Genomic DNA, 115,343 nt, shown 5'->3' with positions numbered 1-115,343 from the left:
GTCGCCAAGGCCGTGCAGGTGGTCTACCAGAAGGCGGTCGACGCGGTTGGTGTGGTGGTGCAGGCCGTCTCCACCGCCGCCTCGGCGGTTTCCGAGTTCGTCGCGACGCACGCGGCGACCATCGCCGGGATCGCCGCCGGCGCGGTGGTCGGGATCGGCTGCGGGGTGGCCATCGGCTGGACCGGGGTGGGCGCCGTCGCCTGCGGCGCGCTGGCCGGCGCGGTCAGCTCGGTCACCCAGGACCTGGTCGAGGGCGGGCACAGCTGGCAGGAGATGGCCGGGAACGCGCTCTTCGGCGGGGTGGTCGGCGGCCTGACCGGCGGGCTCGGCTCGGTCGCCGGCGCGGCGCTCGGCTCCGGGGTCCGGGCGCTCTCCGGCGGCGTCCGATCGGCGGCCCAGTCCGCCAGCTCGGCGGCCCGCAGCGAGGTCGCCAACATCGCCAGCGGTCGGGTCGGCGGGCTGGCCAGCCGGGTCGGTTGCGGCAACAGCTTCGCGCCGGGCACCGCCGTGCTGATGGCGGACGGCTCCGCCCGGCCGATCGAGCAGGTCCGGATCGGCGACGCGGTGCTCGCCGCCGACCCGACCACCGGACGTACCGAGCCGCGCCGGGTCACCGACCGGATCTCCGGCGAGGGCGAGAAGCGGATGGTCGAGGTGACCGTCGACGTCGACGGTGCGCTCGGCGAGCGTACCGGCACGCTGGTGGCGACCGACGGGCACCCGTTCTGGGTCGCGGACCTCGACCGCTGGGTCACCGCGGCCGAGTTGACCGCAGGCGCGCTGCTGCGTACCGCGGCCGGCACGTCCGTCCAGATCACCGCGATCACCAAACGGACCGCGCCGGACCAGCGCGCCTACAACCTGACCGTCGACGGCCTGCACACGTACCACGTGGTGACCGCCGGCACCTCGGTTCTGGTGCACAACTGCAAGCCGCTGGTGATCGGGGAGAACATGGATCGGGTCAGGGCGTACGCGCAGGCGAACGGCGCCCGCCCGTACCGGCCCTGGAATCTCGACCTCAGCCGGCAGAAGCCGCTCGGCCTGGCGCGTAACGAACGGATGATCCGGGACACCATGCGGGCCGGGCGTGAGATCATCGACATCGGCCCGGACTTCGCGGCGCGTGCGGGGGGAAAGGCTCCGAGCGACTTCTACGGGATGGAACGGCGCGTCACCCAGGGCTACACGAACTACCGCCGGGTCTTCGAACGGACCGGCAGGAACTCTGGTGGGGTGCCCGGCCTTGACTTCTGACCGCCAGCCCACGCGTGGCGACGTCATCGCCCACGCGCGAGCGGAATTCGGTTTCGTCGAACGGGCGGCGGGGCGTGCGCCCGACGTCCAGGACCTCTCGACCGACACCATCGTCGCCTACGTCGTCGGCCCGCTCACGTACGAGATCCAGCTGGACTGGCGGGAGAGTTATGTGGCACTGCTGGTGTGCCGCACCGTCGACGGACGCCGGCCCCCCGGCTACTACGTGCACGAGGGGCGGCGGGTGCGGATGCACCTGGTCGAGGCGCTCCGGGCCGGCGACGAGATGGACCGGCGTGCCGGGGCGCGGCTGCGGGCCGAGCGTCCCGCTCCGGGTACGGCGGAGATGATCAAACGCTTGTCGAGCTTCGCCGCCGCACTTCGCGAGTCCTTCGGGAAGCTGCCGTCCTATTCGGAGCGGCTGTTTCCCTGAACCATGAATACGGCTCATCCACGGGGAGGAAACGATGAGAAGAATCCGACCGCCGCAGCCCGGCGGACCGGACCGGCGACGCCGCAAACTGCCGATCCTCGGTGTCGTCGCCGCACTGGTCGTCGGCGCCGTCGGGCCGGCGTTCGTCGGGGCGACACCCGGGTCCGCGGACGCGGCCGGCCGGGGCGGTGACTACGTCGCGCTGGCCGCGCCGACCACCCTGCTCGACACCCGCAGCGGCATCGGCGCCACGGCCGGGGTACGCGGCGCCGGCAGCACCACCACGGTCGACGTGCTCGGCCGGGCGGGGGTGCCGGCGACCGGGGTGAGCGCGGTGCTGGTCGACGTCGCGGCGGTCGTCCCGACGACGCCGACCTATCTCACCCTCTGGCCCGACCTGACCAGCCGCCCCATCAGTTCGATGCTGAACGTCAAGGCCGGGGTGGTGCAGTCCAACACCGCGGTCGTGCCGGTCGGCAGCAACGGCAAGATCAACTTCTACAACCACAGCGGCAGCACCCACATCGTCTCGGACGTGCACGGCTACTTCCTCGCCAACCCGACCACGGCGACCGGGCGCGGCGGCTTCGTCCCGGTCACCCAGACCCGGCTGGTGGACACCCGCAACGGCACCGGCGCGCCCCAGGCCACCATTCCGGCCGGCGGCACCCTCACCGTGACCGTCGGCAACGGAGCCCCGATCCCGGCCAACGCCGGGGCGGCGCTCGTCAACCTCACGGTCGTCGCCGCCACCCGGGAGAGCTTCCTGGCCGCCTATCCGCCCGGCGGGTCGGCCACGGCCAGCATCTTCGACTACCCCGTCGGCACCACCGCCCAGACCGGGGCGGTCCGGATCGGGCCGGACGGCAGGACCGTCATCCGCAACAGCGGCGGCGCCGCCATCCACCTGGTCGTCGACGCGCACGGCTACTTCTCCGCCCAGCCGACCCAGGGCGCCGGATACCGCCCCGCGCTGGCCCGGCTGCTCGACACCGGCAGCACGCTGGTACCGGCCAACGGCACCGTCGACGTGGCCGTCGGAGGCACCAACGGACTGCCCACCCGGGGCATCGCCGGCGCCGTACTCAACCTGACCGTGACGGGCGCCACCACCGGCGGTTACCTCACCGCCTGGCCCACCGGGCCGGCCCCGCCCACGACCAGCCTGAACAACTTCAACGCCGGTGAGGACAGGGCCAGCGCCGTGATCGTCCGCCCCGGGCTGGAGGGCAAGATCACCATCCGGAACTCCTCGCCCGGCACCCTGCGGCTGATCGTGGACCTCCAGGGCTGGTTCGCCGACCCGCTGCCGGGTGTGCCGGTGACGCCGTACTCGCGTACCGCCGCGATGCAGGCCGCGCCGGCGAATGGTGCCCTGCTCGGGCCGTTGGAGTTCGGCTACGTGGACAACATTGGGCGGCTGTTGCACGGCCGGGTGCCCGACCCGGACAGCATCGGCCTCGTGCAGTGGACCGCGATCTCCGACGGCGAGGCGTTCAGCGGCCCGCCGAACCTGGTCCAGCAGCCCGACGGCCGGGTCCAGCTCGCCGCCCAGCACGTCGACAGCAACGTCTGGGCCCGTACCCAGGCCACCGCCGGCACCCCCGGCTGGGCCGGCTGGACCCGGCTCGGCGGGTCGATGGCGGCGCCGCCGGCGGCGCACCGGATGCCGGACGGCACGCTGGTCCAGTTCACCGTCGACGCCGACGGTCGGCTCTGGCACCTGCCGCAGGCGGCCGCGAACGGGGCGTACACCTTCTGGCGCAGCCTCGGCGCGACGGGCCTGACCGGTACGCCTTCGGTGGCGGCCGTGGACGGCGCGCTCCAGCTCTTCGGTCTGAGCGGTGCCGGGGCGGTGCGGACCGCGACGTACTACCCGGGGGGCGCCCTGTCCGCCTGGACCGACCTGGGCGGTGCCGGCCTCACCGGCAGCCCCGCCGTCGTGGTCTACCCCGGCTACCGGCTGCGGGTGTTGGTCCGCTCCGCCGAGGGCACCATCGTCACCAAGGCGCAGGACGGCAGCGGCACCTTCGCGGCGGCCTGGACCCCGGTCGGCGACCTGGTCGCGGCCGGTTCCCCGGCGGCGTTGCTGCACCCCAACAACGGTCGGACCGAGGTGATCGCCCGCCGCGCGGACGGCACGATGCACGCCGTCCGGGAGACCGCGCAGGGCTCCGGACAGTGGGGCGCCTGGGTGCAGGCCCCGGGGGAGGGTGGCTTCACCGCCGCGACCGATCCGACCGTTCTGGCCTACACCAATTCCGGTGGGCCGAGCTACATCTTCGTGGCCCGTGACACCGACAACATCCACCATGTCTGGTACCCGCCGAGCGGGCCGGTACTGGCTCGTGCCGCCGACCGGCCGCAGTACACCGGCCGTACGCTGCCCGGACCGCCGGCCTGAGGTTCGCGGGCGCACGTCGGCGATGAGCGGTTCGACGTGGACCGGGACGTGGGCGGCGGTACGCATCCCCGCTGTCCGCTCCCGGTCCACCCAGGCGCGTGCCGAGTACAGCTTCGAGGTTGCCGCCCAGCGGTAGCGCGGGGTCGAAGGTCCACGTCGTCAGCGAAGCCCGCGTTGACCGACGAGCTTCGGCCGGTCGACGCGACACGCCTCCGCTGCCCGCCAACCCGGCCGCAGCACTAAGAGCGCCGTCAAGAACATCCTGTCCACCCCCCGCTACACGGGCCGGCAGGTGTGGAACAACAACGCAAGGACGAAGTACTCCTTGACGTCAATGGCGTCGCCCTCGGCCACGAAACCGGATGCGCTGGAACGACAAGGACTCCTGGGTGTGGTCCGACACGATCGCTCATCCACCGCTCGTCACCGTCAACGACTTCGAGCTGACAAAAACGATCATGGCGGCCAGCGGCCGAGGCCGCACCGGCACCCGACCACGGAAGGCGCGTCGCCACTACGTGCTTCGCGGACTCATGCTCTGTGGGCTGTGCGGACGCAAAATGCAAAGCCACCAGGCACACGAGTCCGCCTACCTACCGGTGCCGCTACCCCAACGAGTACGCACTCGCTAACCAGGTCCAGTACCGCGCCATCGCAGACGCCGGAGGCGACCCCGCCACCGTCGCCGCCTGGATGGCCAAGGTCAACGCCCAACGCGCCGCCGCCATCGCTCAACGTGACAAAGCAGCACAAGAACCCGCTCCGCGTCACCTCACCGAGGACGGCATCCGACGCCTCGTCGGCAGCTTCGATGACATCCGCGACACCCTGCGCGACGCCCACAGCGAGGACAAGAGCAACGTCTATCGCGAGCTACGGATCGCTCTCACCTACGACCCCGGTCAAAACAAAATCAGCGTCGAGGATAAGCCTGACGCTGATTACTGTGGGGTAACTGTACGTGTCCGAGGGGGACGCGAACACCTTTCTGTGGTGAGCACACCACGTGGGTGTACTCATGGCCGAAAAGACCAGCGATCGTCGAATGTCGCTGTCAGGATTCCGCCGGTCCACACCTCGCGCCGTCCGGCACGAACGTACCGCCCCGGCCCCACCGGGACCCTCTCGCAGTCACCCGAACTAACCAAGATTGCCGGAACACCGTCGGCGAGATAGACCCGGACTTGACTCCCCCTCCGAGTGGGATGCCGAATGCCTCGCATCACTCGGAGGCCCTCATGGTTAGCCGATTGGAGGGTGGCGTTGCGGTCGTTGTAGGCGCGATCAAGGCACACTCGACCAGTGAAGCTAACCGACCTTCGTCCTCCTCGCCCGACCCAGGGACCGGCGCAGCGCGACGCCGAGCAGAACCAGATGTATGCGTGGCGCAAGTTGCGATCCTCGCCCGGTCCGTCGATCGGGCGCAGCTCGGGGCGCTGAGCTGGGCCATTCACACCAACGTCACGCCGTTTCGATCCTCGCCCGGTCCGAGGACCGGGCGCAGCGCTTCAGCCTTGCTGACGTCAAGGGCGTGCAGGGGATACCTCCACGACGGCGAGCCCGTACGCCAGTTCAGCTAACGCGGCTGCGGCTGCGGCGCGTTCGCCGACGCAGCGGCGTCACCGGAGATGGATGCGGCGTTTCGGATCATGGTTTCCAGGCGGCGTTTCGCGGACGTCAGTCGCTCGAGGTTCTGCTGGATCGCTGCGGTCTGGTAGGCGGTCTCGACCGTGAACCAGACCCCGATGAGATTGGTCTCGGACTTGCATTTCACGTCCGTCACCGCGGTCTTTCGCTCGATCTCGGTCGGCGTCGGTCCACCAAAACTGTCGACCGCCTCCAGCGGCCCTGGGTAGTCGTAGCCTGCGCGCTTCATGCATTCCGACCATTTGCCGATCGCATCACGGGTCCTCTTGTCGGAGTCCGACTCGGTGCTCTGGTTGATGGCCTGTACGAGTGCGTCATCGCCGTAGTTGGTGTCGTCGTCCCCAGTGATCTGGCGAATCGCCTCGCCCTGGCAGCCACCGACCGGGATCTGTTCACCCGCCACTTGGCCAGCCGGCGGCGGGGTTCGACCCGGTAGGATCTTCCCGCCCGGCCAACCGGTGAGCACTGTCAGTTCCGCGGGTGTTCGAGAATTGGCGGTGACCGGCCTCTGGCGCATGTGCCTCTGCGCGGAGTCGGGGCTGTGATAGCCCCATTCGGCGGCCACTGTGAAATCGGCGATCCCGTACCGTCGCTCGACGAGAGCTGAGTCACGGGGTGGTGGCACGACCGGGATGGAGTACGCGAAGCCGAAGCGTTGCATGCAACGTTGGATCAGCGTCTGCCGCGCGCGGTCGAGCAGAGCGCTCTGCTTGTCGGACAGCATGTACGCCTCGATCGGCAGAGTGAGGTCGCTGGTGGAATTGATGTCGGGAACAGCGCCCACGGGCGCGGGAGTGACCGCCACGACACCCCGTCCTACTTCGGTCGCCTCCTCTCCCGAGGAACAGCCGAACGAAAGCAGCAGCGATGCCATGCCGGTGGAGGCGAAGAGGCGGACGCACCATCGACTCATGTAATACTCCCCGAGGCCGGTATGGACGCGCCGTGGCTGATGGTGCTGCGCCATCAGCCACGAGCGCGGTGATACCTGGAGCGGCAGGTCCTGATCAGGGACAGAAGACGTGACTGCGGTTGTTGTTCCGTGTCACGAACTGGTTGTTGCCACTGCCGCTCAGCTGACCCCAGGTGTTGTAACGACCCGCATAGTTCCTGTGTTCGTAGACGCGCAGTGCGCAAGCGTCGTTGCTGTTGTAGTACGAGCCCGTCTGATTTCCGACGACCGCACCCTTGCCGTCGCCCGTGGTGCGAAACAGCACCGCCGGAGAAGCCAGGTAATCCGGCACCAGTTGGTCGGGGATGCCGACCATCGATCCGCCGTAGTTGATTCGGTAGTACAGGCATGCGTCGCCGCTGCCGCAGTAGGCGTGTTGGGTCACTGCCTGGGCGGGGCCGGCAGTGACAACCAAGCCCGCTCCCGCAGCAACGACAGCCATTGCTCCGGCCAGCAGAGACCTCTGAAGTTTCATGGCTCGTTGACTCCCCTCAGTCACGGCATGATGTCGATCACTGGCTGGTAATTATCCAGGAGACGTAAGGGCTGCGCAACCCGTCCCGGCCTGCTACTGGATCGATAACGACGTTCGCCTGCGTCAATGGACGAAAACGCTTTTCTGCATTCCCGCGAGGAACTCCTGATCGAGCGCGGTCTTGAGGTGGCCCACGTCACTGTTTACCGTTGGACGCAACGGTTCACGCCGCTGCCGGCTGATACCGCCCGGTTCGCCCGGCACTCGCCGGGTGACCGGTGGTTCGTCGACGAGACATACGTGAAGGTCAACGATGTTCGGCGTCAAGTCTGCCGGGCGATCGACCAGTACAGGAAGATCATTGACGTGCCCGTCTCGGCTCGGCGTGATGCCGCCGCGGGAGGTAGCGCTGTTGCCGACGGGATGCGGATACGTGCCCGAACAACCGTGTCAGGCTCTGTCCGGATGCGGGCCAGGACCCGGCGGATCGTGCCGGCACTGACCCGATACCCAAGGCCGACCAACTCGCCTTGGATACGGCGGTGTCCCCAGGTCGGGTTCTCCCGCGCCAGCCGGAGGACCAGGCCGCGGATCTCGGTCGTGATCGGCGGCCGGCCTGGGCGGATGGGGTACGTCCACCGGCGTTGGACCAGCCGGCGGTGCCACGCCAGCAGCGTGGCCGGGGTGACGAGGCGATGCTGCCTCAGCCAGCCGGGTAGCAGCCGCGTCAGCGCGGACAGCACCGCCCGGTCCGGCCAGGACGGTCGCGGCCGACCGACCTGACGGCGCAGGACCGCGACTTCATGCCGCAGGACCAGCAGCTCCGCGGTCTTGGCGGCGTCGCTGCGCGACAACCACGCAAGCCAGCCGAACACCTGAACCATGATCAGATACAGCAGCCGGAACACCATCACCCGAGCATGCGTCCGACCGGCGAAACCCCAGCTCACAAACCGTGCGACGAGTTATGGCACGGCACACACCGCCGGGAACACGCCGCGCGGATCGAAGAAGTTGACGATCCGCCGACCCACGAGAAGTGGTCTGACCTGCTGGAAAGTGGTGGTGAACTCACCACAGTTTTGTGTCCGTGGGGCAACACAAACCATTCCCCACGTATAATACTCCTCGAAAATCTGCCGTTACGATAGCCTCCCCGACCTTCGAAGTTGCCCCCGATTCGCAAGAGGACTGCGACGCCCGCCATAGGTGAGGGCCTCCGAGTGGGATGCGGAACACCTCGCATCGCTCGGAGGCCCTCACGGTCAGCCGGTTCAACGGCGGTGTTGCGTTCGTTGGAGATGTGATCGAGGCACGCTCGAGCGGTGAAGCTATCCGACCTTCGTCCTCCTCCTCGCCCGGCCCGTCGGCCGGGCGCACCTCAGATCGCGGCCCGCCGCCCGGTTGACCTCGCACGCGTTGCGCTCCTCGCCCGGTCCGTCGACCGGGACAGCAACTCACCACCCAGGGCATCGACAGCACCGCATAGCGCGGCCCCGGGCCGATCCAGGAACCAGGCACACCGCTGACGAGCAGGGCCATGCCCGGTCGCCGTCAGGCAACCATCGCGTCGGAACTCCCGCACGCGCAAGGGTGGTCCGGCGGCGCGGTCGGCGGCGATCGAGGCGCTGTAGTCCTCCCCACGCCTGTGGGGGTAGTCCCGACGTTCCTGTACCGTCCGCCGCCCACGCCCTTACCCATTCCAGCTAGGGAAGCCCGGTGGTGGTGCCGTCGGCAACGGCACCCGATGCACCGGCCCGGCCTCACGTAACGCGGCGTACGCCGAGTACATGTCGGCAACAAGATTCTGGATCTCTTCCTTGATCAAGAGAAAACGGTCAAGGGCTGTCGTGATCAGCCGGGGTCGACGACGCTCGACCACAGGTTGAAGATTGCGATAGAGGTCGTCCTATGATGCGTGGCGCAGGCTGGCGTTGACCCGTCGACCGCGTCTGACGTGGCGACATTCATGGAGTCGTTGCGACTGCTGGTGGTCTGGGCCGGTCGCCCGTCGCTGACGACGCTGCGAAAGGCCACCGGGTTGCCCCGTTCGACACTGCACGACGGCCTGAGTCCGCGCCGCAAGACCCTTCCCCCGCTCGACCTCCTGCGCGGCGTCGTCTCGGCGTGCGGCCTGCGGCAAGACGACGTCGCTGTATGGGAGCACGTCTGGCGCCGCCTGGCAGCCGGTGAGCCCCCTGCCGGCGTCGGTCGGGGGAGGCGGCCCCGGTGCCCAGGCAGCTGCCCGGCGGTGTCGCCGGCTTCGTAGCCCGCGAGCGTCAGCTCGCCGCCCTCGATGCGCTGCTCGTGCCGGGTCATCATTCGGCGTCGGGCGAGAGTTCGCCGGCGGCGATCGCCGTGATCTGCGGTCCTGCTGGCTGCCAGGATCATGACCGGCAGCATGACGCCATTCATCGATCCCACGGCGGACAACTCGCACGTCAACGCCGTGGCCGAGTTTCCGAACGGTACATGGTCGACGAGGTGTCCCCAGCGCTCGCCGAAATACTCCCGGCGCATGCAGGAGCTTTCGATTGTGCCAAGTGGCCCATGCACCATCGCCTCCGAATGAGGCCCTGACCTGCGGATTCAAGGTTGACTGCAGACGCATTGCAGATCATGGCGCTAACTTCACTGTCGGCGGGGCGATGGAGTGGCTGTCGTCGATCAACAGCAAGAGAGGAGCGTTTGCCGCAACTAGGAAACGGCTGCGGACGCGGGGGCGACCTGCAGGCATCGCAGCGGCCGTCCTGGGTCGACGGTGGTGACGGGCGCAGTCGCCACGCCATCGCAGGCGGATGTGACCCAAACCGCGCCGAAGCACGCACCGCTGGTCGTGGTGAGCCTAACCCAAGTAGTGACGGAGGAGGGGACGGAGGGGCGCATGTTCACCTGACCCACCTTCACGGCGGGTTTGTGGTCCGGAAGTTCGAGTCAGAAAGAGAAAACAAATGACAACAGCCCTGCTGCTGACTGGATGGCTTGTCGCGGCATCCATAATCGCAGGACCGGTACGGCCGCTGAATGCCGGGTAGTCCAGCGAACGTGTGACTCCCATACACCGGGGATAGACGACTCGACGCGTCGAGTCCGACCGGGACCACATTCAGTCGCCGCGGGTCGACTGCCTACATGACGCGTTCGAGTTTGTTCGAGTTTGTTCGAGTCCGTCCCGAGCAGGGTGGGTCGTTGCCAGACAGGTGTCGTGATGATCTACTTACCTCACCCGGCGCATTCGAGCACATCTGACGACCGCAATCTACACATCACGGATGACAGCCGAGTTCCAGCGTATCTATATTCGCGTGTCCAGGCCCGCCACAAATCGTACACGACACCGAATTGGCCGCGGGACGGCCTCGACCGACATCAACCGAAGCCGCTGCACGACTCCGCAATTTCGGTGACGATCCGAAAAGGACGCCGAGAGGATTCAGATGATTAAAGTGAGCGTGTTTGCCGCGTGCCCGATCTACGTCCACGGGCTGACCACCGCGCTGCACGAGGAGGGTTTCGCGGTGGAAGATGTGACCCGGTTACCGCCGAGTCACCGCCGGTTCACCGACGTCTTCCTGATCGACCCGAGCACCATTGGGCACAAGGCCTTCAACGACCTGCTGGCCAACGTCGTGCCAGCCGCGCCCGTCGCAGTCGTCGTGAACGACACAAACTACGACACCATCGAGGGGTTCGTCCGGGCGGGCGTCGCCGGCGTACTCGACCGGTGCGCCCCGGTCGAAGTCGTGGCGGAGGGGCTGCGGACGGTCGCCTGCGGCAGATCTTTCGTCGGCACCTCGGTCCCCACCGACATCCGTCGCGGATCCGAACCGCGCCCCCGCCCAGACGAGGCGAAGGATCTGTCACCACGGGAACTCCAGGTTCTCAGCCAGATCGCGCGCGGCCTCACCCATCGGCAAGGCGCCCGCGCCCTCGGCATCAGCCAGCACACCTTCGACACGTACATCAAACGAATCAGGTCGAAGCTCGGGGTCGGCAACAAGGCCGAACTGACTCGCGCCGCCGTCATGCGCGACCTCCGCCAGGTGGACTCACCGCCCGCACCTCCGCCAACCCAGCCGGGTCGTGCCATGTAGTCGGGCGACCGCCCGGCTGCCCCCGGCGGACTGCAACTCCCGGGAATGGTGCTGGCCGGACCAGGCCGCCTGCCCAGGGCGGCTGCCGGCGCGACCGGTTGACGGCCACGGCCACGGCGACGGGCGGGCTGAGCCGGAGCGATCTCACGGATCCGGCCGGCGCTCGGCCTCGAACTGTCCGGCCGACGCTCGGCCTCGAACTGTAACGAGGGCGTCGCGTCAGCCGCTCATCTCCCCGTGAGGTGATCCGAAACCACTCCACCGGCCCTCCATCCTCGATGCCGGCTGGCAGAGGTCGCCAAGCAGGGCCGCGCGGGTGAGGTCGGCCTTGTTCCCCAGTTCGAGCTTCGCCCGGATCCGCTTGACGTAGGTTTCCACGGTATGCCGGCTGATCTCCAGCAGCCGGGCGATCTGGCCGTGTGTGAGGCCTCGAGCAATGTGTCGCAGTACTTGGCGTTCTCGCGGCGACAATGCCGGCCTGTCGGCGTCGGATGGGTCCGGAATCGGCGTCAAAGCACCCGCAATCCCGAAATGAGGACCGCCCTTGACGGCCACTCGCGTCGCCTCGCGGACGGTTTCGGGATCGGCCGTACGCTCGACGAATCCCGTGACACCCGCCGCCGCATAACGTTCGACGTCTTCCACCGATCCAGCTGGCAGCATCAACAACACCGGCACCACTCGGGCGGACCGAAGAGTGAATTCCTCCACCGTGGTCTCCCACAATGCCTGCGGGTCGGCCACCACCACATCAGTATGCCAGGATGGCGGGGCGGCGGCGACCTGCTCCGCGCCGGACACTGCGAATCCGGCGCGGCTGAAAATGTCCACCAGGCCCACCAGAAAGATAGGACTGCGTTCCACAATATGAACCCGGATCACGGTGCCCCCCCTATCGCACGTGCTTCCTGTGTTCGCCTCTCTGGTAGTTCATCCGAGCATGGTCACCAACGTAGATCTCCGCTGCCGCCGATCGCTGCCGCTAGTTCAGGGGACAGTGCGGCCGACCGACGGGAGTGATGGGCCCTCCCCTAACGGATTACCCTCGGGAGGGGTTACGGGGCGAGCTCGGGCCGGCATCACCAGTAGCTGCCCTCGCGTCCAGCACGCCGGCGAACGCCGCGCGTGAAATCGGTGCCCCGCGTCACCGCCGGGCGGACACCGGCCCTCACCATGTCGGCGAACGCCTGGATCGCATAGCCGACGTGCGCATTGGTGCGCCTTCGAGAGAAAGTTCGCACCGCAGCAGAGCAACACCCCACGCTCAGCCAGCTTCGCCCGCGTCCCGGTCGCCAACGGACCGAGCCGCAGGTACGACATCGGTCGTAGCCGATGGCGATCGGCGGCCCGGCCGGCCGGTACCGCACGATCGGACAATGAGCAGATCTACGAGGTGGCGGCCGTGGACACCGTCTACCGCAACCTAGCCGACGACCCAGCAGTACGGGAACTGCTGCTACCAGCGCTGCTGGTGGGTGCACCATGCACACACCCTCACCGGTGGCCGTTCCTACCTACAGTCGGCTTCCGGCCGACGCCGCGGCCTACGTTGCCGCACGGCTCCGCTGAACCGGCCGCCCGCCACATCGGGCGGAACCGGGCGGCCCAGCGCCCGTGGTCCGTCGTCCGTCATCCGGGCGGCGAGCCAGCGGTGTGCCGTGCCTGTTCGCGGTGTCGGCGCAGCGAGTCGAGATCCTGGCGGCGCGTCACCACCTGGGTGTGCGTCGCTGCAGTGGCGCCGTATGCCAGGCGGTCGGCCAACCGCCGCGCTGTCTGGAACTCAAACAGCTCCGCCAGGTCCAGGGTGGCGTCCAGCCGCTCTCGCAGACGCAGGTGCATGCGCAGCAGGCCGAGTGACGTCGCACCCCCGGCAAAAAATGTGACGTCGACGTCGACGTCGGGTACGTCGAGGACCTCGCGCATGATCTCGACCAGTTCATCGAGGACCGAGCCGGTGCTCGGGGACGGCGCCGCAGAACGGCCACGCGCCAGTTCGCCGAGGATCCGTGCCCGATCGACCTTACCGTTGGGAGTGGTCAACGGCTCCCGCACGGCGACGATCGTGTCTGGCACCACCGTCGGCGGCAGCCGGTCGGCGAGGTAGCGTCGCAACCCGTCCGGGTGCCAACCCTCGGCGGGCGACACCGCGAGCACGAGCCGGTCGTCGTGGCACAGCGCCACGCACTCGGCAACGCTCATATGCTGGCGGGCGACCGCCTCGAGCTCGGCCGTCTCGAACCGGGTGCCGTCGATCGAGAGCTGGTCGTCGGTACGGCCGAGAAACTCCACGCCACCGTCCGGGCGGTATCGCCCCAAGTCGCCGGTACGGTAGACGCGGACGTCGGCTTCGCCGGCCGGGTCCGGGCCGAACCGATCCACCGGTGCCGACGCCCCCGAATAGCCGCTGGCGAGGTACCGGCTGCGCACCACCACCTCGCCGACCTGGTTGACGGCGACCGGCCGACCGTCGGTGGTCAGCACCAACAGTTGGCCGCCCGGGCTGCCCGAGCCGAGCGGCGGATGCCGGTGCCGATCGTCGTCACCGAACTCGTCGGCCAGGTCTACGATGCTCATCGCCTGTGGTGTCTCCGTAGTCCCATAGAGGCTCACCAGCCGGGCGTTCGGGAACAGCCGGCGCAGCGCGGCATGGTCGACCTCGGTGACGGCGGCGCCGCCGAGGCCGACCAGCCGGACGTCGGGCAGGGTCAAGTCGGCGGATTCGGCCGCTGCGGCGAGTACCCGGCCGCGCGGCGGGGTCAGGTGCACCACCGTGCATGCCTGGTCGGCGAGCCAGCCGAGGGTGGCAGCCGGGGACTCCAGCGCCTTCGGCGCAGGCACACAGGCCGTCGCACCCAGCCACAGCGGCAGCAGCGTCTCCCTCAGCAGCGGATCATGCGACAGCCCAGCCAGCACCGAGAAGCGGTCGACGGCGGTAAGCCCCAGCCGAGCCGCGTACCACTCAAAGAATGTGGTAGTCGGGGTCTCGGTAGCGCGGACGCCCTGTGGGGTGCCGGTCGTACCGGAGGTGAAGGCTAGGTAGGCCAGGTCGTCGGCGGCGGTCTGCGGCAAGCCATCGGAGCCCAACGGTGGCTCGGGGCTGTCCGGGTGGGTGTCGCCGGCGCTGGCGGACCTGTCAATGATCGCCATCCCCCGCTCTGTCGCCGCCGCGCGCAGGGCGGCCGGTAGCCCGTCCGCCGCGGTGGCGACCAGCGCCGCCGCGTCCAGTTGCTCCAATTGGGCCACGAGGTGGGCGGCCGGGAACTCCAGGTTAAGCAGGCAGAACGCACCTCCGGCGGCGCGGACCGCCAACATCGCGCTAAGCAGTGCCGGCGTGCGCGTCGCCGCGATCGCCACGATTTGACCGGGGGCAACACCTCGGGCGGTCAGCCGAGCGGCCAGTCCGCGGACGTCTGCCCAGAGCTGCCGGTACGTTGTGGTGCCCGCGTACGCCACTGCTGTCAGCTCTGGCGCGATGGCTGCGTGCCTGGCAACCTGCCGTACCAGGCCAACGCCGGCCGGACCGGCGAACTCGGCCGGGGGTCTCGGGGCGGGGGCCGGGTGCAGGGCGGCAACAGGGGCGGATGGTTCGGCGCAGGCCCGGACAAGGACATCCACCAGGTGCTCACGCAGTACCTCGATGCGGTCCCGGGTGAAGAGATCCGGCCGGAAGACCAAGTCGAAGTCGATGTCTCCGCCGTGGTCGTGGACGTAGGCAGCGAGGTCGAACAGCGCGCCCGCCAGCGGTGGCCGCAGCTCAGTGACCCTCGTGCCTTCGAGGCTCAGCTCCCGTCTGGGAAACGTCAGCATGTTGAACCACACGTCGAACAGGGGATGGCGGTGTGGGTCGCGCTCCGGACCCAGGTCGGCGACGAGCAGTTCGAACGGCAGATGGGGATTGGCCAGCGCGTCGACCACCCGGCTCTGGGTCCGGCCAACCAGGTCGGCGAAGCTCCCGTCGCCGGTGTCGCAGCCCAGCACGATCGTGTTGGTCAGGAAGCCGACCGTCTCCTCCAGCGCGGGCTGGTCGCGGACGATCAGCGGGGTGCCGATGTTGACCCGCCGCTGGCCGGAGTAGCGCCCCAGCACGATAGCGAAGGCCGACAGCATCACGCTGAACGGAGACGCGCCGACCGCCGCCGAGACGGCCCGGACGGCCGCGGTGGCGGCCGGTCCGAGGGTGCCGGACACCGCCTCCCCGGCGAAGGACCGTCCGGTGCGCCGCCGGGCAGTCGGCAGTCGCAACGACGGCGCCCCGGTGTCTACCCGGTCCCGCCAGAAGCGCAGTTCGCGGGCCAACCGGGCGGCGCTCTCCGGACCGCTCTCCGCCACGGCGAGGTCGCCGACCTGTACCGGTTCGGTGGACCACGGGTGTGGCCCGCGCCGCCGCGCCGCCCGGTACGCCTCCCCCATTTCGGCTTTGACGAGTTCCATCGACCAGCCGTCAGTGAGCAGGTGGTGCATCACGAACAGCAGGAGTTGCTGCTCCGGCCCGAGTACGTATCGCACGGCCCGCCACAGTGGCGCCTCGGTCAGCGCGAACGGCGTCCGCACAACCTCGGCGGCGTGTGCATGGGCGGCCGTCTCACGGTCGCCGGCGGGCAGGTGGGTCAGGTCGACGACGGTGAACCGCGCCTCGCCGGGCGGGTGGACGCGCTGGGTCGGCTGTCCGCCGTCCTGGTCGAACGAGGTGCGGAACGCCTCGTGCCGCGCGGCAATCGTCGTCAACGCCTCATCGATCGCGTCGCTATCGAGGTCGCCGTCCACGGCGAACAGTATCGGCATGTGGTAGGCGACGCAGTTCGGATGGATTTGGTGTAGTAGCCACACGCCGTGCTGGAACGAGGACAGCGGTGCGACATCGCGTCGGGCCCGGCGTGGGATCGCGATCTCGGCGAATCCCGGCTGGCCATCGTGACTGTCGGCGAGGCCGCCGTTGATGGCGGCTGCCAGACGCACCACGGTGCTATGCGTGAAGATCGCCCGGATGGGCAGATCGACGGAGAGCGCCTCCCTCACCCGGCCCACCACCTTGGCCGCTAGCAACGAATGTCCGCCAACCTCGAAGAAGTCGTCGTGTACGCCGATGTCGGCGACCCCGACGACGTCGCGCCAGATCGTGAGCAGCCGCTGCTCCAAGCCGTCCCCGACGGCATCGGAACCCACGGTCGGCTCGGGCGCGCCGCTGGTCGGATCCGGCAGCGCGGTCCGATCGATCTTGCCGACCGTGGTCAGGGGCAGGTAGTCCACCGGTACGAGATAGGTGGGGACCATGTACTCCGGCAGCCGCCGCCGCAGCGCCGCGCGCAGCTCGTTGACATCGGGCCTGGCAGTGCCGGGAGCGGGTACGAAGTACGCGGCGAGTCGCCGGTCGCCGTCGCGCTCGACGGGCAGCACGGCGGCCTTCGCAACGGAGTCCTGGGCGACCAGCACAGCCGCGACCTCGCCAGGTTCCACCCGGTACCCACGGATCTTCACCTGCTCGTCGGCGCGGCCGTGGAACACGAGGACCCCGTCCCCGCGCCAGCTCGCGAGGTCACCGGTGCGGTACATTCGGGCGGCGGGAGCCGCCACGAACGGGTCCGACGGGAAGCGCTCGCCGGTGAGCTGGGGGCGGCCGAGGTATCCTCGGGACACGCAGACGCCTCCGACGTACACCTCACCGGGGACGCCGACGGGTACTGGACGCTGGTGCTCGTCCAACAGGTACAGCCGGACGTTCGGCACCGCACGGCCGACTGGGGGAAGATCGGGCCAGTCGGCGACCGGACCGGTCAGCCGGTGCCCGCTGATTGCGTGCGCCTCGGTGGGGCCGAAGTGGTTGTCCAGCACGACACCGTCGAGGCGCGTCAGCAGCCGGCGGATGTCCGGTGTCAACCGCAGGGACTCCCCCGCAGTGATGATCTCTTTCAGCGGAGGCAGGTCGGCACCTGCCACCTGGGCGAGCTGTTCCAACACCAATGGGGGGCAATACAACCGGCGTACCCGGCCGGCGCGCATGACCTCCCACAGTCGCTCCGGGTCACGCCGGTCGTCGTCCGTGCTGAGCACCAGTTCGCCGCCGGCGAGCCAGGTCGCGAACATTTCCTGGAACGAGACGTCGAAGCCGATAGAGGTGAACTGGAGCGTGGGGCCGGTCACGGCGCTCCGGCCCAACTGCCACCTCAGCATGTTGGTCAGCGGCCGGTGGGTCATCACCACGCCCTTCGGGACGCCGCTGGACCCGGAGGTGTGGATTACGTAGATCGCGGTGTCGGCGGTCGCCCGCTGCGGCGGATGGTCCGTCGGCTGTCGGCGGATCTCGGCCGCGTGCTCGTCCAGCGCGAGGTACCGGACCTCTGCCCGGTTCGGCAGCTGGTCGCGCAGGGCTGACTCAACGAGTACCAACCGGGCGGCCGTGTCGGCCAGCAGGAACTCGTTGCGCGCCGACGGGCTGCCGGGGTCCAACGGGAGGTAGGCGCCGCCGGCCTTCATGATGCCCAGTACCGCGATCATCAGGTCGAGGCCACGACGCACGCACAGGCCTACCACGGTCTCCGGTCCCACTCCGAGAGTGCCGAGGTAGTGGGCGAGCTGGTTCGACCGGCGGTCGAGTTCGCTGTACGTCAGGCGCGACTCGCCCATCACCACGGCTACGGCGTCCGGGGTGCGCAGCGCCTGCCGTACGAACAGCTCGGGCACGGTCGACTCGGTGAGCATCGTCGGGTCGACCGAGTTCCACTCCTCGAACAGCAGCCTGCGGTCCCGCGGGGTGAGTAGGTCGACGAGCGCCGCCGGCTGGCCCGGGTCGGCGAGCATTCTCGCCAGCACTACCTCGTAGGTACGGGCCATCCGGTCGACGGTGTCCGGCCCGAACAGGTCAACGGCGTAGAGCAGTTGAATGTCGACGGTGCCGTCCGGCTCCTCTACCAGGTGTAGTTCTAGGTCCACCCGGGTCCAGTGCGCCGTGGCCGGCTCGATGGTCACTGTCAGGCCGGGCCAGCTCGGACGGGGACGGGCGGGCCCGTAGGAGAACCGGTGTTGGAACAAGGGGTGCCGGCTGAGATCGTGTTCGCGGATCAGTTCCCCAGCGATCCGCTCGAACGGGGTGCCCCCGCGCGCCGCGCCGTCTTGTAGGGCGGCCTCCACTGAGGCGACCAGGTCCGCCACGGATCCGGCGGTCACGGCGACCCGGATCGGCAGGTGGTTCGACAGTGGTCCGACCAGGCCGTCGGCGTCGGGCTGGGATCGCCCGTCGACCGCCACGCCGACCACGATGTCCCGCGCCCGGGCGTACGCGCCAAGGGTCACCGCGAACGCGGCCAGGGCCACCGCCCGGGCCGGCGTGGCTGGCGCGCCGAGTCGCCGTGCTGTCGCCGGCGACAGGGGGAAGGCATGTTCCGCCGCGCGGTACGTCGGCACCGGCGGCCGTGAATGATCCATTGGCAGGGTGAGGCCGGCGGGCGCGCCGGTCAGCCGCTTCCGCCACGCGACCAGTTCGTCCTCGTCCGCGCGCTCGCGCTCCCGACGCGCGTGGTCGGCATACGACACGACGGACGGCGTCGGGAGCGACCGATGTGCGCGGGCGGCCGTGTACTGCCGGGCCAGCTCGTCCTCCACGAGGGCGAAAGACTGTTCGTCGAAAACACTCCGGTGTGCGGTCAGCGCGAGCAGGTGTTCCTCGGCGGACATCTCCAGCAGCAGGCTGCGGAACAGCGGTCCGTTGGTCAGGGTGAACGGCTGGAACGCGTCCAACCGGACGAGGTCCCGCGCCCGGTCGCGCGGGAACGGCTCGCCGGACAGGTCGAGGTGGCGCAGCACCGGCGTTCCCGGGGGCAGGGCCCGGAGTTGCGCGTTGTCGCCGTCGGCGACGAACTCGCTGCGCAGCACCTCGTGCCGGTATACCAGGTTGGCGACCGCGCGGGTCATCGCCGACCGGTCCAGCGCCCCGCGCAGGTGGTACGTGCGCTGGAGTAGGTCGGCTGCGACCCCCTCGCGCAGCCCATCGAGGAACCAGAACCGCTCCTGGCTGAACGACGCCGCTACCCGGTCGTGGGTTGGAGCGGCGTCCGGAGGTCCGATGTCGCCGCCCGATGTCCGGGCGCCGCCACTGTCGGGGTCTGGCACGTGAGTGGTGGACCGGCCTTTTGCCATTGCGCCATCTCCATCTTGCGCGCCGAGCCGAGCCGCGCGATCGGGGTGTGCTTTCTGCGGTCTAGGCGGCCGGTGCCGCTAGTGTGCGGTCGATGGCGTCGCAGACAAGTGCAACGTCCGCATCGGTCATGGCGGGATAGCAGGGGAGGTTGACCTGCGACCCGAACCACAACCGCTCCGCCACCGGGCAGTCGCCAAGGCGGCTACCGCGGGCCCGCCACTCGGGCAGAAGGTGGAGCGGGAAATACCGCAGCCACATCTCCACGCCGGAATCCTGCACGGCGTTCACGAGGGCGTCCCGGTCGACGCCGAGGTCGGGCTCCACGAAGCAGGTGTAGAAATGGGACGAGAGGACGACGTCGTCCGGCACGGTCTGGGTCCGGATGCCCGAGATGGTGGCGAGGTGCGCGTCGTATCGCGCGGTGATCTCGCGTCGCCGCGCGAGAAGCTGCGGGAGGCGGGCGAGCTGCGCCAGACCGACGGCGGCGGCCGGCTCGCTCATCGTCGCGTTGGTGCCGCAGTGCGAGATCCGTACGCAGTCGTGGGTGTGCGCCAGGCCTGGATAGAGCGCCTGGGGTACCTCCGGGATGCCGCTCACGGCCGGCACGAACGTACCGTCGCAGCCGTTGTCCCGGATGCGCCCGACCCGTTCGGCCCAGTCGGCGCGCGAAAACGTGATCAGCCCGCCCTCACCCAAGGTGGAGATGATCTTCGAGGACTGAAAACTAAAGCAGCCGATGTCCGCCAACGCGCCCGGCCGCCGATTGCCCAACTCCGTCCCCAACGCGTGCGCGCAGTCCTCGATCACGAGTAGCCCATGCGCGCGGGCAAGCTGCATAATCTCATCCATCGGCGCGGGAAAGCCGCCGTAGTGGACGACGATGATCGCTCTGGTGCGTGGGGTCAGCAGCCGGCGCAGGTGTGCGACCTCCAGGTTTAGCGAATTGGAGTCGATGTCGCAGAACCGTACTCGGGCCTCGGTGCCGAGCAAGGCCTGCACGGTGGCCTGGTACGTCTGCGGGGTGGTGATCACCTCGTCGCCCGGCTGGAGGTCGAGCAGGGCCGTCGCGATGGCGAGCGCGACGGTGCCGCTGGTGGTAGTCATCGCGTACGGCACACCGAGCCACTCCGCGAGGGTGGCTTCGAACCGCTCGCGCCAGCGGCCGTGCGACAAGCCCGTCCCGGAGTTCAGCACCTCGGCGACCGCCGCGATCTCCGGCTCGCCCATCAGCGTCCCGAGCGCCGCTCGGGGAAATGATCGGGTGGCCTGCCGTGTCATGCGGCTCGCTCCTGCGGGAGCCGCAGGGCGTTGTGCGGTCGCCGACGGGTGTCCGCCGCGCCGGCACCGATCCACCACCGTGCTTTTCGACATTGCATGCCTACCCCCGTTCCCTACGACACCGATAGCTGCGAGCCCGGCCGCGTCCAAGGTAGATCGGGCGGCCGAGGCTCGGCGACAGCCCCGTTTACGGGACTTCTCAGCGGTCGGTGGCCATGTGGTGTGATCGGCGGTACCAGATCGCTACTACCGGGTCGTTCCACGCCGCCGGGCGCGGCCGGCCCAGCTCAGGGAGCCGCCGACGAACGCGGCGGATCCGGCGAGAGCCCGCGCAGCGAGGAGGACCGTCATGGTGGATCGATTGCGCTGCGATCTCATGGTGATCGGCGGTGGACCCGTCGGCCTCGCCGCAGCCGTCGCCGCCGCAGAGCGCGGTCTGTCAACGGTGGTCTTCGAGGGCCACGACTTCCTTGGCGACCACGGTAGTTCAAGCGGCACTGAACGCCAGTGGCGCCACCAGTACGTGGAACCCGACATCGCGGCGCTGACCCTGGTGGCCCGCCGTGCCTGGCGCCGGCTTGAGCAGCGGGTCGGCCGCACACTCGTCCACGAGACCGGCAGCCTGTGGTTCGGCGACCCGCACCTGAGCAATTCCGAGGGCCAGATTGCGGCGGCAGCCGAGGTGCTGGACGAGTTGGACCTGCCGTACGACCCGGTGGACGCCGCCGCCCTGGCCAGCCGATTCGGAATCGCCGGATTGCCCGACTACTACCACGGCATCTACCAGCCGAACGGCGGTCTCATCGACGTCGTCGGCACCCGGCGGGGCCTGCACACGCTCGCGGCGGGGGCCGGCTGCGTGCTACGCCCCGGTGAGCAGGTGCGCGAGCTGGAACTCGACGGCACGGGCGCGCGCGTGCGCACCGACGTACGCGAGATGCGGGCCGGTCACCTGGTTGTCGCCGCTGGCGCCGGGACCGCCGATCTGCTGCGACCGCTCGGTCTCTCCGTCGACCTCACCTCGTTCACGCTGACCAGCACGTACTTCCGCATGCGGGAGCATCGTGACTACCCCACCTGGTTCGCCTTCCGGCCGCCGACTGTTGACGACGACAGCCTCTATTACGGCTTCGGCCGAGCACCGTGGAGCGACGACGACGTCGTGCAGGTGTCCCGGTACACCGAGGGAGCAGCCCTCCACCCGACAGTGACCACCGACGAGACGCTGCCGGTCGTGGATTGGGTAAGCAGGCACCTGCCGGACCTGGTGCCCGAGGTGGTCGGTACCGGCACCTGCCGGGCCGTGCTGCCGACCGATCCACGGCGTCAGTTCTATCTGGGCAGCGCTGTGGGCGCCGTCCCGCACGGTGAACGCCTAGTCGTCTGCGCGGGCGGCTGGGGGTTCAAGTTCGTCCCCGTCTTCGGCACCGCCTGCGTGGAGCTGGCACTGGACGGACACAGCGATCTTGCGCTGCCCCGATTCGCCCTCGACGCCGTCCCGGCATGACATCGGCGAGCTCCGGCCGGGGCCGCCGCCCGATCCGTCCCGTTACCCCTCGAAGTGGAGCATCGGTGCAGACTCTGAAGGTGATCAGTGGCCGCCTCGTCCGCGAGTTAGTGACCCTCGACGACCTCCTCGAGCCCATGCGCGTAACCCTGAGCCGGCTCACTGCCGGTGCCGTCTTCCAACATCCTCGGGTAACCGTGGAACCGAACCAGGGCGACTACCTCCTGCTGATGCCTGCCGGCACCGCCGAGCTGACCGGTCTCAAGCTTCTGACCATGTACCCCGGTGGCGCGGCGCAGGGCCTGCCCAGCGTGCAGGGATTGGTAATCCTGCTGGATTCCAACACCGGGCAGCCGCTGGCCGTACTCGACGGCACTGTGATCACGGAACTGCGTACGGCCGCCGTGTCGGCGGTGTGCACGGACGTGCTGGCCCGACCGGACGCCACCGCGTTGGCAATCATCGGTGCCGGGGTACAGGCCGCTGTCCATCTGCGTGCGCTCGCGAAGGTCCGGCCGTGGCGCCGGATCCGGATCTACAGCCGGACCGCCGCCCGGGCGGAAGGACTCGCCGCCGTAGCCCGAGCCGAGGGCTTGGACGTGACCGTCGTCGCCTCGGCCACCGAGGCGGTGACCGGCGCGGATGTCATCTGCACGGCTACTTCCGGCTCTACTCCGGTCGTCGCGGCCGAGGACATCGCCGCAGGCACACACATCACCGCCGTGGGAGCATTCGGCGCGTCCTGCCGGGAACTGCCCTCAGCGCTTGTCGCCCGAGCCACGCTCTTCGCCGACAGCCGTGCGGCGGTACTGGCCGAAGCCGGCGACGTGCTGATACCGATGTCGGAGGGTCTCGTCGACGCCGACACCGTCACGGAGATCGGCAGTGTGCTCGGTGGGCAGCATCCCGGTCGGACGAGCGTCGAGGAGACGACCGTCTTCAAGTCCCTCGGCCTGCCCATCGAGGACGTCGTGGCCTGCGGGATCGTCTATGCCCGTGCGGTCGCTGCGGGGCTCGGCGAGGACGTGTGCATCGGTTGACCGAGTGCCATGGGCCTCGGTCGGCCCCGTTTCGGCGGTGACCGTACCGCCGAAACAGGCTCTCGTGACGGCGACCCTCTGCGCCCGGCTGCGCGGGGTCCATGCCTCAGTCCGGCGCCGAGCCCTCCGAGTCGATCCACTCCGCCAGCTCCGCTGGAGTGGGGTGGTCGAAGATCGCGCCGACGCCGAGTTCGACACCCATGACATCGCGCAGCCGTCCGGTGAGTGCCACGGCGCCCAGCGAGTCGCCTCCCCAGTCGAAGAAGTCGCTGTCCGGTCCGACGTCTGAACGGCCCAGCACCGCGCTCCAGATCCCGAGCAGCGCCTCGAGTAACTCCACGCCACGTTTTGCCGGGGTGACGCTGGCTGCCGAGCCGCCCACGGACGGCGTGGGCCGTACCAGCTTTGCCGCGGCGGCAACCGGGCGGCCTCCGACGTGGGGGGCGACGGCCACCTGCGACTGCACCCGACTGCGCAGCAGTACGAAGAGCAGGTTGATCCCCTGCTCCGATGTCAGCCCACGCACAGGGTCGTGTTCCGCCCGGCGACCGCTCAGGAAGTCGCCGATCGCGGTACGTCGCATCCGCAGTCCGTGAAGCTCGGCGAGCACCCCGCCTGCCGGGTCGGCCAGCGTGACGTCGACGGTCAATGCCGACTCGGATCGGTCGCGGACCCGGAGGTGGCTGTAGAGGTGCGCCGGCAGACTGCGGTGCCAGGTGAGCCGCTCGTAGGTGAACGGGGCGAAGAACCCGTCCCCGGCAGGGCCGCCGAGGAAGCCGGTGGCGGTGTCGAGCAGTCCCGGATGCACGGCGTGCGCGGACGTCTCGGCCCCCAGAGCCGGCCCGAGCTGCAGTTCGAGAAACGCCTCTTCCGGCGACCGCCAGTAGCGGTTCACGCTGCGCCAGCGTGGTCCGAACGCCATCGTCGAGTGCCCCTGCGGCCGTGGTGCCGACGCCTCGACCAGTCGGTCGTGCAGCCCTTGCAGGGACGTTTGAGTCCCTCCGGACGGGCCGGTGCCGACGAGGCAGGTCATGTGTTGCTGCCACGGTTCGGCTGCGGACGGCTGCCGCGACAGCACCCGGGTGTCCCACGCTCCGTCGCCCCGGCGGTGTAGCTGGACGCGGACGCGCAATGGCTCGGTACCGGCGATCGGACGATAGAAGACCACGTTCCGTAGCTCCACCGGCGCCGAGGCACCGGGGATCCTGGCCAGGTAAGCCTTGATCACCATGTCGACCAGACCGGTGCCGGGCAACACCGGTACGCCGCCGATGCGGTGCTCGTCCATCGCCCAGCATGTCGCCGCCGCCAGCGTCGTTTCGTCGACGACGACGTCGCGGTCGGCATGCTCGCCGGCACCGACCGCCCCCATCCGGGCGGCGACTTCGTGCACCTCGTTTCCGGCCGCCATGCCGACCTCGGCCCAGGCGGGCCAGTTGACGGTGAGCCAGCCCGGGGTTCCGGCCGCGACGGCGTCGAGGTACGCGTTCGCCGCCGCGTAGTCGGCACCGCCCACCATCCCGGACAACGCGGCCTGGCTGGAAAAACACACGACGAAGTCAACCGGTGGCCGCCCGCGCAGACCCCGGCGCAGTGCAAGCGTGCCAGCCACCTTCGGCCGCAGCACACATGCCATGTCCGCACGGTCGAGCGTCTGGACCATCGCCCGGCCAGGCACGCCGGCCAGATGGAAGACACCGTCGATCGGGCCGAAATGTTCAATAATCTGGTCCAGCGCCCCATTGAGCTGTATCTCGTCGGCCACGTCACATGCGAGCACCTGGACCCGGGCGCCCGCCGCCGCCAGCTTGTCAGCCAGCGCGGCCACCCGGTCGGCGTCTGACCAGACGTCCCGGGAGAGCAGTGCCAGCCGGGGCCGGCAACCGGTGTTCGCCAGGGCGAGGGCCAGCTTGGACCCGATACCCCCCAGGCCTCCGGTGAGGACGTAGACGCCCTGCTCCTTCACTGGTGCCGAGGTCGTCGCCTGTGGACGGAACGGGCGCTCGGTTCGTGTCCAGCGTCGCGGCCCACGTAACGCGACGATCGGCTCCGCCCAACCCTGGCGCAGCTCGTCGACGAGCATTTCGTCGCCGGCTCCCGCACGCAGGTCCACAAGGCGGCATCGTTGACGCGGCGACTCGAGCGCGAAGGAGCGCAACATCGCCACGAGCGCCGCCCGGGCCGGGGACACCGGCTCGCTGCCGGACACGTCGACGGCGCCGTCGGTGAGCACCAGCACCGCCGGCAGCCGCCCGCCGACGGTGTCCCGGGCGGCTCGTTGGACCAGTTCGAGCAGCGCGTACACGCCCAGGTCGAGCTGGATCCCGACCTCCGGCTCCGGCTCGACCACCGGACCGGCGGCCCAGGCGTGGACGACGACCGCAGGTGACCGCCCGCTGGCGCGCAGGGTGGCCAGGACCGCCGCCAGGTCGGTACCGAGATCAACGGGGCGCAGCATGCAGCGGTCGTCGGCGACCGGGGTGTACACCGTGCTTGGGCGCGCCGCCACCACACGCAGGCCAATGCTGTGCAGAGCCGCCAGGGTGCGCTCCGCGACCACGTCGTCGGCCGGCACCAGGGCGAGGCACCAGGCACCCTCGGGTACATCGGTGCCGGCCGGCTCGGCCCTGTCCGTCTGCTTCCACGCCGAAGTGTGCAGCGGCTCCGGCGTCGAGGGCTGCTCCGCCCCGGCACCGCCGACGTCCGGCGCGGGTACCCTCCTAGCCGGCACACCAGGGAGCCGCCCGGCGTCGGGTTCCACCAGGTCGACCCAGTACCGTTTCCGCTGCCAGGGATAGCGGGGAACCGGTACCCGCTGGATCGACTCGTCACGGTACAGCCGGTTCCACCGCACCGGTTGCCCTGCCGTCCAGAGCGAGGCGACTGCGGTGAGCAGTGCCTGCTCGTCCTCGTCGGCCGTTGACCCGACGGGCGCCAGCAGGCTGATCCCGCGGTCGACGGCCGTATCCGGCGGTCCCATCGTGACAACCGCGTCGACCATGGCCTCGCCGACCGTCTGCAGTATCGGCATCCGGACATCAAGAAGACGACCGGGATCGACCCGCTCGCCCGCTGCCACCAGCCGGCTGGCCTCGTCCAGCGAAACCGCGCCGGCCACGAGGGCTGCGGTCACCTCGCCCACACCATCGGCGACCAGGCTGACGGGCTGCACGGCCCAGTCGAGGAGTTGCTCGGCCAGCGCGTACTGGACAGCGAACAGCAGAGCTGGGGACGGCGCCGCCGGCCGGTCGCCCAACCACTCGTGGTAGAGGTCGAGCCCACAGCGGGCCAATGCGTCCAGACAAACGTCCATCGTCTCGGTGAAGATCCGCTGTCGGCCGTAGAGTCCGGCGGCCAGCCCGGCCCCCGCGCCGACAGCGGCTGGGAAGGCGAACGCCAGCCGTGGTGCCTCTCCGGTCGCCGTCCCCGCGAGGTGGCGGCCCCGGGCGAGCAGGCTCGCTGCCTCTGCGGCGCTCCGGCAGACGAGGGCGCCGCGCGCGGGATGCTCCCTCCGCCCTCGCTGCAACGTCGTCACCGCGTCGGCGAACGTGTCGGCGGGGGCGGCCTCGAAGTGATCAGCGAGCGAGGCCCGGTAGTCCGCCTGGGCTTGGGCGTCCCGCCCGGACCACACCACGATCCGGGCCCGACCCCGAGACGGTGTCGGCGGCACGGCCGGCCCCTCCTCGATGACCAGGTGAGTGTTGGTGCCGCCCACGCCCAGCGAGCTGACGCCGGCCCGGCGAACAGCGCCGGGCCGGCGGGGCCATGGCAGAACGGTAGTGTTCACCCGGAACGGGGTCTGCCCCAGCATCAGCCGCGGATTGAGTGCCCCGAGGTTGGTCGTGGGCGGCAACTCCTCGTGTGCCAAGGCCTGGAGCACCTTGATCAACCCCGCCATGCCCGACGCGGCCACGGTGTGCCCGATGTTGGACTTGACCGAGCCGACCGGGATGGCGCCGGCGGGCAGCTCACCGCCGGCGAGTTCGCGGTAGGCGGTGGCCAGCGCGAGCACCTCGATCGGGTCGCCGAGCGCAGTGCCAGTGGCGTGCATCTCGACGAACGACATGTCCTGCGGACGCAGCCCCGCGAGGCGCAGGGCGTCGACCACCGCGCGCGTCTGGCCGGAGACACTCGGTGCGCTGAAGCTGACCTTGTCGGACCCGTCGTTGTTGATGCCGACACCCCGGATGACCCCCCGAACGGTGTCGCCGTCGACCACCGCGTCGCTGAGCCGCTTGAGTAGGACCGCTCCCACGCCGTTGGTGAAGACGGTCCCCGCGCCCAGCGCATCGAACGGGCGGCAGTGACCGTCCGGTGAGCGTACGTCGCCCGGACTCCATCGATAGCCCGTGCCGTACGGCAGGTCCACGTTAGCCGCGCCGGCGACGGCGGCGTCACACTCGCCCAGTTGCAGCGACTGGCACGCGAGGTGTATGGCGGCCAACGAACTCGAGCATGCGGTGAGCACGGACATGCTCGGGCCACGGAAGTCGAACTTGTAGGACAGGAGCGTCGCGAGGGAGTCGACGGCATTGAAAACCAGTGTGCCGAAATCCAACCCGCCGACGTACTGCGGATCAGATCGCAGATGCACCGACTCGTACCGGCTCGGTCCCGACGCGGCGAACACCGCCACGTCCTGGCCGATGCCGACCGTAGAGTACCCAGCATCCTCTATGGCCTCGTGGGCCGTTTCAAGCAGCAGCTTCAACTGGGGGTCACAGACCCGTGCCTCGCGTGGACTCATCCCGAAGTACTCGGCGTCAAAGCGGTCGACGTCCGGAATCAGCCCGGCCGCCCGCACGTACGCCGGGTCGGCGATCCGGTGCGGAGACTCCCCGGCTGCCCGCAACTCCGCCTCGGTCAGCTCGGTGATGCAGTCGCGGCCGGCGCGCAGGTTCCGCCAGAATTCCGACACGTTCGCGGCGCCCGGAAACCGGGCCGCCATGCCGACCACGGCGATCGGTTCAAACAGCTCGGTCACGTCTCCACCTCTCCATCCCGGTTCCGTAGCTGCCGTCGCGTCGCGACGCGCAGCCGGGACCGGACCACCTCTGGCCGGCCCCATGGGCCGTCGGTCGTCGGAATGTCCGCGTCGCTGGCCAGGTGCAGTCGCAGGGCGCGCAGATTGGGTCGGGCAAACAGCATGGTGATCGGGAATGGACGCGCCACCAACTCGCTCAGCCGGGCGTGCACCTGCACCAGGCTGTCCGAGTTCAGGCCGGCCTCGAAAAAGTTCTCGTGCGGTCCGATCTGACGTCCCAGCATCTCGGTGATGACCTCGGCGAGGCGCGCCACGACGACGTCGCTCTCCTCCTGCGCGCTCACCGGGCCACCGGGCGCTCCGGCGCAGCAATCGCGGTCCCTGCCGATCCCACAGCGGGAGCTGGCACGTCGGTGCCGTTCTCCGTTGTCATTGCCGTCGACAGGTACGCGGCCAGCTCCGTCTCGGCCTCGCTGAGCAGCCAGTGGCCGCCCGGCAGCGCCACCGTCCGCAGCGGCAGCGTGGACCGGCGCCGCCAGCCGAGCAGTGCACCGCGACTGACCGAGTCGTCCTCGCTGCCGTGCAGCACGTGCAGCTGCACGGGGAGCACACCGGTTTCGTCGACGTACTGGGCGTAGAGCGCGAAGTCGGCGCGCAGGGCGGGGAGGAGGACTGCGCGCAGCTCATCGTGCGCCAGCAGGTCCGGGGAGAGCCCACCGAAGTCGCGGATGGCCTGCCAGAGCTGGTCGTCGGGGAAGCGGTGCAGCCGGCGGGGGATCAGCGCCACGTCGGGGGCGGCCTGAGCACCGACGAAGAGTTGGCACGGGGCGGTCCGACACGCGACGAGGTAAGCCAGGAGCGCCCCGCCGCAGTAGCCGAACAGCCCGTACGGCTTGTCGTCGTGGGCGTGCAGCCAGGTCGCCAGGTCGTCAACGAGCGACGCCAGGTCGGTACACGGCGGTTCGGCGTGCCTCACCTGGCGGCCGGGCAGGTTCAGGCTCCAGACCTCCACCTCTGGGGAGACCGCCTCGCCGAGTCCGGTGCCGGCCGCGGGCCCGGCACCCGCGTGTGGGAACACGAACAGCCTGGAGTGGGCATCGGGCCGCTCGGTGAGGCACACGAACCACTGCACGGCGTCATCGCCCGTCATGACCGGCTCCATGGGTAACGAGGTGGCAGGCGAGCGCCGAAGCCGTGGGATGGTCGAACACCGCCCGTACCGCCACCTCCTGGCCGGTCAGCGCGGCGACCTCGGTGGCGAGCCGGGCGGCCAGCAGCGAGTGTCCACCATGGAGGAAAAAGTTGTCGTCCGGGCCCAGGTCCGGGGCGCCGATGAACTGGCGCCACAGCTCGACCAATCGACCGGTGAGAGCCGGATCGGCGGCGGGTGCGGCAGCGTCCGGCCTAACCGGTTTCGGCGCCACCGGCATCGCCTGACTCAGCGCGGCGTAGTCGCGCTTGCCGTTCGGGGTGACCGGCAACTCCACCATGACGGTGATCGCCGACGGCAACGCACCGGTCGGCAGGGACAGCCGAAGGTGCTGCCACAGCCGCTCCGGAAGCTCGGCCTCCGGCACCACGCCGGGGACCGGCCGTACGAACGCCCGAAGCAGGCCGTCCCGCTGCGGATCTCCGACGATGACCGCAGCGGCGTCGGCCACGCCCGCGTGCTCCCGCAGGACCGCCTCCACCTCGCCGAGTTCGATCCGCTGGCCGCGCAGCTTGACCTGGCGGTCCAGGCGTCCGAGACAGTCCAGTGTGCCGTCGGGACGCCAGCGCGCGAGGTCCCCGGTGCGGTAGTAGCGGCCGTGGATCGGGTGCCTACCGAAACGGCCCGTGGTCAGCTCCGGAAGCCTCGGGTAGCCGACGGTCACACCGGTCCCGGCGATGCACAGTTCCCCGACCAGGCCGCAGCCGAGTTCCTCGCCGTACTTGCCGGTCACGAAGACCGTCGTGTTGGCGATTGGCTGGCCGATCGGCACCGACTCCTCGTCCACCTCGGTGAGTTCCGCCACGGTCGACCAGATCGTCGTCTCCGTGGGCCCGTACGCGTTGAACAGCCGGCATCCGAGTCGGAGCAGATCACGGGCGAGGTCGACCGGCAGCGGCTCGCCACCGCAGATGACGGTACGGCCCCGCAGACGCTGTCCGACCTGGGCGGCCGCCAGTCGCCAGTAGGTCGGCGTACCCTGAAGTAGCCGCACGTCCTCGCGGACGACCAGGTCGAGCAGGTCGTCGATCTCTCCAGCAGTCGGTGGTCCCGCCGCCACCACCCTCCCGCCGACGCAAAGCGGCAGGAAGATCTCCAGCAGCGCGATGTCGAAGGTGCTGGCCGTGGACCACAACGTCGACTCCCTTGCCGGACCGACCAGGTCGGCGAACGACATCAGCAGGTTCGCCAGGTTCCGGTGGCTCACCTGCACCGCCTTCGGTCGGCCGGAGGAGCCGGAGGTGTACATGAGATAGGCGGGATCGTCCGGTGCGGAACCGGCGGCCATATCCGGCACCGAAGGCACTGCCGACGAGCCGGTCGGCCCGTCGGCGGGCGCCGGTACCGCGAGGTCCGCCCAGCGCAGGATCGGGCACCCGGCCGCCCACGGCGCAGGCTCGTCGTCAGCCAGTAGGACGACCCGCGCGTCGGCGTCGGCGAGCTGGAACTCCAGGCGCTGCGGCGGGCCGGTCGGGTCGAGCGGCAGAAAGGCGGCTCCGGCCGCCCACACCCCGAGCATCGCCGCCACGGTACGGACGCCGTGCCCGAGTCCCAGCGCCACGATGGAGCCGGGGGCGATGTCGGCGACGCGCAACGCCACGGCGATGCGGTCGGCCGCAGCAATGATCTCGCCGTAGCGGTACGCGCCGTCCGCAGCGGTCACCGCAGGAGCCTGTGGGGTCTGCCGCGCTACCGCCCGGAAGAGTTCGTAGGCCGTCCGCTCCACCTGGACCGGCCCGTCGGACCACCCGGAGGCGGCGATCACGGCACGTTCCGCCCCGGTGGTCATCTCAAGCGTCGACACGGCCCGGTCCGGATCCGCCGCCGCAGCCTCCAGCAGCACGCACATCCGTGCCACCAGGGCGCGGACGTCCTCCTCACGGTGCACCTCGCTGCTGTAGTTGACTGCAAGCAGCGGCGGCCGGACGCCAGCCACCACCGTGAGGTCCAGGTCCACGCGGCTGGCGTCGCGGCGCAGATCGAGGAACTCCGGCCGCTCGCCGTTGATCTCTACGGCGGTCTCGTCCCACGGCCGGTAGTTGTACATGTGCCGAAAGATCGGGGTACGCCAATCGGTGGACTGGTGCCCGAGTTCGGTGAGGATCACCTCCACCGAGGCGCGCGAGTGCTCCATGCCGGCGAGGAACACGTCGCGTACCTGCCGCGTCAGCTCGCCGAACCCGTCGGCCGGCTCCACCCGCAGCCGCAGCGGCACCGTGCTCACGCCCAGCCCCACCGAGGACCGCTGCTCGCGGGTACGGGTGGTCATCGGCACCCCGATGACCATGTCCTCGGCGGCGCCGTGCCGCAGCAACGCCAGGTAGAACGCGCTGAGCAGCACGAGGTTCTCGGTGGTCCGCAGCCGGCGGCGCAGTTCGGCCACCGCTTCGACGGTCCGCTCCGGTGTCGGAATCATCAGGGTGTGCCCGGCGAACGTCGGTCGCACCGGCGGCGGGCCCGCCCATGGCAGCCGCATCCCCAGCGGGTCGAAGCCGTGCAGGTGATCGGCCCAGAAGCGCAGGTCCGTGCTGGACGGTGTGGGCTCAAGCACCTGGCCGCCGGTCTCGGGCAGCTCCGGCTGGCGACCGGCGGCGAACGCGTCGTACGCGGCGGCGAGTTCGGTGGTCAGCACGGCGAAGGATGCCGCGTCCGCGACAATGTGGTGCACGGTTACCGCGACGCCGGTACCACCGTCGGTCAGCGGAAACATCGTCAGCCGGTACGGCAGTTCGGTGGTGAGGTCGAACGGGCGCCGCGCGACCTGGCGGACCTGCTCCGCGAGTCCGTCCGGGGTGGCCGAGACCGCCTCGACCACGAGCTGGGCGTCCGCCGCCGCGACCACTTCCCGCACCGGTACACCGTTGTGCTCCGGAAACCGCGACCGCAGCGCCGGGTGCCGGGTCAGCAGGTGGTTGCCGGCTGCCTGCAACGGCCACCACCGCAGCACCTCCCTGGTACGAAAAGCGACCTGGAGGTGCGAGGTCGCCGACCCGGGCGCCAGTTGATCGAGGATCCAGAACGCATACTCCCGGCGAGTTATCGGACGGACCGCGTCCTCGGTCGTCGCTGGTGGGCCCGCGCCCACGGGGCCGGCGATCCGTGGTTCGTCAGGCACTCTCGCGGCCCCCACTTTCCTGATCTCGACGTTGGTGTCTGGTGCCGCCGGCCGGGCCGACCGCCCCACCGTCATCCGAGGTCCTCCACACCGCCCGGCCGGGCGCGCGGCGTACCGCCACCACGCGCAGCTCCGTGGTGTACCCACGTCCCTCCGGGTCGGTCAGCCAGAGCTGATCCGGGCCGGGCAGCATCTCCGTGACCGTCACCGTGTAAAACTCCCGCGCGGCGACGCGGACGAGCCGGGCCGCGTCGTCCAGCAGGGCCGGGGCGGCGAAGTCGACGTAGACGGGCTTCGGTTCACCCGGCGCGTGGACGAAGACGTGCCGTGGCATGCCCTGCCCCCGGGCCCACTCCCTGAACCTCTGGTACGTGTAGTCCGCCGGGCGGGACCGGGGAAGCGGCACCTCCGTGGCCGGGAAATGCCAGGTCCGACGGCAGACCACCAGGTCATCGAGGAGCACCCGTGGTGCGCCCGGGGTCGACGGACGCAACCGGAACATGTCGACGCAAAGCGCGGTCAGGAACTCGCCAAGGAACTCGGTGACCGGCGCCTGCCAGCCGTCCGCCTCGCCGATCAGCCCGTCCTCGGTCGCGACGATCCGTACCGCAGTCGCCGGCACCGACGGCGTCCCGTGCTCGTGCCCCGCGTCCGCGGCGTACGACCAGTACCGGAAGGCGCCGGGCGGATCGAGGGCCGGTGGCGGGTACGTACGGGAATTACTGGCCGCGCCGGCCGGCGGGTACAGCGGTACGATCCGGCCACCGACGAAGTCGGCCGCTGTGGCGGCGACCAGCTCGTCGCGGTCGTCCGACTGAGTGACGAACAGCCGGCTCTCCAGTGTGTTGAGCGCGACGTGCAACTCTCCGAGCACCCACTGGTGTCTGCCGCCATCGTCGCGGCAGAGGAGCAGGTCGGGAGTGTGGTGCCGCGCTGCCGCCCAGGGCGGGTCCCGCAGCGGGAACAGGGCCTCGACCAGCGGCCGAACGGCCGCGCAACCACGCTGCACAGGCGCGTCACCGTGGGTCGGGATGATCTCCGCCCAGCGCAGTTGGAAGTCCTCCGCGACCGCCGCCACGATGGCGTTGCCCGGCACCAGGACTTCGGTCGCCGCCGTCTGCAGGTCGGCCAGGGTCACGGTGTCCTGCCGGACGCGCAGCCGGTCGAACTGCGCGCGCACGTGTTGCTGGACCACCTCGGCCACCTCGGCGGCGAGCCAGTCCGCACTCCTCAGCAGCAGGGACAGCGGCGCCCGCAAGGCATCGGTGAGGGATGCCCCGACCCGCACGTCAAGGTCGCGCCGACAGTCGAGGTACACCGCGGTACGGCCCATGCCCCGCCGGGGCAACGCCCGCTTCGCGGAACCGCCGGCCTCTTCGATGGCGTCGGCCAGCCGCCGCATGGCATGTCGCAGACCGACCGGCTCGGTGGCGACGGCTGCCAGTCGCGAACGGGCCCTGTCCAACCGATCCAGGTGTCCGATCAACGTGGCCCGTACGATCCGGTCGGGAATGCGTTCCACCTGGGCCCGTAGCTGGCGCTCGGGATGCGCGTCGAACGGAATCTGGAACCCGATCTGGAGGATCCCGGCGGAGCACAGCCGCTCGGCGGCGGCGGTCACGGCGTCCTCGTCGAGCCGAGCCTCTCGGGCCACCTCAGCGATCAGCTCCCCGTGGGAACGGTCGTCGCCGGAGAACGCGAGCAACGCGGCGGCGGCGTCATCGAGGGGCAGCGGCGCACGGCGTGGACTGAGAAGGTAGTCCTCCCGTACCGCGCAGGCCGGGTGCAGTCGTACCGGCACGTGGGGGCGCACCGTGGGCAGCGCCGCCCAGCCGTCCGCCAGCTCACGAATCGCCCACGTCTCGAAGGACACGGTGCGAGCGCGCAGCCCGAGGCGGCCCTGCCAGCACAGCGGCTCGTCTCCGTCGCCGAACCGCCCCCAGGCCACCGGCCCGAAGAAGCCGATCGACTCGTTCTTGGTCGCGTACCGTTGGGCGTACCGGGCAATGACCCGTTCCCGCTCGTTGCGCCGGGTCATCCCGGGTGGCCCTCCCCCGCGGGCGGCCCGTGCCAACCGCGCCGCCCAGGTGTCGACGACCGACAGGTTCTGCCACGTCAGTGCCGCGAGGAATCGGTCGTCCGCGAGAGCCGACCAGACCGCCTCTCCGGTACGCGCCCGGGCCTTCTCCTCCAGCGCTGACGGGGACCACGCGTCGAGCAGCTCGGGTACCGCGAACGCCGCGACGAACTCGACCGGCAGGCCCGGACCGCGCACGGCGAACGTCCGCCACAGCGACCACCGGTCGTCGATCGGCACCAGGTGGTTGGTCATCTCACCGCGCGCCCTGGTCGCGCAGCATGGTCGCCAGCTCTCCGACGGATGGATTGTCGAAGATCGAAGAAATGCCGATCTCCTGTCGGAACACGTCGCGGATCCGGCCCAGCATCTGGACCGCGCTCATCGAGTCCCCGCCGAGTTCGAAGAAGTCCGAGTCGACGGTGAAGTCGTCGGTGCCGAGCACCTCGATCCACAGGTTTCGCAGCCGATCCTCGATGGGGATAACCGGACCCGCGGCGGCCGTGCCGGCCGGCAATCCACTGGCGGCCGGGGTCGCCGATGCCACAGGGGACGACAGGGCGGCCGTCCGTGCGACGGCGACATTGCGGACGGCGGCCGGCGAGTCTACCGCGGCCACGCCGTTAGTGGGCTCCGCCAGGGGCACCGGCCGGCCGTTGGCATGAGGGCGCACCAGCACGTGCCCCTGACTGCGTGAGCTCAGGAGCTGGAGCAGCAGCCGGGCGCCCTGCCCGGGGCTGATGCCGTCGGCAACCACGGCGCCGGCTGACGCGGCGGCCGGCACTGCCTCCGTGACGGGTAGTGGGGGCCGGCGCCCGTTTCCCGCATTCGCCAGCGGTCCGGCGCCGGACGCGACGGCCGGGATGGTCGGCGTGATAGCGGCGCCGGAGCCTCCAGACGCGCCGGTCTGGCGGCCTGGGACCGGCGCGCTCCGGCCGAACAGTCTGCGCTCCGCGCGACGCATGGTGAAGCCCTCGATCTCGCCGACCAGCCGGCCGTCGGCGGCGAAGAGATCGATGTCCCCGGCGATACTGGTCTCGTCCTCCTCCCGCCGGCGGATGCGGCTGTAGAGCTCCTTCGGCAGCGGCGCGTACACGGCGAACCGCCGGTACATGAACGGCAGGCGCAGCCCGTCGCGTTCCGGGTCGCGCATGATCGAGGTAGCGATGTCGAGCAAAGCGGGATGCAGCGGATGGGTCTCGAGATCGGCCAGGAACGCCTCCGGCAGCGACTGCCGCACGATCTGCGTATCCGCAGCCGCCCAGACACCGGTGATGCCGCTCCAGCGGGGGCCCAGGAGGAACATCCGGTTGGTCATCAGCGTGATCTCCGGGATGGCCCGCTCTTCGAGCGCGTCCACCTCGGCGGCGACGTCGACGCACCGCCCGGCGGCCTCCGGCAGTGGGATGGCGTGCACATAACCACCGGTGTGCTCGCGCCACGGCTCCGCCGAGCCGGCCGGCCGGGAGGCGATGGTAAACCGGTACCGGGAGGCGTTTTCGACGAACCGGAACCGCACCTCGATCGGCTGCGGCACCGTCAGCGGCCGCGCGAACACCACCCGCTCAAGGACGACGGCATTCCCAGGCGGGGTCTGGTAGAGGGAGGTGAACGTCCGCATGGCCCAGTCAAGGTGGCCGGTGGCTGGAAGGACCGCCAGGCCGTCGACCCGGTGCTCGTCCAGCTCCCACTGCTCGGCGGCGGTCATCATCGTGATCCGCTCCCGTGCCGCCGAGGTGTCCGACGTGGCGGCGGCCGGCACGGCGGCAACCGCCGAGGTGACAGCGGGCAGCGTAGCCAGCATCCCGACGCCGCGCCAGGCCGGCCACCCGATGCTCAGGGTGCGACCGGCCAGCCCGCCGCCCGCCCGCCCGCCGCAGAGGAAGGCGTCCAGGAAGGCGTTTGCCGCCGCGTAGTCGCCGTTGCCCACCATGCCGGCCAGTGCCGACCTGCTGGAGAAGGCGACCAGGAAGTCCAGCGGAGGCCGGCCCGCAAGTGTTTCCGCCAGGGTGAGCATTCCGTGGACCTTCGGCCGGTACACCTCGTCCACAGCGGCTCGGTCCCGACGCAGCAACATACCGCTGCCGGGCAGGCCAGCCAGGTGCAGCACCCCGTTCACGGGGCCGAACTGGGCTGCCGTGACGTCGAACACCCGGGCGAGTGCGCGCGGGTCGGTCACGTCACAGGCGTGCGTTCGCACCTGGACGCCTAGGGCCTCCATCTCGGCGATCGCCGAGATGGTGTCCTCGTCAGCGCGAGCGCGGCGGCCGACAAGGACGAGGCGGGGGCAGAGTCCGGTGCCGGCCAGTCCCTTGGCGACCGCCATGCCGAGCCCGCCCAGCCCGCCCGTGATCAGGTACACCCCGTCCCGCCGCAGGGGCGGTTCACCGGGCTGCGGCGCGAGGCTCAGTTCGCCCGGCACCCAACGCCGACCGGCGCGCAGTGCCACGAGCGGTTCAGGCATGCTGGCCTCCAGCTCGGCGATCAGGTCGTCCTCGCCGATCCTGGCGACATCGATCATCCGGCAGGCCAGGCCGGGCGTCTCGGCGGCGATGGTGCGGAGCTGGGCGGGAAGCATCGCCTTCATCGGATGCACGACCGACTCCCCGCCGGAGATGTCGACGGCTTCGGCGGCCACGACGAGTAGGCCCGAGAGCGCATCCGGTGTCGCCGTACCGGCGGCCGCCTTCATAAGCGCGTGCAGCGCGTGGAAGCCGAGCCCGAGCTGCCCGTCGACGGTGTGAAGCGACACCGGCGGCCAATCGCCGAGGGCCCAGCCGTGCACGAACAGCCTCGGCTGCGTCCCTGCCGAGGTGAGCCGGGCCAGCACCTGCGCGAGGTCCTCGGCCACCTCCGGGCGCACCTGGTACTCGTGCACGCCGGCCACATATCGGTCGCCGGGCCGTACCCGGACCACGTGGTACCCCCGCCGTTGCAACGCCAGCAGCACCGGCATCGCCCGGTCCCGCTCGGCCGGCAGCAAGGCCAACGCCACCGCACCGTCGGCCGACGGTAGGCGCCCACCGACCAACGGCCGCTCGGTCCAGGTGACCGTAGCGAACGCGGAGGTCGTCGCCGGGCCGCCCGCGTCCGCCTGCCCGTCCGTTGTAGCGGCGGCGCCAGTCGCCGCGGTGACGGCACCGCCGCCCGCCGGCACCGCCACGGCCTCGTTCGTCGTACTCGACGATGCCGGGTACGGGGCCGCAGGGCCGGTAGTGGGGTCGATCCACAGCCGTCGCCGCTGGTACGGGTACCCCGGTAGCGGCACCCGTCGCATCGGTTCGCCGTCGCGTAGGGCGGACCAGTCGGGTTGGCCACCGCACTGCCAGACGCGCGCCACAGCAGCCATGGCGGTGTGCTCGTCATCGCGCTGCCTGCGATCCCCGCGTGGCAGGACCGGGACGACCAGGGAGGTGCCGCCACGGACTGCCGAATGTGTGGCCGCGACCGCGGTGAGCGCCTGGTGCGGACCCACCTCGAGCAGCAGCCGGCTGCCGTCGGACAACGCGGCGTCGAGGGCGCGGTTGAAACGCACGGGTTCGACAAGCTGACCGGCCCAGAACCCGGGGTCCACAGCCTCCCGCGTACCGAGCAGGCGTCCGGTGGCCGCGGAATACACCGGCGTCGCCGGCGCACTCAGCGGCACCCCCGCGAAGGCCGCGGCGAACGGCTCGACCGCGCCGGCCATCGCCTGACTGTGGAAGGCATGCGAGGTCGACAGCGCAGTGACCGTCAGCCCTGCGCCGACGAGGCGCCGCCGCCCCTCGTCGGCGTCGGTTGGCGCGGCCACGACGACGAGGTCCGGGGCGTTCACCACCGCGATCGAGTAGCCGTCGGGCAACAGGCGCGCCACCGTGTCACCGTCAGCCCTAACCGCCAGCATGGTCCCGGCAGGCTGCTCCTGCATCAGCCGCCCGCGCGCGGTCGCCAGCCGCATTCCGTCCTCGACTGCGATGACCCCGGCCACCGTCGCGGCGACCAGCTCGCCGACGCTGTGCCCGACGAGCGCGTCCGGGCGTACACCCCAGCCGGCCAGTGTGGCCGCCAGCGCATACTCGACGGCGTACAGCAGCGGTTGGGCGTACGCGGTGGGTCGGACTGCGTCGTCGTCGCCGGAGAGCCAGCGCTGCTTCAACTCCGCTCCCTCGGGCACAGCTCCCAGGCAGCGGTCCACGGCGGCGGTGAAGGTGCCGTTCGTACCGTAGAGACCGGCTCCCATCCGGGCGTGCTGCGACCCCTGGCCGGGAAAGAGGAAGACAACCGACCGCCGCACGGACGCGGTGTCGGAGGCGGCGGGAGCGGGCCGGCGGAGCAGCCGGACCGCCTCGGCGCGGTCGCGCGCCACGACGGCATCGCGCTGCTCGTGCGCGGTACGGCCCTGTTGCAGGGTGGAGACAGCGTCGGCGAACACCTCGTCGGCACTGCCGGCGAAGTAATCGGCAAGACGCTGCCGGCTCGCCTCCGCCGCCTCCGGTGTCCGGGCCGACCACACGACAATCCTCGGACGCTCCCGCCCTGGAATGCGGACCGGAGGAGGTCCCTCGCTGATCACGGCGTGCGCGTTGGTCCCGCCGACGCCGAACGAGCTGATGCCCGCGAACCGCACGCGGCTGGGATCGCGCCGCCACGGTGTCAGCTCGCTGTTGATGTAGAACGGCGTGCTGCCCAACTCCAGCCGGGGGTTCGGGGCGGTGAAGTTGATGCTGGCCGGAAGTTCCTCGGCCTCCAGCGCCAACGCCAGCTTGATCAGGCCCGCGACGCCCGCCGCCGGTACGGTATGCCCGATGTTGCCTTTGACCGATCCGACCGGAATGGAGGCTGGCGGCAGGTCCGCTCGGGCGAGTGACCGGTACGCCTTGTTCAGGGCGGACAACTCGACAGGGTCGCCGACCACGGTGGCGGTGCCGTGCGCCTCAACGTAGCCGATCTCGCTGGGGCTCACCCCGGCGACCTTCATAGCCTGCACGATCGCGGTTCGCTGGCCGTCGACACTCGGCGCGCTGAAGCTCATCTTGGCGGAGCCGTCGTTGTGCAGGGCGGATCCGCGCACGACCGCACGGATGTGGTCGCCGTCGGCGATGGCGTCCCTCAGCCGCTTGAGCACCACCGCCCCGGCACCGTCGCTGAACAGGGTACCGTCGGCCGCGATGTCGAACGGTCGGCACCGGCCGTCGCGGGAGCGTACACCGCCGGGATTCCAACGGTAGCCCTGCCCGTACGGCAGCTCGACGTTCGCGCCGCCGGCGAGCGCCGCGTCGCACTCGCCCAGGATGAGCGACTGACAGGCTAGGTGCACCGCGACAAGCGAGCTGGAGCAAGCCGTCAGGACGGTCATCGACGGGCCCCGGAGATTGAGCTTGTAGGCGGTGAAGGTGGCAGCGTAGTCGGCGTTGTTGAGCACGACGTTGGACGACTCGTGCCGCTGCAGACGGCCGTGGATATAGAGGTCGGCGTACCGGGTCGGGCCGCAGGCGCCGAACATGCCGATGTCGTGTCCCGTGGATGTCGGGTCCACTCCGGCGTCCTCCAACGCGGCGTGGGCGACCTCCAGCAGGAGCCTGAGCTGTGGGTCGCTGAAGCGCGCTTCGCGGGCGGTCATGCCGAAGACCTCGGCGTCGAACATCTGCGCGTCCGGCACGAGCCCGACGCGGCGGACATAGTGAGGATCTGCCAGTTCCTCCGGCGTGACACCGGCCGCGAGCAGCTCCGACTCGGACACGTCGAGGATCGACTCGCGGCCGGCACGCAGGTTCGCCCAGTACTGGCCAGCGTCCGCCGCGCCAGGAAGCCGAACTCCGATCCCGATCACTGCGACTGCTTCCGCATCCCCGCTCATCCGGACCTCCTCGTCACTCGGTATCCCACGACCGGCGGTTCGCCGGCCGGGCCGCAACCGTCGGCGTGGCCGTCCCTTGCCCGTCCGAGCCTGTGTACTCCCCCGCATCGCCGCCACCCGCCGACCGTCCGGGGATGTGTCCACGCACCGACGGCGACCGACCAACTCACACCCGTGAGCCACATGCACTACTCCGCGGGCCCGGGTCCATTCGCATGCCGACCATGGTCGAATCTCCGACTTGGCAAAACACGTCCCACGTTTGCGTTACGGACAGCGCCCCTCGGATTCCCAACCACCTCGGATGCCGACTCCGAAGGATGAACGTCGTTGTCGGTGAGGACATACCAGCAGCCCAGGGTGTCCCACCGAGCACCAATCCTCCAACTCCCCCGATTTCCGCGAATGCAGGTTCAGGCGTTGCCCCGTGCGCTGCGCCTGTGCTTTACTGGCATCCGATCACCGCGAGTCCGCCATGGAATTCCGATCACCGGAAATGGATTCTTTCGGTGTCAGCTGTCAGCTGCGACAGCGGAAGTCCCTAGCCCACACTCCATGACTATCGACGGGGTACCGCGTCACCGCGACGGGCCGGACGCCACGGCCTCTGCGGTCGGATCAGCGACCGGCGGTGCGCAACAAGTTCCGTGACATTTCACTGACACGGAACGCGACGACGTGGAATGAAGAATCACTGGACACCATCGCCGGGTTCTACCCGGCCCGCACCGGCGACCGGAATCTGTTCGACCTCCGGGAGGCCGGCGGGGCCCGGGGCGACTCCGTCACGCCGAACACGTACTGCCCGGATTACCGCAGGCAGATCGTCGATACGAGATCTTCCGGTCCAACGGCCGCGACTGGCGGCACCTTCCTTGCGATGCATGTCAGCTACGGCAAGGGAAACGCCACGGTGATGGGCAACATCATCCGGGGCAACGGTACGGGCGTCGGTCTCGACTACCAGATCGCTCCGGGCACGGCGTTTCTCCGTGACGTCTAACAGCAACCGTGGCACCGGCGTCGGCACCCACGCCGTGCGGCTTTCGATGTCACCGTCATCGCCGGGGTGTGACCCGGCCCGTGGGTCTGACGTACCTGTCCGGACGCGACATTGTGCCCAGGCTGCGCCCCATTCACGGAGACGGAAGCACGTCGATCAGAAACTCCTGGTCCGCCTCTTCGCCGCAGGGTTCCTGCACTGCCTCCACGCCCGCCACGGCGGCGTTGCCGACCAGACCGACGTACATTCCGGCGTAGACGGGCCGGAGGCGGTAGCGTGCCATGGCCGCTCATCGAACGGTTCAACCTTGAACAGTTGCTCACGACGGGTGTCACTGCGTCACTGCACGACGTACATCGCCTCGACAGTGGCTGGTTCGGTGTGGCCCTGACAGGCGCCGCGTTGCTCGTCACCGTTTGCAGGCACCGGAGGACCACTGCGGCGGTCTCCCGGGACGAGTTGGTCGCCACCGGGTGACAGGTTGACCGGTCGGGCATACCGTACGGTCCAGCGGCCAGGACCTCGGCCCGGGCACCGTCGCGCTGCCGCGCCGGAACCAGCGGTAGAGGGTTTGCCGGGGCGGATACGCCGCAGGCACGACTCGCCAGGGCGAACCGAACCGCGCTCGCGTCAGATTCCGTCCTTGATGTCTCTGCTGGCCCATGCGCATGATCGCGCGCTCGGCGGTTTCGGCAGGCAGCAGCGGCTCCAACATGGCCCCTGCGCGTCGGTCAGGTAACGACGCCTCGCTGCCGCTACGCTGGGCACGAGGTTTCCGGTCGGCCTTCGGTGTTGCTTAGTCGCTAAACCACCTACCGGAGATCTCCAGCTATCGATCACCGCCACGCCGTGCCCCAACGCCCTGCGAACCACGGGCCAGGGATCTTGGTCCGCTAACCTATCTGGCGCCGGGCACCACGGTTGCCGTGGCTTCCGCAGCGGCCCTGCCCACGGAGCCGATCAGCTGTCCGTAGGCGTCGCCGTTCAGACCGATCTTGGAGTCTTAGTGTGACAAACCAAGCCCTCGCCCTTCGACTGCCAAGCGATCTCCTCCCGGAGCACCGTGCGCTGCTCACTGAGGTGGCACTGCGTAACCACGCCGAGTTCGGCGAGAACCTGCTGGGGCTGGTCCTCTCCGGCTCGGCCGGGCGGGGCCTCGCGACCGTCCGGTCCGACCTCGATATCCACGTCATCCTCGCCGACGCCACCGCGCACCAGTCGGTGATCAGCCATTCCGCGACGGTCGACCAGTCCGTGACGACGATCTCCGAGCTGGAGCGGGTGCCGCCGTTCGGCACCGGCGGATGGTGGTTCCGCTGGTCGTTCGCGTGGGCGTCGGTGTTGCTCGACCACACCAACGGACGACTTCAGGCCGCACTGGACCGGCAGTCCACGGTCACCGCCGATGAGGCGGTGTCGATCCTCGTCGAGCACGGCCGGCTCGACGGCTGGCTCAACTACGCCTACCGCGCCCTCAAGAACGACCGTGACGGACGTTCGTTGGAACGCCGGCTCGACGCCGCTGAATCCATGCCGTGGCTCCTCGACGTGATCTTCACGCTGGCCGGACGGGTGCGGCCCTACCACAAGTACCTTCCGTGGGAACTGCGCCGGCATCCCCTCGCCGACTGGGACGCCGAGGAGCTGCTGAACCTGCTGACCCGCACACTGGACGGTGACCCGACCGCGATCCGCGCCACTTTCGCGCGGATCGGACCGCTCTGCCACGCCTTCGACTGCACGCGCCCGGACCCGGTGCTCGTTCCGATCATCCAGGCCTGGGGCGACGAGCTGGTGGTACTGACCAGCCCGGAGTGATCGGTCAGCAGACCGCGCCCGGGCGGCACGCCGACGAAGGTCAGGATCAAGCCGCCGGCCACCATACCGGCCGTGCACGCTGGCCGGCGCCGGTCGGGCATCGACCAGCAGGCGCCCGGTGAAGGTCCGCGCCCGCGGGTCGACGGTCAGCACGGCGTCCTCGAAATCCAGCCAGCGGTGGGTCAGCGGATACCACGCCTTGTAGATCGACTCCCTCGCCCTGAACAGCAGAAGGTCCCAGTGGATCCCCGGCTGGTCATGCGCGAGGCCGTCCAGCAGCCGTCGTTGCGACTCCGCAGTCACACCACGAAGACCGACCCTGGCCCTGTCGCGCCTGTCGTGTGTTCAGGTGACTGGAGCTGGGTCGCGCCCGGCACCATCCTGGCTTGCAGACCACGGCCGGCCGTGAGGAGCGCAGTCGCTTGCTGGAGATCTACAGCACCTTCCCGCTGGTGCAGGGACAGACACCCGAGGACTTCTGTCGGCCGATCACCACCGTCGCCCGGCGGGCTGAGTCGGCCGGCCTACGCGGCCTGCTCATCTTCACCGACAACGACACCCCGGATCCCTGGCTGGCCGCACAGTATCTGCTGGAGCGGACCACCGAGCTAGTTCCGCTGGTCGCCGTCCAGCCGCTCTACATGCACCCGTACACGGCGGCCCGGATGGTCACCACCCTGGGCGCCCTGTACGGCCGGCGCATCGACCTGAACCTGGTGGCCGGCGGCTACTTGCCACATTTGCGGGCGCTGGGCTGCACCTCCGGCCATGACGGGCGGTACGAGCGGCTCCTGGAGTACGGCGAGCACCTCGCCGCCCTGCTCGGCGACAGCCTCTCGGTGACCCGCCACGGCGAGCACTACGTGCTGGACGACGCTAACCTGACCCCCCAGCTGCCGCTCGGCATCGAACCGCGCGTCTTCGTCGCCGGAGTGTCACCCGCGGCCGCCTCGGTGGCGAAGGCACTGGGCGCGACCCGCCTGATGTACCCGCGCCATCCCCGCGAGCTCGGCGACGACACGTCTGCTCTCGACACCCACGGCATCCGCGTCGGCATCATCGCGCGGGACCGCAGCGCCGAGGCCTGGGAGATCGCCCACCGCCGCTACCCGGGAGAGCCGGACCTGGAGGAGTACCGGGCACTCGGGGTGGACGAGTTCGACGCCCGCTGGCACGACGACATCTGGACCGACTCCGAACGCCGATCCCGGCCGGACGGAGCCTACTGGCTGTACCCGTTCCGGATCACCAACGAGTTCTGCCCGTTCCTGGTCGGCGATCACCAGGAGGTCGGCGAACTGCTCGCCCGTTACCTGCGGCTGGGGGTCGGGACGATCATTCTCAACCAGCCCCGCGAGGAGGACGACCTTTTCCACGCGATGGCTGCGATCCGGTACGCCGAACGCCTCGTCACCGCCGAAACCTCCTGACCGCGATGCTCTCCTACCAGTGTGACGACAGCGACTTTGCTCGGGTCCGGTCTGGTAGTTTTGTGCGGTTGACGTTGAACGGGGATGGCGTTGCACGAGATCACCGAAACCCGGATCACCTACCACCGCGGAGCCGTGCGCGGGGAGAGCGTAATCCAGCGCATCCTGCCGACCTCGGACAGCCGCTGGGCGGTGGTGACCGACGCGACGCCGTTCCACCCGTGCGAGGCCGCCTGGCCGGACCAACCGGCCGACCACGGAACGATCACGATCGGCGCCGACGTGACCCCGGTCGCCGACAGCCGAATCCTCTCCCTGCACCGGCAGACCGGCGAGATCCGCATCGGCGCGGAGGTAACCGCGCGCAGGGGCGACCCGGACCATGTCTTCGCGGTCGCGCACATCACCGAGGACGCGCCGCCGCAGGCCCGGGCCGGGCAGACCGCGCTGCTGGAGGTGGACGCCCGGCGCCGCCTGTGGCTGAGCGCTGCGCACACCGGCTGCCACCTAGTGGCCTATGCGTTCAACGAGGCTACCGACGAACTGTGGACCAAGGACGCCCCACGCAACTCGCGGGGCAGTCGGGACTTCGACGCCGCCGCCCTGATCGACAGCCGGCATCACGTCGGCGGCAGCGTGGACCGCTACCGGCTGGGCAAATCGTTACGTCGCAAGGGCTTCGATCACGCCCGGCTCCGGGCGGACCTGGACAGCTATGTGGAGCAGGCCAACGACACCCTCAAGTCCTGGATCGCCTCGGATGCCCCGGTCACCATTACCGGCCCGTCGGACGCGTTCACCGCCGAGCGGATCTGGGCCTGTGGGATCACCCCGGTGGCCACCATGCCCTGCGGCGGCACCCACGTTCCCAGTCTGGGCCGACTCGCCTCGATCGAGATCCGTACCGCCTTCCTGCGGGACGAACGGGAACTGCACCTCATCGCAGCCTCGGAACCACGGTAGGAAAACACCGAGAACAGTCGTCGGCCGCTGTCGTCGACCGCTTCACCCTGCCCGCAGCCAGCACGCTCGCGACACCGGGGAACCATCGATGAGCGCAGACGAGACACCGCGCCACGGCGCGCAACTGCTGGTGGACGCACTCGTTCGACACGGAGTGGACACCGTCTTCGGCTTTCCCGGAGACACCAGCGTCACCTTCTACGACGTCATCGCCCAGAGCCCGGAGCATCTGCGGCATGTGCTCGCCCGCGACGAGCGCCACGCCGCGTACATGGCCGACGGGTACGCCCGCACCCGACGGCGGCTGGGCGTCTGCGAAGCGGCGAGCGGCGCGGGGGCGGTCTACCTGGCCAGCGGTCTGGGTGAGGCGTTCGCGTCGGGCATCCCGGTGCTGGCGATCACCACCGACAACCCGCACCGCAGCCGCGGCACCAGCGCGATCAGCGAGATCGATCAGATGCTGCTGTTCAGCGCCGTGACCAAGTGGCGGCGCATCGTGGACCGGGCGGCGGACATCCCGGCTGCGGTGGCCAACGCCGTCGCAGCGGCCACCACCGGCCGCCCCGGCCCGGTCGCGCTGATCCTGCCGGAAAATATCCTGGAGGAGACCGCCGACGTTCCGGTCACCGACGGCGTCCCTGTGGTCCCGGCCCAGCGCCAGCCCGCCCCCGCAGAGGCGGTGACCGCCGTGGCGGCACACCTCGACGAGGCGAAGCGGCCTGCCGTCGTCGCCGGCGGCGGCGTGCACCTGTCCGGCGCCTGGCGCTCCCTGACCGCACTGGCCGAACACGCGGCCGTCCCGGTCGGCACCTCGATCCACGGCAAGGGCGCCATCGCCGAGGACCACCCGCTGGCACTCGGCGTGGTCGGTGCCAACGGCGCCCGCGACTACGCCAACGACTACCTGCGCAAGGCCGACTTCGTGCTGTTCGTGGGAACCCGGGCGAACGCCACCGACACCGCCGGATTCACCGCTCCCCCGCGTTCCGGGACACGGATCGCGCAGATCGACCTGGACCCGCAACGAGCCGGGCGTAACTATCCCGGCAGCACCCCGCTGATCGCCGACGCCGACACAGCACTCGATCAGCTGCACCGGGCCCTGCCCCCAGCCGACAGGACGAAGCGCCGGGAACGGACCGACGCCCTCCGTGCCGCACGGCAGCAGTGGGCCCGGGCCAACGCGGCACCTCTGCCCGACCCTGGCGGAGACCGGTTACAGCCACGCGACGTGGTCCGCGCACTGCACCGGGAATTCGGCGGTTCGACCTGGGTGGTCGCCGACGCCGGAACACCCACGCCGTACCTCGCTTCGTTCTGGGAGGCCTCCGGCGACGCCTGGCGGGTGGTCATCCCGCGCGGTCACGGCCCGATGGGCTTCGCCATCTCGGCGGCGATCGGCGTCGCGGTGGCCCATCCCGGCGAACGGGTTCTCTGCCTCACCACGGAGGGCAGCGTGGCGATGGGGCTCGGCGACTGGGAGACCGCCGGGCGGCTGTGCCTGCCCATCACCTACGTGGTCCTGGACAACGTCGCGATGGGCTGGATCAAGATGATCCAGCACCTCTATCTCGGCGGCCGCTACTTCGGGGTCGACCCCGGATACATCGATCCCGTGCTGCTCGCCAACGGGATGGGGCTGCCGGCGGCCAAGGCCCCGGATCCCGGACAACTCGACGTCCTGATCAAGGAAGCGGCCAGTCGGGCCGGTCCCTCGGTCATCCACGTGCGGGTGCCGGAGCATCGGGAGTTTCCGCCCCCGGTCGCCGCATGGCAGGACGCGCTCTCCGGCGCCCGCAGGCAACGGCCGATCCACTGACCCGCCGCTCTCCCCCGGCGGCGCAGGCCACCCGGAAAACGGCTCTCGATTTGTACCGTTAACCGGTGACGCAGGCGCGTCTTGCCCATCGTTCCGGCCGATTGGCACGATGGCTACGTCGCCGATTCGGCACCCCAAATCCGACCGGCTGCCAAACCATGGATGGAGAGACACAGCACATGTTGGACGTGTACGACACCTCTCCGATGGGTCACACCGATATCGATGACACCTTAGCGAAGTCCATCGTCAAGGCAGCCGGGTGGTCCGAGTCGGCCGGTCTCACCGGCCTGCTGGTATTCACCGACAACAACGCCATCGACCCGTGGGCCGGCGCCCAGTTCTTGCTGGAGCGGTCCCCCGGAATGACTCCCCTGGTCGCCGTCCAGCCGCTCTACATGCACCGCTACACGGCAGCCCGGATGGTGAGCGCCCTCGCCTCGCTGTACCACCGGCGCGTCGACCTCAACCCGGTCACCGGCGACCACCGCCCGCACCTGCGCGCCCTCGCCGGCGAGCTGCCGGACGACGACCGCTACCAGCGGTTGACAGAATACGCCCAGTTGCTGCTGCGCCTGCTGCGGGACGGCACGCCGCTGACCCACCAGGGCCCGCAGTACCAACTCGCCGCCGGCACCCCCGTGGCCGCCGCGGCGACGGCACGCACGCTCGACGCCACCCACCTGCTCTATTTCCAGCATTCCGACGAGCAAAACACCGGCCCAGCACACCTCGGGAGCCACGGGATCCGCATCGGCATCGTCGCCCGCGACGACTCCGCCGCCGCCTGGCGGGCCGCGCACGAACGCTTTCCGCGTAATGAGTTCAACGGGATAGTCGAGCAGTTCCACAGGGCCCAGGCGCCAGATTCCGTCGCCCCATCGCATCACGACATCTTCGCCCGTTCCGGCAGGGAACCCCATTGGGCCGGCGTCTACTGGATCTATCCGCTCCGGGTATCCCGGGAATACTGCCCCTATCTCGCCGGCAGACATGACGAAGTAGCCGAAAGACCCGCCCGGTATTTGCGGGCGAACGTGAAAACGCCCATCCTGGCGGCGCCGCGGACTGAGAGCGACCCCGCGTACGCGATGGAGGCCGTCCGCCGCGCGGAGAAGATCACCTGGCTGGAGAAGGCAGCGTGAACATCCCGCCCACCGGCGATCGGACGGCGCTGCACCCGGCGGAGCAGGCGCTGTGGCTGATGCACGAGATGGCCCCGGACAAGGGCCTGTCCAACCTCGCCCTGTCGCTAGATGTCGGCTACCCGATCCCGGCGGACGCGGCGCACCGGGCGGCCCGATGGCTCGTCGACCGGCACACCGAACTACGCGTCACCTTTTCGATGCACGGCGAGGCCGCGACACGAAAGCAGGCGCCGGCCGGCACACTCAGCCCACCGGTGCTCGTCGCGCCGGCCTCCGCCGGGAAACCCTCCGAGCAACGGCTGCGCACCTTCGCCGCCGCCCCGTTCCAGCTCGGCGCCGGGCCCCTGCTCCGGGTCGGCGTGTTCCCCACCGGCAACACCACCATGATCTGCCTGGTGGTGCACCACCTGATCGCCGACGGCAGCGCCCTGCGCGTGCTGGCCGAGGAGCTGCTGTATGCCTGCGCGAGCTTCGCGGCCACCGGCGACGGCCCGGACCTGCCACCCGCCCCGCACCCGGCTCCCCGCGCCGAGATCCAGCCGGAATCGGTGCAGTACTGGCGCGAGCACCTCGCCGGATACACCCCGTCACGGGCGGCCATGCACGCCACCCGCCATCTGGCCGCCCACGCTGCCCTGACGTCCGGCCGCCTGCAACGCTGGCTGTCCCAAGAGGCCCGCGACGCGGTCCGGGAACTACGCCGCCGGCTGCGCGCCACCGACCACATCGTGCTGCTCAGCGCCTACTACGCCACACTGATGCGGCACGGCGCCGCCACCGACCTGACCGTCGGCGTGATCCTGAGCAACCGGGCCACCGAGGACCGGCGAGCCGTCTGCAACCGGGTCACCACCGTCCCGGCCCGTGTCCGCACCGACTCGGCCACCACCTACGCCGAACTCGTCGCCGCGACCCGGCAGCTGACCCTCGAAGCGCTGTCACACGTGACCGTGCCATTCGAACGGCTCCTGCAGGAGCAGGACATTGTCGCGGAAAGCGACCCGACCGCCTGGCGCAGCCGCCTGTTCCGGCACCTGTTCAACTTCCGGCTGACCGAGAGCGTCGCGTTCGACGCCGGTGACAGCACGATCGAGGAGATCCACACCGGCTACAGCCAGTTCGACCTGGAGTTGATCATCGAACGCCACGGCACCGATCTGCTGGCGAAACTCGAGTTCAGCACCGAGGCCCACGACCCGACGTTCGCTGCCGCCTTTCTCGACCGCCTCGAACTCGTCCTGGTCACCGCCGCCGCCGACCCCCATCAGACGGTCAGCCGGTTCGACATCCGCACCGCCGCCGACCGGGCGGTGATCACCGCGGCCAACGCCACCGCCGTCGGAAACGGTCCGAGCCCGACCGTGCTGGAGAGCGTGGTGCGCCACGCGACACGGCATCCGGACACGGTCGCGATGACCGGCGACGACGGCACCACCGTCACGTATTGCCAGCTGCTGACCGCCGCCGAGGCGGTCCGGGCCGCCCTCGTCGCGACCGGCGCCGGCCCCGGATCAGTCGTCCCGCTCGCCGGGCGCCGCGACGCCCGTACCGCAGCCGCGGCCCTGGGCATCTGGGCCGCCGGCGCCGCCTACCTGCCGCTCGACCCCACCTTCCCGGCCCACCGGCTCCGCATGCAGCTCGACGAGCTCGGCGTCGAGGCTCTGGTCGACGACGCCACCCTGCCCGCAGGCCTCGCCGACGGCATCACCACGGTCGTCCCGCCGCACCCGGAACGGCTGCCGGCCGCCGACCTCACCTGGTCGCCGCCGGAGCCGGACTCCCTTGCCTACCTGATCTACACCTCGGGATCGACTGGGCGACCCAAGGGTGTGCAGATCACCCACGGCAACCTGGCCAACATCATTGGCCACTTCCACCGCGAACTCGGCGCCGGCCCCACGACGACGATGGCCTGGCTCACGACCTTCGCCTTCGACATTTCCGCCCTGGAGCTGTTCCTGCCGCTCAACGCCGGCGGACGGGTGGTGTGCCTGCCCGACGAGGCGCGGGTTGACCCGGAGCAGATGCTGCAGGCCATCGACGCGTGCGACATCACCGTGGTTCAGGCGACGCCGACGACGTGGCGCCTCATCGCTCCGCACGCCCGCGGCCGGCTCACCGGCCGGCAGGTACTGTGCGGCGGCGAGCCGATGCCGTCGGCGTTGCGCGCCGAGCTGGTGGCCAGCTGCGCGCGGCTCCTGAACGTCTACGGCCCGACCGAGACCACCATCTGGTCGACCAGCGCCGAGATCAGCGGCCCCGTGGACGGGCCGGTCACGATCGGCCGGCCGGTGGCCAACACCGTCGTGCAGGTCCTCGACGAACAGGACGTGCCGCTGCCGCCGTACGTCTCCGGCGAACTCTGCATCGGCGGCGCTGGCGTGGCCATCGGTTACTGGCAGCGACCCGACCTGACCGCGTCCCGCTTCGGCACGCACCCCGAGCTCGGCCGGTTCTACCGCACCGGCGACACGGCGACGTGGCGTGGCGACGGCTGCATTGAACTGTCCGGCCGCGCCGACCGCCAGATCAAGATCCTCGGGCACCGGGTCGAGCTCGGCGAGGTGGAGGACGCGCTGCTGGAACACCCGTCGGTCCAGTCAGGTGCGGCCGCCCTGCGCCTGCCGGATCACGGGGACCCGTACCTCGTTGCCTTCGTCGTCGCCGACGGCGAACCGCCCACCGTCGAACAGTTGTGGGAGCATCTGACCGAACGCCTGCCCCGGCACTGCATCCCCACCCAGATCGGCTTCGTCGCTGCCCTGCCGACCACACCGAACAGCAAGGTGGACCACGCGGTGGTGGCCTCCTGGCCGGACCCGGGCGGACCGCAGGCCGCAAGCCGCGACAGCGAACACGCCCGCCACGGCGGGCTCACCGACCAGTTCATCGCCCTATGGCGGAAGCTGCTGGGCGCCGCCGAGGCCGACACCAACTTCTTCCTCTCCGGCGGCAACTCACTGCTCGCAGTGCGGCTTGTAATCGCCGCCCGGCGGCTCACCAGCACCCCGCTGAGCCTGATGACCGTCTACGCGGCCCCCACCCCGGCAAAGCTCGCGGAGGCCGTCGCCTCCGCCAACACGGCGTGACGGCGAGCCCGGGTGACCGGCACCCTCCGGGCCGTCAGCGATTTCCACCCGACCTATCGGAGAGAACCGGCGCACCGTCGATCGCCTGCGACCGGAGACGGACAGTGACTGGCTCATCGTCGCCGGCGACGTCGCAACACGGGCGGTCTATGTCCATCTACACATCCCACGCACCACAGCCTACGGAAGTGTGCGCCTCGAAGCAGCGTCCTTTGGTTACCCACCTGAGTGGCGCGCATACCAGACAACCGCTAACCCGTTTCGACGGATCTCAGGCAACCGACCACTGAGGAAAGAAGTCGATCACTTGTGTGTCCGCACGCCACCACCGCACTCACCGGAACCGGGCCGCGATGACGCCCGACCGCTCCCCTTGGTTGCGTACCTTCACCCGCGTCGAGGCGCCCCGGCTGAGCCTGGTCTGCATGCCGCACGCCGGTGGGTCGGCGTCGTTCTTCCGGCCCTGGCACACCGGCCTTCCGCATGGGGTGGAGCTGATCAGCGTCCAGTACCCGGGACGCCAGAACCGCCTGACCGATCCCTGCCCCACCGACATGGCGAAGATGGCCGACGAGATCGCCGCGCCCCTGCAAGTCCTGCGCGACCGGCCGCTGGCCCTGTTCGGCCACAGCATGGGGGCCTGTGTCGCCGTGGAGGTGGCACGGCGGCTGGAGGCAGCCGGCGGCGAGGTGACGCGACTGTTCCTGTCCGGCTGTAGCGCCCCCGACGTGCCGCCGGGCGATCCACGGCCACAGCGCACCGACCGGGAGCTGATCGCCGAGGTGGCCGCGGTCGACGCCGACGACCACCGGCTACTCAACGACCCGGCGGTGCGGGAACTCATGCTGCCGGCCCTGCGCGCCGATTACCGGATCATCGACGGCTACCGACCTCAGCAGATCACCCCGGTCCGGACGCCGATCCACGCGCTGTCCGGCGTGGACGACGCGACCTGCACGGAATCCGGCATCCAGAGCTGGTCGAAGTGGACCACGGGCGGATTCGCGACGTACCTCTTCGCCGGCGACCATTTCTTCCTCGTACCCGGTCAGGCGGAGGTGCTCGCGCACCTCGCCGACTGGCTCGGTTGACCGGCCGGGCAACCCTGCACCGCCGCGTGCCGGGCCGGCCGGCGCCGTTCCGCACGTCCCCGGGCCGCTGGCGACTGGCCGGCACCGCCGCCACCGGCTCGGGTGCCCGGCCGCCGGCCAGTCGGGACGCCAGACCTCGCGGCGTCTGGAACTCGAACAACTCGGCCAGATCCAGCCCGGCGTCCCACGTCTCCCGCAGCTCCAGTTGCATCCGCAGCAACGGGTACGAGGAGGCGCCGGCGACCAAAAGCCCCGTTTCCGTCCTCGTCGACGGCGGCGATGCCCGAGCAAGCGCCGCTCACGTCGAGCACCGCGGCCAGCGGCGTGCTCGTGGTCTCCATCTGAGCGACGGACTGCCACAGGGCCACCAGCTCCGACACGATCCGCGCCGGTGTGGCACCATCGGCCAGCAGTCCCTCCCTTGGCGAGGGACGTCACGCACTCCCGGCCGCGACGCAGATTCCGCCATTACTCGTCGGGCATCGGCGGCAGTGGGAAGGCGGGCGCTGCCTCCGATCACGGCTACGGCTACTGGTCCACACTCACCCAGGTCCCCTGGTCACGAGGTGCACGCCGACAGGGCCGTGACAAGCGCTCTCGCCACGGCCGGAAGCTGGTCGTTGAGATAGAAATGGCCGCCTGGGAAGAGCCGAACCTCGCATCGGGCGGTTGTGTGCTCAACCCAGGCCCGGGCCTCCTGGGCGGTGCCCTCGGTGTCAGCTGATCCGGCGAAGACGGTGACCGGGCACGACACCAGAGCCTCCGGCACGGGGCGGTAGCACTCGGCCGCGGTCAGGTCGGCGCGGACCGTGGGCAGCATGGTCCGCACCACGTCGGCCTCCGCCCACATCCGCGGATCGCCACCACCGAGACGTTGGATATACGCGATCAGGTCCTCGTCCGAGTTTTCGTGGACTCGGGAGTCCCGCAAAACGGCTAGGGGCCCGGCTACCGGAGACGACCATCGCACGCGGGCCTATGCCGGCGGCCTCCAGGCGCCGCGCCACTTCGAAGGCGAGGCTGGCGCCCATGCTGTGTCCGAACAGGAACGTCCGCTCGACCGCGGGCCCCCTCAGCAGCACCTCGGTGATCTCGTCGGCTAGGACGTGCACGTCGGTGCGGGGCGACTCGCGCAGCCGGTCCTGCCGGCCGGGATACTGCACGACCACCGGGTCGAGCTCGCCGCGGATCAGCCCGGATAGTCTGCGGAAGACGCTCGCCGCCCCGCCCACGTACGGAAAACAGACGAGTCCCGGACCTCGCCCCCGCTCCTGGCCGACACGGCGCAGCCGCTTCGCTGCAGGCGCACGTGTATCAAGGCGCATCCGCGTTATTCACCGCCCTTGGCATTCGAACTCGGTCCACATTTTTGTCGTCCGGCCGATTCTTGGCGGCGAATGGCGCCACTCACATGTCCCAAGTTTGCGTGACGAATCCGCGGGCATCGGCTCTGAGCTGCGGATACTTCGATCGCCTCGCGGCGGAGGGCGTTGCCGGGTTCTGAGGTGCGTGTTTTACTGACTGCCAACACGAACCCTTGTGCAGCACACCTTCTCGGCCTGCCAGAAATTCGGGCACGACGCCGAACAATCCACCGCCTCCGCACTCGTGGCGTAGCCATGCCCGAAATGAGGTGCCCGGGCCTGCGCGGCTTCTCCGCGATGTCGCCCCGACAGCTACTGGAGCGGGAATATGAATGCGAGGAAGCAGTTGGACGACCTCACAGGGTTCTACCTGTCCCAGGACGACGGAAAGCGCACCCTCTTCGAGGTGTGGGAGGCCGGGGAGGCCCGCGGGGACTCGGTCACACCGAGCACGTACTCGCCGGAGTACCGCGTCTGGATCAACGACCGGCTGATCGCCGCTCTGCACCGCACCGAGGGCGACGGCATGCTCAGCCTGGGCTGCGGCAACGCGATGGTCGAGGCGGACATCGCGCGCAAGGGATTCCGGGTCCTCGCGGTCGACGCCCTGCCAGAAGCCGTCGCGCTCGCCCGCGCTAAGTCGGTGGAGGCCGAGTGCGCGGACATCGGCGAGTGGTCGCCGGCCGGCCGATGGCCGGTCATCTACATGGATGGCCTGGCCGGCCACCTCTACACCGCGGCGCACGGACTGCAGCCGACCCTGAACCGGATCCGGTCCTGGCTGGACACCAGCAGCCCGTCACGCATGGCGATCCTAGTGATCTCGAACGACACGCCGAACGACGGGTCCGCTGCCCAGCCGGCCCCCGGCGTCAGCGGATTTCATTGGCTGTCCGCCGACTACCTGCACGACGAGGCCGCGGCGATCGGTTTCACCGACATCACCGTCGACCACTTCAGCTACCAGCGACCGCAGTCGGGCGTCCGGGTCCGCGCGGTCATCCAGGCACACGTACACGGCTGACCGGCCGAGGAGGCAAGCCATGAGCCCGGCAGTGCACTGGTGGATACGCCACGAGAGCAGCCCGACCGAGCAACGCGTGCCAATCACCCCAGACGGTGCGGCGGCCCTGCTCCGCGACGGTCACACCGTGACCGTCGAACAGTCCACACAACGTGCCTTTCCGATCGAAGAGTATGCCGCGGCAGGCTGCCAGATCACCGGCGCCGGCACCTGGCCCGAGGCCCCGGCCGACGCCGTGATCATCGGCGTCAAGGGACCGGCCGCCGAACCGGCCGCGCTGAGCCGGCGGCACGTGTTCTTCGGCCATGCCTACAAGGGCCAGACCGGCGGCCGCGAGCTCCTCGACCGGCTCGCAGCCGGCGGCGGCACCCTACTCGACCTGGAATACCTCGTCGACGAGACCGGCCGGCGAGTCGCCGCCTTCGGTTACTGGGCCGGATACGTCGGCGCGGCCCTGGCTGTGCTGCATCACCGCGGACAGCTCACCGCCCCGCTGCACGCGATGACCCGTGCGGAGCTGGATGCGGCTCTGCGCCAGGCGCCCGATCCGGGTCCAGCCGCAGTGGTGATCGGGGCGCTGGGGAGCAGCGGAACCGGTGCCCGCGACGCGCTCGCGGTCGCTGGAGCCACCGTTACTGCGTGGGACATCGACGAAACCCGCGTGCTCGACCGGACCGCCCTGCTGACCGCCCACGATCTGATGATCAACACAGTGTTGAGCACGGCGCCCGGCATCCCGTTCCTTACCACCGCCGACCTGGTCCACCCGCACCGCAGGCTCTCGGTGGTGTCGGACGTCACCTGCGATTTCACCTCCGACTGCAACCGGCTGCCGATCTACGACCGGCCCACCACCTGGGAGGGGCCAACCCGACGGCTGCACGGACAACCGCTGCTGGACCTGATCGCCATCGACAACCTGCCCTCGCTGCTACCGCAGGAGGCCAGCACCGCCTTTTCCGCCGACCTGCTTCCCCACCTGACGCTCCTCGGCGACGACGCACCGGTGTGGCAACGCTGCCGGCAGATGTTCGAGTCCGTGCGCGACCAGCGCGAACACACCGTCGAGGGGACCCATGTCTGAACTCATCGCGCCGACCGGCCGCGTTCACTGGGCCGGAACCGGACTCTCCACGGGAAGCGGCCTGCGCCTCGTCGCTCAAACGGCCACGGAGACCATCGTCTGGGGCCGCACCCGGGAGAAGGCCGAGAGCTGCCTGGACCGGGTGGGCCTAACTGGCCGGGCCACCGCCCGCGCGTTCAGCCCCGAGGGGCTGCAGGACGATCTGAAGCCCGGCGACCTCGTGGTGTCGATGCTGCCGGCCACCGAGCATCCCGGCCTGCTAGAGCTGTGCCTGCGGCGCGACGCGCACTTCGCCTGCTCGAGCTATCTCTCCGACGCGATCGCGAAGCGGGCGCCGCGAGCCGCCGCCGCGGGCCTGATCGTGCTCACCGACGCCGGGCTCGACCCCGGCATCGACCACCTCTTCGCCCACGACCTGGTGGCCCGCGCCCGCGCCGCCACCGACGGCCATGGATCCGTCTCGGTGGACTTTCTGTCCTACTGCGGGAGCAATCCGGCCGAGCCGAACGACTTCCGCTACCGCTTCGCCTGGGCGCCGCGCGGTGTGCTCACGGCACTGCTAACCTCGGCCCGCTACATCTCCGACGGCACGGTTTCGCACAGCCCGCGCCCGTGGGAGGCGCTACGCGAGCACTACGTCGGCGGCGAACGCTTCGAGGTCTACCCCAACCGGGACAGTCTGCCGTTCGTCGACATGTACGAGTTTCCCGCCCACTGGACGCCGTCGCTGTTCATCCGCGGCACCATGCGCCTGGACGGCTGGCACGAGGCGTGGAAACCGATCTTCGCCGAGCTGCCCGACGCCGACGATCGCCGGATCACCGAACTCGCCGCCGAACTCGCCGCCCGCTACCCGACCACCGCCGAGGACCGCGACCGAGTGGTGATGTCTGTGACGCTGCGGGCCCGGGCCGAGGACGGCACCACCTGGGCCGGCGAGTGCTCGCTGGACGTGACGGGCACCGAACGGGAGACCGCGACCACCTTCCTGGTCTCCACCGGCCTCGCCTGCGGAATCGCGGACGTCCTGGCCGGCGGTCTGGGACCTGGACTGCACCGCACGGTGTCCGACGCGGCGGCGATCCAGCGATGGTACCGCTACCTCAACGACCAGGGCGTGCGCTGGGAGACCCGTTGGTGACGGCGCTGATCCTCGCCGGTGGGCGCGGGGAGCGACTGCTGCCGCTGACCGCCGAGATACCCAAGCCGATGATCGACGTGGCCGGCAAACCGGTGATCGAGCACCAGATCGACAATCTCCGCCGCTACGGAGTGACCGATGTGCTGCTGGTGGTGGGGCACCGCTCGGAGGCTGTCAAACTCCATTTCGGCGATGGCGCCCGCTTCGGCGTCCGGATCGGCTACTTCGAGGAGACGGAGCCGCTCGGCACCGCGGGTGCCCTGCCCCGGCTGCACGACCGGTTGCCGGAACGGTTCCTGCTGCTCTACGGCGATGTGCTGACCGACGTCGATTTCGCGCGGATGCTCGAATTTCATGCGCAGGCGGACGCCGAGGCCACGGTCCTCGTGCACCCGAACGACCACCCCGCCGACAGCGACGTCGTCGTCCTCGACCACGACCAGGTCGTCACCGGCCTGCTGCCGAAGAACACCCCGCGAGACCGATGGCACCGCAATCTCACCAACGCCGGCGTCATGGTTCTCGAACGCGTCGTGCTGCGTCGCCTGCGCGGCGATGCCCCGCAGGACCTGGAACGGGATCTGCTCAGTGACGCAATCCGCGCCCGGCAGGTGCGCGGCTACCGCTCGTCGGAATACGTGAAGGACATGGGTACGCCCCACCGCCTCGCGGCCGTACGGCGCGCCGTCGCCTCCGGAACCGTGCGCCGGCGCAACCTCTCGCACAGCCAGAAGGCCGTCTTCTTGGATCGCGACGGCACGATCAACGACCACGTCGGACTGCTCACCCGGCCGGAACAGATCAGCATCCCGGTCGAGGTGATCACTGCGCTGCGGCTGCTCAACGAATCCGACTTCCTCGCGATCGTGGTGACCAACCAGCCTGTGGTCGCGCGTGGCCTGTGCGACTTGAACGAGTTGGAGAACATCCACGGCCGCCTCGAGGCCGTGCTCGGCGAGCACGGCGTCTACCTCGACGACCTCTACTTCTGCCCGCATCATCCGGATGCCGGCTTCTCCGGGGAACGGCCGGAGCTCAAACGGGCGTGCGCCTGCCGTAAACCGGGGACCGGGCTCGTCGACGCCGCGGTGCGCAAGTACTCCGTCGACGGACGGTCGTCCTTCTTCGTCGGCGACACCACGGTGGACGTGCAGACCGGCCGTACCAGCGGCCTGCGCACTGTCCTGCTCGGCACCGGGATGGCCGGGCGCGACGGCAAGCACACCGTGACACCCGATCACTTTGCCAGAGATCTGCTCGCGGCGGTGCGGTGGATCCTCGCCGAGGACGCCACCCGGGCCGAGGTCGGCAGCACGGCACCGCCCGGCGACCACCGCATGCAGCCGGCGCCCGCCTCATGATCACCACGCGGACACCCCTGCGGGCCAGTTTCTTCGGGGGCGGTACCGATCTGCCCGCCTACTCCCGGCGGCATGGCGGCGCGGTGCTCACGTCTACGATCGACAAGTACATCCACGTCGCCGTACGGCCTCGCAACGACGGCCGTTACGTGGTGCGGCACTCCACCACCGAGATCGTCACCGACCTCGACGACATGACCCACGACCTCGCCCGGGAATGCCTCCGACTGGTCCGGCCACCGGGCGGCATCGAGATCACCAGCACCTCCGATACGCCGTTCGTCGGTTGCGGTCTCGGCACCTCCAGTGCGTTCACGGTCGGGCTGCTACAGGCGCTGAAAACCATGTCGGGCCAGTCCACGGACGCTGTCGAGCTGGCCGAACTGGCTTGCCGAGTCGAGATCGACGTGCTCGGTCAGCCGATCGGCAAGCAGGACCAGTACAGCACGGCCCTGGGCGGATTCCGGGAGATATGGTTCGACCGGGACGGCTCCGTGCGTACCGCACCGGTGCCGGTGCCGCCCGAGGCCCGGGAGAAGCTGACGGCACATCTCAAGCTCGTCTTCACCGGACAGACCCGCAAGGCCGCCGAGGTGCTGCGCCGGTGGCAGCCGGAGCAGGTCAGCAACGAATCGCGGTACCACGCTCTCAAGCAGATGACCGGACCTGGGCGGCAGGTCATCACCGCTGGCGACACCCGCGAGCTCGGTCGCCTGCTCGACCTCTCCTGGCAGCACAAACGGGCACTGTCGCAGACCGAGGGCACCGTCTCCCGCCTCTACGAGGCCGCCCGGGCCGCGGGCTCGTACGGCGGGAAGTTGCTGGGCGCTGGCGGCGGCGGCTACTTCCTGCTGGTGTGCCCACCGGAGGCCGAGGAGCGGCTGAGCCGGGCACTGCATGGCCACCCGATCCTGCCGTTCTCGTTCACCGACGAGGGTGTCACCGTGGTGCGCCACGACGCGAGCGACACGGCCGAGTCACCGCTGCGGTGACAGGGAGGTGACGTCCGTGGCGTCCACCGGCTCGGCGACAGCGAGCCTGCGGACGCCACGGATGACACGTACGGCCATATGCGCCACGCTGAGGTGGATGTCCTCGCAGACCCCGTAGTCGGAGCTTCTCATCACCAGCACGCGCTCGGCCAGGTCGCTGAGCTTGCCGGCCTGCCCGACCAGCGCCATGGTGTGGATACCCAGCTCATGAGCCGTCTCGGCGGCCGCGATGAGGTTGCCCGACTGACCACTGACGCTGAGCAGCACCAGGGTGTCGCCGCGCCGTCCGTACCACCTCAACTGGCGGCCGTAGATCTCCTGATAGCTGATGTCGTTCGCGATGGCGGTCAGGGCGGCCGGGCTGTCGCCCAGCGACCGGACCGAAGCCGGCCGCCGGACGGCCAGCGCCGCCGAGGAGAGATCCAGCGCCATGTGTGACGCCGTCGCAGCGCTGCCACCGTTACCAGCCAGGAAGATCGATCCGGTACCGAGAACCCGCTCACAGAGAACGTCGAGGAACCCGCCGAGCGCGTCGCGGTCGATCCGGGACAGCACCTCCTGCACGTCCCGCAGATAGTCGTCGGCGACCCGGCGACCCGAGAACCCGCCGCTCCTCACGTCCACCTGATCCGGCCGCTCCGCCGCTTTACGGAGCAACGCTGTACTCGGGGTTCGACATGCCGCCCAGCCGGTAGCGCAGGGTCGGGCGCCGCGAGCAGGCGGTGGGGATGCCAAGCCGGACGATCTGCTCCAGCAGGATGTCGTCCTCACCGAGACGGCCGGCGATTTCCTGCACCGTACGGGGTCGGTGGAAGTACAGCTGGGCCAGCAGCCGCCGGTCGAAGAGCCACTCCCCCATGTCCACCATGCCCTTCGCGCCGTCCGGCAGCGTCACGTCGGCGCTGTCGCGTACCACCGCCTCGTCTGGGCTCATGACACCAGCGCGGGCTAGGTCCTCGAACCGCTGCCGGCTCTCCTCGCCGGGTGGTAGCCATGGGAAGCGGTCCACGATCACCGGCGAGCCGTCGACACTGGTGAGGGTGCGCCAGGAGTGCGCGGCGAAGATGCTGGGACCGAGCGACGCCAGCAGCGCGGACAGGTGATCGGGCGCCCAGGCGTTGTCGTCATCGAGGAAGGCGATGTAGTCCCCGGTGCTGTTGCGGACCGCCAAATCCCGTGCCGTCGCGATGCGGCCGGCCTGGTCAAGCCCTCCGGCGTCGCCCCGGTCCAGCCGGATCACCTGTACCCACTCGCTGCCGGGCGGCAGGTCGACCGCTCCGGGGCCCTCGACCCAGATGGTCAGCCGCACCTCGGCGTCGACGTCCTGAGCCGCGACCGACACGATGGCCTCGTCGAGCGAGGCACGGCCGCCCACCGTGAGGGTGATGACGTCGATGACCGGGCGGGACGGCGGCTCCGCCAGCCGGCGGAGACGGCGGGGACCGCGCGAGCGGGGGCCTGGGAGAGCGTTGGCCAGGCTCTCCAGCGCGGGCGCGGCGGCGAGGAAGGCATGATGCGGAATGAGCGTGTAGCGCTGGTACCAGCGCTCCGACACGGGGCTGGCCGATGGCGTACCGGCGATGGCCGCGAATTGCTTGATCGTCTCTGGACGGTAGAGCGGGCCCTGCGGCACCGGCGGATAGACCCGGTCGAGCGCCATGCCGCACTCCTGCCAGACTTGGTCGATCATCTGGTCCGCGGTCGGCACCGCCTCGGGAACCTCAACCGCAAGGCCGTAGAAGGCGCCGGACCGCAGGGAGTCGGGATCGGCCACGTAACGCACCCCCCGCTCGTCTAGCATGCCGAGGAAGTCGTTGACCCTTCGGGACCGTCGCGCGCATTGGTCGTCGAACCGGTCCAGCTGGTCCAGCAGCATGGCAACCGAGATCTCCGGCGGCGAGTGGTTCGCGCCGTGCAGCAGCAGGGCCGCCTCCAGCTCGTTGACCGCTGACGCGTGCGGTTGACGCGATCTCCTGCGGGAGTCCATGACGAGACTCTCCAGGCGTACCGCCATGTCCGGGTCATCGGTGAGGACCGCGCCGCCCTCGCCCGCAGTGATGATCTTTCCGGCCTGAAGGCTCATGATCGACAGATCACCCAGCGATCCGACGGCGCGGCCGCCGGATCGGGAAAACTGGGCGTGGGACGCGTCCTCGATGATGGGCACGCCGGGGTAGAGGCGGCGCAGTTCGTTGATCGGGCAGTGCTGGGCGTAGAGATGGATCGCCAGGATCGCCGATGGCGGCCCGGAGAGCCCCGCCGCGTTCCCGCATGGTGATGCCTCCGTTGCGTCGAAGAAGACCGGCGTGGCGCCCACCCGCAGGACCGAGGTCGCACAGCTGACCCACGTGGTGGCCGGCATCGCGACCGTGTCACCCGGGCCGATGCCAAGAGCGTGCAGAGCCACGACGATCGCGCTGGAGCCGTTGGTGGTCAGCACGGCGTGTCGGCGGCCCGCCCGTGCGGCGACCGCCTCGGCAGCCGCCACCGCACGCGAGATCCACGGGCTGCGATTGCCGCTGACCGCAAGCCGTCGGCTGAGCATCGCGACGGACACGGCCTGGCTCGTCCAATGGTCGACCTCCGGCCAGGCCGGCCATACGACTGGACTGTCAATCACGATCGTCGCTCCCCTTGTGACGCCGGGAACCCTCTGTTCCCAGCGGAGATGCTGGAGGCCGACGCACACCGCTGGTCCGTCCCCGCATCCGGGCTGCTGCCCAGGAGCGGCAGCAGCCGACGTGGTGCCGGCGCCGCCTCGGCAGGGGGCACGGCCCCGCACATCCCCGGTTTCAGGTTCACAATGTGCTGCGCGTACGGCGGATACGTCTCCTCCTCGAAGTCGACGTACCGGTTGCGATAGCACCAGTTGCACGCCGCAAACCGGTCACTGATGCCATCCGTCCAGCCCCGGTGCTCACCGCGCAGCGCCCGGTACGCCGGACCGTTCCAGATACTCTCGAACGGTCCCACGGTGAGATCGCCGAGCAGATAGTCGCGGTCGTGCTCGCCGATCAGGTGGTCACAGAACCCGACCTGGCCGCGGTGGTTGAAGTAGCAATACATCCACGGATGGGTGCACATCTTGGCGGCGTGTTGCGGCTCGGCCCACATCTCGGCGATCGACGAGTCGATCCGTACCTCGACGTCGAGTTTTTCGGCCTCGGCGGCGGTCCGGGCCAGCGCCTCGGCGACGGCCGGGTAGTGGTAGCGCAGGTTGTCCGGATCCGCGCCGTCGAGGGTGACCGGGCTGAGGTGCACGCCAAAGCCCAGCCGGGCGGCGAGGTGGACGATCTCGTGCACGCCGGACAGCGCGGCGGCCTGCACCACGACGTTGAGATGGATGTTGGCCGGATCGGTGCCGGAGGCCCGAGCCTCGTCGGCGAGAATCTCCAGGTTACGGAGGATCACCGGCAGCTTTGCACCGTGCCGCAGTTCGTGCAGCAGTTCCTCGTCGGTGGTGTCGAGAGACACCGAGATCAGCGATCCGGTGCTCACGAGACGCCGCCACAGCGCCTCGTTGGGAACGGTCAGGTTGGTGACCAGCCGCAGACGGCAGCCGTAGTCGAGCGTCTTCTCGACGTATTCCGGGAACCGCCGCAGGATGGTGCTCTCCCCCCAACCGCGCAGGTCGACGAGTTCAGCCGTCGGAAACAGCTCCCGCGCAATCGCGGCGAACATCTCCGGGGCCATGTTCTTCGACCGGTCGAAGGCGCCACCGGAGCGGCACATCGAGCAGGAAAGGTTGCAGTTCTCGGTCAGTTCGACGAACAGCACTCGCGGCCTGCTTCGCAGGGTGACCGCGCCCTGCTCGAACTCGGAGATGTTGAGCTGTCGGTTGTCCTCACGTGTCTGGGGCAGACCAACACCCTGGGAAGACATCGCCGAGACTCCCTTCATCGGCACAGGCGCCGAGCCGTTGGAATGCGCGGTGAGCAAGGCGGCCTGCCAGCGGTGCGGCGGGGCCGTCGGGACGGGCCGTGGTTCGCCGATCAGGTGCCGATGGCGGCACCACCCGAGTGCCACACGACCACCACCGAGGGGCGTGGCAGTGAACCGTCCGGCCAGCGCGAGGACGGGTTGTCCCTGGTCGATCCGGTGGTTTCCCCCGGATGCTGGACGGCGACCAGCACGGTGCGGCCGTCCTCGGAAAACACCGGCCCGCACACCTCGGCGCCGAACGGCGCGCTCAGGAACTGCTTGACGTAGCCGGCGTCCGGGCCGTCCAGGGCGGTGGCGTACAGCCCATCGTTGGCCGACAGCGACTGGGCGCTGTCCGTGGCGATCCAGAGATTGCCCCGGGAGTCGAAGGCCAGGTTGTCCGGACAGGAAATGGGCGAAACCCTGGTCTTGTCGTACCCTGCAAAGTAGGTGTTGGGATCCGCAGGGTCGCCACAGACGATGGGTAGCGACCAGCCGAAGGACTCCGCCTCGTGATCGCCGTCCTTCTCGGTGAACTCCAGGATGTGCCCGTGCTTGTTGACGTTGCGGGGGTTGGCCTCGTCCGCCGCGTAGGGGGCGCCGGCGCCGCCCCGGTAGGAGTTGTTCGTCAGCGCGCAGTACACTTTGCCGGTACGCGGGCTGGCCTGCACGTCCTCCGGCCGGTCCATCTTCGTCGCCCCGGCCGCATCGGCCGCCAGACGGGTGTTCACCAGCACCTCGTCGATGCTCATCCCAGCCACCGCGGAGCGTCCCGACCGGGTCAGCGCGAGCCACCGGCCCCGCCCGTCGAACGCGCCGTCCAACGGCAGCTTGCCGGAGCCGTCGATTTCCCCCGCCGAGGTGCCCTCGAACGAAGCCACGAACAGGGAGCCGGATGCCAGCAGGGTCATGTTGTGGCGGCGGGCGGCCTGACCGGGACGCGCGTCGAACCTGCCGTCCGAGACGAACTTGTAGACGTACTCGAAACGATCGTCGTCGCCCATGTACACCACGGCCCGGCCACTACGGCCGATCACTACATGCGCGGCCTCGTGCTTGAACCTGCCCAGGGCGGTGTGCTTCCGCGGCGTTGAGCGCGGATCGTAGGGATCGAGTTCGACGACCCATCCAAAACGGTTCGCCTCATGCGGATGCTTGGCCAGATCGAAACGCTCATCCGCCAGCTCGGCGCTCGGGCCGCCGCGGGTCGAGGTGTCGAAGCCGTAACGCCGCAGGGCCGGCTTTTCCTCGTCCGGCGCCTCGTCCGCGCCGACGAACATGTAGGTGATGTTCTCCTCGCCCGAGAGCACCGTCCCCCACGGTGTCACGCCGCCGGAGCAGTTTGCCTGAGTGCCTGTCACGGTGCGGCCACGGGGATCGGCAGCAGTGCGGAGCAGCGGTGACCCGGCGGCCGGCCCGGTCAGCGCGAATCGGGTGGTCGCGGTGGTCACTCGACGGTTGTAGGGGCGTTGCCCGGACCGAACCAGCCGCCACTCGCCGGTCGTGCCGACGCGCTCGATCTCGGCCACGAACATCCCGATCGCCGCGAGTTGGATCCGCATCTGCTCGACGGTGGGCACGGTGAAACCAGAGAACATCAGCTCCGGATTAGTGTATTCGTGATTGCCCACGAGCAGCGCCCGCCGGCCACCAGTGCCCACCGGCAGCATGGCCAGGAAGTCGTTGTTGTAGCCAAACTGCCGAGCCTGCGCCTCGGCGGTCTGCCGCCGCGGGTCGAAGGCCGGAGCGCCCGGCACCACCTCGTCGCCCCACCTGACGAGCACGGCATGCTCGTAGCCGCCGGCGACGATTACCTCGTCGTCGAAGGTAGGCTCGACCGCCGTGAAGGTCAGTCCGGTCCGGTGGCTGGAGGTGGGCGCCGGTGCGGCCGGTTCGGTGTGATCGCCGCCCCCGACGGTGAGCAGGACGGAGACGCTGGCGCCCAGGGCCAGCACCGAGCGCCGCGACTGGGCGGACGCCATGAGATCACCGAAGTAGGTGTTGCCGGACTGGTTGGGCGCCTCCTGGGCGCAGGCGTCCCCGCACCGGTACCGGCACGTCATCGCATCGCGCCGCCCGTGGTGTCGTGTCGCCGTCACCACCGGTAGCATTAGGTGGTCATCCATTCATGTGCCCCTGCGCATAGATAGTGGTCATCACAACCGGAACGGTGCTCGATGCAGCCCGATGTAACGCTCCGGCGCCGGCCCTGCCGCAGTCAGTAGCACCTCCGCGGCGATTGACAACGAGTCAAACCTGGTCGGCGCCCGGCCGCAACAGGGTGGGGAGTACTGCGTTTAAGGGGCAATACTTCGACCGCCCCGATGACCTACGCTCGCTTCGATCCGCCGGCGGGGACCGTCGTGATCGGATGAAACGCGAGTTGTGAGGTTCGAGCTGATGACCGACTACTACCGCAACCGCTGGCGTACCCGGGCGGAGGCGACCGTCGGAGAGGGCTTCGCCAGAATCCTCGGACGGTACCCGGACAGCTGGAGCGACAGCTGGTTCGACCACAACGGCGACAGCATCTCGGCCGCCCGGCTCGTCGCCTTCCTACAGAAGGCCACCGGCGTACGGTTGCGGCTCGCCGACGTGCTGTCGCGCAGTTCCACGGTCGGATCCATCGCGGAGCGCCTGAGCTCAGTGCCGACGTTCGACCGGGACTCCTGCCTGAGCGTCCACAACGAGGGCGGCTCGGACGACGACCCGGTGCTGGTGTACCTGCATCATCCGGCCGGTACCGCGTACGCGGGCTATCTACTGGCGAACGCCACCGGCATCACCGTGTGCTCGGTGCGTGCCGCAGGCTTGGAGGGAGAACGGCCGGTGCCCCGCCGGATCGAAGACTTCGCGAGAATCTACCGGGAGCAGATCGCCGAGGCCTTCCCGCAACGCCCGATCTGGACCAGTGGGTTCTCCGCGGGAGGACTGCTCGCGTTCGAGCTCATCCACCAGATCCGAGATGCCGGGATGCGGGCGGCCGGGGTGATCCTGTTCGACAGCCCGCGACCGGACGACTATCTGAACACAAAGCCGCCCGACCTCATCCGCACCCAGCAGGACCGGCTCAACGAGTTGCTGCGCAGGGTGGGCGCCGACGAGGAGCTGATGGCGGAGGCGTACTCGGTGCCGGCCGCCTCGGAGACCCGGTTGGCCGGTCTGTCCGAGCGCATGGTATCGGCGCTGGTGGCCGGGGCAGCCGTGCCGCATCGCGAGGCAGAACGGGCCATCCTCGACCAGTTGGACGTGTGGGGCGCGATGCACGAGGCGCGCTACGCCTACCGCGCCCGTCATCTCCCAGGCCGCCTGCACTACCTGCTGGCAGCCGGGGACCTCGAAGTCGCCCAGGCATGGGAATCCATGGCCGATGAGGTGCGTATGGCGTACCTGGATGGCGAGCACTTCGACTACGGCCTGTTCCGCGACGAGCGGTTCCACGCCGTGCTGAATGGCTGGTTGGCCGACCGGCTCGCGCCCGGAGACCGAGCGGAGCCGGGTCGGGCGAACCACCTCAGAGGGCCAGAGCGCCGTCCAACTCCACGGTAGGCCAGTCACGTGGCGTGACCATGAAAGCCCGCGCGCGACCGGCCCGCCCGAGGGACTCGAAATTGAATTCGTGAAGCTCCCGGCGCAATCTGACGGTGGTCTCCCAATAGGGCCGGTCGTCGCGCTCCAGTGCCACAGCAAGGCCAGGCTCCGGAGTTCCCGGCGGTTCGGTTCCGACATCCACGAGAACAATGGTGCTACGTGACACACGAATCATTTCCCCGAGCATTCGGCATGCGGTCCGGATCGGGAAATGGCGCCAGTAGTCGGTGACGATGCCGAGTTCGAAGGTGTCGTTCTTGAACGGTGATCGAATGCCCACCAACGGGACGTGGCCCTCGATTCCCGGAAGCGAGGCGGGGAAGATCGTCCGGTCCGGCCCCGGCAGGCCGTCCGGCCACCCGTCCGGATGTCCGAGCAGACACACCCGGTCCGCGCCGGCGATCCGCGCCCGGACGGCGTCAAGGCGGGCCAGTTCCCGGCAGTCGGCCGAGGAGGCGGAAAGCTTCGCCACGAACTCCTCGATGGCCGGCAGGAGCGCTCGGGCGCGCCCGATGTCGAAGCCGGCGACTGCCTCGACCTCGATCTCCGGATGTTGCTCAAGCATGCGCTGCTCGTTGCGGCGATCCCGGACGACCTCCATGTTGCGGTCTCGCGGGTGCGGCAGATGCAGAGCTTTCGCCTCGCCGAGGAAGACCGTGGGCACGCCGTGGCGGGCCATCCGTAGACCAAGTTCCATATCCTCGACGCCTTTCACCTCGAAGACGTCACTGAACCCGCCGACCTGCGCGAAGGCGTCGGCCGGCACGCTGGCGTTTGCGGTCCAGAAGTAAGCCCAGTCGCTGTTCCGCGGCCTTGCCAGCACCGTTCCCAGCGGATCGGCGACGGCGCCGACCGCCAGCATGTCCGTCAGTCGGCGTGGACCGTCACCGGCCGACCACGGCCGGCCCACCAGCAGATCCCAGGTCTGCGGAGTCTGCTCCCGCGCGGCCGCATATCCGCAGTAGGCCGCTCGCTGCCGGGCCTGCGCCCGCACATGCTCCGCCACGAGGTCGGGATGGGCGACACACTCGGCATCCAGAAAGATCAGGATTTCGCCGCAGGCCACGGCGGCGCCCGCGTTACGTGCGCGGTGGGCGCCGAGCGGGTGATCATGGCGCAGGACGACACAGGATGCTGCGGCGCCGATCTCCTCCGCGACCGGGGCGGCGGAGCCGTCGTCGACCACGATGACCTCGAACCCGGAAGCGGGCCACGACTGGCGCTCCAGCGAGGCCAGAGTCAGCCGGAGAGGCTCGGTGCGATCGCGCGTCGGGATGATCACCGAAGCCGCGACTGTCCCGCCCATTCTTTCCATCTGCACTCCCCGTGATAAGGATGACCAGTCCGGCCGAATACCTTCCCGACGATATACGACCATCGACCTTCGGCAGACACATGACTGAGACTCTCACGAGCCCAAAAAATTGGACTTCCTTCACCGTAATGCCACCTGATAGAGTCATTTTATGTCCTCCGGCTCTTGCGCCAGGACGGAACGGCGCCCTCAAGTATGCCGCCGAGTAACTGATGGAGTCAGCGCATGTCAGGTCTGAACGCCTTTTACGATCCTGTCCTGTACGAGTTGAACGTCGGTTACGCGCCACGGTTGACCGACACTTACCTCACCATGACCAAGCACGTCGACACCTCACGTACGGTGATGGAGTTGGGCTGCGGGATCGGCGACATCATCCTGCCTTTCGCCGAGCGCGGCCATCCGGTGGTGGGTGTGGACCGCTCACCGGCGATGCTCGAGCACTTTTCCCGCCGTCTCGCCGGGTCGCCGGCCGCGGATCGGGTCCGTCTTCATCGCGCCGATCTGCCGGCGCTGGACCTCGACGCTCCGGTCGACATCGTCCTGCTACCCAACGACCTGATCTCGCATCTGTTGACCACGGACGACCTGACGGCCACCCTCCAAGCGACCCACCGGGCCCTCGAACCCGGTGGAGAAATCCTGCTCGACATCAGCCGCTTCAACGTCACCGACCTCGCCGGCAAGTCGGGAGCCAACGGACAGCTCACCCGAGTGCACGGCTTCTTCGACTACCCGGGTGGGCGCACGTTGCGCGTCAGCGAGCAGACCACCTACGACCGGCGCAGCGGCGTCCTCACCGCCGCCTTCTGCTACGAGTTGCTCGACGTCGAGGCCGTCGTGGAGAAGACTTGGTACCGGATGCTCAAGCTGCACCCCCGGACCATCGAGGAGATGACCTCCTCACTGGTGGCGGCCGGCTTCGACATCAGCGCGGTCAAGGACGACGTGTTCCCGCCCGGCATCGACAACATTCTGATCCACGGCACCCGGAACGATTCCCGAGCGCGATGAGAGCTGCGTCCCGTTCCCTGCTGTACGGTCGCGCCCTGGCCGATCTAGCGCTCCTCAAACTCCGGCGGCTGGTCCGCACCGGCGCCCCGTACTCCTATCAGCCCCGACACGCGACCCTGTGCGGCGCCTCCATACGGACGTACAACCTCGACACCCTGGCCTATCTGGTTCGGGAGATCTTCCTGGCAGGCTGCTACGAGGCCGGTGAACTGCCGGAACGGCCGGTCATCCTCGACGTGGGCGCCAACATCGGCATCGCGTCGTTCTACTTCCATCTGCGCTATCCCACCGCGTCGATCACGGCGGTGGAGGCGGACCCTGACGCCTTCCGGCTGTTGTGCGACAACATTCGCTCGGCGATGGCACATACGGTGACCGCCGTCCACGGGGCAGCGGCGGAGAAGACCGGCGAGCTGCTGCTCTACCGGTGTCCCGGAAAGCCGGGACGGCTCACCACCAGCCTGGAGCCCGACCGCGGCGGGGCGGAGGGACTCGTGGTACCAGCCCTGCGGCTCTCCTCGATAGTCGGTGAGCGGGTGGACCTCCTCAAGATTGACATCGAGGGAGGCGAGCACCAGGTGCTCCGTGAGCTCGCCATGACCGGCGCTTTGACTCGGGTGCGGCAGCTCATCTTCGAGCTGCACACGCCGGGAGCCGACCCGGATGCAGCCGCCCGCACCCTCAATCTGCTCAGACAACACGACTTCAGCTACCAGATCACCGGCGGCACTGTCGACGGCCACTGGGCGGCGGCTGACGAGGCAGTGCTCGTGCATGCCCGGCCGGCGAGCCCCAAAAACACGCGATTCTCGTGAAAGCAGGCACCTATGGACCTCAGGATCCTCGTCGAGCCGCAGCAAGGGGCGACCTACGCGGACATTCTCCGATCCGCCCGGATCAGTGAGGCGGCCGGCTTCGACGGCTTCTTCCGGTCGGATCATTTGCTCGCGATGGCCGGCGCGGACGGCAGGCCGGGCCCCACCGACGCGATGACCACCCTCGCCGGGCTGGCGTGTGACACCACCACCATCCGGATTGGGACACTGGTCAGCCCGGTGACCTTCCGGCCCCCTGGGCTGCTGGCCATTCAGGCCGCACAGGTGGACGCCATGAGCGGCGGCCGGCTGGAACTCGGCCTGGGCGCCGGCTGGTTCGCCGCCGAGCACACCGCCATCGGACTGCCCTTCCCGGACGCGCGGACCCGATTCGCGATGCTGGCCGAGCAATGCGCCATCATCACTGGCACGTGGGCGACACCGGAGACTGACACGTTCTCCTTCGCCGGCGAGCACTACCAGCTCACCGATTGCCCTGGCCTGCCAAAGCCGGCGCAGAAGCCGCTACCCATCATCATCGGCGGCACGGGACGGCGGCAGACACCCCACCTCGCCGCCCGGTACGCAAACGAGTTCAACGCGCCCTTCGTACCGGCCGCCGAAGCCAAGCGTCTCCGCGTCGGTGTGGAACGCGCCTGTGCCGACGCCGGTCGCGCTCCCGCAGAGTTGACCTGGTCGGCGGCGCAGGCGGTGGCCTGCGGCCGCACCTCGAACGAGGTAGACCGGAGGGCCGCCGCAGCGGGGATCTCACCGGCCCGATTCCGGGCCAAACACCTGGCCGGCCCCCCCGTGGAGATAGCCGAACAGATAGCCGCCTACGCGGCCGGGGGATGCACCCGTATGTATCTCCAGTTGCCTGAGCTGACCGACCTCGATCACATCGAGCTGATCGCCGCGGAGGTGGTCCCCCTGCTGACCGACACGGCCGCTGGCGAGCGCCGGCCGGCGAGCCAGGGCAGTCCGCAGTGACCGGCGCCGCAGCCACCCCGCTCGGCATCGGCCAGGTGGGCCTGGGCAGCATCTCCGGTACACACCGGGACGGATACCGGCCCTATGGACTCGACGTGGTCGCCGGCCACGACCGCGTCGCGGCCGCGCGGGATGCCTTCGCGAACGCCGAGCCCACAGCCGCGATCCACGCCACCCTGGACGGGCTTCTCACCGACCCCCGGGTCGGTGTGGTGGATCTGGCCACGCCGCACACGGCCGGGACCCGCGCGCCCCTGCTCCGAGCCATCCTGGAGGCGGGCAAACCGGTGCTGGTACAGAAGCCGCTCGCCATGACCTACCCGGAAGCCGAGGAGATCGCGGTCCTAGCCGCCACGACGGGCGTACCGGTCATGGTGAACCAGTCCATGTGCTTCACCCCGGCCGCGCTGGCCCTGCAGCGGATCCTCTGCTATGACCGGGTCATCGGGCCGCCGTCCTACACCCAGATCCGCACGGAGGCGAAGTTCGATGCCGACCGGCATCCCTGGTACGGCAAGAGCGAGCGATGGTGGACGGCGGCCCTCAGCGTGCACCACCTGGGCCTGCTGCACCATCTCCTCGGTCCGCCCGAGTCGGTCTACGCGCTGATCGGCCGCGACAGCCGCCAGCCCGGCGTGCCGAGCGACGGATACGGACACCTGTCGTTGCGTTACGGCTCCGGCGCGCAGGCCCTGCTGATCTCGTCCGGCACCTACTACGGAACCCACCAGGTGCACCACGGTGCGGAGCATGCCTGGTTCCAGGGACCGGACGGACTGATCGACTGGGCGCCCGACGGTCCCACTGTGGTGTCCACCCGCCGCCCGGCGGAGCGGGCTATCGACCATACCGAGTGGCCCGCACCGGTGCCGGGCACCTGGTTCCCGCACGCCTTCGGGCTGGCCATGCACAGCTTCCAGACGGCGCTCTCGCAGCGGGCCACGCCCTGGTGCACCGCCGCCGACAACCTGTACGTCATGGCGGTGATCGAAGCGGCGTACCGGTCGTCCGCCGAGTCGCGTGCCGTACCGCTGGAGGAGATCATGGGCGACCGTTTCGACCCGGCCTACGGCCCGGGCTGCCGGCGCGGCTTCCTTGTCTGGGAGGCCCCGGAACCTCGGCATGCGGCCGTCCGCACCGCTTCCTGAGGAGGACGTCTTGCCCGATTCGATGACGATGGAGCACTTCCGCACCTACGGGTTCGTCGTGCTGCGCGGGTTCTTCGACGCCCCGACGGTCGGTGCGCTACGTGCCGAGGTCCGCACGGCGCTCGGCGACAGCTACGACCTGCCCACCGATGCGGTGACGGAGGCGACCGGCCGGGTCGGCTACTACCTGCCGATGATGGGCGACCGGACACCGGTGAGCCGGGCGCTCGCAGTGGATAAACGGCTCACCTTACTCGCCGGGAGCCTGCTCGGCCGGCCGCCGGTGCCCAAGCCGGCCAAAGGCATTCTCTATCGCGACGCCTCGCCATGGCACCAGGACTCCGCTGACCCGGACCTGCAGGCGGTGAAGGTCGTGGCCTATCTCGATCCGCTCACCGCTGGCACCGGCGCGCTACAAGTGCTCCCCGGGTCACATCACGCGCCGTGGGCCGACGAGCTGCGCTCCTACCGGACGCAGTGGCCGGCATCCGAGCCGTTCGACGAGGACCGTGAACTGCGTCTGTGGCCCGGTCTCACCGTCACCACCCAGCCCGGCGACGTGATCGTGTTCGACATCCATCTGTGGCACGCGAGCCTGCACGGCCGGGACCGCTGGCAATGGTCGGTCTCCTATGCGGGGCATCCTGGAAAGAACGCGGATCTCACGAAACTGCGGGACCACATCGGCGCCTTCCACAGCGAGGGCCACACGTACGACGTGGCGGCGTACCCGTATTTCGACCGGTCCTGGCTGCACCAGCATCACCCGTCGACCCTCACCGCGCTCGAGGAGATCGGTGTCCTCTGACCCTCCGGCCGGGCCGGCGTACGAGCCCATGATCGCTCGCCTCGAGGCGCTCTGCGGCTTCTTCGGTCTCGGCGACCCGGCCTCCGCCCGGCTGACAATGGTCGGGCGGGGCGCCATGGGCCGTGTCTGGCGGCTGGACACCGCAGGGGCGAGCTACGCGGTCAAGGAACTGCTCTGGGAGGTCGACCCCGCGGCGGTGCGTCGCGAGGTTGACCTGTATCGGATGGCCGTCGTTGCCGGCGTACTGGCTCCCCGCCCTCTGCCCGGCGCTGGAGGTGACTATCTCCTTATGCTGGACGGGGACGGGGCGCCCCGGTGCGCTCGGCTCTACGACTGGGCCGTTGGAGCCCCGATGAGCCGGCGAGCCGAACCGGTGGCCGAGGGTATCGGCGCCCTGCTGGGGCGAATCCACGGGCTACGTCGGGCCGCCGCCGCGCCACCACACCCGTGGTACGAGGTGGCGCCGGCCGTGGAGAGGTTCAACTCGCTGGCCGAGCGCGGCATCGCCGCGGGCCTGCCGTGGGCGCCCTCGCTGACCCGCGTGCTGCCGCTCATCGCGGACTTGGTGCCGCTGGTGTTCCCCGCCCCGGCCAGCGAGCTAATCGAGTCACACCTGGATCTGGCCCCTTCGAACGTTCTCCGCGGGCCCGGTGGCCTGGTCCTGCTCGACTGGGACGACGTGGGCGCCGCGCATCCCGACCGCGAGCTCGCCTCGACTCTGATACGGTGGCACGCCGCCGGCGACGTGGTCGACGAGGCCGCGATCATCGACACGTTGAAGGGCTACCGAGCGCACGGCGGATACGGCACGGTACGGACGCCCGCGTCCTTCGCCATGGCTGCGGCCACCTGGCTGAACTTCGTCGAGGCCCAGGCCCGCATCACCTTGGAGCCGGCGCATGCCGAACACCTGCCGTTCAGTGAAGCGGCGCTCCGGCAGGTGCTCCGGCGGCCGCCCACACTGCCCGCGATGAGCCAGATCATCGACGTGGCCGCGCGGCTCTAGCCCGCGTCGGCGCTCACCGGTAGAGGAGCGGACGATCCATCATGTCTACTTCGACCCGGCCGCCGCCACGGAGCGCGGCGACGCTCGCATCCGACACAACGGCGGCCGCGTAACCGTCCCAGGCGCTTGGGCCGGCCGGCACAGCGTCGCACGAGGCCGCGTCGATCCATTCCTGGAGCTCGGCGTCGTACGCTTGGGCAAAACGCGAACGCCAGTCCGCCGGCACCGGGGTGGCCCGGTGTCCCGCTGCCCGCACCACCACTGGACCGTGGTCTCCTAACGCGACAGTGCCGTTCTCGCCGACGACCTCACCGCGGATGTCGTAGCCGTAGCGGATATTCACCGAGGTCTCCACGTCAACGATGGCGCCGCCCGCCATTTCCAGGATGAGCAGGAGCGGGTCCTGCAGGTCGCCGCCGAGTCGGTTGCGGCGGGGCACGAGCACCCGCGTGGCACTGACCTCGTCGTCGAGCATCCAGCGCGCCAGGTCGATGTCGTGCACGGCGGTGTCGGTGATGGCGCTCTCCTTCTCGTAGAAAGGTGCCACCCCCGCGTTGCGGTGGGCACAGTGCATCATCAGCGGCGCGCCGATGTCGCCGCTGTCCACCACGTCCTTCAACGCGCGGTACGCCTCGTCGTACCGGCGCATGTAGCCGACCTGGATCAGGCGGCGTCCGTGTGCCACCTCCGCCTCGACGATGCGCCGGCACGCCGGTTCGGTAGTAGCCAGCGGCTTCTCGCAAAAGACGTGCTTACCCGCAGCGAGGGCGGCCAGCACGTACCGTTCGTGGGTGTCGCCCCATGAGCAGACGACCACCGCGTCGACCCGGGGATCGGCGATCAACTCCTCGCCGCTGTCGTGCAGCGCGGCGCTGGGCAGGTCTTCGGCCACCCTCTTTGCGACCGCCACGTCGATGTCCATCACAGCACTGACCTGGACGCCGGAGAGCACCCTGGTCATCCGCCGCAGGTGGTCCTGACCGATCGTTCCAGTGCCGATGATTCCGACATTGAGCATGCGCCCGATCCCTTTCCTGGGAGTACGGCTTCCGCGAGGTACGGCGACCCCGCCCGACGGTGGCCGACTGTGATCGACGACATCAGCAGCGTCGGCCAGCCGTACCGGGACGACACGTCGCGTAATCCGGTGACGCTCCACCGGGGCGAACCGTGCCGCATGTTCACGTGACTGGCTGAAGGCGGCACAGCCTCCCATCCTGGCTCAAGTGGAGAGAGCGAGCACCCGTGTCCGAGCCTGACAACAACACAACCCTCGCGACGGACCCGTTGGGAACCACGTTCGCCATGTGGCGATCTGTCCTGGGTATCGACGACGTCGACGAGTCCACGCACTTCTTCCGCCGAGGCGGCACATCGATCAAGGCCGCCATGCTGATCGCGCGGCTGCGGAAGGCGACGGGTGTCCGGGTGCCCATGCAGGCCTTCCTTCAGGACCCGACGCCCCGGGCAGTGGCCACTCTGTTGGCCGGCGGACCAACCGTCAAGCCGGGCGCCCATGCGGAGCCGCCGGTGAACGACCCGGTCGCCGCGGCCATCCGGACGCTGCGGGAGGCGGTCGATCAGGGACAGATCCTCGGCGCCCAGCTGGTCGCCGCGCGGGGCTCACACACGCTCACCGACGTGGCGTTCGGTCGTGCGGACGACCACACCCCGCTGACCACAGCTTCTCGGTTCCGGTGGTACTGCGCCGGCAAGCCCGTGATAGCCGTCGCCTGCGCGACTCTGGTCGACGACGGCGTACTGGACTGGCCGGCCCCCCTGGCGCGGTACCTCCCCGAGCTGGGCACGGCACCGGCCGGCCGGGTGACAGTCGCTCAGGTGCTGAACAGCTCGAGCGGCATCCAGGAGGTCGAGGCGCTGCCCGCGACGGCAGAGGCACTGGCCGGTCTGACACTCACCGGCGAGCCCGGAACGGTGCCGTACTACTCGTACCACACCGGTTGGCAGATTCTCCGGGTCCTGATCGAGCGGATCAGCCGCGAGGACGTCCGGGCGTATGTGCGGCGGCGGGTACTACAGCCGCTGGGGATGGACGGGACCGATCTGGAGCCGATCGGAGGGACAGACGAGCACTCCCCCCGAGTACGGCAGCCCATCCTCCGAGACGGCGTCTGGGTCCCGGTCGCCGAGGAGCAGATCAATCCGCACACGGCCGGCACGCTGGACACCGGCCGGGCGCTGGTCGGCCCGGCGCACGATCTCGCCGCCCTGTACCTGGAGATGCGACGCGCCCTGCTCGGCGTGGGACGCGTCCTGCGCGAGCGCACGGCCCGCGACATGCTCGCCCGGTCCCGCAGCCGCTCACTCGACCACAACACCGGACAGTGGCTCGACATCGGGCTGGGGTTGCAAGTGAACCTGAGCGACGTCCTCGCCTGTGAGCACTTCTCCGACCGCAGCCTCGGCCATCTGGGCATCGTCACCAGACCGACCGCGCTCGGACTGTACGACCCCACCCACGACACCGTTATCGCGATCCTGCTGCGCGGCGACGCGGCCGGCAATCAGGTGCTGATGACGGAGGTGCTCGACCTGCTCCTGACGAATTCCGGGCGATGAGAGCCACCCGGCCGAAAGTCAGGCGTTTAGGGGGCAGGCAACAGCGCCTGCCGGAGTTCTAATCTCATCCCACGGACGCCAGTGGCGCCACCCCCAAACGGCCGGCGCCACTCTCCGCCGAGCAAGGGAGCTCAATGACCACTGCGGTCAATGTCGCGGGACTCACTCGTGTATTCACGAAACGGCTCGGCCGGGGCGCCACTCCACGAGTGGCGCTGGCCAATATCGATCTCACCGTCGCCGAGGGCGAAACGCACGGGCTACTCGGACCGAACGGTGCCGGCAAGACCACACTGGTGCGTGTCCTATCCACAGTCCTCCTGCCGACCGGCGGGACCGCCGCCGTGCTCGGGCATGACGTCGTCCGCGAGGCCGAGGCCGTACGCCGGCTGATCGGCATCGTCTTCGGCGGCGACCGTGGGCTCTATACCAGGGTGAGCGGCCGGGAAAACCTGCTGTTCTGGGCCAGTATGTACGGCCTGCGCCCGAAGGCCGCCCGACAGCGCACGGCCGAACTGCTGGAGCGGCTAGGCCTGGCCGACCGCGCCGACCAGCTCGTGGAGCAGTACTCCCGCGGCATGAAGCAGCGTTTACACCTCGCCCGGAGCCTGATCGCAGACCCGCCGGTGCTCTTCCTCGACGAACCGACCGTCGGCATGGACCCGGTGGCCGCGCTGGAGTTCCGGCGGCTGGTCCGGGACCTGCGCCGGGCCGGCTGCACGATCTTCCTGACCACTCACGACATGGCGGAGGCCGAGGCGGTGTGCGATCGGATCTCGCTCATCGACGGCGGCCGCCTGCTGCTGACCGAACGCACAGAGCGGGTCGGTGACCTGCTCGCGACCGGCGACCGGGTGGACTTCGCCGCCGACGACGACATGTTGATCGAAGAGCTGCGGCAGCGTCCGGACGTGGCCTCGGTGACACCCACCGACCCGGCCGGTCACTGGCGGCTGGTCCCGGCGCCCGGCGCCGGGACCGCCGACCTGATGCGGGCGCTGCTGGACCACGGCGTGACGACGCTGCGCGCCGCGCCTCCACGCCTCGAGGAGGTCTACCTGAGCATCATGGGGACCCGCGGGCTGGAGGTCTGAATGGATTCTGCGGTCCGACGACTCCCAGCGGCCGGCGCCTACGCTGTCCTCGGTGGCGCCCGCCTGCAATTCCGGCAGCTGCGCCGCTCGCCAGGCCAGATGCTGATCCTGATCACCAGCCCGCTGTTCACCATGATGTTCCTGTCGATTGGCGTGCACTCAGGTTCGCCCACGGTGATCACCGCGGCGGTCCTCGCTCCCGGCCTGATGTCGCTGTGGCTGCTGGCGGTCGGTCTATGCGGCGGGCTGGTCAACGGTGACCGATGGTCGGGCACCCTGGAGGTCGCCCTCGTCGCGCCTACACCGCTGCTGTACTCGGTGATCGGCCGGATCACCGCCACGCTCGTCCTGGCCGTCCTATCGGTTCTCGAATCCGTGCTGGTGGCCCGGATCGGCTTCGGGGTGGCCCTCACGCTGCACCATCCTGTACTGCTGCTGGCCGCCACGTTGATGACGCTGCTCGCGATGATCGGCACGGCCAGCCTGTTCAGCGCCCTGTTCGTGCTCAGCCGGGGGGCGCTGCTGTTCCAGAACGCGCTGACCTACCCCTTCTACATCCTGGGCGGCATCCTCGTACCGGTGACCTTCCTCCCGGACTGGCTGCAACCGTTCAGCCGCCTCGTCTTCCTGTACTGGTCCGGCGAGTTACTGCGGTCGTGCTTCACCGTGCCAGGACCGGTACCCGGCTGGGGGGCCCAGCTCGCGGCAATCGCCGGTCTCACCGTGGCAGCGCTCGTCTGCGCCGCGGCGCTGATCAACCGCATTGCGGTACGGGTGGCCCGAACCGGATCGGCAAGCCTGTCGTGAGCTATCCCTACGTCGCCCAGCGCACCTTGGTCAACGGGCTAGCCGAGCTGCGCAACGCCTACACCGTCAAGACCTGGCTGCTCGGCTGGATGTCGCGACTCGCCGCCCAGGTCACCTTCTTCGCCTTGGTCGGCCACGCGCTCGGGTCACCGGAGCTGACGCAGTACCTGCTCGTCGGCAACGCCGTGGTGCTGGCCTGCCTGGAGTCGACCATCGTCGTGCTCTCGATCAACGACGAGCGCGCGCATGGCACCTTCGCGCTGCTCGCGGCCAGCCCCGCCGGGCACGTTCCGGTGCTGCTGACCCGCGGCCTGCAGTGGGCGGTCACCGGCATGGTCTCGTCCACCATCGCGTTGCTCACGGTGCCGCTGATCCTCGGTGTCCCGCTCCGGCCGGGTCCGCTGCTCGCCGCGCTGCCGCTGATGTGGCTGATCAGCCTGACCAGCTACTGCTACGGCTGCGCCCTGTGCGGCCTGGTGTTGCGGCACCCACAACTCGACTGGCTGATCCTGAACGTCGGCTATCTCGTCGTGATGACCCTCGGCGGGGTCAACGTTCCGGTCAGCTTCTGGCCCGATTGGATCTCATGGCTGCCGCAGATTCTGCCGGTCACGCACGGGCTCCTCGCCGTCCGCGCGGTGCTGGCCGGTGGGTCCGGCGTCGCCACCGAGGTCGTGCTCGAGGTGCTCATCGGCGCCGGCTGGCTGCTGATTGGCGTGATCTCGCTGCGCCGCTTCGTCGACCGCGGCCGAAGGGACGGAACCATCGAGTTTGGCTGATCGAAGAACCCCTGTCCGGCCAGCACACGCACGGCAAGGAAATAATGATGCATTACGGCGTTACCGGTTTCGGCATTCGCCTTGGCGAGCCTACCGAGATGACAAAGGTGACCATCCCGGATCGGGAGGAACGGGAAAGGATCCTGGCGTACGGGCACCGCAACGTTCTGCGGGCCAAGGACGGCTCCGGCCTGACCGATCTGGCGGTGGCCGCCGGGCAGGCGGCGCTGAGCGCCGCCGGCACGACCGCCGCGGACCTGGATCTGGTCGTGCTCGCCACGACCGACATCACGGAATACCTGTTCTGGGACGCCGCGGCGAGTGTGGCCGCACGGATCGGCGCCACCCGCGCCGAGGCATGTCTGCTGACCCAGGGGTGCACCACCGGAGTGCTGGCGTTCGACGTCGTCGCCGGCCGGCTGGCCACGCACGAGGACTATTCCTCAGCGCTCATCATCGCAGCCAACCGGACGGTCGAGCAGTACTGGAACCGTCTCACCACGCAAGCGATGGTGTTCTCGGACGGGGCGGTGGCGGCCGTCGCGCAACGTGGTCATCCACGACTGCGATGGCTGGCGACGGAGGTCCGCACCGACGGACGCTACGCCGACTTCTACCGGATGTCGGCCGGCGGGGCGGCGCTGCCGTTCGGCCCGACGACCACCGATCCCTATGACCTCCAGGCTGGCAATGCCTGGGACGTGATGGAGTTCTTCGACTTCGACGAGGCACGGTTCGGCGTTTTCGTGCAGCAATTGGACGCGAACGCCAGTGCCGTACTCGACCGCGCCTGCCGCCGCGCCGGCGTGCAGCGTCCGGCCCTGGCTCGGGTCTGTATCCCCGGCGACAACCTACCGGCGATGCGCTCGCTCGCCGGATCCCTCGGGGTCGATCCTGCCTGTACCAATACGGAGATCGTCATGGATCACGGCCATCTCGGTGCGGCCGATGCTCTTCTCGCCCTCGCCGACCTGCACACCCGCCGGACGCTGGACCCGGGTGACGTCGTCGCGCTGTTGTCCCGTGGGCGGGGGATGCATTGGGCCTGCACTCTCCTAGAAGCATGAAGGGCACCGCAGGATGACGAGAGATTTCGCACGGGTCGTGGCCGATGTGTTGGACATGCCGCCTGAGGAGCTGAGCGACGAGATGGGCGCGCGGGTGCTGGACCGATGGGACAGTCTCCGGCACCTGCGGATCATCGCAGCCCTTGAGCAGGCGTACGAGATCCGCTTCACCCCGCGCGAGATCCGCTGGACGCAGACCGTCGCGGCACTGCGTATTCTCGTGATGGAAAAGGCTGGTCTCGAGTCATGATGACCATCAGCGACGCCGACCTGGACATGCTCCTGATGATCCGGGCGTTCGAGGAGGCCCTGCTCGATCTGTTCGCCGCCGGCGAGGTCAGCGGCACTACCCACACCTGTCTCGGACAGGAGTACGTTCCGGTGGCGCTGGCGCCACTGCTGCACGACTCCTTCATGTTCAGCAACCACCGTGGCCACGGCCACTACCTGGCCAGGTTCGGTGATCCGGCGCCGCTACTGGCCGAGATCCTTGGGCGGGCCGGTGCGCCCTGCTCTGGAGTAGGCGGCAGCCAGCACGTTCTTCAGGACGGTTTCGTGTCGACCGGCGTCCAAGGGCACGGGGTGGCGGCGGCGACCGGCGTGGCGGTGAGTCTGCGCCGGCGCAAGTCCGGTGCGGTGGCCGTCGCTTACATCGGCGACGGCACCTGGGGCGAAGGCGTGGTCTACGAGGCGCTCAACATGGCGTCGCTGTGGCGTCTGCCTTTGATCGTCGTGGTGGAGAACAACGGCATCGCCCAGTCCACGCCTATCGTGAAGCATCTGTCCGGTTCCATCGCGGCTCGCGCCGCCGCCTTCGACATCGCGTACGAACGGGTCGAGGACAGCGACGTGGAAGCCATCCGCCGCCAACTGGCCGCACCGTTCGAACTGGTGAGATCCGACAACGGTCCGCTGGTCGCGGAATTCCGGACGGTCCGCCTCGGACCACACAGCAAGGGCGACGACTCACGCCTGGCATCCGACATCGCGGACGCCCGAGAGGCGGACTGGCTGAGCCGGCTCCGTCGGGAGCAACCACATCGGGTCGCCGAGGCCGAGCGGCGGCAGCGAGCACACATGGAGCGGGTGGTGGCCGAGGTGCGCAACCGCCCACTGTCGGAATGGAGCCCAGCCGATGGCCACTGACGACCGGTACGGGCCCCGGCTCAACGCCGCGTTACACGAGCTGATGTCCTGTGACGATGACCTCTACATGCTCGGTGAGGATGTCGGGGATCCCTACGGCGGCGCCTTCAAAATCACCAAAGGGCTGTCCACCGCCTTCCCGGACCGGGTGCTCTGCACACCGATCAGCGAAGCCGGGCTGATCGGCCTCGCGAACGGCCTGGCCCTGGCCGGGAACCGGGTGATCGCCGAGGTGATGTTCGGCGACTTCGCGGCCCTCGCGTTCGACCAACTGCTCAACTTCTCGTCGAAGTCAGTGGGCATGTATGGGCGCCAGCTGCCCATGCCAATCGTGGTCCGCTGCCCGGTCGGTGGTCACCGGGGATACGGCCCGACCCACAGCCAGAGCCTCCAGAAGCATTTCATCGGCATCCCGCATCTGACGCTGTTCGAGCTGTCCGCCTTCCACGACCCGCATCTGGTGTTCAGCCGGGCGTTGGGCCGTGGCGAACCGGCCGTCGTCTTCGAACCCAAGCTTCTGTACGGCACGCGCGGCAGTGCAGCTGACACCGATCACCTGAAACTCACCCTGAGCAGCAACGGCGACTGGGCGCACCTCTCCCCCCGCGCCGCCCGGGACCCCGAACTGGTCCTCATCGCCGCCGGTGGATCCGCGAGTCTCGCGATCGAGGCCGCGGAGATCCTCGTCGAAACCGACGCCGCCGCGGTACACGTACTGATCCCGGCACAGATCTACCCACTACGGATCGAGCCCGTCCTGTCCACGCTGCGCCGCGCGGAAGTCATCATCACGGTCGAGGAGAGCACCGAGGGCGGAACATGGGGCGCCGAGGTGGCGGCCATGGTCCATCGTCGCCTCCGGGGCGAGATACGCCAGCCGGTGATCAATCTGCATTCGCGGGACAGCGTCATCCCGGCCGCCCCGCATCTCGAACGCACCGTGCTGGTCAGCTCGGCCGATGTCGTGCATGCGGCACGGCAGGCCCTGCAGCTGCCCGCCCGCCACACGCTGACCGGCTCACCGGAGCCTGGGCACGTCGTGACGGTTCCGAAACTCAACAACAACGACGACAGCTACGTGCTGTTGGCCTGGCTGGTGCCGGACCGCACCGAGGTGCGGCCGGGCGATCCAATAGCCGAAATCGAGACGTCTAAGGCCGTCGAGGAGATCGAAGCCACGGCTGCCGGAACCCTCTTTCAGGAGTGCACGGCCGGCTCCTCGTGCACGGTCGGGGCCCGCATCGCTCGCATCGTCTCCGGTCTGAACTGCCCCGCCACGGCAGCGCCGGAACCCGCCGCGCCGACCGACATGATCCCACTGACCCATGTTCAGCAGCAGGTCGCCGCTGTGGTGTCACGGTCTCGGAGAGAGATCCCCGACGCCTTCGTGGTCTACCGGACGTCCCTCGAGGTGTTACACAAATTAAACGCGGCCCTGCAGCGGGACGGCCAGCCCGCCCTCGGCCTGCTGGAGGTCGTCATCAAGGCGATGGGAGACCTTTGGCCCATCTTCCCGAACTGCTTCGCCCGGCTCGACAAGGGACAAAACTCGCTCGTGCCAGCCACGGCCGTGCACGTCAGTGTGACCATGGATGCCGGCAATGGCCTATTCATGCCGGTATTGCGCGATGTTGAACAGCTCGACCTCGACGACATCGCGGATGCCCTGATGGGCTACCGGATGCAAGCGCTCCATGGCCGGTTCGCCGCAGGTGAACTGGACGGCGCCACCATCGCCGTGTCCTGGAACCACGAACCGGGCGTCGTCACGGTCCAGCCGGTGATACCGCCAGGACTCGCGTGCGTGCTGGCCGTCGGCGGCGCCGTTGACGACTGGGTGGACGACGGGTCGAGCCAGCCGGTACGGCAGCGGAGCGTGCACCTCGCCCTAGCACACGACCACCGGATCGTCAACGGGGCGGAGGCGGTGCGCTTCCTCGCCGCGATGGCCGAGATCCTCACCGACGCCAAACAGTTGTCCGCGCTGACCAAGGCCGGAACCGGACCGGCATGACCGAGCACCGCTCACCCTGTACCGACCGATGGAGGACCACATGACTTCGGTTCGCTGGAACCCACTGCGCAACGGTGACCCCGCCCATACAATCCTCGCCATCGACTACGGGGAGGGACGCCGGGAGGCCGGATTTCCGGAGCTGGCGCCGAACCTCGCGGTGCCCGGCGCCGTCGTGGCGACCCAGTTCTCTGCCGCGGGCGTGGCCGAGTTGAGCCGACTCGGCGCGGCCAAGCCGGAGATCGTCCAGGCCGAGATCCGCGGATGGGCCGACCAACTGCTCGCCGAACCGGGCACCGTTCCGCGGGCGATCCTGAGCTACTGCGCTGGCGCCGCGCCGGCATGCGTGCTCGCCGACGAACTGGCGGTCCGCGGCATCAACGCCCCGGTGATCATGCTCGATCCGCTTGTCGCCGTGCCGGAGTTCCTGCTCGGACGGTTCGTGGAGGCGGCGCAGGGACTGGCCGGGATCCTGGACGACGAGGTGGTGGAGACCGCCGTCCGGGAGGCCGCCCTGGAGACCCGGAAAACGACGGAGATCACCGGCCTGGCGGTGGCGGAATGCTCCGAGTCACTGTCCACCCGATACCGCACCATCGCCTACCAAGCCTGCACGGAGGCCGAGCTCGGCGACGAAGCGGCCGAGGAACTGTACGCGCACCTCGCCGGGGTGCTGCACTACCAGGCCGTGACGGCCGTGGCAGTGACGGCGGACCTGTGGAGCCCCGACCGCGCCCGGGACATGCATGTGCTGCTCTCCCGGAAACACCCGAACGTGGCGCCCTTCCCCGCCGCCGCCTCGGTCTTCGACGTCGACCGGGACTCCTTCCTCGCCGACCCCGCACTGGTCGCCACCGTTTCGGAGATCATCGCAAAGGCATGACCGCCCCAGGCGACCCTGCCGAGATCTGGACATTCGGCAGCGACAGTGCTCACATGCCGGTCGGATACAGCTTGAGGTGCTTGGCAACCACGACAACGGCCGTTCCAGGCGAAACGTCGGCCGGGCCAGCGCCGATCTCAACCTGCAGGAGTCCGTGGGCTATTCGCACCGTCAAGAGTTCCTGGTCCTGTTGTTCCACGATCCCGCGTAGCCGAGGTCCCTCGTGTCGGGGTACGACTTGGAGTGCAGAGCTGCGTACAGCTGATCTTGCAGAGGTGCGCACTGTTTGTCCGTCGTCAGCGGGTGACTGAGGGTGAGGCTGCTCGGGTCGTGATCGGGCAGACGTGGGGCGGCTGGCGGTGGGGGCGATGGATGAGCAGCGGTGGCTGGATGTGCGCCGGTTCCGGGCGTTGCACGAGGCTGGTGCGAGTGTCTCGGAGATCGCTCGTGAGACGGGCCTGAACTGGCAGACGGTGAAGAAGTACCTGGCTGCTGGTGGCGGCGAGGTGGTGCCGGCGGTTGCGGCGCGGCCGGCTCGTGGGCAGTTGATCGATGTGTTCGCGCATGTGGTCGATGCGTGGTTGCGGGCGGAGTTGCTGCTCAAGGGCACGGTGATCCATGAACGCCTTGTCGAGCAGTACGGGTTCACCGGCAACTACCAGCGGGTGAAGTTGTATCTGCAGCAGGCCCGTCCCCGGATCGCGGCGGAGTTGGGGATCAGTCCGGATCAGCTGGCCGGGCTGCACCGCCGGTTCGAGGTCGTCCCGGGTGCGCAGGCGCAGGTGGACTGGGGCGACGAGGGCGGCATCCTGGCTCACGTCGGGATCCCGAAGGTGTAACTCGTTTCACATGGTGCTGTCGTACTCGCGGGATCCGTTCTGCTGCTTCACCACCAGCCAGGACCTGGCCGCGTTCTGGGAGTGTCACCGGCGGGCGTTCGCGCGCCACGCACGACCCGGCCGGCGGCCGAGACCAGCCGGCCCGGTGACCTGGTCAAACGGGACTTCACCGCGGCAGGCCCGAACCAGCTGTGGGTCGCGGATCTGACCTACGTGCGCATGAGTGTGGGCTGGGTGTACGCCGCGTTCGTCCTGGACGTGTACTCCCGCATGATCGTCGGCTGGCAGGTGTCGACGAGTCTCTACACCGATCTGGCTCTCGACGCGCTGAAGATGGCGATCTGGCGCCGCGAACACCAGGGCGCTGACCTGCGTAAACTTGTCCACCATTCGGACCGTGGAGTCCAATATCGAGCAATCCGCTACACCCAGCGGCTCGCCGAGGCCGGCGCCGTCGCCTCCGTCGGCGCCAAGGGCGACTCCTTCGACAACGCCATGGCCGAGGCGTTCAACTCCCTATACAAGGCCGAACTCGTCCGGAACAAGGGACCGTGGCGCGGGCTCGACGACCCGGAAATGGCCACCGTCGAGTGCATCGACTGGTACAACAACCGCAGGCTGCACGGCGAACTCGGCCACGTCCCACCCGCCGAACACGAGGCGCTACACGCGATGACCCACCCGGCCACCGCACCCTCAAAACCAGCTAACCGACTCTCCATCAAACCCGGGGCTTGACACCCTGACCTGGACCGAAGCGCCGATCATCGCGTGGAGCGTGGACAACGACCGAGGCCGACACGAACTACGCACCGTCCAGGCCCTACCCGCCCCGGCCGGCCTGAGATTCCCGCACATCGCCCAGGTGTTCCTGATCGAACGCACCGTCACCGTCAAGGGTCGTACCACCTACCAGGCGATGCTGTACATCACCAGCCTCACCGCCGAGCAGGCCAACCCCGCCGATCTACTCGCCTACGTCCGCCAGCACTGGGGAATCGAAGCCCTGCACTGGATTCGCGACGTCACCTTACCGAGAGGACGCCTCCCGGATCCACTCCGGCAACGCACCCCGCGTCATGGCGACCCTACGAAACGTATCGATCAGCCTGCTCAGAATCAGCGGAACCACCAACATCGCCGCCGCGCTACGCCACAACGCCCGCAAGAACCGCCGAATCCTCAAACTCCTACATCTCCTACCAGCCTAAACAACCCACACGCCGACTTTGCCGTGCCCGTGGCTGGATTACCCCTGTGGGGTGTTCGTCTTCCGTACGGCTACCTGCCAGTCCTTGAAGAGAACTTCGTGCGAGTCGGCCACCATGGACAGGAACGCGTCGACGGCCGGCTTGCAGTAGTCTTCGGGCCAGTCCGGCAGGCCGCCACCGTGGTAGTCGTCGAACACCGCGATTCCACCGTTCTTCAACAGTCGCCATGCCGCCGCGGCATCCTGGAGGACGTCCGTCAAGGCGTGCGATCCGTCGATGTAGGCAAAGTCGTATGCATCAGGCTCGAGATGCTGAAGGATGAGCTGTGAACGGCCTCGCAATTTGACGGTCTTGTGACTTGCCCCGATGGCCGAGATATTGCTGTCGAATAGCTTTTCCTGTTCCGGATACCACTTGAAGGTGTCGATGCACACGATCCGGCTGCCCTCATCCTGGAGCAGCTCCTTGAGCAGCCAGGACGTTGCCCGGCCTTCGAAGCATCCGATTTCAAGGAACTGTAGCCGCGGCCGTTGCGCAAGGTGCCCGAAGTGGTGACGCCAATGAGCTTCGTGATAATGGAACCAGTCCTGGGTGAAGCGCAGTCCATCCGGCGTCGTGATGAAGTCGTCAGCGAGGTTGTCGATGATGAAGTGCATAACGCGAGTCCGGGCAGCGTCGCTCAGATTGTCACGCCGCTGCAGTAGATTATCGAACATACATCGGAAGATGTATCGGCCCCAGGCGACGGCGGCAGCGTCGAGCCGACCAGCATCGCGTTCCACGTTGAGCCGCTCGAGTTCGCGGAGCGTGACGCCCATCATCGATGACACATCATTGTCATCGACAGCCTGACGCCGCACCTGCTCACACCAGCGAGCGCAAGCGGCAGTATAGTCAGCGCTAAATATCAGTAGTTTTTCTCTGATCTGTTGTATCCGGTGCATGTCCTCGGCTACGGCGGTTGTCAACACCACTACCTTCCCTTCTTTTGCGCTAAGCACGAATGAGCTGTACTGGATGGATCGTTTGAGTGCTCCGCCATCTGGGGTGGGTGTGGCTACTTTCCACGACCATTGTCGTTTGGAAGTGCCCCGGGTTGAGGGCCACCAGCCACACCGTGGAGGTAGGTTCGGTCGACATCCGACGCATCGGCCACGATGTCCGGAAGCGTCGTTCTGCTGGCAGCGTTGGCCAGCAGGGCGGCCAGGGCGTCCGGCGTCGGGTTCCGCAGGAACTCCTGGATGGACACGCGGACGCTGGTCGCCTTGCGGATGCGGGCGACGAGCAGGGCGCTCTTGACGGAGTTGCCTCCGCTGCGAAAGAAATGCGCCGACTCGTTCACCTCGTCGACGCCCAGGATGCCACGCCAGACCTCCCTTACGACGGTCAAGCTCTCGGAGTCCTGCGTAGTGGCCACGGGCTGCTCCTCCAAGTGGTCGGTGCCGGTCGACGAGGCGGGCTCAGGCTTGCGTGAACGCGGCGGCGAGGCGGACGGACGTGGGGGCGGAGAACAGCGCCGCCAACCGGATTTGCCAGTTCATGCTGCGCTGGACCTCCACGGTCAACCTGAGCGCCAGGAGCGGCTTGCCGCCGCACAGCACCCGCTGCACGGTCGAACCCGGCACGGCCAAGGACGCCTGTATGTAAACACCGGCCGCCGCCCATCCACAATGCCCGCTCGACGTCGCGTTGGTCCGGCGAAGGCATGACCGCGTTCGGGCGGGCATGCGGTGAAGGTCGCCACCGGAGGTGTTGTCCGGCCGCGGAGGCGTTCCGGCGACTCCGCTCCCGCAGGTGGCGTGCGTATGCCGCGGTCCCACGGGCCATGGCCTGCTCGCGAACCCGGGCCAGCAGTGCGGCGTATGACGCCGCTGGCAATTTGCGGGCAGTCCCAGAAACCGGGGGCATGTCTCAGTGAGTGTTTGAAAGGTGTGTCAGTCGGGCTGGTCGAAGGTGCGACGTCGTTGTCGGCGGGCTGGGCCTCGGGTGAGTCGGCGGATCATCTGGTTGATCGCGGCCCACCGGATCAGGGCTTCGGACACCGCCGGGTCGCGTTCGTAGTCACGGGCCAGCCGCCGGTACGAGGTGAGCCAGGCCAGGGTCCGCTCGACCACCCACCGCCTCGGGTGGACCACGAACCCTTCCTGGTCAACCGGCTTCCGAACGATCTCAAGATGAGTGCGGAGAACATCGCGGCACCAGTCGACCAGGCGTCCGGCGAAGCCCTAATCGGCGAACACGAACCGGATCGGCGTGCCAGCGTAAGCGGCCAGCAGGGCACCCTTCGCCCCGTCGCGGTCCTGCCACGACGCCGCCAGGACCCACACACAGACCAGCAGACCGAGAGTGTCGGTCACGACGAACCGCTTCCGACCGTTGACCCTCTTCCCAACGTCGTAGCCGCGGGTGTCCCGGCCCACCGTGTCCGCGCCCTTCACCGACTGGGAGTCGATGAACCCCGCCGACGGCTGCGGAGCCCGTCCCTCAACCAGGCGGACCTCCTCCCGCAACAGGTCCAGGATCCGCTCGGTGACCTGACGTTTCTCCCACTGCCTGAACTGCCAGTACACCGATCTTGACAGCCCCGACGCCGACGAGGTCCGAACGAAACTCGCAACCCTGCATTCCCTCTGATCACCTGATTGGGGGCTGTCTCGTGACCTTGACGGCCGCAGGCAGCGACCGCCCCCCCTCGGCCAGCAGTGGGTGATCGCCATGGGCGTACCAACTGCACTTCAAGTTTTGGACCTGATTGCAGCGCACCAGCCATGGAACTCGCCACCGGTGCGGGGCGCGGCTCGTGTTGGCGCTTTGGTTGGCGGTGACGTCCGGTCATGCCGAGAGGACGCACGGTCATGCGGGTGTTCGCATCGCTGGGTGGGCAGGTCCCGAGCCGGTCAGATGGTCCTCGTATTCCACCAGCGCGGCGGATCGCTGTCCGGTGCCTGCGGGCTGGTGAAGTGGAACGGCACGCCAAAATGCTGGGCGATGGCCTGGCCCTGCTCGATCGCCTGCTGTGCCTCGGGCCATGGCGGCACCTGTCCGTTGATCAGGCGGATGTCGCCGCCGCGTCCCAACACCGTCAGTGGTACTTCGTCGAAGCGATCGTGGTGCCGGCTCGGTCTGCGCACGATCGCGATCAGGTAGACGTACCAACCCTGCGTGTCGCCGTCCCACAGCGCTTCCAAGGCGGCGATCGGTGCAGTGACGACCGCCGCCTTTCCGATCAGTTCCGCGGTCGTCGGCGGCGGTAACTCCAGCTCGACAAGACCCCGCCGACGCAGCTACTCGCGTCGCTCGATCAGCAGATCCTGTGCCTGGTACAGGCCGGGCGGGGGCTGCAGTCCACCTTCACGGCGCAGGAGCACGACGGCCGCGATCAGCCGACCCGTGCACAGCAGTTTGTCGATCTGTTCCTGCAACTGCGGGTCTATCACGTTCCACCACGCGTCGTCGGGGTGCATCTCGCCATTGTCGTCGGTTGCGACGGCGGGAAAGTTCTTCGCCCGGTGTCCTCGGTGCCTGGCCAATTCTCCGCCCGCTGACAGCCGCACGACAGTCGAGACCTGGGCGCGTCAGCACGAGACACGGCAGTGACGGCAACGTCCGATCTGGCGCCGACCGTGCGTGCAGCACTAGGGTTCCCGTCACCGTCGGTAGCCGTCAGCCACCGCGCGTCCGGATTTTAGGATGTCCGGTCGTGCCGATGACAGGACGTCCGTGGGCTTGTTTGCCGTGATCCGTCCCGTGGGGATCGGTAAGCCTGGACCGACGGTCTACTCACTCTCCCGCCGGCGTTCCGCGTCGACTCGGATGCCGGTGATGAGTAGCCCGAGCCCGTATTCGAATTGGTCGTCGGATCCGGTCACTGGCAGGGCGTCGTCCGGCAGCGCGTTCGGCAGCGCGGAGATCGCGGCCCGTAGCTCATGCCACCGCGCGTCAGGTTCCCCGGCCTGTGCGCTCATCGCGAGCGCCGCCGCGAGGTACGCGATGAGCGCCTGCGTTGCCCGGATCACGTCCGTGGGCGGCAGCCCGGCCTCCGTGAGTGCCCCGATGATCGCCCCGGCGAGTCGGCGACCGTGACGCTGCAAAGGCGGGCGCCCGGCGACGTGCGCGGCGATGCCTGGATGGCGCAGCGCCGCCGACCGAATCGACGTGAGGACGGCGACGAGGCGCGCCTCCCACGGCTTGTTGGGGTCGGGGTCGGGGGCATCGGCGAGGGCAAGGTCCGCGACGGCGTCGAGTAGCGCTTGGCGATCCGGGAAGTGCCGGTAGAGCGACATCGGGTCGCAGTCGAGTTCGGCGGCGATGCGACGCATGCTCATCGCCTTGACGCCCTCGCGGTCTCCAACCTTCAGCGCCGCTGCGGCGATGAGGTCGGTGGTCAGGGTGGCGGGTCGAGGCACGCGTCCATCATGTCAGAATGCATCTACGCCGTAGACATAGCCGGGCGAGTTTGTCTACGGTGTAGGCATGACGACGCTCACGATCGGACGGATCGCCGCCGTCCTGCTCAGCCTCGGCACCTTCGTGTTCCTCTTCCCCACGAACTCCTGGAGGGCCGACAACCTCTTCCTCGTCCCCGACCTGATCCTGTCCGTAGCGCTGCTCGTCGCCGCCGCACTGCCCAGCCGGATCGCCGCCCCGGCGCTCCTGGCCGCCTACTGCTTCGCCGGTGGAGTGCTCGTCACCGCCGTCGCGTCCTACGCCGTCGACGGCCGGATCGGCATCGGCAGCCTCATCGGCGCAACCGGCTCGCTCATCATGGCCGCGGTGTTCCTCCGCGCTCGACCCCGCAACCTGGCATGACCCTTCGCCGGCGGGTCATCGTCACACGCACCGGCGGGCCAGACGTCCTACGCATCCACACCGACGACGCTCCCGAGCCCACTCCGGGCAACCTACGGATCCGCGTCACCGCCGCAGGCGTCGCCCGCGCCGACCTGCTGATGCGCGCCGGCCGCTATCCGGGGCGCACGCCGGCACCGCCGTTCACCCCCGGATAGGACGTTACCGGCGTCGTCGATGCCACCGGCCCACACGTCCCGGCATGGTGACACGGCCGCCGGGTAGTAGCGCTGACGCTGACCGGTGACCACGCCAGCCACGTCTGCGCGCCAGCCTCCAGTGTGGTCGAACTCCCCGACACCCTTCAGGAGTACGCCGCCGCAGCCCTCCCGCTCAACCACGTCACCGCCCATGAGCTACTGCACCACGTGGCCCGAGTCAATCCCGGCGAACGGGTACTCGTCCACGGCGCCGCCGGTGGCGTGGGCTTGGCCCTACTCGACCTGGAACGCCTCCTCGGCGCCGACATGTACGGCGTCGCGGCACTCCGCGACCACGCCCTCGTCGAAGAGTACGGCGCACAGCCGGTCCAACGCGGCCGCGAGGCACACCACCACCAGCCGGCGGTGCCAGGCCAGTAGGGTCGCCGGGGTCACGATCCGGTGGCGCGTACCGGGCGGGGTAGGAACCGGGCGAGCGCGGACAGGATTGCCCGGTCTGGCCAGGACAGCCGTGGTCGGCCGTGGACCTGGCGGCGGAGCACCGCGACCTCGTGGCGCAGCGCCAGCAGCTCCGCGAGCACGGCACTGTCACTGTGGGCCGCAGCGAGAAGGGCGTCGAACACGCGGATCGCGAACAGGTAGATCAACCGAAACGCCATGACCATGAAGGTGTCTCAAACTTGCAAGGGACCAGCTCACAGCGCGTGCGACAGGTATTGGCACCCTACAGGTCTCCTCGCGGTAGTGCCGCTCGCCATCGGCAGCCCGGCCGCCTTCCGCTGGTCGTTCGTCGGCACCGCGTTGCTCTTCGTCGTTGCGGCGGGGCTCATCGCGCTCCTGCCGAGCGCGTCCCGCCCCCGGTCCGCCGCCCCCGTACGCCGCTTCGCCGCGCTACGCGACCTCAGGCTGCTCGCGTTGACCGCCTACGACAGCGTCGCCACGCTCTGGCTGCCGATACTCAACAACGTCGCCCTTCCGCTCTGGATCGTCGGTCACACCGACGCGCCACCCGCCCTGGTCGGCGTCCTCTACGCGGTAAACACCGTGACCGTCACCCTCTTCCAGATTCCGATGAGCAGGTTCGCCACCACCACCCGCGCCGCACTGCGCTCGTACTCGGTCAGCAGCGCGCTGCTCGCGTTGACCTGCGCGGGCTTCGCCCTCGCCCCCGGGCTGCCCCAGGCGGCCACGCTCACCGTCGCCATCCTGGTCCTCAGCATCGGCGAACTGTTCCAGGTGAACGCCGCGTGGACGCTGTCGTACGCGGTCTCCCCGCCCGAACGCCGCGCCGAGTACCTCGCCACGTTCGGACTCGGCCGCAACAGCAGCAGCCGACTGTACGGGCCGCTACTCATGACCGGTGTCGTGCTGGCGTTGGGCGTCGCGGGGTGGTTGCTGCTCGGCGCCCTGCTCGCCGTCGCCAGTCTTGTCCTGCTCGCCCTCACCCGGGCAGTCACACCGGCCGGTCCCGTCGAGCCCACTCGCGACGAGGCAAGGGCGCCGTCCGACCAGGTCGGCATGAGCACGTGACCGGCCGCGTCGAGGACCAGGGCACCGACGGAACCGGTGGCCAGAGCGGGGGAGGCGGAGTGGCACCGTTGCGTTGGCGGTGCGTTGAGCGCACTGCCCCGGTGGTGGGGCTCGGGATCAGATCGCTCGGGCGAGGCCGAAGTCGGCGTTCAGCGGGTTCCGGGTTCCGGCTGAGGTGATCGTCGTAGCGGTCCGGTGGTACCTGCGGTACTCGCGCCTCCTAGGGGCGGCCCAGCCTGTCGAATGTGCTGTCTGTGCGGTCCATGTGCGCGGCCGTGATCACCTCAGGTGACAACCGGCGCCCAACCTACGCCGGCGGCGGGTCCGGCGCCGCCCCCCCCTCGACGCGGACCCCCTCACCGGTTGGAAGATCAAGCGGGTACCCGCCCGTCGGACCCGGCTCAACGCGAGCGGCATTGTGATCAACGCTTGAAAGCGATCGACCATTTGATTTGATAGCCGGCCTGCTGGAGGTCGAGGACGGTGCGTTCCAAGTCATCGGGGGGCCCACGCCAGACCTTGATCAGCTCTTCGATCGGTGAGTGGAGCTTCACGTTCTCGTAGCGCGCCGGATTTCCCCAGTTCACTACGATTGTGGAGCCGAGCTGGGTGGCGTCGAATGGCAGCCACAGCATGGTGTTTCCGTCGGCGCGGACGTCGACGATCGACAGGCCCTGGGCGGGTCGCGGGTTTGGCATTTCGAGGGCTTTTCGTAGGTCGGTTTCCTCCCAGACCACGAACAGCCTGGTCGCGGCCAGGGCGGCTGGCAGGCGACCGAGATTCGTGATCGCGGCAGCCGCGTCGGCGCCTTGGTAGAATCGCCGAGATATGGCATAACCGATATATTGCTTCGGTTCGGACATATCCTCCGCCAGGATGTGCACCTGTGGCCGAGGGCATTGGCCAGTTTCCTGGATGTGCGTCTCGCTCTCATCGATGATGGCACTGACTACGCTGCTGGCAAGGTCGGGCATAGGGCCTAGTATCACGGAATGCGCGAGCAGTGGTTGTCCCGGGTCCGATCCAGGTTCGCCGATGATGCTGGCCCGTATGCCCTGCTGGAGGATGCGGCGCTGGTCGAGGCGGTTGAGCTTGTCGCCTCGACCACCCAGATCAGCGACATCGCGGAAACATGCCACGCGGTCGGATGGATGCACTGGTATCGCGCGGCCGCGCTCGCCGATAACCGGGCTAGGAGCGAGATCCATACGGCCATTCCACTGTTCATGCTGGTCCGCGCCTCGGGGGCGCCGTTTTCATTGCCGAAGGAGCCGGCCGGCGCTTTCCCGGAACTGCCCGACCTGACCGCGCTGGGCGAGCTCTGGGAGCAGGTCTTCGTCCTGCTCGAACCGTGGATGGCGGCCGGCGCCGATCCCCATTTTCTGGAGTTGGCGGTCGGACTCGCGCGAAATGCGGTGGCGGGCGCCCGCCCCGGCCACCCGCAGCGCGTGTCCCGGTTGTCCTTCCTCAACGCCGCGGCGCAGCGTCTCTTCGAGCAGAGTGGCAACGTGGCCGCTCTGGACGAGGCGATCGCCGCAGGGCGCTCGGCGGTGAGCGAAGCGGCGGGCGACGATCCGAACCTGGCTGGCTATCTGACTCACCTAGCGGATAGCTTACGAATCCTATTCGAGCGCGACGGAGACGTAGCGGTACTGCGCGAAGCCGTCGCCATCGGACGCCAGGCGGTTCGGGCACTCGGCGACGACCATGATCGCCGCTACCTGCCGCTGACCTCGCTGGGAACTGCGCTGCGGTTGCTGTACCGGCGCGTCGGGTCGCTGGCGCTGCTGGACGAGGCGGTCGAGGCCTGCCGAGCGGCGGTTGCCACCGCGCCCGAGGGAATCGCGGCGTCAGCGGTCCTGGCCAACTACAGCGCGGTTCTGCAGGATCGAATCGAACGCACCAGCGACCAGTCCATGCTCAACGAGGCACTGGCCGTTACCCGGCGGGCCGTGGGCGCGGCACCCGACGGCAGCCCAATGCGGCTGTCGTGCCTGTACAATCTGGCGAATCTGCTTCAAGCCCAGTTCGAACGCAGCGGTGATGTACGCGCGCTGGACGAATCGATCGAGGTCACGCGGTTCGTGGTCAACGCCACGCCGCCGGAGCATCCGGACGCGCCCCTGCACGGAGGGCTTCTGGTCCGGCAGTTGCGGGTCAGGTTCGAACTGACCGGTGACAGCGGCGCGCTGGACGAGGCGATCTTCTACGGCCACCAGGGCGTGGCTGCCACCCCGGCCGACCACGTCAACCGGCTGCTGTACCTGAACAACCTCGCGGTCGCCCTGAAGACCAGGGCACAGCAAACCGGCGACCTGGACGACCTGCGCCAGGTGATCGAGCTCAATCGCCTGGCGGCGCGGACCGCGGTAGGGATGGGCGCGTACGAGGCGCTCACGCTGTCGAACCTGACCTCAACACTCGGCCAGTACGCCGAGTACACCGGCGATTCGGCGCTGCTGGAGGAGGCGATAGCCATCGGTCGGACCGCCGTCCGCGCTGCCGCTGAAGACCATTCCCGCCGGTCGGTCTGCGAGATCAACCTGGCCAGGGTCCTGGCCGCGCACAACTCGCTCGACGAGGCCATCGGGCTGCTGGCGGCCGCGGCCCTCCGGCCGACCGCTCAGCCGTCCATCCGGGTCGAGGCCGCCCAGGGGTGGGGCCGGCTCGGGATGCGAAGCGGGCAGGTGGAGCGAGCGTTGCAGGGGTACACCCTTGCGGTCGAGTTGTTGCCGCAGCTGGCGACCCGCGGCCTGTCCCGAGCAGACGCGTCGCGCTGGCTGGTCGAGTATTCCGAACTGGCCAGCGACGCGGCGGCGTGCGCGCTCGCGGCCGGGCGGCCCGATCGGGCGATCGAACTGCTGGAACACGGTCGCGGGGTACTGCTGGCGCAGGCGCTCGAGGCCCGGTCCGACCTCACCGCATTGCGGGAGGTCGACGCGGAACTGGCCGACCGGTTCGAGTTCCTGTGCGGCTGCCTCGCGGCCGCCGCCGACGAGACCCCGGACCGGCGCCGTGAGCAGGCCGTCGAGTTGGAGGCGCTGCTCGCGCGGATCCGCTCGCTGCCCGGTCAGGAACTGTTCCTGCTGCCACCGGACGCGGCGGCACTGACCGCGCAAGCGCACGACGGGCCGATCGTCTTGGTAAACGTCAGTCGGTACCGCAGCGACGCGATCATCGTGACCACGGGCGGCGTGCTGGTGCGGGAACTGCCAGATCTGGATCCCAGGTCGGTGGCCGGGCGGCAGACGGCGATGCGCGACGCGCTCAACGTGCGGCACGGACCGACGGCCGCCGAACTCACCATGCTCGAAACGCTGGCCTGGCTCTGGGATACGGTCGCCGGGCCGGTCCTGGAACGGCTCAACATGCTCGGTGCGGAACCTTGGCCGCGCATCTGGTGGATTCCCTGCGGTCCGCTGGCGGCCCTACCCTTGCACGCGGCCGGTCACCACCTCGACGAGTCCGGACCGGGCCGCCGCACCGTCTTGGACAGGGCCGTCTCTTCGTACACAGCGACCGTGCGGACGCTGGCTCATAGCCGGGCACGGAACATGCCGGCCAGGTCGGACCCGCCGCGTATGCTGGCCGTCGTCATGCCGAGTACCCCACAGGCGTCCGATCTGCCCGGTGCTAGGCGGGAGTTCAGACAGCTGAGCCGGCTGTTTCCGGCGATCGAAGGCCTGGTCGGACCGGCAGCCACCCGTGACGCGGTGCTGTCCAGGCTGCCGAGCAGTTCGTGGGTGCACTTCGCGTGCCACGCCGCGACTGATCCCGACGATCCTTCCAACAGCCAGCTGCTGGTGCACGACCATGCCAGCCATCCGCTACGCGTGCTGGACATGTCCAGCCTGAACCTGGCCGGGACCGAGTTCGCCTATCTGTCGGCGTGCAGCACCGCGGTCACCGCCGCGAAGCTTGCCAACGAGTCGATTCACGTCGTATCCGCCTGTCAACTGGCCGGGTACCCGCACGTCGTCGGCACGTTATGGGAGATCGACGACTCGTTCGCCACAACAGTCGCCGAACGAGTCTACGAGGACCTGGCGGCCGGCGGGTTCGACGCCGCTCGGGCCGGGACGTGCCTGCACCGAGCCGTCCGCCTGGCCCGGGACCGTTATCCCCGCAACCCCATTCTGTGGGCCGCTTACATCCACGCGGGCCCCTGAACCGGAATGCACCCCGCGGCGATCCGCAATCGGTCGGTCCGCCGCCGACGCCGGCGAAGTTGCCGCCTCAGTGGGCCGTCCTGAGGTCGAGCAGCATCTCGAAGACGTTGGCCGGGCTCCCGGTCAATTTGGCGAACGAGTAGTCTTCTTCGTCTGCGGTGATCACGTATCCCCGGTAAGTGCCGGTCGGGCTTGGGGTGATGCGTTGGGCTGAAATCGTCCGGGTCAGATAGGTCCAGGCGTCGTCGACGAGCCGTACGCAGGAAATGCCATGCGCCCGCGCATACTCCAGCGCCCCACTCTGAAAGCCGGATGCGGCCACGACGACGCCCTTCTGCGCCCCGGTCGACTGCATCTTCGCGTGGAGCACCTGGACGTGTTCACGTTTGACTGGTGACGCGTGGCGCTTGCATTCGAACAGGACCAGAAAGTCCATGCCGGCGAGTTGGAATCGCACGGTGACGTCGATGATGTAGGTGCCGTCCGGTCCCTCGACCGGATCAAGGTGCCGCACTCGCCAGTCGCTTATTTCCTGGCCCGCGGACGTCGCAATATCCGCTACGGCTCGCTCGTATTCGGTTGGCCCGAGCGTGAACGTCGGCCAATGGTCTTCGTTGTCTTCAGGTATCGTGGTCACCGATCACCGTTCGTGGCCGCCTCGAATTGTCGAAGCGATTATGCCGCCATCAGGTGCCTGCCGCAAGGACGACGTTGCGGGTGCCGAAAACCTCATCCGTGTTGGTCCGGCGGCATGTTCGTGCTCATGTGGAAGTCTGCCGAGTCGGTCGTGTCGGTGGACGTTCAGCTGTGTCAGCGCAGCGGGCCGGTCATCGGTTCGGGTAGTGGACGCAGCGGTCGGGAGTTGGCGATGCCGCGGTGCGGTCGATGCCGGTTGTGGCGGTGGTGCGCATCAGCCGGGCGATCCGTTCGCGGGAGTGCGTGAGCCACCCCCGTTTTCATGGCGCTTCTTGATCATGGTCGGATGGCCGTGGGGAGGAAGTTTCTGTGGCAGCACCGAAGAAGTACCCCGATCAGCTACGGGCGCGTGCTGTGCGTTTGTACCGCGAGTCGGACCCGAAGCCGGTGGTCCGGCGCCTGGCCGAGCAGCTTGGTGTGCATCACGAGGCGTTACGGAACTGGATCCGGCAGGCCGAAGCGGACGCGGACGAGCGTCATGACCGGCCGAGCAGTGACATGGTGGCCGAGAACCGGCGGCTGTTGGAGGAGAACGCGGAGCTGCGTCGGGCGAATGAGATCCTGAGGTTCTGGGGCACGATCTCGCTGTCGTCGTGGTGCCAGGAGTGGCCGCCGGCGACGTACTCGTAGCTGGTGGTGCGGTCCGGGCTGAGCGGCTGACCGGCCGTGTCGCGCAGGTCCGACTCGGTGACCTCGATGACGACGTACTTGTGCCACCAGTCGTCCTGCGCAACGGTGCCGCTGAGCCATCGCGCGGGGAAGCAGCGCTTGTCGTTGTTGTCGACAGCGGGCAGGGCTGTCCGGACGCACTGCGTCGGCGCGTACGTGACCCGGGTGCTGCCGCCGCTCTCGTTGACCACCGAGGTCATTCGACGCTTTGTACATGGCGGGCAGCGTGTCCGCGGCGTCGACCCGGTTCTCCGCGAACGAGCCGTCGAAGGTGATCGGTGGAGTGGAGAGCGAGCCCCCGGAGCGAAGGCCGGTGTGCTGGAGCGCGTCGAGCCACATGGCGGGGCTGATGTCGTCGGCGGGCCCGTCGGTCGGTGTCGCCGGGAAGGAGTGGGTCAACGTCCAGGTGTCCACCGGTTCCAACTGGCCTCCCGACCGGACCTCGGTGGTGATTGCGGCGAGTCGCTTGGTCGACCAGAACGTGGGCGACGACACGAGGCAGGCACCGGCACCGCACGACTGGTCCCAGGGCACGTCGGGCCAGTCGCCGGGCTGTGCGGACACACACGGGGTGTTGGGCAGGCAACGGTCTTTGGTGGTGAACCGCACGACGGCGCCGGCGGGGGTGGTGTAGAGGCTGTTGGCCCGCAGCCCGTACTCGATGCGGTTGAGGTGTCCGGCCCGCACGTACGGGGTGGAATGGATGGTGTCGCGGGCGTAGTGGTTGAGCTCGGTGTCGTAGTAGTAGGCGATCGCGTCGCCGTGCGGGTCGACCACGTAGTCGAGTGCCCAGCGGTAGGCCTGGGTGCACCAGCCGGGCGCGCCGTTGCACGGTTCACCGCTGTTGTTGCCGAACACCGGGACGGTGAAGGCCGGAACTCGCCCCAGCTCTTCAGGTTCGTCGGGACCAGTTGACTGTCGTCGTGGTGCCACGAGTGCCCGCCGGGCAGATACTCGTAGGTGGTGATCTGGTCGGGGCTGAGCCGCTGCCCGTCGGCGTCGGCGAGGTCCCGTTCGGTGACCTGGGTGACGACGTACTTGTGCCACCAGTCGGTGACCGGCGTCGTGCCGCTGAGCCACTTCGCCGGATAGCAGCGCTTGGCGTTGTCGTCGACGGCGGGCACCTGCGCGCGCAGGCATTCCACCGGCGCGTAGGCGACGTCGATGACCCCGCCGCTCTCCAGCGTGACCCGGTTGACACGCCGCTTGTACATCGCGAGCAGGCCGTCCGCGGCGTCGACCCGGTTCTCGCCGAACGTGCCGTCGAAGGTGACCGGCGGGCTGGCGATCTGGGTTCCGGCGAGGCCGGTGTGCACGATCGAGTCCAGCCACAGTGATGGGCTGCCCTGATCCTGACCCGGCGCGGACGCCACAGCCGGGTAGGAGTGCGTGAGCGTCCACGACGCCACCGCCGTGTCTCCCACCTTCGTGGTGATCGTCGCGAGCCGCTTCTTCGACCAGAACGACGGCGCCGGGTTCGAGCAGGCCGCCGCGCCGCAGGACTGGTCCAACGGTACGTCCGGCCAGTTCTGCGGCTGCGAGTCCACGCACTGGCTGCCCGGGACGCACCGGTCGGCCGTCGTGAACTCGACCCGGCCACTCGCCGGAGTGGTGAACAGCGTGTCGGCGCGCAGCCCGTACTCGATGCGCTTCACCGTGCCGCCACGAACATAGGGGGTCACCGTGACGCCGGCGCGCGCGTAGTGGTTGAGCTCAGGCTCGTAGAAGTACGCCAACGCGTCGCCGCGCGGGTCCACGACGAAGTCGAGATTCCACCGGTAGGCCTGCTGGCACCAGCCGGGTCCCTCGGAGCATTTCTCGCCGGCCTGGTTGCCACGCACCGGCACCGTCCACGCCGACTTCGTCTCCGTCGCCCCCGTCGTCCAGCCCGGGAGCCGGTTCCACCCGAAGAGGTACTGCGTCCCGTCCGGCGACGTCACCCGCCAGTGTTCGCCGTCGTCGTCGCCGTTGGCCAGAGTCGCGTCGAACAGTTGGTCGACCAGCCAGCCCTGGTCGTTGCCGACCCGCCAGGTGCCGGTCGCGTCGTCGCGCACCAGCGGCCCGGACGCGCCCGGCAGCGACAGCGTCGCATTCTCGCCGATCCAGCACAGGTCGTGCACGACCATCCTGGGCGCAGTCGCGATAGGTCCGCTCGATGAACCCCGGTTCGAGCGTGAAGCCCTCGCCGACCCAGGAAGCCTGGTTGTTCGTCGACGCGGTGCGGCCATCGACCGCCCCGGACGAATACTCCAGCCCCAGTTCCGGCTCCAGGCCCGGAACCTCGGGCAGCGCGACCGGATAGCTCCAGTTGAAGCTACCGGTCTGCAAACCGACCTGCCACTGCGACGACGGCGCAAGCGACGTCGGCGTGAAACTGCCGGAGCTGCCGGCCGGGCCTGCGGTCAGGGCGTAGAGGCCGGGCGCGACGTCGGCGCTGACCCGCCCGGTGCGCACGTCGTTGCGGGCGGCAACCGTGCGGCCGTCGCGGACCGACGGTAGCGCCTTCGCGCCTGGCTCGGGCAGCCGCACCAGGCCCAGCCGCGACGCGTAGTCGCCGCCGTACGCGTGCCGCCATCCACTGTAGTCGATCTCGATTGCGATGTCGGCCGCGGCTTTGGCTCCGGCCTCGGCGGTCATCCCCACCCGCAGCAGGACACCGCGGACGCCGGCGGCGTCGGTCGTGGCCCGGTCGAACATCTCGACCCGCACCCGGGCCCCCGGCGCACCACCGACCCGCACCGGTAGGTCGCCAACCCGGGTCTGTGCCGCGGACGGCACGGCGATCTCCGTGGCGGCCGCGACTGGCCACGCCACCCGCGGCGCGGCTTTCAGCGCCACCGCCGCCTCAGGGTCGACGCCGCCCTGTCGAGGTCGGAAGTCGCTCCCCGGAACCGGCTGGTCCGGTCGGGCCGCGCCCTGCACCACAGCCACCGGCGGCGCCGCCGCCGCGGCCGGCACGCCGCTCAACAGGCTCGCCGCCATCACCGATGCGGTGCCGAACACCACGGCCCGCTTGAAACTGTCTGGTCTCATGCCACTCCCCGCCTCGACACATCCGGCGGGCAAAGAATGCGGCGGGCACGCACAAACGAACGCACATGCGCAAGTACATCGATAGTACGGCGAGCACCGCCGCCCGCTGCCGAGGCAGATCGTTGGCGAAGCCGGTGATGAACACCTGCGGCAGGACGTACGAGTCGACCGCACCTTCTGGGACACCGGGGAACAGCACGAGCTTGAGGAGTTCGTGGGTCGGTCGCGGCCGGCTCAAGCACCGAGCCGGAACCGGCGCGTTGCACCAGGACGATGGTTGGCTTGGTGTCATGCCCCCCGTCGCGGGGGGGTGGTTGTGGACCGTCGTCCGCGAACACGTGTGGGGTGGCTGAGCCGAGCACCGTGACGAACGTCGCGGCGGCGAGCCGGCCACGCCGGGCATCTGCCGCCCAGGACCCCTTCTGGGACCAGCGCTACGCCGTCCACGGCCCCGACGGCAACAGCATGAACCTCTTCGCCACTCTCGGCTTGTACCGCTCGGAAGAGTCGGTCGAAGCTACGCCACCTGGGAGTATTCGTTGACCAGCCCGTTGAGGATCATCTTGCGGCGCACTCGTGCGGCGGTCAGGTCGACGACCGGTGGTGGTGTGTCGATGGCGTTGGGCGGTTGTTGGTGCCGGGCTTGGTGCGGCCGGTGGTCGTTGTAGTGGCCCACGTACTCCCCGAGGGTGGCCAGTAGGTGCCGCCTGTTGTAAACCAGCATCCGATCGAGACACTCACGGCGGACCGTACGCACCCATCTCTCGGCGTACGCGTTCGCCCGAGGCGCCCGAGGCGGGGTACGCAGGATCTCGATGCCCTCGGTGGCGAAGACCGCATCGAACGGCGCGATGTACTTGCTCTCACGGTCCCGGATCAAGAACCGGAACTGGGCGACCCGGCCGCCGAAGTCCATCAACAGGTTCCGGGCCTGCCGAATGGCCCACTCCCCAGTCGGATGCTCAGTGGCGCCGACAATGTGAACCCGCCGGTTCTCGATCTCCATCAGGAACAGCACGTAGATGCGGGTCAGCCCGATCGTGTCCACGTGCAGGAGTGGCGCCGCGCCGACGACGAGGACATCGCCCAGGGGTAGCAGTGGGCGTACGCCTACGGCAATGCACCGCGCACCAGCCGCCGCTGCGGCCGCCATCCGAGACGCTCTCGGCGGTCCCGGCTTCGGGGTCTGGCGCGAACTGGCCGCGAACGTCATGACCACCGACTGGGTGCTCGGCGGTCACCACGAGAGCTTTCCGCTGATGTACCACTGGCGGGTGCTGCCGGGCGCGGTGCCGACACCGGAGGAACATGCGGACGTGGAGGGCGCGGTCGCGTACTGGGACGGGTTACCGGCCGTACGCGAGCGGATCAGGGCGGTCGCCCGGTCGTCCGCCACCGTCGTACTCCTGGAACACCTTCCGCTGACCCTGCACCAGTGGCTGGCCGAGCAGGTCGCGGACGGTCCCGACGCGGTCGAGGCGGCGCCGACCTGGGCCTGGCGGCCTCGCCCCGGGCGGGACTTCCTGCGGGCGAACCAGAGCAACGACCCGTGCTACGCCGTGACGACGCTGGTCAACTGACTGGTGAGCAGCCTGGTCGGTCCAGTTTCACCGGCGCCGTTCGGCGCGCGGGAACGTAACAAGTTCATCCGCCGCTGCGCCAAGGGCGAGAAGCCGGCGAACGTACCGCCGGCCGTCACGTCGGTGATCATGCGGTACGCGCCGATCGCGGTCGTGCTGAACGACTTCTACTGGAGCCTGCACGGGGAGAGCCGGGCCGCGCCGTACCCGGCCGACGAGATCGAGCGGGTCTGCGCCGAGGTCGGGCTTCAGCTCAGCGGGAACTCACTCTCGAAACCTTCGATGAAGCGGATGTAACGCACACTCATCAATGATTGATCATCGACCCTCCGCTTCATATGCTCCAGCTCCCGGTAGGCTCCTTTGATGTCCCCCGCAAGGGCGAAGGCGAGTGGAAGGCGCTCGATCCGGCGATCCAACAGCTGCCCCCTGTCGATTTTCAACGCCGCGACCAGTCCCTCGTACGAAGCGTGTGATCTCATGAAGTCGAGGCCAATCTTCGTGACATCGGAGACGCTTGACCGGATACCATCCTCAATCGACCCTCCCGCGAGGTCGACGCAATGCTCCAACCACTGAGCTTGCGAGGTGAAGTACCCGACGTTCGCCGAAACAGTGGGAACGTAGAAACGACCGTCCCAACCCGGAACCACATCGACACACCATGCAGCGATCCGGTCCTCGATCTCCTGCGAGCGCACACCCACGAAAGTGGCGATCCGCAGGACAGACTTGTCACCCTGGTTCGAATCTGCGAATGAACACCAACCTTCGATCCCGGGGCCGAGGTCCAGAAGGTACTCGTAGTTCGACTTCCGTCTCTTGAAACCGAGAAGCTTCATCTCGCCCGCTATCGCCGAAAAGAGTTCCGACTTCTTCACACAAGACCTCCACGACCGAAGATGCTCACCGGAATGCCAGGACGCGCCCGACCTCCGCGGATTCCCGCGAGGGCCGGGCGCGTCGGCCATTATACGTCCAGATAACGAATGGAGATGATGAATCTTGTCGGGTCGTGGTAGCCCGCTATACCCGCCTTGCGCGCGTACCGACCGTACAAGAGGACGCCGGTCTCCCCGAACAGATTGTCCATTGCCTGCTGGTCCGGCTCGTACTTCGCACCCGGGCCATTCTTTGATTCGTGGAGGAAGATGTAGCCGTCCCGCTGCGTCACAAGATCATACTTGCGGTAGTTGCCCTTCGCGTGCCGGGTTCCGGGAATTCGCGCATGAACCTCACGCCCGACAACCGTATGCCCAGCGGCGATCATTTCCTTTTCGAGCTCGTCCACGCCGCGCTTGCCGATCTCGCCGGGCTCCGCACCACCGCAGCCGTTGTTGTGTACGAGGATCGAATCGACCCCGGCCACCACGTAGTACGTGTGGATGTCGTCGACGGTCAGGTTGTAGGTGACCTGCTCCGCCTGGTACTGCCGAATCGCTCCGACCTGCACGTAGGTGCCGGCTGAGGTACGGAGGAGTTCGGCTGGTTTCAGGTCCCCCGCATCCACCCAGCGCCCCTGGGTGACCGACCAGAACGGGTGGTGGTCGGTCGTGGTGAGGACGTGCCCCTTTCCGTCCGCTCCCTCGACGGTGACCTCTACATACGCCTCGTCGTGGTCGGTCCGGATGGTGTGGGTCACCTGTCGCGCCTCGGTCCGACCGGTCTCCGGGTCGGTGGCGAGCACCGTGTCGCCGGGTTCCACCTGCTCGATCGGAACACCGCTGCCGTCGGCGAGCAGGACGACGGTGCCGGCTACGAAGCTGTCACCACCACCATTTCCGGCGCCCTTGACCTTGCATGCCTTTGGTTCCTTCTTGGTGGCCGCCTTGGCTCTGGCTGCCGCCGCTTTCGCCTTCGCGGCAGCTTCCGCAGCCGCCTGTTTGGCGGCCCTCTCGGCGGCCTCCTTCGCCGCGGCGGCCTTGGCTGCGGCGGCCTTGGCTGCGGCGGCAGCCGCCTCCTTAGCCGCCTGGGCGGCCTTCTCCGCGCCCTGAAGAATGGCGCGCGCCCACTTCAGTTCCTGGAAGAAGGTGACAACCGCCTTGCCGGCCCGGAAGATCGCCTCGGCGATCTTCTTCGCCTTGAAGATCTTTCCCCAGGGCAGGGCCCCGATCACCATCGACACACAGGCGCCCAGGTCACCCTTGAGGCAGTTGAGGATGTCGTTGATCCCGAGGAACTCCATCAGGATCTGCCCACCGGCCTCCAGGACGATGTCCAGCACGCTCTTGCTCTGCAACTGCTGGGCCTTGGCCACGTCCTCCGGGCTCGGCCCGGTCTCCGCCGCCCCGGTGGCAGTCGGCTCCGGGGTGGCCCCGGTCGGGTCGGTGTACGAGGTCGGGTTGTTGTCCCCGTACGTGTAGGCCGAGGTCGCCCCGCCACCTCGGGGCATCGGATCCCGGGAGGCGAACCTGCCGGTCTCCGGGTTGTAGTTCCTGGCCCGCAGGTAGTAGTTGCCGTTCCCGGAACTGGAGTCCTGGTAGCCCCCGGCGAACTGCATCGGGTTGTCCGGCGCGCTCGCCCGGGTCCCCGGTCCCTGCCCGCCCCAACCGCTGGGGGAATGTTCCTGCCCGCCCTGCCCGGCCAGGGTCGGGCCCGCTCGCGGGTTGCCGAACGGATCGTAGTCGTAGCCGACCAACGGGGTGCCGGCCGGCGAGAGCATGTTCGCCACGCCGCCGAGCCAGTCGTGGGTGTAGGAGTGTGCCCCGGCCGCCTCGTCGAGCAGCGCCAGCGGCTCGTCGTCCGGGCCGTACGCGAAGCCGCGCTTCTCCACCGTCTGCCCGGCAGAGTTCGTGACCGTGTCGACCGCGATCTGCGGCAGTGTTCCGTTGACGTCCCACGACCACCGTTGCGTCTGTGCCTGCTCACCGGGGTCGGTCGTGGTGGTCAACCGCAATCCGGTCGCGTCGTACGCGAACGTCGCCACCCGGCCGCTGACCGTCGCCCTGGCCAGCGAGTTGTCCAGGTTGTACTCGAACTTGTCGGTGCCGGAACGGATCTGGTTGCCGTTCAGGTCGTAGTCGTACTCGGTGGTGGTGACGTGCTTCGGCTCCCGGATCACCTGCTTGGTGAGCTGGTCGGCGTCGTCGTACTGGTAGGTGGTGGTGTCGTCACCGGCGTTGCCGGTGCGCTTCTGGCTGGTCCGGTTGCCGACCAGGTCGTACTCGTAGTCGATTCGCCCGACCGGCTTGGTCTTGCCACCGCAGGAGTCGACCGCGTAACAGGCCGAGGTGAGCCGGTCCACCTTGTCGTAGGCGTAGGCGACGGTCTCCGAGATCCCGCCCCGGGTGGTCACCACCTTCGTCGGGTTGCCCACCTCGTCCAGGTCGAGCTGGTAGGCCGAGATCGGATCCTGGGGCAGCGCCACCGGCACCACGGCCGCGGACGGTGTCGACGGAGAGCCGGCGCCGTACCGGTCGTGGGCGGTGACGGTGAAGGTGTACGCGACACCGGCGTCGAGGCCGTTGACGATCGCGCTGGTCGCGGTCGGGCCGACGGTCACCGACTTGCCGCCGGGCTGGGCGGTGACGGTGTAACCGGACACGTCGTCGTGTCCGTGGTCCTTCGACGGTTTCCAGGAGACCACCGCAAGTCCGGCACCCGGCTGTGCCGCCACGTCGGTCGGCGGCTTCGGCCGGTCGTCACCGGCGGCGACGGCGCCGGCCGAGTCAGCGGTCGGCAGCGTGAACTGCTCGGGTGCCGGGGCGCGGTTGGTGCCGATGCTGGTCAGGCGGCCGGCGTCGTCGTAGCCGCGTTGCTCGATCAGCCCGGTCGGCGTCGGCAGCGTGGTGCTGGTCCGCCGGCCGGCGATGTCGTAGCCGAACCGCCAGGTGGAGGCGACCGCACCGGCCGACCCACCGGAGGCGGTCAACGAGGTGATCCGGCTGTCCCCGTCGTAGTCGGCGGTGATCCGGGTGCCGTCCGGGTAACCGCGCAGGGTGATGTTGCCCCGCACGTCGTAGTCGTACTCGAACTCCTCCACCAGGTTGGTGGCGGATTCGTTACGGGTCACCTTGTCGATCTGGTCCTCGTCGTCGTAGACGACGGTGCGTACGCCGGTCGGGTCGCCGTACGAGGTGGTCCGGTCCTTGGCGTCGTAACCCCAGGTATACCGGGGGCCCTCGCTGCCGACCGCCCGTGCCTCCCGGCGGCCGACGATGTCGTAGGTGTCGACGATGGTGCGCTTGGCCCGTTCCTGCGGCGAGAGGCGCTCGCGCTCGTCCAGGGTGATGGTGGAGACCGGATTTCCCTCGGCGTCGTAGGCGACCTCGGTGACCCGTCCGAGCGGATCGGTGCTGCTGGTCACCCGTCCGGCTTCGTCGTACTTCACCCAGGTCCGGTTGCCGTTCGGGTCCCGTACCGAGGAGACCCGACCATCCTCGTAGTAGTCGTAGACGGTCGAGCGGTCCGCCGGTTCCCGCGGGTCGTACGGGCTGTCCGGGGTGTGCACGGTACGGGGCAGGTCGTCCTCGCGATAGGTGTAGTGCGTGGTGCGGTTCTTCGCGTCGGTGACCGAGAGCAGCCGGTTGTTCGCGTCGTAGCGGTAGGACGTGACGTGATCCAGCGGATCGATGCTCTTCACCTGGTTGCCGGCCAGGTCGTACTCGATGTGGCTGGTGAACCGCTCCTTGTCCGCGCCCTCGACGTTGCCGCGCGGCTCGGTGCTGGCGACCAGCAGCCCGTCGCCGTCGTACTCCCAGGTGGTGACGCCGCCGGTGGCGGCGGTGTGCTTGATCTTGTTGCCGGCCTCGTCGTAGGCGAACCGCGACGTGTTCGTACCCGCGTCCTGGATCGAGGTCTGCCGCCCGTTGCGGTCGTACTCCATCCGGGCGGTGCGGCCCAGGTTGTCGCTGACGGCGGTGACGTTGCCGGTGTTGTCCCGGCCGTAGTTCGAGGTCCGGTTGTGCTCGTCCACCCTGGACGTGGTCCGGTCCAGCTCGTCGACGCCGATGTCCCGGCTGACCGTCCGGCCACCGGGGTACGGACGCTCGACCCGGATCGGGTTGTCGTTGGCGTCGTAGTGGTACGTCGTAGTGAAGTCCCCCGGGTTCGCCCCCGGTACGTTCCCGCGCGGCGACGTGACCTTGTTCAGCAGCCCCTTCGCGTTGTACGCGTACGTGGTCACCAGGTCCGGCTCGTGCTCCATCTCCACCCGGGCGGAGGCGCGCCGACCCGCATCGGTGTAGGTGTACGAGACCGTCCGCCGGGGATCGCTGACCGAGCGGAGCAGGCCGTTGTCGAAGTAGCGGTACTCGGTGCGGGCGTCGAGCTGCGTCGTCTGGCTCCTGGTCCGGCCGACCTCGTCGTAGCTGGTCCGCGCCACCCCGCGCTTGCCCGGCTGGTGCACGGCGGTGGGACGGTCCTGGGCGTCGAACTCATACCGGGTGGTGTAGTCGTCGCGGTCGGCGTGCCGGACCGTGCCGCGCGGGTCGACGGCGGACGTCGCCCGGCCGGTCCGGTCGTAGCCGACCTCGGAACGCCGCCCCTCCGGCGAGACGACCGCCTTGAGCAGGCCGGAGTTGTGGTCCCCGACCGGCAGGTGCTCGTACCGGGTCACCTTGCCGCGCTGGTCGGTCTGGCTGACCAGCAGACCCCGCTCGTCGTACGCGTAGGTGATCTTGTTCTTCTCGGCGTCTACGCTCTCGACCAGCTCGTCGAACTCGTTGTAGGTGTCCTTCCAGACGTTGCCGTTCGCGTCGGTGTGCTCGGTCGGGTTGTTCCGGGCGTCGTACTTCGTTTTTGTGCCGAAGTTGAGCGATCTCGGCGCGGTCTGCGTGATTCGGTTGCCGGCGTCGTCGTAGGTCGCCTCGTGCTGGCTGTGCTTGCCGTTGACCACCAGCGGGCGGTTGAGCGAGTCGTCATAGCGGTGGTTCTCGGTGTCACCGTTGCCGCGCTGGGTATAGATCAGCACGTTGCCCCGGTAGCCGTCGTAGACCTTCACCCCGTCCGGGTCGATGGTCAGTGACTCCTGCTCGGCCGCCTTCCACTCGAAGGTGGTCGCCTTGCCGAGCGCGTCGGTCTGGCGCACCATCCGGTTGTCGGCGCCGTACTCGTTGCGCAGCTCGACGATCCGCTGCGGGTTCATCACCTCGGTCAGCAGCCCGTTGGCCCCGTAGGTGTACTTCCAGTGGTGGCCGCGCGCGTCCTTGACCGAGGTCAGCACCGTGCCGGTGTAGTAGTAGTGGGTGTGGCGGCCGTCCGGCAGCTTGATCTCCCGGATCAGGCCGGCGTCCACCTTGACCCTCACCTCGCGCCCGGAGGCGTCCGTGACGGTCACCCCGGTCGGGGTGTACGCGAGCCGCGTGCCCATGCCGCGCGCGTTCGCGACCGAGAGCAGCCGACCCTGCGCGTCGAAGCGGTGGGTGACCTGCGAGGGCGTGACCAGTTCCCAGCCGTCGGCGACCCGGCGCAGGCTCGACCGGACGCCCGGCGGGCGCCGGTAACTCTCGCCGTCGAGCCGGTAGAGCGCCTCGGCGCCGTCCTCGGCCCGGACCACCACCCCGTCGGCGGACTCGGTGACGGTCATCCCGTAGGACCAGGCCCAGCCCGGCCCAAACGGACCGCCGGCCGGGCTCGCCGACGAATAGGTCCGGGAAGTGGCGAACGGTACGCCGAACGACGCCATGCCCAGGTCCTGCTCGACCCGGATGAAGGCGCCGGTGGCGGTGTTCACCCCGATGCCGCGTACCGCCTGACCGGCGGCGGTCAGGCCGAGCGCGTTGCCACAGCCGCAGCCGGCCGCCTGACCGGCGGGGATGGCCGGCGGCTCGATCGTCGTACGCGGCTTCGCCTGGTCCGACGGCGCGGACACGATCTCGCGCCCGTCGTCGAAGACCGCCGCGACGGTGAGGAAGTAATTCTTTGCCGGGTCCAGCACCCAGCCGTCCGAGGCACCGAACGACCGGCAGTACTGGCGTTGGCCGCTGCACCGCGCCCGTTCGAGGTCGTCCTTGGTCAGTGGCGTCGATGCCTGCTCGGTGCCGGACCCGGCGTCGTAGAGCGTCGCCTTCCAGGAGGTCCAGGGCTGTTCGTCGCCCCGCACGTCGAAGTAGGCGATCACCGACGTGTCGCCCAGGGCGAAGCCGGACCGGAGCAGCAGGTTCGTGAAGACCTCGTCCTCGGCGGCGACCGTACGGGCTGCGCCGGGCTTGGGCACCCGGGCCCACTCGGCGACCGAGAGCTTGGCCGGTTCGCCCTGCGCACGGACGCCCAACGGCACCACCGGCGGCCGTTTGTCCGGCGGGAACTCCTTGTCGGGACGGACCGAGTCGGGCAGCGGCCGGTCGACCGGACCCGGCCCGGGACTGGCCGACGGGACCGGCACCGCCTGCGCCCGGGCCACCCTGGTCGGTGGCGCGAGCGTGACGGTCAGGACCATGACACAGAGGAGTGCCAACCAGCGGGCACGCGGAATCGACAGCAGAGTACGACTGAACACGATCGGAGCCTCCCCGTGAAAGCCATGCCCGGGGGTTCAGCTCACCGGGCATTTACCTGACCGACAATAGGGGAAGATCGATATTTAGAGGAGTCGATTACACGACATGAGACTCACCTGACGAGTCCGTAGATATCGATCACAAACTATAGTTATGGTGTCAGCCGAGTCAACGGATTCCGAGCAGGAGTGACGAGAAGAGGCTCGGTCACGCGGCACCGCCAGGAGCGCGACCGCCAGACCGCGTTACGGGCCGCGGCGGACACGGCCGGCGTACCGGGCCTCCAGGGTGCGGTTGTGCTCGTCGCCGGCCGGTATGTTCGCCGACAGGTAGACCGGTGGCATACGCCCGGCGTCGACCAGCCGGCGTACCACCTCGACCACGATCTGCTGGGCGAGCAGCGCCGCCGTGATCGAGGAGACCGCACCGACCGCTCCCCCGTCCGGCAGCGGCAGGGCGGCGTCGCCGTACGGGGCGCCGCTGTCGAGCACCACGTCGGCCAGGTCGGCGAGCTTACGACCGGACGGGTGACGCGAGTCGCCCGGCCCGAGTGTTGCCGCGAGGTGATCGCGACAAGGGCTGCCCACGCTCCTTGACCAGGGACGCGAACTCCACCATGGCCCCGTTCACCCCCGAGTTCGAGGCGAGCACGAAGACGTCCGGCGGGCTGACCGGCACGGGTTCGTAGAGGCGGTGCGCCACCGCCGGGTCGCGTTCCAGCATCGGGCCGAGCACGCTCACCGGCGCACCGCCGTACAGCACCACGTCCCGCAGCGAAATCCGGTTCGTCGGCACCAGACCACCGGCCCGACCGGCGATCTCCATCGCGAGCGCCTCCGAGTGGCCGGTGCCGAACGCGCGCACCACCCCGTCGTCGACCAGCGCGGCGGCGATCAGGTCGGCCGCCTACTCTGCCCATCGACCCGATCAGGTGATGCTGGTTGAGGGCGCGGACGAACTTCCTGGACCGGAATTGATTGAGTCTGGCCCGCGACGCAACGCGAGTCCGGTACTGGATCGACGACACGAGCTCCCGCCGCCCGGACTGCTTGGCGACGGTGGCTCAGCTCGACGGCGAGCAGCGCGACCAGTTGCGGGCCCGAGGTATCCCGTTCGTCGTCTTCGACCCCACCGTCGAACTGCCAGCCGATGTGCCCTTCGTCGACGCCACCAACTGGGCCGGCGGTCGATCCGCCGCCCGTCACCTGGTCGAGTTGGGCCACCGACGGATCGCGATGATCGGCGGGCCGGGACAGATCCTGTGCTGCCGGGCCCGAATGGACGGGTTCCGGTCGACCCTGGAGGCCGCCGGGCTGGGCGCGGCGTCCGATCTGTCGGTCGACGCCGGGTTGAATATCGAGAAGGATCTGCCGTTGGCCACCCTGGTAGACCCTCCGCTGACCACCGTCCACCAGCCGCTCGCCGAGATGGCCGCCACCGCCACCGAGTTGGCGCTCGCTCTGGCGCGGGGGAGCGGACCCCGCAGCTCGGGCTTGAGCTGGCGACGGCTCTCACCGTTCGGAGAGCACCGCGCCGGCAGCCGCCTGACCGGAAGCGACGGCACCGCCAACCCTGGAAAGTCCCTGGCCGACGCGCTCGGCCAGGTCCAGTCGGCCGCTCCGTCTCCGAAACTTTCAAGAAGGCGCTGAAACTACCGCTTGCCATGGCTGAAATTTTTTGGAAATCTAGCTCCATCGATGAATCTGTTAGCGCTCACATCGATCGGTGACCGCCACCTCACCCACCGATCATCTCGTCCGCTGGCAGCAGACCGCCCATCCATCGCAGGAGGACCAGTGATCCCCCGGACCCGTCCCGCCGGGCGTCGATTCAGAACGCTCGCCATACCCGGAACGGCCGCCATCGTCGCGGCCCTCGTCGTGTCCCTGCTACCCAACCTCGCCCAGGCCGCCGCGAGCACGCTCGGCGCGGCTGCCGCCCAGTCCGGCCGGTACTTCGGTACCGCCGTCGCCGTGGGCAGACTCGGCGACAGCGCCTACACGAACATCCTCAACCGTGAGTTCAACCAGGTCACGGCCGAGAACGAGATGAAGCCCGACGCGCTTCAGCCGAACCGGGGCCAGTTCAACTACACCAACGGCGACCGGCTGGTCAGCCACGCCCAGTCGCACGGTATGAGGGTCAAGGGGCACACCCTGGCCTGGCACGCCCAGCAGCCGGGCTGGATGCAGTCGCTGTCCGGCAGCGCCCTGCGGCAGGCGATGATCGACCACATCACCGCGGTGGTCACCCACTACCGGGGCAAGCTGGACTCCTGGGACGTGGTGAACGAGGCGTACGCCGACGGCGGAGGCGGCGGTCGTCGTGACTCAAACCTGCAGCGCACCGGCAACGACTGGATCGAGGTGGCGTTCCGCACCGCCGACGCGGCGGACCCGAACGTCAAGCTCTGCTACAACGACTACAACATCGACAACTGGTCGGCGGCCAAGACGCAGGGCGTCTACAACATGGTCCGCGACTTCAAGCAGCGCGGCGTGCCGATCGACTGCGTCGGTTTCCAGACGCACTTCACCGGCGGGTCGAGCTACCCGAGTAACTACCGCACCACGCTGTCCAGCTTCGCCGCCCTCGGCGTCGACGTGCAGGTCACCGAGCTGGACATCACCAACGCGGACGTGAACCAGTACCGCAACACCGTCACCGACTGCCTGAACGTGGCGCGCTGCACCGGCATCACGGTGTGGGGCATCCGCGACTCGGACTCGTGGCGCTCCGGTGAGCGGCCGTTGCTCTTCGACGGCAGTGGCAACAAGAAGCCGGCGTACGACGCGGTGCTCACCGCACTGAACAGCGCCACCCCCAACCCGACCACGCCGGGACCGAACCCGACCACGCCGGGGCCCACCGCCCCACCCGGCTCCGCCTCTGAGATCGTCGGCGAGCAGTCGGGCCGGTGTATCGACGTGCCCAACTCGTCCACAACCAATGGCACGCGGGTGCAGTTGTACGACTGCAACCGGGGGTCGAACCAGTCCTGGACGTACACATCGAGCAAGCAGCTGCAGGTGTACGGCAACATGTGCCTGGACGCGGCGGGTTCCGGTAACGGCGCGGCGGTGCAGATCTACAGCTGCCACACCGGGACCAACCAGCAGTGGAACGTGAACTCCAACGGCACGATCAGTGGAGTTCAGTCCGGGCGGTGCCTGGACGTCTGGAGCACGGCCAACGGTGCTCAGGTGCAGTTGTACGACTGCCACGGGAACACCAACCAGCGGTTCAGCCTCAGGTCCCTCGGTGGACCGACCACCGTGCCGACGACCGCCGCACCGACGACTGGCGCGCCGACCACCGCTCCGACCACGCCGCCGGCCAGCACCTGCAACCTTCCGACGTCCTACCGGTGGTCGTCGACGGGTGCCCTGGCGCAGCCGAGGTCCGGTTGGGTGTCGTTGAAGGACTTCACCGTCGCGCCGTACAACGGTCAGCAGCTGGTGTACGCGACCACGCACGACACGGGAACGAGGTGGGGTTCGATGAACTTCGGACTCGTCTCGAACTTGAACCAGCTGGGTTCGGCCAGCCAGAACGCGATGAACTCGTCCACTGTCGCGCCGACGCTGTTCTACTTCGCCCCGCGCAACATCTGGGTGCTGGCCTACCAGTGGGGTGGCACCGCCTTCTCCTACCGGACGTCCACCGACCCCACCAACCCGAACGGCTGGGGTGCGCAGCAGACGCTCTCCACCGCCAGCATCTCCGACTCCGGCACCGGTCCGATCGACCAGACCCTGATCGCCGACGACCAGAACATCTACCTGTTCTTCACCGGTGACAACGGTCGCGTCTACCGGTCCAGCATGCCGCTGGGGAACTTCCCGGGCAGCTTCGGGTCGAACTACACCACGATCATGACCGACTCCACGAACAACCTGTTCGAGGCGGTGCAGGTCTACAAGCTGCAGGGTCAGCAGCGGTACCTGATGATCGTCGAGGCAATCGGTTCGCAGGGCCGCTACTTCCGGTCGTTCACGGCCACCAGCCTGGGTGGTTCGTGGACGCCGAACGCCGCCAGCGAGAGCAACCCGTTCGCTGGTAAGGCCAACAGCGGCGCGACCTGGACCAACGACATCAGCCACGGTGAGCTGATCCGGACCAGCGCCGACCAGACCTTCACGGTCGACCCGTGCAACCTGCAACTGCTCTACCAGGGCCGCTCGCCCAGCTCCGGCGGTGACTACGGTCTGCTGCCGTACCGGCCGGGTCTGCTGACCCTGCAGCGCTGATGGCGTGACACCGCTCCGGCTCAGGTGAAACGGGGACGGGGGGGGGGGGGGGGGAGGCGAAACCCCCCCCCCCCCCCCCCCCCCAACCCCCCCTCGGGCCGAGCGAGGGCACCCGCCCCGGGCCGCCCCCACACCCCCAACCCCCCAAAACCCACGCAAGGAAGAAAGCAACG

Annotated in this window: 84 protein-coding genes and 6 pseudogenes (1 of these 90 cut by a window edge); 51 read left to right on the top strand and 39 right to left on the bottom strand. The window is 69.0% G+C overall.

Going from position 1 to position 115,343, the window contains the following annotated elements; translation table 11 throughout:
• The 4 genes from ACZ6QQ_RS16170 to ACZ6QQ_RS16155 all read left to right on the top strand — a co-directional run.
• On the top strand, nucleotides 1-1,257 hold the end of the coding sequence (locus ACZ6QQ_RS16170) for a LamG-like jellyroll fold domain-containing protein (RefSeq protein ID WP_465877037.1). 8,502 nt of this gene lie to the left of the window's left edge; the window shows 1,257 of its 9,759 coding nt (coding positions 8,503-9,759); its start codon lies off the left edge, out of view; its stop codon occupies nucleotides 1,255-1,257.
• Entirely contained in the window at nucleotides 1,247-1,690 is a 444-nt protein-coding gene (locus ACZ6QQ_RS16165) for a hypothetical protein (RefSeq protein WP_465877035.1), read from the top strand. The genes ACZ6QQ_RS16170 and ACZ6QQ_RS16165 overlap by 11 nt, the downstream gene beginning before the upstream one ends.
• Before the next feature lie 34 nt (nucleotides 1,691-1,724).
• Entirely contained in the window at nucleotides 1,725-4,094 is a 2,370-nt protein-coding gene (locus tag ACZ6QQ_RS16160) for a DUF8189 domain-containing protein (RefSeq protein ID WP_465877033.1), read from the top strand.
• A gap of 693 nt (nucleotides 4,095-4,787) precedes the next feature.
• A complete protein-coding gene (locus ACZ6QQ_RS16155; protein ID WP_465877031.1) occupies nucleotides 4,788-5,270 on the top strand; it encodes a hypothetical protein in 483 nt (160 codons plus the stop codon).
• Nucleotides 5,271-5,670: 400 nt separating this feature from the next.
• On the opposite strand, the gene ACZ6QQ_RS16150 is transcribed toward ACZ6QQ_RS16155, so the two are convergent.
• Nucleotides 5,671-6,615 carry a hypothetical protein gene (locus ACZ6QQ_RS16150; RefSeq protein ID WP_465877029.1) on the bottom strand — a complete coding sequence of 315 codons (945 nt, stop codon included), beginning with the start codon at nucleotides 6,613-6,615 and terminating at the stop codon, nucleotides 5,671-5,673.
• Nucleotides 6,616-6,748: 133 nt separating this feature from the next.
• Nucleotides 6,749-7,168 carry a peptidase inhibitor family I36 protein gene (locus tag ACZ6QQ_RS16145; RefSeq protein WP_465877027.1) on the bottom strand — a complete coding sequence of 140 codons (420 nt, stop codon included), beginning with the start codon at nucleotides 7,166-7,168 and terminating at the stop codon, nucleotides 6,749-6,751.
• 156 nt (nucleotides 7,169-7,324) lie between these two features.
• Here ACZ6QQ_RS16145 and ACZ6QQ_RS16140 point away from each other — a divergent pair.
• A pseudogene (locus ACZ6QQ_RS16140) lies at nucleotides 7,325-7,567 on the top strand (DDE-type integrase/transposase/recombinase); the annotation flags it as partial.
• Here the strand turns inward: ACZ6QQ_RS16140 and ACZ6QQ_RS16135 are convergent.
• Nucleotides 7,492-8,052 carry a helix-turn-helix domain-containing protein gene (locus tag ACZ6QQ_RS16135; protein ID WP_465877152.1) on the bottom strand — a complete coding sequence of 187 codons (561 nt, stop codon included), beginning with the start codon at nucleotides 8,050-8,052 and terminating at the stop codon, nucleotides 7,492-7,494. The pseudogene ACZ6QQ_RS16140 and the gene ACZ6QQ_RS16135 sit on opposite strands and share 76 nt — an antisense overlap.
• Nucleotides 8,053-10,614: 2,562 nt before the next feature.
• Here ACZ6QQ_RS16135 and ACZ6QQ_RS16130 point away from each other — a divergent pair.
• On the top strand, nucleotides 10,615-11,262 hold the full coding sequence (locus ACZ6QQ_RS16130; protein ID WP_465877026.1) for a response regulator transcription factor: 648 nt from the start codon (nucleotides 10,615-10,617) through the stop codon (nucleotides 11,260-11,262).
• Nucleotides 11,263-11,481: 219 nt separating this feature from the next.
• Here the strand turns inward: ACZ6QQ_RS16130 and ACZ6QQ_RS16125 are convergent, their stop codons facing one another.
• The 3 genes from ACZ6QQ_RS16125 to ACZ6QQ_RS16115 all read right to left on the bottom strand — a co-directional run bounded on the left by ACZ6QQ_RS16125 (nucleotide 11,482) and on the right by ACZ6QQ_RS16115 (nucleotide 20,671).
• A complete protein-coding gene (locus ACZ6QQ_RS16125; RefSeq protein WP_465877024.1) occupies nucleotides 11,482-12,102 on the bottom strand; it encodes a LuxR C-terminal-related transcriptional regulator in 621 nt (206 codons plus the stop codon).
• Nucleotides 12,103-12,891: 789 nt separating this feature from the next.
• Nucleotides 12,892-19,365, bottom strand: a complete 6,474-nt coding sequence (locus tag ACZ6QQ_RS16120; RefSeq protein WP_465877022.1) for an amino acid adenylation domain-containing protein — start codon at nucleotides 19,363-19,365, stop codon at nucleotides 12,892-12,894.
• 88 nt (nucleotides 19,366-19,453) lie between these two features.
• Entirely contained in the window at nucleotides 19,454-20,671 is a 1,218-nt protein-coding gene (locus ACZ6QQ_RS16115; RefSeq protein WP_465877020.1) for a DegT/DnrJ/EryC1/StrS family aminotransferase, read from the bottom strand.
• 349 nt (nucleotides 20,672-21,020) lie between these two features.
• Between ACZ6QQ_RS16115 and ACZ6QQ_RS16110 the strand changes: the two genes are divergently transcribed.
• Complete coding sequence (locus tag ACZ6QQ_RS16110) at nucleotides 21,021-22,178, top strand: NAD(P)/FAD-dependent oxidoreductase (RefSeq protein ID WP_465877018.1); 1,158 nt, start codon at nucleotides 21,021-21,023, stop codon at nucleotides 22,176-22,178.
• Nucleotides 22,175-23,218 (top strand): ornithine cyclodeaminase family protein, encoded by a 1,044-nt coding sequence (locus ACZ6QQ_RS16105; RefSeq protein ID WP_465877017.1) that lies wholly within the window; start codon nucleotides 22,175-22,177, stop codon nucleotides 23,216-23,218. Before ACZ6QQ_RS16110 ends, ACZ6QQ_RS16105 begins: the two co-directional genes overlap by 4 nt.
• A 106-nt stretch (nucleotides 23,219-23,324) precedes the next feature.
• On the opposite strand, the gene ACZ6QQ_RS16100 is transcribed toward ACZ6QQ_RS16105, so the two are convergent.
• The 6 genes from ACZ6QQ_RS16100 to ACZ6QQ_RS16075 are packed head-to-tail and all read right to left on the bottom strand — an operon-like array spanning nucleotide 23,325 to nucleotide 40,440.
• Nucleotides 23,325-28,202 (bottom strand): SDR family oxidoreductase, encoded by a 4,878-nt coding sequence (locus tag ACZ6QQ_RS16100; protein WP_465877015.1) that lies wholly within the window; start codon nucleotides 28,200-28,202, stop codon nucleotides 23,325-23,327.
• Complete coding sequence (locus ACZ6QQ_RS16095; RefSeq protein WP_465877013.1) at nucleotides 28,199-28,546, bottom strand: acyl carrier protein; 348 nt, start codon at nucleotides 28,544-28,546, stop codon at nucleotides 28,199-28,201. The genes ACZ6QQ_RS16100 and ACZ6QQ_RS16095 overlap by 4 nt, the downstream gene beginning before the upstream one ends.
• Nucleotides 28,543-29,352 (bottom strand): thioesterase II family protein, encoded by an 810-nt coding sequence (locus tag ACZ6QQ_RS16090; protein WP_465877012.1) that lies wholly within the window; start codon nucleotides 29,350-29,352, stop codon nucleotides 28,543-28,545. Before ACZ6QQ_RS16090 ends, ACZ6QQ_RS16095 begins: the two co-directional genes overlap by 4 nt.
• A complete protein-coding gene (locus ACZ6QQ_RS16085) occupies nucleotides 29,339-32,602 on the bottom strand; it encodes a non-ribosomal peptide synthetase (RefSeq protein WP_465877010.1) in 3,264 nt (1,087 codons plus the stop codon). The genes ACZ6QQ_RS16090 and ACZ6QQ_RS16085 overlap by 14 nt, the downstream gene beginning before the upstream one ends.
• Nucleotides 32,520-34,859 (bottom strand): lantibiotic dehydratase, encoded by a 2,340-nt coding sequence (locus tag ACZ6QQ_RS16080; protein ID WP_465877009.1) that lies wholly within the window; start codon nucleotides 34,857-34,859, stop codon nucleotides 32,520-32,522. Before ACZ6QQ_RS16080 ends, ACZ6QQ_RS16085 begins: the two co-directional genes overlap by 83 nt.
• A 1-nt stretch (nucleotide 34,860) precedes the next feature.
• Nucleotides 34,861-40,440 (bottom strand): type I polyketide synthase, encoded by a 5,580-nt coding sequence (locus ACZ6QQ_RS16075; RefSeq protein ID WP_465877007.1) that lies wholly within the window; start codon nucleotides 40,438-40,440, stop codon nucleotides 34,861-34,863.
• 631 nt (nucleotides 40,441-41,071) lie between these two features.
• On the opposite strand from ACZ6QQ_RS16075, the gene ACZ6QQ_RS16070 reads away from it, so the two are divergent.
• Nucleotides 41,072-41,443 (top strand): hypothetical protein, encoded by a 372-nt coding sequence (locus ACZ6QQ_RS16070; RefSeq protein ID WP_465877005.1) that lies wholly within the window; start codon nucleotides 41,072-41,074, stop codon nucleotides 41,441-41,443.
• 133 nt (nucleotides 41,444-41,576) lie between these two features.
• On the opposite strand, the gene ACZ6QQ_RS16065 is transcribed toward ACZ6QQ_RS16070, so the two are convergent.
• Complete coding sequence (locus ACZ6QQ_RS16065) at nucleotides 41,577-41,726, bottom strand: RICIN domain-containing protein (protein WP_465877004.1); 150 nt, start codon at nucleotides 41,724-41,726, stop codon at nucleotides 41,577-41,579.
• 797 nt (nucleotides 41,727-42,523) lie between these two features.
• Between ACZ6QQ_RS16065 and ACZ6QQ_RS16060 the strand changes: the two genes are divergently transcribed.
• Nucleotides 42,524-43,261, top strand: a complete 738-nt coding sequence (locus tag ACZ6QQ_RS16060) for a hypothetical protein (RefSeq protein ID WP_465877163.1) — start codon at nucleotides 42,524-42,526, stop codon at nucleotides 43,259-43,261.
• A gap of 111 nt (nucleotides 43,262-43,372) precedes the next feature.
• Here the strand turns inward: ACZ6QQ_RS16060 and ACZ6QQ_RS16055 are convergent.
• A pseudogene (locus ACZ6QQ_RS16055) lies at nucleotides 43,373-43,564 on the bottom strand (4'-phosphopantetheinyl transferase superfamily protein); the annotation flags it as partial.
• An 83-nt stretch (nucleotides 43,565-43,647) separates the two neighbouring features.
• On the opposite strand from ACZ6QQ_RS16055, the gene ACZ6QQ_RS16050 reads away from it, so the two are divergent.
• The 6 genes from ACZ6QQ_RS16050 to ACZ6QQ_RS16025 all read left to right on the top strand — a co-directional run bounded on the left by ACZ6QQ_RS16050 (nucleotide 43,648) and on the right by ACZ6QQ_RS16025 (nucleotide 52,801).
• The gene (locus ACZ6QQ_RS16050) at nucleotides 43,648-44,691 is read left to right on the top strand and encodes an LLM class flavin-dependent oxidoreductase (protein ID WP_465877003.1); all 1,044 of its coding nucleotides are present in this window, start codon (nucleotides 43,648-43,650) and stop codon (nucleotides 44,689-44,691) included.
• A gap of 84 nt (nucleotides 44,692-44,775) precedes the next feature.
• Entirely contained in the window at nucleotides 44,776-45,654 is an 879-nt protein-coding gene (locus ACZ6QQ_RS16045; protein WP_465877001.1) for an alanyl-tRNA editing protein, read from the top strand.
• Between the two features lie 88 nt (nucleotides 45,655-45,742).
• Nucleotides 45,743-47,473 (top strand): thiamine pyrophosphate-binding protein, encoded by a 1,731-nt coding sequence (locus tag ACZ6QQ_RS16040; protein WP_465876999.1) that lies wholly within the window; start codon nucleotides 45,743-45,745, stop codon nucleotides 47,471-47,473.
• 179 nt (nucleotides 47,474-47,652) lie between these two features.
• Nucleotides 47,653-48,618 (top strand): LLM class flavin-dependent oxidoreductase, encoded by a 966-nt coding sequence (locus ACZ6QQ_RS16035; RefSeq protein ID WP_465876998.1) that lies wholly within the window; start codon nucleotides 47,653-47,655, stop codon nucleotides 48,616-48,618.
• The gene (locus ACZ6QQ_RS16030; RefSeq protein ID WP_465876997.1) at nucleotides 48,615-51,710 is read left to right on the top strand and encodes a non-ribosomal peptide synthetase; all 3,096 of its coding nucleotides are present in this window, start codon (nucleotides 48,615-48,617) and stop codon (nucleotides 51,708-51,710) included. Before ACZ6QQ_RS16035 ends, ACZ6QQ_RS16030 begins: the two co-directional genes overlap by 4 nt.
• Nucleotides 51,711-52,087: 377 nt before the next feature.
• On the top strand, nucleotides 52,088-52,801 hold the full coding sequence (locus ACZ6QQ_RS16025; protein WP_465876996.1) for a thioesterase II family protein: 714 nt from the start codon (nucleotides 52,088-52,090) through the stop codon (nucleotides 52,799-52,801).
• Between the two features lie 559 nt (nucleotides 52,802-53,360).
• On the opposite strand, the gene ACZ6QQ_RS16020 is transcribed toward ACZ6QQ_RS16025, so the two are convergent.
• Nucleotides 53,361-53,771, bottom strand: a complete 411-nt coding sequence (locus ACZ6QQ_RS16020; protein WP_465876994.1) for a thioesterase II family protein — start codon at nucleotides 53,769-53,771, stop codon at nucleotides 53,361-53,363.
• Nucleotides 53,746-54,126 (bottom strand): annotated as a pseudogene (locus tag ACZ6QQ_RS16015) (thioesterase II family protein); the annotation flags it as partial. The pseudogene ACZ6QQ_RS16015 and the gene ACZ6QQ_RS16020, both read right to left, overlap by 26 nt.
• Before the next feature lie 385 nt (nucleotides 54,127-54,511).
• On the opposite strand from ACZ6QQ_RS16015, the gene ACZ6QQ_RS16010 reads away from it, so the two are divergent.
• The 5 genes from ACZ6QQ_RS16010 to ACZ6QQ_RS15990 all read left to right on the top strand — a co-directional run bounded on the left by ACZ6QQ_RS16010 (nucleotide 54,512) and on the right by ACZ6QQ_RS15990 (nucleotide 59,767).
• Nucleotides 54,512-55,189 (top strand): class I SAM-dependent methyltransferase, encoded by a 678-nt coding sequence (locus ACZ6QQ_RS16010; RefSeq protein ID WP_465876992.1) that lies wholly within the window; start codon nucleotides 54,512-54,514, stop codon nucleotides 55,187-55,189.
• A gap of 19 nt (nucleotides 55,190-55,208) precedes the next feature.
• Complete coding sequence (locus ACZ6QQ_RS16005) at nucleotides 55,209-56,273, top strand: saccharopine dehydrogenase (protein WP_465876990.1); 1,065 nt, start codon at nucleotides 55,209-55,211, stop codon at nucleotides 56,271-56,273.
• A complete protein-coding gene (locus ACZ6QQ_RS16000; RefSeq protein WP_465876989.1) occupies nucleotides 56,266-57,414 on the top strand; it encodes a saccharopine dehydrogenase C-terminal domain-containing protein in 1,149 nt (382 codons plus the stop codon). The genes ACZ6QQ_RS16005 and ACZ6QQ_RS16000 overlap by 8 nt, the downstream gene beginning before the upstream one ends.
• Entirely contained in the window at nucleotides 57,411-58,775 is a 1,365-nt protein-coding gene (locus ACZ6QQ_RS15995; protein ID WP_465876988.1) for an HAD-IIIA family hydrolase, read from the top strand. Before ACZ6QQ_RS16000 ends, ACZ6QQ_RS15995 begins: the two co-directional genes overlap by 4 nt.
• Nucleotides 58,776-58,858: 83 nt before the next feature.
• Nucleotides 58,859-59,767 carry a GHMP family kinase ATP-binding protein gene (locus ACZ6QQ_RS15990; protein WP_465876987.1) on the top strand — a complete coding sequence of 303 codons (909 nt, stop codon included), beginning with the start codon at nucleotides 58,859-58,861 and terminating at the stop codon, nucleotides 59,765-59,767.
• Here ACZ6QQ_RS15990 and ACZ6QQ_RS15985 read toward each other — a convergent pair.
• The 4 genes from ACZ6QQ_RS15985 to ACZ6QQ_RS15970 form a co-directional block, all read right to left on the bottom strand.
• Nucleotides 59,753-60,391, bottom strand: coding sequence for an SIS domain-containing protein (locus ACZ6QQ_RS15985; protein WP_465876986.1), 639 nt, complete (start codon nucleotides 60,389-60,391; stop codon nucleotides 59,753-59,755). The genes ACZ6QQ_RS15990 and ACZ6QQ_RS15985 overlap by 15 nt on opposite strands.
• Nucleotides 60,392-60,413: 22 nt before the next feature.
• On the bottom strand, nucleotides 60,414-62,312 hold the full coding sequence (locus tag ACZ6QQ_RS15980) for an aminotransferase class I/II-fold pyridoxal phosphate-dependent enzyme (RefSeq protein WP_465877151.1): 1,899 nt from the start codon (nucleotides 62,310-62,312) through the stop codon (nucleotides 60,414-60,416).
• 71 nt (nucleotides 62,313-62,383) lie between these two features.
• A complete protein-coding gene (locus tag ACZ6QQ_RS15975; protein ID WP_465876985.1) occupies nucleotides 62,384-63,649 on the bottom strand; it encodes a radical SAM protein in 1,266 nt (421 codons plus the stop codon).
• Between the two features lie 110 nt (nucleotides 63,650-63,759).
• Complete coding sequence (locus ACZ6QQ_RS15970) at nucleotides 63,760-65,814, bottom strand: PhoX family protein (protein WP_465876984.1); 2,055 nt, start codon at nucleotides 65,812-65,814, stop codon at nucleotides 63,760-63,762.
• A 274-nt stretch (nucleotides 65,815-66,088) separates the two neighbouring features.
• Here ACZ6QQ_RS15970 and ACZ6QQ_RS15965 point away from each other — a divergent pair, with 274 nt between their 5' ends.
• The gene (locus tag ACZ6QQ_RS15965; RefSeq protein WP_465876983.1) at nucleotides 66,089-67,237 is read left to right on the top strand and encodes a thioesterase domain-containing protein; all 1,149 of its coding nucleotides are present in this window, start codon (nucleotides 66,089-66,091) and stop codon (nucleotides 67,235-67,237) included.
• Here the strand turns inward: ACZ6QQ_RS15965 and ACZ6QQ_RS15960 are convergent.
• Nucleotides 67,203-68,594 carry a glycosyltransferase family 2 protein gene (locus tag ACZ6QQ_RS15960; protein WP_465876982.1) on the bottom strand — a complete coding sequence of 464 codons (1,392 nt, stop codon included), beginning with the start codon at nucleotides 68,592-68,594 and terminating at the stop codon, nucleotides 67,203-67,205. The two genes, ACZ6QQ_RS15965 and ACZ6QQ_RS15960, sit on opposite strands and share 35 nt — an antisense overlap.
• A gap of 291 nt (nucleotides 68,595-68,885) precedes the next feature.
• Here ACZ6QQ_RS15960 and ACZ6QQ_RS15955 point away from each other — a divergent pair, with 291 nt between their 5' ends.
• From ACZ6QQ_RS15955 to ACZ6QQ_RS15930, 6 genes are read left to right on the top strand one after another with little or no spacing between them, the layout of a single operon-like run.
• Nucleotides 68,886-69,608: a class I SAM-dependent methyltransferase gene (locus tag ACZ6QQ_RS15955; protein WP_465876980.1), complete on the top strand. Its 723-nt coding sequence runs from the start codon at nucleotides 68,886-68,888 to the stop codon at nucleotides 69,606-69,608.
• The gene (locus ACZ6QQ_RS15950) at nucleotides 69,605-70,423 is read left to right on the top strand and encodes an FkbM family methyltransferase (RefSeq protein WP_465876979.1); all 819 of its coding nucleotides are present in this window, start codon (nucleotides 69,605-69,607) and stop codon (nucleotides 70,421-70,423) included. The genes ACZ6QQ_RS15955 and ACZ6QQ_RS15950 overlap by 4 nt, the downstream gene beginning before the upstream one ends.
• Nucleotides 70,424-70,435: 12 nt before the next feature.
• Nucleotides 70,436-71,413 carry a TIGR03560 family F420-dependent LLM class oxidoreductase gene (locus ACZ6QQ_RS15945; RefSeq protein ID WP_465876978.1) on the top strand — a complete coding sequence of 326 codons (978 nt, stop codon included), beginning with the start codon at nucleotides 70,436-70,438 and terminating at the stop codon, nucleotides 71,411-71,413.
• Complete coding sequence (locus ACZ6QQ_RS15940; protein ID WP_465876977.1) at nucleotides 71,410-72,561, top strand: Gfo/Idh/MocA family protein; 1,152 nt, start codon at nucleotides 71,410-71,412, stop codon at nucleotides 72,559-72,561. The genes ACZ6QQ_RS15945 and ACZ6QQ_RS15940 overlap by 4 nt, the downstream gene beginning before the upstream one ends.
• A 10-nt stretch (nucleotides 72,562-72,571) precedes the next feature.
• Nucleotides 72,572-73,369: a phytanoyl-CoA dioxygenase family protein gene (locus tag ACZ6QQ_RS15935; RefSeq protein WP_465876975.1), complete on the top strand. Its 798-nt coding sequence runs from the start codon at nucleotides 72,572-72,574 to the stop codon at nucleotides 73,367-73,369.
• Nucleotides 73,359-74,375 carry a phosphotransferase enzyme family protein gene (locus ACZ6QQ_RS15930; RefSeq protein WP_465876974.1) on the top strand — a complete coding sequence of 339 codons (1,017 nt, stop codon included), beginning with the start codon at nucleotides 73,359-73,361 and terminating at the stop codon, nucleotides 74,373-74,375. Before ACZ6QQ_RS15935 ends, ACZ6QQ_RS15930 begins: the two co-directional genes overlap by 11 nt.
• 13 nt (nucleotides 74,376-74,388) lie before the next feature.
• Here ACZ6QQ_RS15930 and ACZ6QQ_RS15925 read toward each other — a convergent pair whose 3' ends face one another.
• The gene (locus ACZ6QQ_RS15925; RefSeq protein ID WP_465876972.1) at nucleotides 74,389-75,393 is read right to left on the bottom strand and encodes a Gfo/Idh/MocA family oxidoreductase; all 1,005 of its coding nucleotides are present in this window, start codon (nucleotides 75,391-75,393) and stop codon (nucleotides 74,389-74,391) included.
• Nucleotides 75,394-75,680: 287 nt separating this feature from the next.
• On the opposite strand from ACZ6QQ_RS15925, the gene ACZ6QQ_RS15920 reads away from it, so the two are divergent.
• From ACZ6QQ_RS15920 to ACZ6QQ_RS15870, 11 genes are all read left to right on the top strand, one after another.
• The gene (locus tag ACZ6QQ_RS15920) at nucleotides 75,681-76,955 is read left to right on the top strand and encodes a serine hydrolase (RefSeq protein WP_465876971.1); all 1,275 of its coding nucleotides are present in this window, start codon (nucleotides 75,681-75,683) and stop codon (nucleotides 76,953-76,955) included.
• Between the two features lie 209 nt (nucleotides 76,956-77,164).
• The gene (locus ACZ6QQ_RS15915) at nucleotides 77,165-78,049 is read left to right on the top strand and encodes an ABC transporter ATP-binding protein (RefSeq protein WP_465876969.1); all 885 of its coding nucleotides are present in this window, start codon (nucleotides 77,165-77,167) and stop codon (nucleotides 78,047-78,049) included.
• Complete coding sequence (locus ACZ6QQ_RS15910) at nucleotides 78,050-78,856, top strand: ABC transporter permease (RefSeq protein WP_465876967.1); 807 nt, start codon at nucleotides 78,050-78,052, stop codon at nucleotides 78,854-78,856. It begins immediately after the preceding gene.
• Nucleotides 78,853-79,635 (top strand): ABC transporter permease, encoded by a 783-nt coding sequence (locus ACZ6QQ_RS15905; RefSeq protein ID WP_465876966.1) that lies wholly within the window; start codon nucleotides 78,853-78,855, stop codon nucleotides 79,633-79,635. The genes ACZ6QQ_RS15910 and ACZ6QQ_RS15905 overlap by 4 nt, the downstream gene beginning before the upstream one ends.
• Nucleotides 79,636-79,733: 98 nt before the next feature.
• Nucleotides 79,734-80,702 carry a 3-oxoacyl-[acyl-carrier-protein] synthase III C-terminal domain-containing protein gene (locus ACZ6QQ_RS15900; RefSeq protein WP_465876964.1) on the top strand — a complete coding sequence of 323 codons (969 nt, stop codon included), beginning with the start codon at nucleotides 79,734-79,736 and terminating at the stop codon, nucleotides 80,700-80,702.
• A 37-nt stretch (nucleotides 80,703-80,739) separates the two neighbouring features.
• Nucleotides 80,740-80,952: an acyl carrier protein gene (locus ACZ6QQ_RS15895; RefSeq protein ID WP_465876963.1), complete on the top strand. Its 213-nt coding sequence runs from the start codon at nucleotides 80,740-80,742 to the stop codon at nucleotides 80,950-80,952.
• A complete protein-coding gene (locus ACZ6QQ_RS15890; protein WP_465876961.1) occupies nucleotides 80,949-81,848 on the top strand; it encodes a thiamine pyrophosphate-dependent dehydrogenase E1 component subunit alpha in 900 nt (299 codons plus the stop codon). Before ACZ6QQ_RS15895 ends, ACZ6QQ_RS15890 begins: the two co-directional genes overlap by 4 nt.
• Nucleotides 81,838-83,862, top strand: a complete 2,025-nt coding sequence (locus ACZ6QQ_RS15885) for a 2-oxo acid dehydrogenase subunit E2 (protein ID WP_465876960.1) — start codon at nucleotides 81,838-81,840, stop codon at nucleotides 83,860-83,862. The genes ACZ6QQ_RS15890 and ACZ6QQ_RS15885 overlap by 11 nt, the downstream gene beginning before the upstream one ends.
• A 40-nt stretch (nucleotides 83,863-83,902) precedes the next feature.
• Nucleotides 83,903-84,745 carry a hypothetical protein gene (locus tag ACZ6QQ_RS15880; RefSeq protein ID WP_465876958.1) on the top strand — a complete coding sequence of 281 codons (843 nt, stop codon included), beginning with the start codon at nucleotides 83,903-83,905 and terminating at the stop codon, nucleotides 84,743-84,745.
• A gap of 368 nt (nucleotides 84,746-85,113) precedes the next feature.
• Nucleotides 85,114-85,584, top strand: a complete 471-nt coding sequence (locus ACZ6QQ_RS15875) for a helix-turn-helix domain-containing protein (protein ID WP_465876956.1) — start codon at nucleotides 85,114-85,116, stop codon at nucleotides 85,582-85,584.
• 81 nt (nucleotides 85,585-85,665) lie between these two features.
• Entirely contained in the window at nucleotides 85,666-86,322 is a 657-nt protein-coding gene (locus ACZ6QQ_RS15870; protein WP_465876955.1) for an IS3 family transposase, read from the top strand.
• A gap of 511 nt (nucleotides 86,323-86,833) precedes the next feature.
• Here the strand turns inward: ACZ6QQ_RS15870 and ACZ6QQ_RS15865 are convergent.
• The 7 genes and pseudogenes from ACZ6QQ_RS15865 to ACZ6QQ_RS15835 form a co-directional block, all read right to left on the bottom strand.
• Nucleotides 86,834-87,769 (bottom strand): class I SAM-dependent methyltransferase, encoded by a 936-nt coding sequence (locus ACZ6QQ_RS15865; protein ID WP_465876954.1) that lies wholly within the window; start codon nucleotides 87,767-87,769, stop codon nucleotides 86,834-86,836.
• Nucleotides 87,770-87,852: 83 nt separating this feature from the next.
• Nucleotides 87,853-88,212 carry an acyl carrier protein gene (locus tag ACZ6QQ_RS15860; RefSeq protein ID WP_465876952.1) on the bottom strand — a complete coding sequence of 120 codons (360 nt, stop codon included), beginning with the start codon at nucleotides 88,210-88,212 and terminating at the stop codon, nucleotides 87,853-87,855.
• Between the two features lie 43 nt (nucleotides 88,213-88,255).
• On the bottom strand, nucleotides 88,256-88,405 hold the full coding sequence (locus ACZ6QQ_RS15855; protein WP_465876950.1) for a hypothetical protein: 150 nt from the start codon (nucleotides 88,403-88,405) through the stop codon (nucleotides 88,256-88,258).
• A gap of 324 nt (nucleotides 88,406-88,729) precedes the next feature.
• Nucleotides 88,730-89,215 (bottom strand): annotated as a pseudogene (locus tag ACZ6QQ_RS15850) (transposase).
• A gap of 477 nt (nucleotides 89,216-89,692) precedes the next feature.
• Nucleotides 89,693-89,983 (bottom strand): hypothetical protein, encoded by a 291-nt coding sequence (locus ACZ6QQ_RS15845; protein ID WP_465876949.1) that lies wholly within the window; start codon nucleotides 89,981-89,983, stop codon nucleotides 89,693-89,695.
• A gap of 96 nt (nucleotides 89,984-90,079) precedes the next feature.
• Complete coding sequence (locus ACZ6QQ_RS15840; RefSeq protein WP_465876948.1) at nucleotides 90,080-90,259, bottom strand: hypothetical protein; 180 nt, start codon at nucleotides 90,257-90,259, stop codon at nucleotides 90,080-90,082.
• A 312-nt stretch (nucleotides 90,260-90,571) separates the two neighbouring features.
• Complete coding sequence (locus tag ACZ6QQ_RS15835; protein ID WP_465876947.1) at nucleotides 90,572-91,201, bottom strand: TetR/AcrR family transcriptional regulator C-terminal domain-containing protein; 630 nt, start codon at nucleotides 91,199-91,201, stop codon at nucleotides 90,572-90,574.
• Nucleotides 91,202-91,268: 67 nt separating this feature from the next.
• On the opposite strand from ACZ6QQ_RS15835, the gene ACZ6QQ_RS15830 reads away from it, so the two are divergent.
• A complete protein-coding gene (locus tag ACZ6QQ_RS15830) occupies nucleotides 91,269-91,604 on the top strand; it encodes a hypothetical protein (RefSeq protein WP_465876946.1) in 336 nt (111 codons plus the stop codon).
• Nucleotides 91,601-91,801 (top strand): hypothetical protein, encoded by a 201-nt coding sequence (locus ACZ6QQ_RS15825; protein WP_465876944.1) that lies wholly within the window; start codon nucleotides 91,601-91,603, stop codon nucleotides 91,799-91,801. Before ACZ6QQ_RS15830 ends, ACZ6QQ_RS15825 begins: the two co-directional genes overlap by 4 nt.
• A gap of 276 nt (nucleotides 91,802-92,077) precedes the next feature.
• On the opposite strand, the gene ACZ6QQ_RS15820 is transcribed toward ACZ6QQ_RS15825, so the two are convergent.
• Together ACZ6QQ_RS15820 and ACZ6QQ_RS15815 are read right to left on the bottom strand one after the other, a co-directional pair.
• Entirely contained in the window at nucleotides 92,078-92,239 is a 162-nt protein-coding gene (locus ACZ6QQ_RS15820; protein WP_465876943.1) for a hypothetical protein, read from the bottom strand.
• Entirely contained in the window at nucleotides 92,236-92,463 is a 228-nt protein-coding gene (locus ACZ6QQ_RS15815; RefSeq protein ID WP_465876942.1) for a hypothetical protein, read from the bottom strand. The genes ACZ6QQ_RS15820 and ACZ6QQ_RS15815 overlap by 4 nt, the downstream gene beginning before the upstream one ends.
• Nucleotides 92,464-92,548: 85 nt before the next feature.
• Between ACZ6QQ_RS15815 and ACZ6QQ_RS15810 the strand changes: the two genes are divergently transcribed.
• A complete protein-coding gene (locus ACZ6QQ_RS15810; protein WP_465876940.1) occupies nucleotides 92,549-93,334 on the top strand; it encodes an MFS transporter in 786 nt (261 codons plus the stop codon).
• Nucleotides 93,335-93,756: 422 nt separating this feature from the next.
• Here ACZ6QQ_RS15810 and ACZ6QQ_RS15805 read toward each other — a convergent pair whose 3' ends face one another.
• Nucleotides 93,757-94,308, bottom strand: a complete 552-nt coding sequence (locus ACZ6QQ_RS15805; protein WP_465876939.1) for a hypothetical protein — start codon at nucleotides 94,306-94,308, stop codon at nucleotides 93,757-93,759.
• An 18-nt stretch (nucleotides 94,309-94,326) separates the two neighbouring features.
• Here ACZ6QQ_RS15805 and ACZ6QQ_RS15800 point away from each other — a divergent pair, with 18 nt between their 5' ends.
• Nucleotides 94,327-97,503 (top strand): CHAT domain-containing protein, encoded by a 3,177-nt coding sequence (locus ACZ6QQ_RS15800; RefSeq protein WP_465876938.1) that lies wholly within the window; start codon nucleotides 94,327-94,329, stop codon nucleotides 97,501-97,503.
• A 67-nt stretch (nucleotides 97,504-97,570) separates the two neighbouring features.
• Here ACZ6QQ_RS15800 and ACZ6QQ_RS15795 read toward each other — a convergent pair whose 3' ends face one another.
• Complete coding sequence (locus ACZ6QQ_RS15795; protein ID WP_465876936.1) at nucleotides 97,571-98,140, bottom strand: restriction endonuclease; 570 nt, start codon at nucleotides 98,138-98,140, stop codon at nucleotides 97,571-97,573.
• A gap of 368 nt (nucleotides 98,141-98,508) precedes the next feature.
• Between ACZ6QQ_RS15795 and ACZ6QQ_RS15790 the strand changes: the two are divergent.
• Nucleotides 98,509-98,676, top strand: a pseudogene (locus tag ACZ6QQ_RS15790) (transposase); the annotation flags it as partial.
• Here ACZ6QQ_RS15790 and ACZ6QQ_RS15785 read toward each other — a convergent pair.
• Nucleotides 98,676-99,068, bottom strand: a complete 393-nt coding sequence (locus tag ACZ6QQ_RS15785; RefSeq protein ID WP_465877162.1) for a hypothetical protein — start codon at nucleotides 99,066-99,068, stop codon at nucleotides 98,676-98,678. The pseudogene ACZ6QQ_RS15790 and the gene ACZ6QQ_RS15785 overlap by 1 nt on opposite strands.
• A gap of 14 nt (nucleotides 99,069-99,082) precedes the next feature.
• Here ACZ6QQ_RS15785 and ACZ6QQ_RS15780 point away from each other — a divergent pair, with 14 nt between their 5' ends.
• The 3 genes from ACZ6QQ_RS15780 to ACZ6QQ_RS15770 all read left to right on the top strand — a co-directional run bounded on the left by ACZ6QQ_RS15780 (nucleotide 99,083) and on the right by ACZ6QQ_RS15770 (nucleotide 100,542).
• Nucleotides 99,083-99,502, top strand: a complete 420-nt coding sequence (locus tag ACZ6QQ_RS15780) for a hypothetical protein (protein ID WP_465876934.1) — start codon at nucleotides 99,083-99,085, stop codon at nucleotides 99,500-99,502.
• Between the two features lie 277 nt (nucleotides 99,503-99,779).
• A complete protein-coding gene (locus ACZ6QQ_RS15775) occupies nucleotides 99,780-100,205 on the top strand; it encodes a hypothetical protein (RefSeq protein WP_465876933.1) in 426 nt (141 codons plus the stop codon).
• Nucleotides 100,206-100,257: 52 nt separating this feature from the next.
• Entirely contained in the window at nucleotides 100,258-100,542 is a 285-nt protein-coding gene (locus tag ACZ6QQ_RS15770) for a hypothetical protein (RefSeq protein ID WP_465876931.1), read from the top strand.
• 39 nt (nucleotides 100,543-100,581) lie between these two features.
• Here ACZ6QQ_RS15770 and ACZ6QQ_RS15765 read toward each other — a convergent pair whose 3' ends face one another.
• Complete coding sequence (locus ACZ6QQ_RS15765; RefSeq protein ID WP_465876929.1) at nucleotides 100,582-101,874, bottom strand: hypothetical protein; 1,293 nt, start codon at nucleotides 101,872-101,874, stop codon at nucleotides 100,582-100,584.
• 544 nt (nucleotides 101,875-102,418) lie between these two features.
• Nucleotides 102,419-102,949 carry an integrase core domain-containing protein gene (locus ACZ6QQ_RS15760; RefSeq protein ID WP_465876928.1) on the bottom strand — a complete coding sequence of 177 codons (531 nt, stop codon included), beginning with the start codon at nucleotides 102,947-102,949 and terminating at the stop codon, nucleotides 102,419-102,421.
• Nucleotides 102,950-103,019: 70 nt separating this feature from the next.
• Here ACZ6QQ_RS15760 and ACZ6QQ_RS15755 point away from each other — a divergent pair, with 70 nt between their 5' ends.
• Nucleotides 103,020-103,481, top strand: a complete 462-nt coding sequence (locus ACZ6QQ_RS15755; protein ID WP_465876926.1) for a hypothetical protein — start codon at nucleotides 103,020-103,022, stop codon at nucleotides 103,479-103,481.
• A gap of 3 nt (nucleotides 103,482-103,484) precedes the next feature.
• Complete coding sequence (locus tag ACZ6QQ_RS15750) at nucleotides 103,485-103,778, top strand: hypothetical protein (protein ID WP_465876925.1); 294 nt, start codon at nucleotides 103,485-103,487, stop codon at nucleotides 103,776-103,778.
• Here the strand turns inward: ACZ6QQ_RS15750 and ACZ6QQ_RS15745 are convergent.
• The 3 genes and pseudogenes from ACZ6QQ_RS15745 to ACZ6QQ_RS15735 all read right to left on the bottom strand — a co-directional run.
• Nucleotides 103,730-104,362, bottom strand: coding sequence for a hypothetical protein (locus tag ACZ6QQ_RS15745; protein ID WP_465876924.1), 633 nt, complete (start codon nucleotides 104,360-104,362; stop codon nucleotides 103,730-103,732). The two genes, ACZ6QQ_RS15750 and ACZ6QQ_RS15745, sit on opposite strands and share 49 nt — an antisense overlap.
• Before the next feature lie 89 nt (nucleotides 104,363-104,451).
• A complete protein-coding gene (locus tag ACZ6QQ_RS15740; protein WP_465876923.1) occupies nucleotides 104,452-110,919 on the bottom strand; it encodes a polymorphic toxin-type HINT domain-containing protein in 6,468 nt (2,155 codons plus the stop codon).
• Nucleotides 110,920-111,165: 246 nt separating this feature from the next.
• A pseudogene (locus ACZ6QQ_RS15735) lies at nucleotides 111,166-111,826 on the bottom strand (sugar isomerase domain-containing protein); the annotation flags it as partial.
• Nucleotides 111,827-111,978: 152 nt separating this feature from the next.
• On the opposite strand from ACZ6QQ_RS15735, the gene ACZ6QQ_RS15730 reads away from it, so the two are divergent.
• Both ACZ6QQ_RS15730 and ACZ6QQ_RS15725 read left to right on the top strand, forming a co-directional pair.
• Complete coding sequence (locus tag ACZ6QQ_RS15730; RefSeq protein ID WP_465876922.1) at nucleotides 111,979-112,569, top strand: type 1 periplasmic-binding domain-containing protein; 591 nt, start codon at nucleotides 111,979-111,981, stop codon at nucleotides 112,567-112,569.
• A 237-nt stretch (nucleotides 112,570-112,806) separates the two neighbouring features.
• Nucleotides 112,807-115,170: a non-reducing end alpha-L-arabinofuranosidase family hydrolase gene (locus ACZ6QQ_RS15725; RefSeq protein ID WP_465877150.1), complete on the top strand. Its 2,364-nt coding sequence runs from the start codon at nucleotides 112,807-112,809 to the stop codon at nucleotides 115,168-115,170.
• The last annotated feature ends 173 nt before the right edge of the window (nucleotides 115,171-115,343 follow it).

The organism is Micromonospora sp. NPDC049529 (genome assembly GCF_055586685.1).
This window is presented reverse-complemented; position numbering and strand designations above follow the sequence as displayed.

Bases quoted from the DNA above. Each gene is read 5' to 3' on its own strand.
- ACZ6QQ_RS16160 (WP_465877033.1), top strand. From the start codon at position 1,725: ATGAGAAGAATCCGACCGCCGCAGCCCGGCGGACCGGACCGGCGACGC.
- ACZ6QQ_RS16155 (WP_465877031.1), top strand. From the start codon at position 4,788: ATGGCCAAGGTCAACGCCCAACGCGCCGCCGCCATCGCTCAACGTGAC.
- ACZ6QQ_RS16150 (WP_465877029.1), bottom strand. From the start codon at position 6,615: ATGGCATCGCTGCTGCTTTCGTTCGGCTGTTCCTCGGGAGAGGAGGCG.
- ACZ6QQ_RS16145 (WP_465877027.1), bottom strand. From the start codon at position 7,168: ATGAAACTTCAGAGGTCTCTGCTGGCCGGAGCAATGGCTGTCGTTGCT.
- ACZ6QQ_RS16135 (WP_465877152.1), bottom strand. From the start codon at position 8,052: ATGGTTCAGGTGTTCGGCTGGCTTGCGTGGTTGTCGCGCAGCGACGCC.
- ACZ6QQ_RS16115 (WP_465877020.1), bottom strand. From the start codon at position 20,671: ATGACACGGCAGGCCACCCGATCATTTCCCCGAGCGGCGCTCGGGACG.
- ACZ6QQ_RS16110 (WP_465877018.1), top strand. From the start codon at position 21,021: ATGGTGGATCGATTGCGCTGCGATCTCATGGTGATCGGCGGTGGACCC.
- ACZ6QQ_RS16105 (WP_465877017.1), top strand. From the start codon at position 22,175: ATGACATCGGCGAGCTCCGGCCGGGGCCGCCGCCCGATCCGTCCCGTT.
- ACZ6QQ_RS16090 (WP_465877012.1), bottom strand. From the start codon at position 29,352: ATGACGGGCGATGACGCCGTGCAGTGGTTCGTGTGCCTCACCGAGCGG.
- ACZ6QQ_RS16085 (WP_465877010.1), bottom strand. From the start codon at position 32,602: ATGACGGTGGGGCGGTCGGCCCGGCCGGCGGCACCAGACACCAACGTC.
- ACZ6QQ_RS16080 (WP_465877009.1), bottom strand. From the start codon at position 34,859: ATGACCAACCACCTGGTGCCGATCGACGACCGGTGGTCGCTGTGGCGG.
- ACZ6QQ_RS16075 (WP_465877007.1), bottom strand. From the start codon at position 40,440: ATGAGCGGGGATGCGGAAGCAGTCGCAGTGATCGGGATCGGAGTTCGG.
- ACZ6QQ_RS16065 (WP_465877004.1), bottom strand. From the start codon at position 41,726: ATGGCACGCTACCGCCTCCGGCCCGTCTACGCCGGAATGTACGTCGGT.
- ACZ6QQ_RS16045 (WP_465877001.1), top strand. From the start codon at position 44,776: ATGGCGTTGCACGAGATCACCGAAACCCGGATCACCTACCACCGCGGA.
- ACZ6QQ_RS16040 (WP_465876999.1), top strand. From the start codon at position 45,743: ATGAGCGCAGACGAGACACCGCGCCACGGCGCGCAACTGCTGGTGGAC.
- ACZ6QQ_RS16035 (WP_465876998.1), top strand. From the start codon at position 47,653: ATGTTGGACGTGTACGACACCTCTCCGATGGGTCACACCGATATCGAT.
- ACZ6QQ_RS16005 (WP_465876990.1), top strand. From the start codon at position 55,209: ATGAGCCCGGCAGTGCACTGGTGGATACGCCACGAGAGCAGCCCGACC.
- ACZ6QQ_RS16000 (WP_465876989.1), top strand. From the start codon at position 56,266: ATGTCTGAACTCATCGCGCCGACCGGCCGCGTTCACTGGGCCGGAACC.
- ACZ6QQ_RS15980 (WP_465877151.1), bottom strand. From the start codon at position 62,312: ATGCTCAGCCGACGGCTTGCGGTCAGCGGCAATCGCAGCCCGTGGATC.
- ACZ6QQ_RS15975 (WP_465876985.1), bottom strand. From the start codon at position 63,649: ATGTCTTCCCAGGGTGTTGGTCTGCCCCAGACACGTGAGGACAACCGA.
- ACZ6QQ_RS15970 (WP_465876984.1), bottom strand. From the start codon at position 65,814: ATGGATGACCACCTAATGCTACCGGTGGTGACGGCGACACGACACCAC.
- ACZ6QQ_RS15965 (WP_465876983.1), top strand. From the start codon at position 66,089: ATGACCGACTACTACCGCAACCGCTGGCGTACCCGGGCGGAGGCGACC.
- ACZ6QQ_RS15960 (WP_465876982.1), bottom strand. From the start codon at position 68,594: ATGGAAAGAATGGGCGGGACAGTCGCGGCTTCGGTGATCATCCCGACG.
- ACZ6QQ_RS15950 (WP_465876979.1), top strand. From the start codon at position 69,605: ATGAGAGCTGCGTCCCGTTCCCTGCTGTACGGTCGCGCCCTGGCCGAT.
- ACZ6QQ_RS15945 (WP_465876978.1), top strand. From the start codon at position 70,436: ATGGACCTCAGGATCCTCGTCGAGCCGCAGCAAGGGGCGACCTACGCG.
- ACZ6QQ_RS15925 (WP_465876972.1), bottom strand. From the start codon at position 75,393: ATGCTCAATGTCGGAATCATCGGCACTGGAACGATCGGTCAGGACCAC.
- ACZ6QQ_RS15920 (WP_465876971.1), top strand. From the start codon at position 75,681: ATGTGGCGATCTGTCCTGGGTATCGACGACGTCGACGAGTCCACGCAC.
- ACZ6QQ_RS15910 (WP_465876967.1), top strand. From the start codon at position 78,050: ATGGATTCTGCGGTCCGACGACTCCCAGCGGCCGGCGCCTACGCTGTC.
- ACZ6QQ_RS15900 (WP_465876964.1), top strand. From the start codon at position 79,734: ATGACAAAGGTGACCATCCCGGATCGGGAGGAACGGGAAAGGATCCTG.
- ACZ6QQ_RS15890 (WP_465876961.1), top strand. From the start codon at position 80,949: ATGATGACCATCAGCGACGCCGACCTGGACATGCTCCTGATGATCCGG.
- ACZ6QQ_RS15885 (WP_465876960.1), top strand. From the start codon at position 81,838: ATGGCCACTGACGACCGGTACGGGCCCCGGCTCAACGCCGCGTTACAC.
- ACZ6QQ_RS15880 (WP_465876958.1), top strand. From the start codon at position 83,903: ATGACTTCGGTTCGCTGGAACCCACTGCGCAACGGTGACCCCGCCCAT.
- ACZ6QQ_RS15875 (WP_465876956.1), top strand. From the start codon at position 85,114: ATGGATGAGCAGCGGTGGCTGGATGTGCGCCGGTTCCGGGCGTTGCAC.
- ACZ6QQ_RS15840 (WP_465876948.1), bottom strand. From the start codon at position 90,259: ATGCACCCCGACGACGCGTGGTGGAACGTGATAGACCCGCAGTTGCAG.
- ACZ6QQ_RS15830 (WP_465876946.1), top strand. From the start codon at position 91,269: ATGACGACGCTCACGATCGGACGGATCGCCGCCGTCCTGCTCAGCCTC.
- ACZ6QQ_RS15825 (WP_465876944.1), top strand. From the start codon at position 91,601: ATGACCCTTCGCCGGCGGGTCATCGTCACACGCACCGGCGGGCCAGAC.
- ACZ6QQ_RS15815 (WP_465876942.1), bottom strand. From the start codon at position 92,463: ATGGCGTTTCGGTTGATCTACCTGTTCGCGATCCGCGTGTTCGACGCC.
- ACZ6QQ_RS15805 (WP_465876939.1), bottom strand. From the start codon at position 94,308: ATGCCCGACCTTGCCAGCAGCGTAGTCAGTGCCATCATCGATGAGAGC.
- ACZ6QQ_RS15800 (WP_465876938.1), top strand. From the start codon at position 94,327: ATGCGCGAGCAGTGGTTGTCCCGGGTCCGATCCAGGTTCGCCGATGAT.
- ACZ6QQ_RS15785 (WP_465877162.1), bottom strand. From the start codon at position 99,068: ATGACCTCGGTGGTCAACGAGAGCGGCGGCAGCACCCGGGTCACGTAC.
- ACZ6QQ_RS15780 (WP_465876934.1), top strand. From the start codon at position 99,083: ATGGCGGGCAGCGTGTCCGCGGCGTCGACCCGGTTCTCCGCGAACGAG.
- ACZ6QQ_RS15755 (WP_465876926.1), top strand. From the start codon at position 103,020: ATGCACCGCGCACCAGCCGCCGCTGCGGCCGCCATCCGAGACGCTCTC.